Below are 108299 nucleotides of genomic sequence, written 5' to 3' on the forward strand. Positions count from 1 at the left end.
GTTTTAGCCTCAGGAAAGCTCCGTTGCGCATAAACCATGTGCTGGACTGAATATTATTAGTAATAGGATATGTGCTTAGACGTGGCCACATAGCATACAAATCCCGGTTGTCCTCTGACCAGTAGCTATCAGCGTAAGCTTTTAATAACTGATTTACATATTTGATTCCGGAATTGCGTTCATCGCTGTTATAGTAATAAGGTGTGAACGGAGCTGTAGCTTCAGGATCTATCCAGAAAGAAGATCTGCCCGAACCCTGAAAGAAAACAGAAATGTCAAATCTGTCATTACCACCCGAGATACCAAACCCGTAAACTATTTCAGGTGTGGTGGGATAGCCGATGGGAACCATATCGAGTTCGGTAATCCTTCCGTCGCCATTTACGTCTTTATATTTTATATCACCGGCCATGTATTCTCCGAATCCTTGAGTAGGAGAGTTTGCTACCTCTGCTTCATCAGCAAATAATCCCAATGCTATATAACCCCAGCGTTGATTAATGGGATAACCGGTTCTATCGCGCCACGGAGCTCCGGGATAATTATAATCCTCATACACTTTATATCTTGAGGTAGCATAGGTGAAATTACCCATGAGTTGTATGAAGTAATTGTTTTTAAAGGTGTGATTGAAATTTAAATCTATATCAACCCCTTTGCCTTCTGCCTCACCTATATTGGTTTGCGGTTGTGCCCACAATCCCATAGAAGCCGGTGTTGAAGAACGTTGTTGAAGAATGTTGTATCTATTGCGTATATAGTATTCGGCTATAAGATTTAATTTTCTAAGAAAACTTAACTCTATAGCAAAGTTGGCATCTCTTGAAGTTTCCCAAGTAATATTCGGATCTGAGTAGCGCGAAATGGAAATACCCGGACGTGAGTATCCGTTGTCGCGTCCGAAAACTGCACCATAACTGCTATTGTTGAGGTTTACTTCGGATAAGTAGAAGAAGCGATCGCTGGCACTTCCTATATCATCTTTACCGGCGTATCCATATGTGGCTCTTAGTTTGAGATTATTGATTTTGTCTTTCAGGTTTTCAAAGAAAGGCTCGTTAGATACTGTCCAAGCAATACCTGCAGAAGGGAAGAAGCCCCACCGATGTGATTGATGAAAACGTTCTGAACCATTGTAGCCAAAGTTGATCTCTGCATGGTAACGATTTTTATATCCATATGTAGCTCTTCCCGATAATCCGATATTTCTAAAGGGGAGCGATTCCTGAATGTTGCCAGCGTTAGGATTTAATCTTTCCTGAAAATATCCGATCACCATACCACTGATGGTATGAGCCCCCAATGTTCTATAATAATCAATAGCCGCCTCACCATATATGGTTGAGTTGATTTGTTTAAGACCTTCGTCGTAACTAAGGGTTTCTCTACCTTGTGCCTCATTGATAAGATAGATATTATAAGTATTGTCTCTTATGTTATAGTTAGAAAGCCCATAGTAAAAGGGGATATATTGCCTTGTAATAGTAAAGTAGGAGTGTCTGTCTGTGCTTAAACGGCCTCTGGCTTTCAGTCCGGGAGTAATGGCTTTAAGGTCTTGTTTTAACTCCAGTTGCGCTCCTATTTTTGAGCGACCTCTGTCTTGGTAGCCTTTTACCATATCCGCATATGGATTGAGATAGGTGCCGTCATAGTTTCCAAACATAATATGGGTTACATATTTATGCTTTTCATCTATAGGATAGTAGGGAGGGAAAAGTACCGGGTTAGCCCGCATCACACGTGTATACATATCTCCTCCGGAATAAATAGGGCCATTATAATCCTCGAAAACTCCATATAGCCTCACAATCATCTCTGTTGTTGGGAATATGTACATGTTTACGTTGGAGCGTAAGGAGTATGTTTTAAAGTCAATGTTATTGTTGAAGTTATTTCTTTTGTCTACTTTCAATAGGCCATTATCCTGAGTGAAGGTACCGGCTACGTAATATTTAGCAACGTCACCTCCGCCGCTCAAACTCAGATTTATTCGTTCGTTAATAGTATGGTCTTTGAATAATTCTTTGCGCCAGTCCGTTGCCGGGAAGATATAAGAACCGGAACCAGGAACCGTATTGTCTATTTTCTCTTCAGAATATAAAAGAGGAGCCAGAGGATCGCGCGTGAGGATGGCTTCGTTATTAAGCTTCATATAAGTAATAGGGTCAGCCAGCTCCACATCTTTTGTGTTCTTAGAAAGGCTCGTTTCAACGCGTAGGGTAACATTGGTTTTGCCCTTTTTTCCTTCTTTAGTGTTAATAGCAATCACTCCATTGGCAGCCCTACTTCCGTATAATGCTGTAGCTGTTGCGTCTTTATATACATTGAAGCTTTGGATATCATCTACATTAATTCGAGCAAGGTCATTTGTGGTGGATTCAATACCATCTATTAGAATCAAAGGACCGCGTCCATATCCAAAAGTTGTAAGACCTCGTATATAAAACTCTGCATTATCTGCACCGGGTTCCCCTGTTCTTTGAAACGCAATCATGCCCGGAACGCGTCCAGCTAGTGCTGTAGTAAGATTACTGGAAGGGATTTTTAGTTCCTCAGGTTTGACCTGAGTCACAGAACCTACTATTTCCGATTTTTTCTGTGTACCGAAGGCAACCACCACTACGTCTTCTAATTGTTCTCTGCCCGCAGCGGGTCTCATGATAATATTTATAACCTTCCTTCCCGATACGCCAATGGTTTGAGGTTCCATGCCGGCGTAAGAAAAAATGAGTGAGTCGTTTGGTTGGACCGAAATGGAATATTCTCCAAGATGATTGGTGAGCGTAGTTTGCGAAGTGCGTTTTACAACTACTGATACAGCTTCAAGAAACTCATCGTTTAAGTTTTTTACAGTACCTGTTACCAGTGTCTCCTGTGCCCCCGCATCCAGATGGATTAAATAGAAGGCAGTTAGCATTGCGCTAAGCAAAGTTTGTTTCAGTACTCTCATATGCTTTTTAAAATAATGGGCGTACGAATCCTTAATAAACCCGTATCCCGAGTTTTATTATTAATGATAAAATGTATCTTCTGCTGAAATATTTAACAGATTACAATACAAGCATATGGATTGCTTATGTGACTAGCAATCCTACTGTGATTAATAAGCATTTTGATTTTAAATAAAAGTTTTTTACGTTATAAACAGTCTCCAAGTCAAGCAATCGCTGTTGTTCCTGTTGAAAACAACGGCGATTGCTAAAATACACAATTAGCTTTAGTATTGTATCAATACTTGTTATTACAACGTTTGAAATTGTTGAAGGCTTAAATGTTTAATATAGGATGGCCGCAGGATTGGAGACAGGACTTGATAGATAGGATAGGGAGTTAAGTATAAGGAGGGTAAAAAAAAGTGGCGTTAAACGCCACTAAATATTGAAAATCCACCATCTACGTTAATGACTGTTCCGGTAACAAACTTGGATGCATCACTGAGTAACCATACCAAAGCTCCGATGAGTTCGTCTGCATCTCCCAGTCTTTTGAATGGAGTGTGTGTAACAACGAGATTTCCTCTTTCAGTATAGCTCCCATCGCTGTTTGTTAATAATGTTCTGTTTTGCTCGGTAAGGAAGAAACCAGGTGCAATAGCGTTCATTCGTATGAGGTCTTTGTATCTATTGCCTAGTTCCATAGCAAACCATTTGGTGTAACTGTCTATAGCACTTTTGGCCAAGCTATAGCCTAGCACACGGGTTATGGCTCGTTGGGATGCCATTGATGATATATTCACAATGGAACCTCCAGTACTGTTTTGTGCTATAGCTGCTCCAAAGATTTGGGTGGGAAGAACAGTGCCGAATAAGTTCAGTTCAACAACTTTTCTTAGGCCATCCATATTTAAATTAAAAAGGTCTGCATCGGGCTGCACAATAGCTTCGGGTATATTACCACCTGCGGCATTTACCAGACCATCAATTTTACCGAAATGTTTTAGTACTTCATCTTTTGCATTAACTAAATCATTCTCATTTGTTACATCAGCCTTTAGGGCTAGGGCTTTTCCTCCTGCAGCAATGATTTCACTGGCACGCTCATTGGCTACAGCTTCATTTCGTCCTAGAATGCATGGGATCCCCCCAGCTTGTGCTATTCCTTGTACAAATGATTTTCCCAAAATTCCGGTGCCACCTGTAACAACAATTACTTTACCATTTAAACTAAAATCGGCCATAAATACTCTATGTTAATTGTTAATTAATATTGTTTGCTATGTTTTCTTGGGCTTTCATGCTATTTAACAGCTAATTTAAAATAACGTATAATACCATTTATTGTTTTTAATCTTTATTGTTTTTTATCCAATAAATCAATTCCGGTTTATTATCTGATTGATTGCTTATATTAACGTAGTAGCCTTTGTCTTCATCGTCACCCAGCTGTCGAGTTTCTCTTATAAACACAAACGTAAAACCTTGGGCAGTATATTTTTTTGCAAAGTTCGTGATGTCAAGATAGTGCGTTTCTTCTTTATTTGTAAATGCTATTTCTCCGGCAATAAAAACTTCTTTTGCGGCACTATTTATTAAAGCTTCGGTGTCGTCTAATAAAAGGGCATTATTCCAGTTAAGAGTTTTACTGTTCCATTTGTCGGTTCTTATTCCATATACATGTATTCTGTATGGTGCGGTGGTTTTGTTGGTATATCCTTTTACTTTTAGTAAGATAAGATCAGCGTTTTGAGCAGCGGTCTTATCGAAGTCAAAATAAGCATAGGATACTGCATTATTATTAGGCTGGGATGCATCCAATTGTACTTTTAATATTTTTTCATTATGAAAGGAATGTTTTTGATACATGCCGCTCATTACATATGCACTAGATGATGCTAATGTTTGGGAAGAAATGAGTGATGATTTAGGTATCGTAAGCAACATTACTGTTTGTGCGGGGAGCTGGATGGTTAATTTTTGAGTAGATGGGACCCTCCACACATGCGTTACTTCACCATAATGCTTGTCATTAACAGTTTCTGCGATTACCGGGTTCCCCTGTGGAATGTTGATGTCTTTTAAATCTATTGTCAGGTTATATGTAAACCCTCCTCTCTGTACCAACCAAACATAATAAGTATTTGTTGCGGAATCAAAAGATGTATAATGGTCGAAATCATCATTAAGAACTGAAGCATCGGTTTCAAGTAAGGGCCTTTCATCTTTAAAGCCTTTCGCAAAGAGTCTTACCACCTGTCCGGTACGTTGAATTCCGGAGATATTATAATTGCTATCTTCAGAGGGGCTATTACCTTTTTCAAATACTTTTATCTCTCTCACTTTGATAGAACCTTCATCGGTGGAGATGAATCTTATCTTTTGAGTTTTTATGGGAGTTTTTAAAACCTCAAATACCTGTGTATATTTATTATTTGTAAGTGTTAGTTGAGGAATATCATTCCAGGAGCCATTTGCGAAATATTGTACTTTAAAATTTCTTACTCTGTCTGGGCCGGTATACACACCATAGGAAGAGCCTGTATAGATAGCCATGCCCCCTATGTCATATGGTTTCAGTAAATCTATTTCTATCCATTTTTCTTTTTCTATGTCACTAATCCAAGTGGACTTATCAGTTTTATCTCCATCTGTTATAAATCCTGCAATTGTACTCGAGGAACTAGTTTTAACGGGCTTATTTAATGCTATGTTATTGTAAGCATCTTCTACAATTCTCTTTCCTTGCCAGGTAAAATGATGCCCTGATTTTATACCTCTTATGTAAGTTGTACTTGTCGTATTAGCAAACTTGAATGCCCACATACCATAAGCGCCATTCTTCATGTTATAGGAATAAATACCTGCCCATTCGGTAAACAATGATGGACTGTCCATCGTTTCTTCCTTGTCTATCAAATAAGCATTCATCCAACGCCCGATTTCGGTAAAGACAATCGGTAGTGTTTTACCTTCCGGGTGATTACTTTGTATAATATTCCGAATGTTGTTTACTCTTGTTTTATATCCAATAGCCGGGGAGTTGTAGGAGTGGGTAGAGAATATTTGTAACAAATCATTGTTTATGTTTTCGCCACGATAATTCGTTCGTATGGATTTGACCACACCTGCCCACCAGTCGGTATTTTGGCCTGCTGTTACTGGTCCCACTAGCTTTGGTATTAGTGTTTTATTATAACGTTTATTTACATCTTCAACAGCGCAATGAATAGCATCTGACACGATTTGCATAGCCATAATCCATTGTTCCAATTTCATGGGACCGGAATGACGGTGATTGGGTTCATTTTGTAGCGCAAACATAAACACATTGCCTCTTTTAGCAGTGTAATATGCAAGTGCATAATATCGTTGCCATTGTTTCCACTTATTGCTCCAATTGTCTTTAAAATCTGTACTTCCTATTTGCAAGACAACATCAGTTCCCAATCTTTTCAATTCATCTAAAGCATAATTAAATACCATCCCATTTGTAGATGAGTAATTCGGTTGGTCGTATAGGGGTAGCAATTGCTCCCATTTTATAAATGGATTATTTTCCGGATCTTTTCTTAAAATAGCTTTTCTCTTTTCGAATTCTTCAAGACTGTGGAGTGCACTATCTATTTCAACTGTATTTTCAGGGACAAAAGAGTTCAAGCTCGTCCATACTCTAACACTGTTAACATTGGAGTACTCGATCCATTTGGATACATTGGATTTTGGGAAATAATATCCTTGATTATAACCTACATATTTTAGCGTTTTACCGATGGGGTTATTTTTTATTACAATATGGGCCTCTTGGGCTTCCTTTATTGATATATTCGGAGATGTGTTCTGTGTGACTATTGGTGGTGGGGGCATATCCTTAGCTTCCTCGCCTAGTACTTCAATCTCCATAATGTTAATAGGCTCTCCGTCGTCGCAGACAAGTCTTATCTTAAAAGTTGTAATGGAGGGGGAGTATTGAAAAGATACAGATACCAATCTGTTTTCATGTACCTCGCTTTTGGGGAAGTCGGTCCAGTTGGCATCATCCCAGTATTGGACTTTAAAGTTCTTCATCGACCAAAAGCCATCAGCCTGATTTTTTTCAGTATATTCTTTTTCTTCTTCTAGAATGCCAGTATGTACCTTAATTGCTGCAATATGATAATATTTTTGTAAGTCAATTTCTACCGTGTGTGGAGCTTTCCCATTTCCGGACTCCCATTTTGATGTTCGCGATATTATCCCATCCACTATATTTTTAGTAGGATGTTTAGGATTAGTAGATGAAGCTATAACGGGTTTATTCAGCGCAACATTTTTCAATTGCCCTAGCGATAAGCCGGGATGGTTTAAGGCAAAAAATAGTAATAATATGTATTGATGAAGATTTCTCATGTTTTTAATTGAAGTTGGTCTGTAACAATACTAATTTTCTGTCTCCTTTAAATGTAACCTTAATATCTCCCCCTTTAATTGGACTATTTACCCATTCTTTCCCATTGGGCTGTATGATTTTTTCTGTGCTATGGGTATCATTAATAATGACTGTTATTTTTAGGGGTTCTTGCGCTGGATTCCATACCAATGTTGAGATTTTTGTTTTATTAGAAGGTGTGGTGCACCAGAAAAATCCTTCTCCTATACTACTACTCTTGTCTAGGGGATCTGGTACATTACCGAAGTCTCTGAGTCGGTATGGACCAAACATGCGTCTGCCATAAGGCACATATTGAACGCCTGGTCGAGTATTAAATCTTCCTGGGCCACCTAAAAATTGATCGCCGTCCTTTGTTAATATCATTGCTGATGTATTATTTTCTGGAACAACAGGAATTGCGTGTAATAATAACCCGCTATTAATACCTGTGAGTACTCCTTTTTCTGATGCATAATCGCCCCACACAATTTTGTCGGTAATAATGGGGTACTTGTGATGCGGTATTTCAGCATCGCCCATATATTGTATTATGTTAAGAAGAAGCCTGTCACTTACCGGATCCAAGTGTGTTCTGTTTGCTATATCCATACCGCATACAAGCACACTTCCTTTACCCTCATATATTTCGGCTATGGCAATGCCTTCTAGGGCTACGCCAAAATTGCCCAATACCGCAATATTGCCGATGTCGTTTTTCTTTTCTATAACGTATCCGTCTGTCACGGGATATATTGCCGGCAGATCAGGTTGAGCCTCATCCCATCCTGTATAGTCAGACCATACTCTTAGTTGCTCCCGCTTAATGCCGTCAAAAATAGGATGTTGAGGACGTTCGGGATTTACATATAATCCGTTTCTGGACGGACGGGGGGGTGGTGGATATTTGGGTATGTCCAGTGGCACCGTAACATTTTTTAATGGATAAGAAATAAAAGAATTAATATTAGGAAATAAAAGAGAGTCTTGTCTTAGACAAATCATGCGACCCCCGTTTGCTATAAATTGCTGAATTTTCTTTGCCTGTTGTGTGATAAACTGATTTGCACTGTTTTCTCCTAGTATGAATAGGACGTCCTTTGATAATTGGTTAATACTGGTAAGTGTTGTGAATGGTATATTGAGTTTGCTCAGTGATTGTGCTGTATTCCCTTTTGCATCATATAATACAATTTTTTTAATGTTATCGCTGATATTCTTCTGATAAGAATAATTGTCTATGAAATATTGCGTGATGTTTTTAGAAAGTATTTTTGTCCTCTTTTTGATACTACCTGTTAATGTATAATTGTCTGTATGCAGAGTATTTGGTAATGTGATACTCAGCTTTCTCTTCCATGAGTCGTAGTATTTAATATCCGGAAGGGCAAAACTGTCTTTTAAAAAGACTGCTCCGGCATGATCTTGTAATTCGTAAATAAACATTGCATCTGTAAGATCGCTATAATCATCATTATCATTAATGATATGTACGGTAGGGGTAATGGTGTTGCCTGCATATACGTTTGGAGTATAGTTTTCCCAGCTGACCAATAATGGTTGGTAAGACTTTTTAATTTGACGCGTAACTGGTTTAGGTTGCATTTCCGTAAAATGCTGCACATTGTTCCAATTATAAAATATAATGGTAAAAGGAAACACTCCGCTGAGCTCTTTATTTAATGGTCTTAATCTTCTGAATAATTCGGTGGCTGTTTTCAGTGTAAAGGATTGATGTTCGTCTGCCAACCGAGGTTGCTCACTCCATGGAGCATGTCCTGTCCAGTTTAATTGAGAGCCGGGGTTTTTATGATTTGGCGTAAGATTGTACGCTCCGCTGGGTCCGGTATAGTTGCCAACACATTCGGTAAAGGTTATAGGTTGTACTTTCTTATCAAAGGGAATAATTTTTTTATTGTCTCTTATATTGATAAAGTTGAAAGGCGAATTATAGTACCAGCCCCAATAGCGGTGCAAATCGCAGATTTCGCCGCTTCTTCCGTATCCATATCCGGCATTAGCAATATATAATCTTGTGCTATCCCATTTTAATAATTCCTTATGTGCGTAGGAAAGAAATTTGTCCCATTGTTCACCTCTTTTGCCAGAATATGCTACCTCATTGGTCATAGCATAAATCATAAGACTGGGGTGTGATGCAATATCTACATATGCAACTTCTTTATACCATTTTACAGCTTTGTCATAGTCGGTGGGTGGAACTTGTCCATCGACAGAACCACTGTAATTGCCACCAAATACCATCATGCCTAGTTCGTCACATACATCATACCATGTTTCATTGTTCGGTATACGGATAATGTTTACATGAATACTTTTCATATACCTTACATAGTCCCAAGCAAAAGTTCTGCTTTTTTCGACGGAATCCGGAATGCCTCTGTCCGGAGGATTGATAGCAATACCTCTCAGAAATATCGGCTTGCCATTGAGGTAGATATTGCCATTTTGTGTATGGAATATGCGAAATCCGATTCTTTTCTCTGCAATGATATTTTGATTGTGATATAATGCTACTTTATAGAGTTTGGGATTAATAGGCTCCCAAGGGGTGACTTTTAGATTTCGGATGACAAAAATGCCTTTATTGCCTTGTATTTCTGAAGGGGTAATATAATCGGTCCAAATAACTTTATCTATGTCTTTTATTTGAACGTTGAATTTATGATCAGTGCTTACAGGACGATTGAAAGTTGCTTCAATTTTAAGATCGCTAAGTGTAGTGATACATACGATTTTTTCTATAGTAATATCTTTATTTTGGGCGTTTGTGAGATTGGTAATAAGCAGTAACAAAAAAAGAATGTAAGGTTTTATTTTCATAGTTTGTTTATTATTGAGTTATTTCTGATTGTTAAAAGAGGCCTTCTTAGTATTCGTATGCTCCTATGTCCGTAATTCCTCTATCACTAATTGTACGACCGTCCAAGTCGTGGGTATAATGAGTCTTCACCCCTTTGTTTATTGCCGGACTTTCTTTACGCAATCGGTAATTTCCATTCTGAGGATCTATAAAATGTGGGTCTGCTATAATATCTCCATTTCCTGGAGCAATACCTATAGGATCAGGATTGCCGGGAGAAAAATATAAATTATGGTCATGTATTTGTTCGCCTACTTTTGTACGTTGATGTCCTTTAGGTTTTATATATGGGCCAAATACTTGAATATCCGATGCTACAACGAAAATATTATTTCTTACGGTCATAAAGGTGGAATCTCGATTAAAGGTCCAGAAAACATATCGGTCTACATTTGGTTCTCTTGTTCGAATAACTGTATTGTTTAATACATAGATATTTTTCATCGAGCCTCCACCTATAAACTGATTGCGGTCATCACTTAGATTGTAAGCTACAATAACACTATCGACATTTCTTCCTGCAAGTTCCAGAAAGCCATGGTTATTGATAGATATATTATGATGGATGTGTATGTTCCGTCCATCGAAGTTGTCATCAACTCCGTCTAGTTCTATTACACCTCCATCGGAGCCATAAGGCCCACCATAGGAGCCGTAGTTGACAATACGGTTATAAGATACCTCATTGTTTGGAGAGACTATCATAATGGCGATAGGACCCCAGGATTCTGCCATTTTCTCATACGTGTCATGAAAGTAGTTATGTGTAATTAAATTGTGCGTGCCTTTTATTTTAATTGCTACGGGGGTGTTATAGAACTCGCAATTTCGAATAACGTTATGGTGAGTTCCTAGACTAAGGTATATCGCCCCCAGTTTTTGTACATTCTTATTATTGCGATTGGAGCCGGGAGGATTTGTATTGTCGTGAAAATATAACCCGTCGATGATAATATGATTCCCTTCAATTCGAAAAATATTCCCGTTTAATACTTCCCAGTGAGGATTTGTAAAGGAGGGTAGCTTCCCCGCTCCGTATTTTATTAATAAAGGTTCAAGTTGGTTTCTGGGATTATTTAGCACGAGATCGGCTCCTGCACTGTAGTTGGAAAATACAATGGGTTTGTCGGGGGTACCCGAACATTTGAATACAAAACCTCCGATGTAGGATGTGCCTTTTGCAAACAATATACTATCTCCGGGTTTAAAAATTGTTTGGTTTAAATTTTTTAAAGTTGACCACGGAGTTTCTTTCGAGATGCCGTTATTGTTATCATCTCCAACTTTTGAATGGATATAGTAAGTAGTTGCGGTTGCTTTATGAAAAGTACATAAAGCAACCACAAAGTTTAATAGCAATACTGTCAATTGCCTTTTTTGCATTGTAATTATTGCTGCTTCTTTGAACTATTGATTTTATTGGGGTTTTAACACAATCAACGATACCGCTGCGCCTTCCAAGGTCAGAGGGATCTGTATATTTTGGTTATAATCCAGATCTATTTCTTTAGTAATCGATAAGGAAGTCTGACTACTATTGATATAATAATTATTGTTTTGAGAGTCTATTGTGTAAATATCGCAATGGATGCGTCCGGCCGGGAAATAGGATGAGGGAATGTTGTTAATGCCTACTAGTATATCCTGAGTATTTACCGCTTTTGTCCAATTATAATTCCATACTAATATAGCGATACCCTTACTTTGGTCAGCAGCTGCCATGGCATTGATGCCTAGTCCTACATTGTCCAGTCCTTTCGAGGTTACTTTTATTCTGTTCTTGTGATCTGCAAGCATTTTGCTTAATACCAGCATGTTCCCGTATGGAGAAGCGTAAGCGTTCTGAACATCTAGTAGCTGGCTTTTATGAATAAGTGAGCCATGGTTTACCAGCCAATGACATATCGCATTAATTCCTCCTTCATACATGTAGTATGCTTTTGCTAATTGTCCTGCAGCTTGCATCAACATCATTTGGTCTAGGGTTACGCCACTAGGCAAGGCAGAGCCTCCCTGAATACCATATTCCGATACAATTACCGGAACGGTAGGAAGACCATTTAAACGCATCATGTTGTCGATTTTGCTTTTGGCAGTGAGCAACTCTGCCGGACGGTTAGCTTCTCCATAGCTATTGAATGTAAAGAAATCGAATTTCTTATTTGGGCTAGGGTCGTTTGCGTATGACTTTACGAAAGTTTCGGCATACTCTAGCATGCTTGTAATATTACCAGTGAATGTAGAGTTGCCGATGAGTATAGGATCATATGACTTGCCCTCGCTTTGATATTCAGCTTGAAGAATTGTGTTGGCTTCATTAAGACCGCGATAGTAATATTGATATACCGGGTAATATGTAGCCATAGTCTCTCCCCCGTGATCTACTTCATTTCCTACATGTATATATTTTATCTTAGGATATTTTCTTTTATAGTAAAGAATGGTTTCTCTTACAAGATCTTTGTATGCGTCTCCTGTTGGCATGCCATAACTTCCCGATGTTTTATGACCACTCATTGCAATCAACAAGGAGTCGGAGCAGGAAGAATAAAAACTTAAGGCATCTTCTACCTTCATCGTATTGCCCCTATAAGTGTAATTATAATTGATGTTCCCGTTGTTGTATACATATACCAGTTGTATCCATACTCTTACCAGTTTGGTTTGCAACTGTTGCATCCAGTTGCGGGCTGCATCGCCAGGCATGCCTGAGGTAGTAGAGCTTCCGTTATATCTGTGAAGCTGCATAATAGGACCTTCCTGCTGGGAACAGTCTACCGTTATTAATGACGGTAGCACGGTTTCCGGAATGTCGGGCATCTCAGGGATAGGAGGTTGTATCCCTTTTTTGATGCATCCTGTAAGTACTGCTATGGCGAGTAATGTTATAATTCTGTACTTCATGTCTTTACTAATTAATTTGTACAATATATTTTTATTTGCCTACAGCTTCTCTCCATCCTGTTGCAATGCGTAATCCGTCAAAAGTCGCTGTAAGTAATGTAGTATTTTGTCTCAGGCAGATATTCACAAGTGAAGTTGGTCCCGATCCGGTGCTTGTTACAGCATCCGGAGTTGCAGGTTCAATTAGAGGAATTTCTCCACTTAGAACATACATCGAAGAGACGCCAGTAGTAAAGTCGTATTTGTGTACTAGCAAATAGGTTTGTCCATATTCATAGCTCTTTGAGGAGTATGCTACGGTGGCCGTAGATTTTCCAATACCTATTTGTGGTTTACCACCATTGTCTCTTACATATATACGATTGAAGTATGAGCCACCCGGATCTCTGAATGAAGTGAAGAAGTCACCGCTGGCAGCAGAAGCGATGTTGATCATTTGGGCTACATATATTGTTCCAGAATTTTGCGGGGTGAACGCCGTGCTATTATCTTCACGAGAACCACTACCGTTTTCAGTAACTACAGCGCCTCCTATACCTGAGCCAATATATCCCGGGTAAGATAAACCCGGTACTATATATTTTATTGGGTTGAGCGTTCCTGAGAAAACAGGCCATTTATCAGTCACTTCTTTTAACAGACCTGCCGTAGGTCCATAATCAAAGTCATCGCTATGAATCAGTATTCCCGGTAATGCATTTCCGTATTCTATACCATTCGTACTTATCATTGCATCCTGTACACCGGCAGAGCTATGGGTAATAAAGCCGTCAATAGACTGGTTCGTTCCAGTATTGGCAATAAATCTTACATATACCGTCATGGGAGCGATATTTAAAGCAGATGCTGATAAAGTAAGTGTATTACTATAATCGTCGCCATCTAATGAAATCTCAAAATTCGAAGATGCTGTAACAGTCACATCTTGTGTTAGTTTCACACCCCAAACATCGTATGTTCTGGGTTCAGAAGTCGATCCTGCGGCTACATTGCCAAACGAAATGGTATTTAGCGATACATTAATTTCGGGTAGTACTATCGGCTCTCCTTTAATGGTGATGGAGGCTGTATTATTTGCATTTGATATTGATAGCCCCCCTGTAGCTTCTGTAATTTTTAATACTAGTAACTTATCTCCCTCGAAATTGTTTTTTGAAATTACCTTAAGGGAAGTCTCCATGGAGCCTTTAGCTAACTGTAGAACCAATTTGTTTGACGAAGGAGCAGGGGAGATGGCATATTCATCACTATTGATGGTACTGCTATTATCAATAGTAATAGTGATGCTCGCATCCTCTTCAATGGGTAACGAAAAAGGTAGTACTACGGTAAGGGAATCAGGACTGTTATTCTCTATAGTATAACTTGTCGATTCAAACCGTACTGCTCCTACGTTCATAGGCTTTTTGACAGCAGATTTCTTACATGCAAGCAACAGCAGTGTGCATATAAGTGCTGTAATAGCCATTGTAATGCCAGATCGTCTAATTATTCTGTGGTTCATAACTTTCAATTTGTTGATAATAATTTACCATCCTGGATTTTGTTCCAGCTCCAGCGATTTATTGATTTCTCCCTGTGGAATAGGCCATAAGTACCATTTAGGGGCAACAAATACCGGAGTTCTGATGACTACAGTTTCATACGTATAGGTATCGCCGTTTCTAGTAATTCTCATACCATGTAATGGTTTATTAGATACTCTTTCAGCAATTTTCCATCTCCGAACATCCCAGTATCGATGTTCTTCGATTGCTAGTTCTACACGTCTTTCGTTTTGGATCACTTCGCGCATTTCATCTTTTGTCATGTTCTGACGTAAACCATAATTTCCGTCATCTCCGGGATTAATACCAGCACGTTTACGAATAGCTTTAATTTGAGCGTATGCGGTATTAATGTCTCCTATTTCATTGCTGGCTTCGGCATAGTTCAGTAATATTTCGGCGTAACGCAGTAGGGGGAAACATCTCTCGGTAGGTGATGATGTTGTGCTGGCGATAGTATTTTCATCCAGCATTTTTCGGAGGTAATATCCGGTTTTTGTTATGGGGAATCCATCCTGTGCAGCGCCAACATAAGTATATACTGGTGTAACAGTTCTGTTTACATCTAAGCGTGTTCCGCCATTAAATAAAATAGTATAAGCTAAGCGTGGGTCGCGATTTATATAAGGATTGGCAGGGTCATAACCATTGGGATTAGTAGGCGATTTTAAATCTTCTGTGATTGGTTTCCCGTTAATGGTGCCAAATGCATCCACCAGTTCTTGATAGGGCATCGAGCTACCATTACCTCCACGAGTGGCAGGATCCCACATATTTTCCAGTGTGCGGTTGTTGCCGGTCATGTATGCCAGTATATATTCATTATTTTTACGAGTAACAAAAACTTTCTGGAATCCATATCCGGGAGGTGAATCTATTTCCATAAGACTATATTGGTTGAGATTGATGACGTCCAATGCGGCTCTTGCTGCTTTCTCCCAGCGGGAAGCGTCAGGTGTAGGGTAGCCCAGTACACCATGGTCATTCTCATCAGTTCTTCCATTGAAGAGAGGACTGGCCGCGTAAAGCAATAGACGTGATTTTAAAGCGAGGCAAGCTCCTTTAGTAATGCGACCATAATCTAATCCTGAGTAGGAGAGAGGTAGCAGAGCGGCTGCTGCATCGCATTCACTTGCTATGTAGTTGACACATTCTTCAAATGTTGCTCGTTTTCCCGGAATTTCATCAGTAGGCGTAAATACGGCATCTCCGATTAAAGGAATTCCACCGTAATGTTTTAGCATAATGAAGTAATACCAGGCTCGCATAAAGCGGGCTTCGCCTTCGGTTCTTCTTTTTAGTGCAGCCGATAAGGGAGTGTTGGGAAGGTTTTTTAAGTAAACATTTACCCGTCTTATATTGGCATAAGAAACTTCCCATGCATCGGTGGGGATATTTAATGCACTTACAGCTCCCGTCTGAAATATAATATTATAAGCTGTACCACTTTGAAGGTTGCTTTCTACTTCATCGCCGATGCTGTATATACCAATGCTACCGCCCAATCGCTGAGGTGAAGCGCTGAGGTTAAGATCGGTGTAAATACGCGTCAAGAATTGTAGCGTACGAGCACTGTCCGAAAATGTAGTAGCTTCGTTCAGGTCGGTAGTTTGTACCTGATCTAACACATTCCCTTTATTGCATGCAGCAAGTAGGACAGCGAAAACAATCGGTATGAATATTTTTGTGTTCATTGGTGTATATTGAGTTTTTCTGTTCTTGTTCGTTTATCAGAAGCCTATTTGTAAGCCTATATTATATACTTTTTGTACAGGATATACAGCGCCACTTCCGCCACTTTGTATTTCAGGGTCTTGGTTATATAACTTAAAGTTAGCCCAGGTATAAAGATTATATCCACTCGCATATAAGCGGGCAGCGCTTATCCTGAATTTTCTTAATATGGACTTAGGAATCTGATATCCCAGCTCTATGTTTTTGAAGCGTATGTAATAAGCATTGGTGACCATCCAGAAATCTGATGAATTGGAAGGACTACTGGGGCCAGCCAAAATACTACTTAAACGTGGGAATGTTGCAGTAGCGGCTGTTTCGGGTGTCCATCTCCCTAATACGACTTTTTGGAGATTAGCTTGGAAGGGGATTACCTGATTGGTGGAAATCCGATAGCTATAGTCAAAACTTCCCTGAAACAAAATGTTGAGGCTAAAGTTGCCGTATCCGAAGGATAGTGACGTGCCTAACACAGTTTGTGGTAAGTTGGGTTTCCCAATAGGCACGTAATCTTGTTGATCTATTGCGCCATCCCCGTTTACATCTTCGTATTTCAGATCTCCAGGTTTTGCATCTGCTAAGTGGGGATAGTTATCCACTTCTTCCTGGGTCTGGAAGAATCCCAGTACATGATAGCCAAATGCTTGTCCAATGGGGCGGCCTGTTCTTGCCAAATGAGGATAACGAGGAGTAGCTTCGCCTTGATAAAGTATCTTATTTCTGGCACGTGAGAAGGTGAAAGTAGCACCATAGGACAGTTTATCTTTTCTATTGTAATAACTCACCTGACCATCGAAGCCTTTATTTTCTGTAATGGCAGAGTTGGTGTAGGGTAATCCTACACCTATTATCTTAAGTACATCATCTTTCACGTATAACTGATCATAGCGATAATCGTAGAAATAGTCAACTGTAACAGATAGCTTGTTATTGAATAATTGAGCATCTATACCCACATTAGTCTTTCTTGATTTTTCCCATGTAATATCCAGGTTCCCTAGTGTTCCTTCTTGTATGGATGGGAAATTATTAGATGTTTCTCCAAAGTTGTAGTTAGGTCCTGGATTATATACCTGTTCTGTTTTGTACACGTTTCCCGCAGTAACATCAGAACCAGTTAAACCCCAAGAGGCTCGGATCTTAAGCATATCCACAAACGTTATATTCTTAAAGAAATTTTCTTCGGCAATGTTCCATCCTGCCGATATTGCAGGGAAGAAGCCTTTAGTATGACGTCCTACAAACTGACTTGATCCGTTATAGGCTCCATTAAATTCAAGTAGATAACGTTGCAAATAATTATATTCAAGTCGCAGCGTGGTTCCTTGTAAAACCACAGGAGCGTATTCCTGTACGGCGGCAACTCCTGTGGCGCTGTTGTAGCTTCCTCGAGTTACGTTATCGAGGTTATATAGTAACATCCCTCTCACATTATGTTTGCCAAACGAACGGGCATAGTTCAATTTTGCTAATGTGTTTACAGTTTTGCGCGATATGGTATTCTGTGGTGAGCTGGACAATGTAAGTGGCTCGAGGCGATATAGCCCATTGCTATGTATGGTGTAAGAGCTATCAACCGGGTTAAAATAGAAAGCTGGAATATTGTTACGGTACAGACTCCTATCGTAACTAATATCACCGGCATAAGCAACACGCCAGCTTACTGAGAGCCCTTTTGTAATGAAGTCTAATCTTTGCTCTGCATTGAAAAGAATGTTTAGCTCATTGCGGAAAGTTTTATCGTATCCCTGTAACGCCAGACGACCAATAAGACTGGTTTCCCAATATATATTTCTTGATCTAAAAGCCCAAGGGTAGCTTCCGTCAGGATTTATTAGGGGCGCTGCATATGGTGGGAGTCTTTGGTAGCTGTATACCGTTGCAAGAGGAGAGGTGGAGATATGCGGCTCGGTAGTGGTTCCTGTACGCCCTGTGACATCCAACCTTAATTTAAGTGTATTAGTAGCTTGCATATCCAGATTAGAGCGGAAGGTGAATCGTTGATAAGCGTAATTGTTTTTAGGAGCTTCGTAATCTCCACGACTGAAGTTGCGTAAATAACCATCTTGAAAAAGATGACCTGCAGAAATGAAGTACTTTATTTTTGGTGTGCCTCCAGATATATCTATTGTGTTGCGTGTTTGGTAGGAGTATTTTTTAAAGACCTCATGATACCAATCTACATCGGGGTGACCGTAAGGGTCATCTTTTAAACGCCAGTGTTCCAAATCTTCCTGTGTAAATTCTTCCGGTAGTCCGTCGTTTCTTAGGGCTTCATTTCTCAATTGTGCAACCGTATAAGCATCCAGAAATTTCGGATGTGTGACCGGAGTTTGCATGGCATGCTCGGTATTGGCGTTGATCATCGGCTTACCGATTTTCCCTCTTTTTGTTGTTATCACCAATACGCCATTTGCTCCCTTAATGCCATATACAGCGGTAGTGGAAGCATCTTTCAATATGGAGAAACTTTCAATTTCATTAACATCCAATTGCGATACTTGATCGTATGTGTACTCTACATCATCTACAATAATAAGCGGCTTTTGCGATTCTCCAGAGAGAGAGTTTACACCACGTATATAAAATTCCGCACCACTCATACCTGGTTGCCCGGTTCTTTGTTGCGAAATAAAACCAGGGGCTCGACCTATCAATGTATTTTGAATATTAGAAGTAGGAATGTTTCTTACATCAGCTGCAGATACTGAGGTAACAGCACCGGTATTAGTGATTTTTTTAGTAGTACCATATCCTACTACAATTACATCATCCAATCCTTTCGCATTTTGTTCCATTATAATGGTGAGTTCTGCATTAGTATCCTTTATGGTTATTTCTTTGTCTAAGTATCCTACAGCAGTAACAAGAATTGTTTTGGTAACACCTTTCAGTGTTAATGTAAAGCTACCGTTGGCTCCAGTGATAACGCCATTAGTAGATACGTCTTTTTCCTGTACACTTGCTCCTACAATAGGTCCATCCTCCCCTCTTACAACACCTTGAATAGTTTGTGCATATACTGCACATGGAAGTGAAACGCAAACAATCAGTATGGCTTTTAATAAATGCTTCATAATTTTTAGTTTAGCCCTTAATGAACGGTTAAGTAATCTTCGTTTTGTGTCAGATTAGGGTTCTTGGAAATTTCACTGAAAGGTATTGGGTAGCGATACATGCGTGGAGCAATAAACTGAAATGGTATCGCCAGTGTTTCGATATTATAAGTAAAATTTGAGCCGACTTTGCTAATCCGCACTCCATGCAGCGGCTTGTTGAAGATTTGCTCTGCAATCTTCCAACGTCTCAAATCCCAATAACGTTGTTCTTCAAAAGCCATCTCTATCCGGCGTTCATTGCGAATCAGTTCTCTCATGGCATCCTGAGAAAGGCCATCTGGAATTCCGTATAGATTGGGGGCACTACCTTGCTGAATACCTGCTCTTCTTCTTATTTCTCTTAGATAGGTGTAAACAGAGTCAACGGGTCCATCTACCTCATTTTTGGCCTCGACAAACATTAATAGCACATCAGCATATCTGAAAATAGGAAAATTGTGTGTCTGGTTGGAGTATGCCGTGCCGGAGCTGAAGTTGCCCAGGAATTTGCGCATATAATAACCTGTTTTTGTTTGAACAACCGCACCTCCTGGTCTATCAAGACCGCCATCGAATGTTTCCACCGGACGGTTCAGCCAAGGCATTCCATTGTAAAATACTGTAAGCGATAAACGTGGATCTCTATTTGCATAAGGATTATTGGGATCATACCCAGTAGGATTGATGGGAGATTTTATATCGTCGGTTATGGGAAGGCCTTTGATGGTAGGGAAAGCATCCACCAGCTCCTGCGTAGGACTGGTGCGCCCACGGCTTGCAGTGTTACCGCTAACATAGCCAATAGGAGCATTGTTTAACTCCAGGTCAGTTGTTACGGCACGTTGGTATGCTAAAATTATCTCATTATTTTTTCTGGTAAGAAATACATTACTGAAGGATGATTCTAGCGAAAATCCTGATGAGCTACCGTATTGTATGGCTTCTGCAAGAGCATCTTTTGCTAATCTCCATTTATTTTTATCATTAGATGGATTATTAAGCGGGCTTGCAGCATACAAGAGCGCTTTAGCTTTAAGTGTTAATGCTGCCATTTTTGTAATACGTCCGAAATCTCCGTTAGGAACTGGATCGGGGCGTAAATTTTCTTTCGCAACATCACATTCGTTTACGATATAGTTGATACATTCTTCGTATGAATTGCGAGGTAGTCTCAGATCATCATCTAATGTAAGCACTCTATCTCCGAGCAAGGGAACACCTCCGTAGCGTTTTACAAGTTCGAAGTAAAACAGCGCTCTTAAAAAACGGGCTTCAGCCATCCAGTAAACACCTTCTTGCCTGAGATCTTGTTTTAAAGTGATTCGAGGAAAGTTTTGCAAGAATAGATTGCACTTTCTGATGCTGGCATAGTTTGCGCTCCAACTATCATCCGGATTATTGATAGGGGAATAACCTCCGTTGGTGATTCTGGAAACTGTAGCATTATCAGCCGAAGGCACTGCATCGTCAGTTGCAGCACATAATAGATTGCCTCCTATTCGATTAAATCCAGTGGGCATTTCACCATATATAGTGTTTAAAAAATAGCTGGCATTGGTGCCTAGGGAATCTTTCTCATCCCACAGGTATTCTTCTGTGATGAGCTCCATCGGCCAATCTTCCAGTTTCTGACAGGAAGTATAAGTAAACGCCATCAGAATGAGTATCGTATATATGTGTCTGGTCATCATCTTAATATTTTTATATTTTAATGTTGATACCGAAGTTGTAGGTTCTGCGTAGAGGGAAGATGGAGTTGTAGGATTCAGGATCCAGATAATTCTGTGAATCGAAAGAGTACAAGTTAAATCCGTTCACAAAAATTCGAACTGCATCCAGTTTCAGTTTCTGTGTTAATCTTGCAGGCAACACATATCCAATATCTACATTGTGTATGCGCAAATAGTCCATTTTTCTAACCCAGAATGTCGATGCTCTATGGTTGTTAGGATTGCCTCCGAGGGTCAATCTAGGGTAAGTAGCAGAGGTTGCATTAGCAGGAGTCCATCTGCCTAGATGATGCTCAAATAACTGTCCAGTGGTGCCACCTTGAAATTCGTATTCTAATGAGCTAGTTGTGGAATTATAGCTATTGCTTACAACAATTTCATTGTTAGCCATGCCCTGTATGGATATGCTCAGATTAAATCCTTTATAATTGAAGCCTGCAGTTGCTCCATAATATAGTAATGGTTTTTTTGTACCGATAGCAGTTTCATCAAATTGGTCAATATAACCATCGTTATTAAGATCTTTATACTTTATGTCACCTGGCTTAGGAAGATAGCCATCTACTATTGGCCCGTTGTCGATTTCTTCCTGTGATTGATAGAATCCTTCTGCTATATATCCGAATGGTTGTCCTACAGGCAGTCCTGTACGTTTTAAATAGTCGTACGGACGAAGTACCTCATCCATGAAGAGTACTTTAGATTTTAGGATAGATATATTACCGGTAATGAAATAACCTGCATTTTCATTACCGCTATTCCACGTAATACTATTTTCAAAGCCGCTATAACGATTTTTGCCGATATTCTCTTGAGGATAACTTTGACCCAATAGACTAATAGAATTGCCACGTATCTGCATTAAATCGAAATAGGTATCGTTAAAGTATTCTGTTGTGAGTTGGAGTTTGTTTTTGAAGAAGATGGCATCTAATCCTACGTTCAGCTTATGAGCTTTTTCCCAAGTTGCATTAGGGTTGGCCAGTGTGAGCTCTGAAAAGCCTCTTGCTAATGCAGGTGTAGCTCCAAAGTAATATGCGGCAGTTGAGCCCCAATAATTATAATACTGATCATATACGTAATATCCTACATTAGCATTCCCTGTAAGGCCATAGCTGATACGTGGTTTTAATTGGGTAATCCACTCTGCATCGGATAAAAATGCTTCTTTGCTAAGATCCCATCCTAATGCTCCAGCATAGAACAGCCCAAATCTCTTTCTGGGCTTATAGCGATTATGTCCTCCATAACTTACTGAAGCTTCTGCAAAATATTTTTTGTCAAAGCTGTAGGCTAGGTTGGCAGCAATATTGGTATAGGTTGCCGGTAATTGCAAATTGATAGTAGTTGCCTGATGGTCTGCCAATAATAAAGCGTTCCAGGCATTACGGCCATTCGTTTTGTCGTATCCCATACTTAATTTGCTATAAGTATAGGTGCGGCGTGTATCAACCGACAGGGTATTGGGCTGATTGGTATTCGTACCGATTTGGGTATATACCGGTGCCCCAGATGCAATACTTAATCTGTATGTAGCAAAGTTCTTAGAGCGGTTTACAGTTTGATCGACAGTATTATTGTAAGATAAATTTCCTTTAATCCACAGCCCTTTCAGCCAAGCATCTAACTTTTGAGTGATTTCTATATCACTGGATAAATCACGGAGTGTGGACTTGTAATAGCCAGAATGATTTAGCATTCCATAAATATTATTGGAGAAGTTGTCATTGCCCCCTAATGATCCATCTGGATTGAAAATGCTGTAAGCATTGGCCGGGGTAAATGTAATGGCATTGAAGACATTGGTTGTAGTAGCGCCGGGTTGATTGGCGTTTTGTATACGACCAAAAATATTTAATCCTACATTCAAAGATTTATTTAATTGTACTTTCACGTTGGAACGTACAATGTATCGATCTGTACCTGTGTTAGTATTGTAGGAATTGATATCAGCAGTATTGAAAAAGCCTCCCTCTCTCTGATAATCCAATGCAACGTAAAAAGCTGCTATCTGGTTGCCGCTTTGAATATTCACATTGTATCTGTCCAGCGCGGCGTTTTTATTGAGGAAATATTTTTTATAATCATTGTCTGGATGAAAAAGTGGATCAGAGCCGTTTTGGTAAGCTAGAATATCACTGGCAGAATATACAGGTAGCTGTCCATCGTTGTTGCGGGCTTCATTGTAGAGTATTGCGTAATCCGCAGCAGACAAGGGCTTGGACCTGGTTAGAAAATCCTGAATACCCCTTTGGGCCGTAACGGACATCTGGAAAGGCTGGGTCGTGGGGCGCTTGGTTGTAACCAGAATAATGTTTTTGGAAGAACGTTGTCCATACATTACGGTTGCGGGAGCATCTTTTAAAATGGTGATAGCTTCGATCGACTCGGGATCTATGGATGCAAAATCTCTAGGCACACCATCCACCAATATTATCGGTATTTGTCCCCTAATTTTAAAATCAATGATACCGGTGGGATTGTCTGTATCTTGAAATCCACTACGTTGTCTGGTGTATAGTCCTGATAACCTTCCCGGTAATGCCTGAAGGAAGGAGGGGGCTGGGGTAGTGATTAGTTGAGGCGTATACACAGTTGCTGTCGCCTGCAGTAGGCGCTCTTTAGGCATTTCTTTATGCAGCAACACAATACTGTCTTCATTAAATGATCTTTGATAAGTGGCATTTATTACATCGTCATTTTTGTTTTGCGGGGTTTGGGCAATAGCGATGTATATTGCAAGATTGCACAATGCAAGTAGTACAAGGTACTTTTGTTTTGTTTTAAAGGAATAACTAGTCATAGATGTTATGAGTTATAGCTATGGCAATACAATACTTCTAAATGGAATTGCAGTTTTTATAATGCAAATAAGCAGCTTCTCAGTCCCTCTGGCATGGTATTAACTTTTTAGGTTAATACTTTTCATTATAGCACAGCAATAATTTCGTCTAAGCAATCATTCACTGTAAAAATAGAGAATACAATCACTCATTAAAAATGCTTGGCGCAAAAAAGTCTGTTACAACGTTTGAAATTGTTTGTAAAATTTCTTCTTAAGGCATTTTTCAAGTGTGCATCAACCTTTTTGCGTTGGTAACGTCTAAGTATGCGGTGTAGAGTAGTGGTAAGTAGTGTGCTTTTTTATTTATTCGGAATATAGTATCGTGTCGAAAAAATGATTATATTTCAAATGTGAAAAAAGGAGTTACAATTAAAGACATAGCCAAGCGGCTAAATATGTCTGTATCAACGGTTTCTAAGGCGCTTAATGATAATCCGTTGATAAGTGCCTTAACCAAAGAGCGTGTAAAAAAGCTTGCCAAGGAGTGGAATTATATTCCTAATGAGGCAGCTAGGCACTTTAAACAGAGCAAGTCGTATACCTTAGGAGTTATTGTACCTGATCTACTTGATCAGTTTTATGTGCTTGCGGTAAATGGAATTGAGAAAGTTGCCAGCAAAAAAAACTATAATGTAATCGTTTCGCAGACACATGAGGATGCCGACATTGAGGAAAAGCTGATAGAAAACATGATTAAAAATCGTGTGGATGGGGCCATTATTACCGTTTCAAAAAACACAAAAAATGTAGAGCGGTTCCAACGACTAGCTTATGCGGGGATCCCTTTTGTATTTTTTGCTCGTTATTTTTCGGAACAAGAGTATGATTATGTTTCTACCGACAATGTTGGAGGTGCGAAAAAAGCTGTGGAATATTTGTTAAAGCGCGGGCATAAGCGTATTGCTCATTTGATGGGGCCTTCATTTTTAAAGACTAGCATACAACGATACAACGGTTATTTGGATGCTTTGATGAAATATAAAGTGTCTTTTGATCCTGCTTTAGTAGAAGAAGTAGATCTTTCGCCAGAACAGACTTATGCTGCTGTGAGAAGATTGATGCAATTGGACAATCCGCCTACCGCTTTTTTTACTTTTAAAAATTATATTAGCCTGGATGTCATCAAAATTCTTAAACAGGAGTTTTCCCAGCAGCTGGAAAAAACCGAGGTTGTTGGGTTTGGAAACCTTCCACTAATACAATATCTCGATTACAAGCCCATTGCTGCTATTGATGAAAATTCTTTTAGAATGGGCGAAAAGGCTGCAGAATTGATTTTTGAAAATATTGAGCACAACGATAAAGAACTTGAGGAGGAAAGACCTGCACAACACATGCGCATACCATGCAGACTTATTATGTATTAAAAAACCGCTTCCTTAATGAGAAGCGGTGTAATCTAGTCGTCACCCTGTATTAACCGATTGGTATTCGGCAAGAATATTCGGAAAAGGTAAATCGAATATCTTAGTCCCAACGGAAATACAAGATGACAATATCTTTGTCGCAATAATAACGATTCCTTAGTCGGGATATTGTATAAGTTCTGTTAATTCCGGTAGGTTGATGAAATTATTTACCTATCATTAATTTTCGAAGATTGATGAGTCCATACCTCATTCTTCCTAAAGCGGTATTGATGCTGCATCCGGTAATTTCTGCTATTTCCTTAAAGCTTAGATTGGCAAAATGTCTCAGAATGATCACCTCTCGTTGTTCTTCGGGTAATTTTTCCAATAAATCCTTGGCTTTCCCTACACTTTGAGCTTTGATAATTTTATCTTCTACATTTTGATCAGGACAGTTCAGGGTGTCCAAAATTTCATTATCTGTACTGCTTTTGGCAAAGGGGAAACGCTTCAATTTTCTAAAATAGTCTACGCAAAGATTGTGGGCAATGCGCATAGCCCAAGGTAAAAATTTTCCTTCCTCTTTATATTTTCCGTTTTTGAGGGTTTCAATAATTTTTATAAACACATCCTGAGAAATGTCTTCGGCGTGGTATTTGTCTTTTACGATGTACAGGATAGCATTGAACAATTTGTCCTTATATCTCTCCAGCAATGAATCAAGGGCTGATTCATGACCGTTTGCGAATAGATGTATTAGCTCGTTATCGCTTTTTTTGATATACGCTGTCATTACTTAAGAGAATACCAGGTTAAATGTTCTTTACTTTAATTTCGGTTAAGAAAATTTTACTCTAAGCTTCTGCAAAACACTAAAAAAAATCCCCAAAACTGTTAAAAATTTTGTTAAAATTAACCGATATGAATTATAAATAATTGATTATCATATACTATTTTAGCTCTGTTCCACCACAGGGGTGAATGCTGCGAAAATAGAAAAATTACAGCACAATAACGTTCAGAACAAGCAAATTTGAAGCTACTTTTGTTACCTCGGCGATTATATCAGCATTAATTAATGGAATTGAACAAGGTAAAAAAAGAAGGCGATATTATAGTAAAAGGAGCACGGGTCCATAACCTCAAAAACGTTACTGTAAGTTTTCCGCGAAATAAATTAATAGTAGTAACAGGTGTATCCGGCTCCGGAAAGTCCTCTCTAACCATTGACACCCTCTATGCAGAAGGGCAGCGCAAGTATGCAGAGAGTTTAAGTGCCTATGCTCGTCAGTTTTTAAACAGAATGAACAAGCCCGATGTGGATTACATCAAAGGTTTGTGTCCGGCAATTGCTATCGAGCAAAAAGTAATTACCCGTACACCGCGTAGTACTGTAGGGACGATGACGGAGATTTACGATTATTTGCGGTTGTTGTTTGCCCGGGTGGGCTCCACTATTTCTCCAATATCGGGACAGGAAGTTCGCAAGGATGATATTGGCGATGTAATAGAGGCACTGAAAAAATTAAATCAGGGGGATAAAGTATTTATCCTAGTAAAATTTAAACAACATCAAAACAGAGAAGTAAGGGAAGAGTTAAATATTTTAATGCAGAAAGGTTTCAGCCGCATTGCAGTGGATGAGGAAGGTGAAGAAGGTATGGCGGTGAAACGAATTGAAGAGTTGTTGGAATTGGATGATGCTGCATTGAGGAAAGAAGTGCCCGCTGCTAAATCAAAACAGGGTAATCGAGTATATATACTGATAGATCGTCTAGTAGTAAAAGATTTTGACGAAGATGATTTGCATCGTCTGAGTGACTCTGTTGGTACTGCTTTTTATGAGGGCGAAGGCGATGTATATGCCGAAGTAATTCCTCAAAAAGGAAAGAAAAAACTGCTACATTTTAATAATCGATTCGAGCTAGACGGGATGGTATTTGAAGAGCCGCAACCGAACTTATTTTCCTTCAATAATCCATTAGGTGCATGTCCTACCTGCGAAGGATTCAGTCTAGTATTGGGCATTGATGAAGATTTGGTTATTCCCGATAAAAGGCTAAGTGTGTTTGAAGGAGCCGTAGCACCATGGAAAGGCGAGAAACTGGGTAAATGGAAAGACTATTTCATTAGACATGCTTCTAAGGATGGTTTTCCGATTCATAAACCCATTGCCGACTTAACTAAAGAGCAGTATAATTATTTATGGAAGACGCCCGGCGGTATTAATGATTTCTTCAAAGAAGTAGAACAAAATCTTTACAAGGTGCAGTACCGCGTATTGCTGAGTCGTTATCGTGGAAGAACTACCTGTCCCGATTGTAATGGCTATCGCCTTCGTAAGGAAGCTTTGTATGTAAAAGTTGGAGGTAAGCATATAGGTGAGCTTTGCGAAATGCCTGCAAAAGATTTGAAGACGTGGTTCGATAAATTAAAATTGTCGGCACATAAGCAGGAAGTCGCCAAGCGTATTTTAATTGAAATACATAGTAGGCTCGATACGCTCATTAAAGTGGGATTGGGATATCTGACAATGAATCGTGTGGCTAACACGTTGAGTGGCGGCGAAAGTCAGCGTATTCAATTAACACGTAGTTTGGGAAGCAATCTTACCGACTCGCTTTACATTTTGGATGAGCCTTCCATTGGCCTGCATTCGAGAGACACGGATAACCTGATAAAAGTTTTAAAGGAACTGCGGGATCTGAACAATACCGTTGTAGTGGTGGAACACGATGAAATGATGATGAGGCAAGCCGATCATATTATTGATATGGGGCCTTTGGCTTCGCACTTAGGAGGAGAAGTAGTGGCGGAAGGCGATTATAAAACCCTCATCAAAAATCCTCAAAGTCTCACAGGTAAATATCTCAGCGGGGCACTATCAATTGTACCGCCTAAAACGGTAAGAAAATGGACGCAGTCTATTATTGTAGAAGGTGCACGCCACAATAATTTGAAAGATATTACCGTCGAATTTCCGCTGAATGTATTATGTGTAGTGAGCGGAGTAAGCGGCAGTGGTAAAACGACATTGGTTAAACAAATACTCTATCCTGCGCTACAAAAAATTAAAGGAGAGTTTACAGGAGAGAAAGTAGGATTTCACAAGGCTATTAAAGGAGATGTAGATAGTATACAACAAATAGAACTGATAGATCAGAATCCTATCGGTAAGTCCTCACGTAGTAATCCGGTTACTTACATCAAGGCCTATGATGAAATACGCGATCTTTTTGCAAAACAGCCATTAAGTAAGATGCGGGGTTTTCAGCCTAAGCATTTTTCATTTAATGTAGATGGAGGTAGATGCGATACTTGTAAAGGCGAGGGTGAGCAGGTTATTGAAATGCAATTCTTGGCAGATGTACATCTGGTATGCGAAAGTTGCGGGGGTAAACGTTTTAAGGACGAAGTACTGGAAGTACAGGTTAACGGAAAGAATATTCACGATGTTTTGGAGATGAGTGTAGATGAGGCTATCGAATTTTTCGCACCGATATCTGATGCAATTGCTAAAGCTATTCAGCCTTTAAGCGATGTGGGTTTAGGATATATTAAGTTGGGTCAATCCTCTGATACGCTCTCAGGTGGCGAAGCGCAACGTGTGAAGCTGGCTTCTTTTTTAGGAAAGGGTAGAAATAGTAACAAAATATTATTCATCTTCGACGAGCCTACTACAGGCCTGCATTTTCATGATATTAAAAAACTGCTGGCTTCATTTGATGCACTCATAGAACAGGGGCATTCCATTATTGTAATTGAGCATAATACGGATGTGATTAAGAGCGCAGACTGGTTAATTGACCTGGGCCCTGAAGCCGGAGACGGTGGGGGAGCAGTAGTGTTTGCCGGAAAACCTGCAGATATTAAAAAAGTAAAAGAGAGTCATACCGCAAAATATCTGTAAGACCCTCTTTGAATTCGCTTTAAATAATATAGATCTTTATACAGCAGGTTCCTGTTGGCTAAGGCAGTGGAAACTTCCCAGACCCCATATAATTTCAGTAGAGTCAATGCCTACAACAGTTCTATCCTTGAACTGCTCCTGTATAATTCTCAATGCCTTTTCGTCGTTTTTACAACGATAGGTGGGCACGATTACCGATCTATTGCATATATAAAAATTGGCATAAGATGCCGGTAATCGTTGGTCTTCATAAATCACGGGATCAGGCATAGGAAGTTCTATAATGTTGAGTTGCTTCCCATTGAGCAGCCGCATTTGCTTTAGCTTTTTCAGATTGTTTTGAAGCAGCTCATAGTTTTCATCGTTTTTGTTTTCCTCCACCACAGTGAGTACGGTATCCTCATTCACGAATCGGATAGTATCATCAATGTGTCCGTCGGTATCATCTCCCACAATACCTTCATCTACCCATAATACCTGTTCAGCACCATAATAGTTATACAGATAATTTTCAATCTGCTCCTGATTCAGATGCGGATTGCGATTTTCGTTCAGTAAGCAACAGGTAGAAGTAAGAACGGTACCTTTCCCGTTAAATTCTACGGAACCACCTTCCATTACGATACCGGGATATACTACCGGCAATTTGAAGTGACGTGCAATCTTTGTAGGAATATCATCGTCCAAATCATAGGGAGGATATTTGTCCCCCCAGGCGTTATATCCCCAGTCTACAATAATTTTTTTAGAACCTGCTGCAGCGGGATTAATAAGAAAAGCCGGACCATGATCCCTGCACCACGCATCATTGGTAGGATGATAATAAAATTCAACCTTGTTCAAATCTACTTCCTGCTTTTGCAAATGCCTAATGGCAAAATTCTTCATTGCTTCATCGGCCACATTGATCCTTACGATTTCGCTTTTCGCCAGTTCTTTTACAAAATGCGCATAGTAAGGATAAATAGTATGAATCTTACCGGGCCAAGAAGCTTCTTTATGAGGCCAGCTTAGCCAGGTCGCTTCGTGCGGATGCCATTCGGCAGGGAAGAAATATCCCAGTTGTTTGGGAACAAATGTTGCTTCCGTGGAGGGCTGCAGTTCGGAATTGTTTGAATTCATTTATTTAATACGTTTAATTGTCTGATGTTTTCAATAGCGCTTTAAAGTTATAGGCCAGTTTTGCAGGAGCTTTAGGATTGGGCATACTATTATCAAAACAGTATCCAATCTTGCACACTGCGTGGCTTACATTCTATTCTTTATAGCATTAGTATTTTCCGGTAAGATTATTCCTCATCAAGAAATCTCTTGGTAATGGGATGATAAGAGTCGATTCTTCTGTCTCGGAGGAATGGCCAATGCACTCTAAAGCTGTCTGCTTCCCTCAGATCCAATTCTACAACTTCAGTTTCTTCTTGGTCGTGAGATGCCAAATAAAGCAATTTACCCTGCCCATTGGCTACAAAGCTTCCACCCCAGAACTTCATGGCGCCGTTCTGCTCATAGCCTACGCGGTTTACACTTACCACAGGAATACCATTTGCTACGGCATGACCCCGCTGAATAGTTTGCCAAGCATTGTACTGGTCTTTGTTGGTTTCTTCATCCTGTTCGGCAGCCCAACCAATAGCAGTCGGGTAGAACAGAATTTGGGCACCCATGAGCGCTGTGATTCTTGCTGCTTCTGGATACCACTGATCCCAGCATATTAATACGCCGATGGTAGCAAATTGGGTTTTGAAAACTTTATAACCCAGGTCGCCCGGGGTAAAGTAGAATTTTTCGTAATAAGCCGGATCATCCGGGATGTGCATTTTGCGGTATTTTCCAAGGTAGCTTCCATCTGCATCCAGCACGGCCGTGGTGTTGTGGTATATACCTTCTGTTCTTTTTTCGAAAAGAGAGGCAATGATTACAACACCCAATTCTTTGGCTACTTGCTGCAATGTTTCAGTAGAGGGGCCGGGAATAGGCTCGGCCAATTTGAAATTCTCATAATCTTCTACATCGCAGAAATATAAAGAAGTAAAAAGCTCCTGTAGGCATACAATTTGCGCCCCTTTGGAAGCAGCTTCTTTTATTTTTTCAATAGCTTTATTCAGATTTGCCTGCTTATCTGCGGTACAGCTCATCTGTACCAGACCGACTTTTACTTTTGCCATAATAATATTTTTCCCTTGGTGGGTTTTAATTGCGTGCAAAGGTATTTAAATAAATCGAGGGGGTAAAATACTGTGTGTTAAAGTAAAAAAATACGGAACCTCAAAGAAGTTCCGTATGTAATTAATTTATGCGATAAAAGCTGTTATCTATCTTAATCTGTTTAAGTCCCTAATGAGTTTTTCATCTCGCCTTATACCTTGGATGGCGAATATAAAGCCTATGATTATCAGTACTGTGAGTAAAGATGTTAAGGCAAATGCACCTTGTTGAAAATATTGGGAGTAATTATAATAAACCACTGGAAGGCCAAGAGCGCCAAGTAAACCCAAGTAACAAAGTAGGACTTGTTTTTTACGATTTTTGAAAAGGAAAATTGACACTACAGCCAGCCCCAGCACTGCCACTGTGAGTAATATAAGGTAGATATTGTCCGTAGCGGTGAGTTCGGGACCCTCTACGCCTTGGGTACCCGGAGCTACCGTACCCACATAAAAGGGGAATTTGAATGTTAAACCGCTACATATCGACGATAGTAACAGCCAAAGTGTTTGTTTTCTTTGAATCATACGAAAAAGTTATCAATGATGTTTTGAAAACTTGGTTGATGCTACCATTATCCCAGTTCCGGATAAAGCGGAAACTGCTTCATGAATTCTTTTACATCTTCGCGCACGCCAGCAATTAATTGCTCATTATCGGCATTCATCAACACTTTGTCAATCATATTTACAACTTCTACTACGTCTTTTTCTTTCAGGCCTCTTGTTGTCACGGCCGGTACACCTACCCGAATACCTGAAGTTACAAAAGGTGATTTATCGTCGAAAGGAACCGCATTTTTATTCAGTGTAATAAATGCTTTGTCTAGAGTTTCCTGTGCTTTTTTACCGGTAATGTTTTTGTTGCGCAGGTCAATCAACATAAGATGGTTATCGGTTCCGCCGCTAATAAGGTTGTAGCCTTTTCCCATAAAGGCGTCAGCCATTGCTTGGGCATTGCGAATAATTTGTTTAGCATACTCAGTAAAGCTGTCATCAAGAATTTCACCAAAAGCAACCGCTTTTGCAGCGATGATATGTTCCAGCGGTCCTCCTTGTAAGCCGGGGAACACTGCCAAATCTAACAGCTGGCTCATCGTGCGGATATTGCCTTTAGGGTCTTTAATGCCCCAGGGGTTTTCGAAATCATGACGTATCATGATAACACCACCACGCGGTCCACGCAAGGTTTTATGAGTAGTGCTGGTTACGATATGACAATGTTCGAAAGGATCGTTTAATAATCCTTTAGCAATCAAACCTGCCGGGTGAGCGATGTCGGCCATTACAATGGCTCCGATTTTATCAGCCACCGCACGAATTCGGGCATAATCCCAGTCGCGACTGTATGCTGAGGCTCCGCAGATAATCATTTTAGGTTTGTGAGCAAGTGCTTTCTGCTCTAAATCGTCATATTCTACCAGTCCGGTGTCTTTATTGACACCATATGAAATTACATTGTAATGTTTACCACTGAAATTGGCTGGGCTACCGTGAGTCAAGTGTCCGCCCATACTTAGGTCCAATCCCATAATGGTATCGCCGGGCTTCAACACGGCCATAAATACGGCAGCGTTGGCTTGTGCACCACTATGAGGTTGTACGTTAGCCCAGCTAAGATTGAATATCTTTTTTAAGCGATCTATAGCTAGATTTTCGATTTCGTCTACTACCTCGCAGCCTCCGTAATATCTTTTACCGGGATAGCCTTCTGCATATTTATTGGCAGGCACACTGCCCATAGCCTTTAATACCTGATAGGAAACGAAGTTCTCTGAAGCGATTAATTCAATATCGTTGCGCTGGCGTTCTAATTCTTTCTCCAGCAATTGGAAAAGTATGGTATCATGTTGCATGGCGCAAAGATAAGACTAGCGATTTGAAAACTTGACAAAGATTATTGTCTTAAAGATTCCTAAAGGTATATGTAGCCATTTTTCCATTTTTACTTACCTTCACCGCTTTATTTGAAGGTGCTTTAGATTAATTTTATAATGAAGGCAATCATTCCAGTTGCAGGTACCGGAACGAAACTAAGGCCACATAGTTATTCACAGCCCAAGGCCTTAATTCCATTAGCGGGTAAAACTGTTCTCAGTATCATCATAGACCAGCTTAAAGATGCCGGTATAGAGGAGTTTGTTTTTATAATCGGATACCTCGGAGACAAAATATATCATTACGTAAAAGACAGACACAGTGATATCGTCGCTCATTTTGTAGGTCAGGAAGATCGAAAAGGAGTGGGGCATGCCATCAGTTTGGCAAAGGATGCCGTTAAGGGCGATGAAGTGCTAATTACGCTGGGAGATACCATTTGCGAATATGATATTCGCGCCGTGCTAAAAAGCCCTCATTCTATGATTGGGGTACGTAAGGTAGATAATCCGGGAGATTTTGGTGTAGCGGAAATAGATAAAAACGGTTTTATCGAATCGGTTATTGAAAAACCCAGTATTCCTAAGTCCAATCTCGCTATGGTGGGTATCTACAAGATTAAAGAAAGTAGCATCTTGTTTGAATGTCTGGATGACAATATCAATAAAGGACTAGTTACCCACGGCGAGTTCACCATCACGGATGCTATCGATTGTATGATTCGGAAGGGGGTACAGTTCGGTTCATTTAAGGTGGATAATTGGTTTGATGCAGGAAATAAAGATACTCTACTGAAATCTAACGCAACGCTGCTTAAGAAATTTGGTAAAGAGGTAAAGGCTTCTAAGTATCTAAATACAGTTATTATTCCTCCGGTAAGTATTGGAGAAGGCTGTGTTATCGAAAACAGCATTGTGGGGCCTAATGTGACTCTGGGAGAGTTTACCCATCTCAAACAATCTATCGTTAAAAACTCTATTGTAGGCGCTTATTGTAGTCTCTACGATATCGTACTGGAAGATTCGCTTATTGGTAGCGACACTCGCTTAAAGGGAGAAACCCGCAGTCTAAATATCGGCGATAATACCAGTATCGATTTAGGATAATTGGTCTTTTCTGAAGTTTATAGTATTAATCGTAAATTGCTGTAGTCTGGTTCACGATTAATCATAAACGTATCATGCGCATTACGCAGTTATTCAATATTCAATATCCCATTATTCAGGCAGGAATGGTATGGGCTAGTGGTTGGAAATTGGCCAGTGCTGTTAGTAATGCAGGTGGCTTGGGTATAATAGGTGCCGGTTCTATGTCTCCAGAGATTTTGCGGGAGCACATTCAAAAATGTAAAGCTGCTACTGCAAAGCCTTTCGCCGTCAATCTTCCTTTGTTATATCAGCATATCGAGCAACAGGTCGCTGTCATTATTGAGGAGAAGGTCCCCATAGTATTTACCAGTGCCGGTAATCCCAAAACTTGGACACCGCATTTCAAAGAGGCGGGTATTAAAGTGGTGCATGTGGTAAGCAGCAGTAAGTTTGCCGTAAAGGCTGAGGAAGCCGGCTGTGATGCAGTGGTGGCAGAAGGCTTCGAAGCAGGTGGTCATAACGGACGGGAAGAAACGACCACTATGGTGCTGGTGCCATTAGTGGTGAATGCTGTTTCTATTCCGGTGATTGCTGCAGGCGGTATTGCTACGGGTAGGCAAATGTTGGCGGCATTTGCGTTGGGTGCCGAAGGCGTGCAGATGGGCAGTCGGTTTGTTGCTAGTCGGGAAGCTTCTTCTCATATCAATTTTAAAAATTTGGTGCTACAGGCAGGGGAGGGCGATACGCAGCTTGCATTAAAACAACTCACTCCCGTGCGTTTATTAAAAAATGAGTTTTATCAGCAGGTGCAAGCTGCCGAATTGCGAGGCGCTGGTAAGGACGAATTGATGCAACTTTTGGGGAAAGGACGTGCCCGTATGGGAATGTTTGAAGGTAATCTTTCTGAGGGCGAACTGGAAATAGGACAGGTGAGTGCCCTAATTAAAGACCTTCCCCCCGCCGCCGATATAGTGCAGCGTGTATGGGAGGAGTTTGAAGTCGCCCGTAAGGAACTAGCCACTTATAGGGCTACCCCTTAAAGATGAAGTATACAGCACCTACGAGCAGTGCGAACCCTATAAAATGATTCAGGGAAAACTGAAGGTTGTGAAAAACAAGTTTTGAAAAAATTACAAATACTACTAACGTAATCACTTCCTGCAATACCTTTAATTGTACCAGCGAAAAGGGGCCGCCTGTTTCTGAAGAGCCGATTCTATTTGCCGGCACTTGAAAGCAATATTCGAAAAAGGCTATTCCCCAGCTTAACAGTATAATCATCCAAAGAGGAGTAGCTGCATGATTACTGTCTTTGCTAAAAAATTTCAGATGTCCGTACCAAGCCAATGTCATGAAAGAATTGGAAAGCAGCAGTAAAGCAATGGTATTAAAAGCTTTCATATATAATTGGAATTTGAGAAGATATTACCAGCCTTCAGCACTATCATCACCACGCCTGTCGGCAACTGCTTCAAAACTACCGTCGGGTAGAACTTTGATAACTTCTGTGCGTCCGATACTTTTTCGCTCCTTGAGTTTGTATCCCATTTTGGTTAATGCTTCAGCGGTAGCCTTAGGGAAGTTCTGTTCGATATATACTTCGTCCGGAAGCCACTGGTGATGGAACTTGGGTTTGTTTACGGCATCATCGGTACTCATTTTAAAATCGATGATGTTTAAGATAGTTTGAAATACAGAAGTGGGTATCGTAGTTCCGCCAGGGGTTCCTGCAACGAGGTAAGGTTTTTTATTTTTAAGTACGATAGTTGGTGTCATAGAACTGAGCATTCTTTTTCCCGGCTCTATGGCATTGGCTTTACCCCCCACGGCTCCGTAAAGATTAGGAGTACCGGGCTTAGCACTGAAGTCGTCCATTTCGTCATTGAGTATAAAACCTGCGCCGCCTACTACGGTTCTACTGCCGTAATGATTGTTCAAAGTTGTGGTTACGGCAACAGCATTGCCTTCTTTGTCGATAACACTGAGGTGGGTAGTTTCTTCGCTTTCGTAACCCGGTATAACGCCTTCTATAATATCCTTGCTGTTCCCAGCTATATTGGGCTTGTAGTTTTTCATACGCTTTTTTAGGTATGCCTTGCTGGTTAATTCGGTTGCCGGTACATTGTAGAAATCTGCATCACCCATATATTTGGCGCGATCTGCATAAGCACGACGTTCTACTTCTATCATTAATTGTACAGACTGAGGCGTATGGAATCCCATCTTATTGATAGCATAGGGCTCAATCATTTTTAGCATTTGATGTAGCAATATTCCGCCACTACTAGGCATCGGCATGCCGATAATAGTGTATCCTCTATAATCAAAAATGTGCGGTGTTCTAAATTTTGCTTTATAGTTTTTTAGATCATCGAGTGTAATTAAGCCCTTGCCACGTTGCATTTCTTCAACGATTAGCTGAGCTGTCTTGCCTTCATAAAACTCTTTTTCACCGTGATCGCTGATGCGTTTGAGAGTGTTGGCAAGGTCTTTTTGTATCAATAGATCTCCTTTTTTCCATCCTTCAGGTTTAACAAATACAGGCTGAATAGTATTATATTTGATAAAATCTTTTTGGGCTCTGTTTAAAGTTTCGGCTTCGGTTTCTGTAATTGCAAAGCCCTTTTCGGCCAATTCAATGGCTGGCTCCATCAATACTTTCATCGGGAGCTTCGCATATTTGTGCGCAGCAAAGAGGCCCGCCACCGTACCCGGAACACCACTGGCCAGATGGCCATAAAGACTTTTTTCAATAATATGATTACCGTTTTCGTCCAAATACATATCTCTGTGAGCTGCAGCAGGAGCCATTTCGCGATAATCGAGTGCAATGGCCTCTTTATTTTTTAAATAAGCCACCATAAAACCCCCGCCGCCAATATTGCCCGCGCCGGGATATACCACTGCTAGTGCCCATTGAGTGGCAATAGCAGCATCTACAGCATTGCCCCCCTTTTGCAATACTAGCAGTCCGGCTTTACTTGCTAGTGGATGAGCTGAAACGACAGCGCCATTTTTGGCTGTTACTATTTTATTGCTTTCGTAAAAAACTCTGTTAAGCTGCGCGCTACTTATAAAATGCAATAACAGCATGAATATGCTTAATACCCAATAGCGCGTATTTCTTGTCGGCGAAAAGTATGCGTACGGATGTATTGATGCAGCCATATTTTATGGAATGATTTAAATAATCAGTGTCTTTTAAATGCCAAAGTTAGTGGTGGATTGCCATACTTTAATAAATAAAGATATTTCAAAAAGTTTTTGCATTTTTGCAGAAACCTGTTTCTGTTGAATGAAAAAGAATATTTATAAAACCCTGCGGGAAAAGAAAAATGCTGCGCAAAAATCCTTTGCAGTATTAATTGATCCGGACGGGGTTGATAATTCCTCTATTCACAAATTGATTCAGGTTTCCGTTGATGCGAAGGTGGATTATTTTTTTGTAGGGGGGAGTTTGGTAATTACAGATCATTTGGATGAAATTATCAAACAAATCAAATCTTCATGCGATATTCCGGTGGTACTATTTCCAGGCAATCCCTCGCAACTAAGTAAGCATGCAGATGCGCTTTTGTATTTATCATTAATCTCCGGCCGCAATCCTGAATTATTGATAGGTCAGCATGTTGTTTCTGCTCCGTTTGTTAAAAACAGTGGGTTGGAAATTATTCCAACCGGATATATTGTTGTAGACGGAGGTGCTCCAACCACCGTATCCTATATTAGTAATACTGCTCCACTTCCACACGATAAAAATGATGTGGCTATGTGCACGGCTCTGGCAGGCGAAATGCTGGGTATGCGCGTGATTTATATGGATGCAGGCAGTGGTGCCAAAAATCCTATCTCAGAAAGTATGATTCAGTCGGTGGCGCAAAATGTAGAAGCCCCGGTAATTGTAGGAGGAGGTATTAAGGATCCCGAAAAGGCCTATAATAATTGTAAGGCAGGCGCCGATGTAGTAGTCGTAGGTAACGCCATTGAAAAAGACCCTTCGTTGATTACAGAAATGAGCACGGCCATTCACGCTTCTTCTTCCCGTGTAAGCTTGTAGTTTAGCGCATAGAGAACAATAGCTATTGCATGTCTGTATGCATCACTTGCAAAACAATTCCTATAGAATGCGTGTTATCCTATATACATTAAAGTTATAACAATGGAATTAGGTATAGGCATGTTTGGCGATGTGCGTATAGGACCCGATGGAAAACCTCAGTCTGCACAGCAACGCCTACAGGAAATTATTGAGGAAGTGAAGCTTATGGATGAAGTGGGCCTTGACTTTTACGGAATAGGGGAGCATCATCGGCCTGATTATGCTGTTTCTGTCCCGGAAGTGTTATTGGCCGCATTGGCTTCTGTTACTAAAAAAATTAAGCTGGGAAGTGCTGTTTCGGTATTGAGTTCTTCCGATCCGGTGCGATTGTATCAAAGCTTCGCAACGTTGGATCTAATATCTGATGGCCGAGCGGAACTCATGGCCGGGCGGGGTAGTTTTATCGAATCGTTCCCTCTTTATGGTTATGATTTGAATGATTATGATGCACTTTTCGATGAGAAGTTGCGCTTGTTATTACAAATAAATGAACAGGAAATTATTTCCTGGAAAGGAAAATTTCGGGCAGAGCTTAAGGAACAGATGGTATTACCTCGCGCAGTCAATAATCATTTAAAAATATGGGTGGCTGTGGGTGGTACGCCCGAATCCGTGGTGCGTGCAGCCTCTCTAGGGTTGCCTGTAATGTTTGCGATTATTGGGGGTAGCCCCGTACAGTTCAAGCCGTTATTTGACTATAATAAGGCGATTTATCAACAGGCTGGGCACGATATGAATGCTTTTGAAGTGGGGGTGCATGTACATGCTTTCTTTGGTGAGGACAGCAAGGAAATTGCTGATTATTACTATCCAGTTTATTCCGCTCAAATGGATAGGATTGGGCGCAGTCGCGGATGGCCTCCTTATCAGCGCGTACAATATGATCGTGGACGTGGTAAGGGTGGACATTTGATAATCGGTGATGCTGATGAAGCTGTCGATAAAATTCTCGAATTGCAAGAGCTCTTCGGACTAACACGCTTCTCTGCTCATATGGACGTAGGGGCCCCTTCTCATGACAGAATCATGAAGTCTATCGAAATCTTTGGAACTAAAATCGCTCCAAAAGTACGGGAGGCACTTCGTAAGTGATGCTCCTATCTTAAATCACTTGTATCTACTCGGGAAGGAGTATCAGTTCCTGCAATAATACTTTTGGCGCTCAAGGCAATGGCTTTGATAATAGCCGTCATGTTTTCAAGATCCAATGTAGATACTTCATCACTGGGTTTATGATAATTGGGTTCATTGTCCATTTTTGAAGTGGAAATGGTGTGAGCCGCAACCCCCAGTCTGGCTAAAGTAGCATTGTCGGAGCGATAGAATAATTGCTGATCTGGATAAGGATCTGGATAAAAATTGAAATCCGTGCCTTTTAGATTTTTCTGAAGAATGGTACCCAAATCTGTTTTTTCAAATCCGGTTATGTAAGCGCTATTTTTCCCCCATTTGCTATCGGTACCAATCATTTCAATGTTCAACATGGCAACCACTTTTTCCGGAGGTAGTTGTTTGCTGAAATACTGTGAGCCAAAACCTCCACTCTCTTCAGCAGTGAACGCTGCAAATATTAATGTTCTCTCATTATCGCCTTTGGCTTTAAAGTATTTTGCTAGCTCAATTACCGCGGTGGTGCCTGATGCATTATCATTGGCGCCGTTATAAATGCTATCGCCGTTTACGGGCTTACCAATACCTAGATGATCGTAATGCGCAGAGAAAATAACATATTCATCAGCTTTTTTCTTTCCGGGTAGAATGCCTACCACATTGGCAAGTTGATGTTCTTTTATGTTATGTGAGGCTGTTATAGTAAGGTTCTGGGTATCGACATCGCCTAATACAAACGCTACACTAGCAGCAGATTGAAAAAAGCTACGTTTCAGCATGCTCAGGCGTGGAAATCTGTCTGCAAAGGCTGGATCTACCACAACCAACAAATCCTTGTCACTGGCAGCGAATTGTATCGCTTTAGAGAAGAAATTATCAGTAGCCGTAATTTTTTCTATCGAAAGATTGTGTGATGATAACGTGATTTGGGGCTTAGATGTAATCAGCACAATTTTTTGGGGATCTACTTCAGTTCCGTTGCTTTTGGCTGTAAGCGATTCCTGAGTGGCACTGACCATGCTAAAAGATTGGAGAAAGCTATTGCCTTTGAGAGGTTTTAACCCCGCTTGTTGAAAGGCTTCAGCAATGTATTGTGCGGCTTTATCAATTTCAGGAGTAAACACTTTACGGCCTTGTAACGAATCGGAAGCCAGTACGCTGATGGTTTTAGAAACATCTTCTACACGAATGTTGATGTGTTTTTGTGCGTATACGTGAGTACTGCAAAGTAGCAGTGTATAACCAATGACTTTTTTCATGTTTCCAGAAAAGTTTAAGCAAATATCCGTTTTTTAAAGTAATACCTTTTTATCATTAGAAACTCATTCTTTCTTTGAATTTAACGGCCTGTCTTCTGCTGATTTCTATCTTTTCACCACCCCTTAATTCTACTAATAATCCGTTATTAAAGTAAGGTTCGATTTTTTCCACCATACGCAGATTGATGATGTGTTTACGGTTGGCTCTGAAGAAAATTCTAGGGTCTAGTCTTTCTTCCAGTGCGTTAAGTGATTTTAAGATTAAAGGCTTGTGTCCATTAAAAAATACTTTGGCATAATTGCCTACACTTTCAAATAGCCGTACTTCGGATAGTTGAATGAACCAGCATTTGTCGCCATCCTTAAGAAAGACCTGACTGTTTTCACCCAGTATTTCTTCGTGCTTGGGGCGTTCATCATTGGGTGTGTTTTTAATGGTAGATTTTATTTTATTGATGGCAGCTTCCAATCTTTTGGATTCAATAGGTTTTAATAAATAATCCAGCGCATTTACCTCAAATGCTTTTAGGGCATATTCGTCATAAGCTGTAGTAAAAATTACTGTAGGCACAAAATCAAGCTCTGTAAGCATTTCAAATCCCGTTTTGCCGGGCATTTGGATATCCAAAAAAATCAAATCAGGCTGTAGTGCGTTGATTTTTTCTATCGCCTCATTAGCATTGGAGGCTTCATCGATAATTTCGATATCGGTATAAGGTTGTAATAGTTTGGCAAGTTCAGCACGTGCCAGCCTTTCATCATCTATAATAATTGTTCTCATATGCATCGGTTATAATGTGAGAGGCAATTGAAGTTTAGCTTCTACAATATGGGGTGCGGCTTGCTTTATTTCGAAAGTTGCATTATCTCCGTAGACTAAGGATAATCTTTCTCGAATGCTTTTTATTCCGAAACCGCTGTCGGGGGGTGTTGCTTTCAATTGTCCGGTATTTTCAACAATGAGTTCAAGAAGGCCGTTTTTTACGGTAGAAGTAAGTTTGACAATGCCCCCGTTTACTTCATGGCTAATACCATGTTTAATGGCATTCTCCACCAACATTTGCAGCATCATTGGAGGTATCTGTTGGTAAAGCGTTTCCTCCTCAATATTAAAAGACACTTGTAGTCTGCTTTCAAAACGCATCTGTTCCAGAGCTAGATAATCTTTCACAATATTCAGTTCATCTGATAAGGCAATTGTTTCAGATTTATCAAGATTGATACTGCTTCGCAGAATATTACTCAGCTCCGTAATGGCTCTTCGGGCTCGTTGAGGATCTTCATCCACCATAGCTCTGATACCATTTAACGCATTAAAGATAAAATGAGGATTGATGTGCGTTTTAATGGTTTTTAGCTCCAACTCTTTAATGTGCGATTTTAAGATGAGATTGTCTATCTGTTCTTGCTGTGCCTTGGTAATATAGTGGTAACCGAAATATACGGAGCTCCAGATGAGGAAATAGAAAAACCAAGAAAAGGCATTGTTTAGTAAGAGAAGCAATAGGGATTTGTTCAAAATCCCTAATTCGCTCTTATGGAGTAGTTCCAATTTTTTTAAAACGACCCATTCGATAATGCCACATACAAAGGAGGTGATTAGTGTATATAAAAGTAGCAGTGCAATCTGTTTCGATACTTTAAGCGAGAGCACTTTTGTTTTGAGTATCGCAATGCGCAGTAAGTGTGACAGTATCAATCCTAGTATACTGAAACTTGCCATGCGCTGTATCATGATGATGCGTTCCTGAGGGTCATTCATTTTATCGAGCGACCAGGCTAGAAATAAATGCCAGAAAAAAAAGGCACTCCATCCCAAAATCTGCAATACCCAATAGTATCTTTTGCCGATTACCATAAAACAAATCTAAGCAGGAAGCCGCAAGCTTCTTCAAATAAATTATCAGTGGTAAGGATGATGTATAAACGGATAATGATGAATGTAATTTGCTGAGAATCTTTTTACGGATGCATTTTGTATGATAAAGCTGTGATAATAAAATGGTTGTATTTTGAGTGTTGCCTTAAGGGTTGAAACAAGCTATTCCTATATTCTTACGCAGTGAAGCGACTTCTAGTTTTATAAATTAGAAAGAGAAATTTACCTATCAAAATACTTATTTTTGTCCAAATCTTTGTTGGATGACTATTACACTTGGACCCTTACTTCAATCTGTGAATAGTCCTGAGGATTTGAAAAAAATTCCACGGGAGAAGTTGCATGAGTTTTGTGAACAGCTGAGGCAATATATTATTGACGTTGTAAGTGTGCACGGCGGACATTTTGCCGCCAGCTTGGGTGTAGTAGAGCTTACCACTGCATTGCATTATGTATATAATGCTCCTTACGATCAGTTGGTTTGGGATGTAGGGCATCAAGCATATGGTCATAAAATCATTACCGGGCGCCGCGATCAGTTTGTTACTAACAGAAAATACAATGGTTTAAGCGGATTTCCCAAACGTTCTGAAAGTGAGTACGATGCTTTTGGTGTAGGGCATTCTTCCACCTCCATTTCCGCTGCGCTGGGTATGGCAATCGCTGCCAAGTATAAAGGGGAGGAGGATAGAAAAGTGGTTGCCATCATCGGTGATGGTTCCATGACCGCCGGTATGGCATTCGAGGCCATGAATCATGCAGGTGTCGCCAATACCAATTTGCTAATAATTCTCAACGATAATGGGATAGGCATTGATCCCAACGTGGGAGCGCTCAAAGAATATCTCACAGATATTACTACTTCACGTACCTACAATAAACTGAAAGACGATATATGGAATGCATTGGGCAAATTGCCCGTGGGTAATAAATTTACCCGCTCCATGATGCACAAACTGGCCGAAAGCGTAAAGGGGCTTGTGAACAGTAGTTCCAATCTTTTTGAAGCGCTTAAGATTCGATATTTTGGTCCGATCGACGGGCATAATATTACCAAACTTATTGATACTTTAAACGACCTGAAAGATATCCCAGGCCCTAAACTTCTGCACGTAATTACTACAAAGGGTAAAGGGTATGCCCTGGCCGAAAAAGATCAAACCAAATGGCATGCTCCAGGTACATTTGATAAGGTAACAGGAGAAATATATAAAAAGAAATTCGACACTCCTCAGCCACCTAAGTATCAGGATGTGTTTGGAAAAACCATCATTGAGCTAGCTAAACAGAACGATAAGATCTTTGCAGTAACGCCCGCCATGCCTTCGGGTTCTTCTCTTAAGTACATGATGGAGGAGATGCCAGATCGAGCATTCGATGTAGGTATATGCGAGCAGCATGCTGCTACGCTAAGTGCCGGCCTAGCAACTCAAGGGTTAAGGGTGTTCTGTCATATGTATTCTACCTTTATGCAGCGTGCATACGACCAGGTGGTGCATGATATAGCGATACAGAAGCTGCCTGTGGTACTTTGTATAGACCGCGCCGGACTGGTAGGGGATGACGGCCCTACCCATCACGGATGTTATGATATAGCCTATTTCCGTTGTATCCCTAATATGATCATCAGTGCTCCCATGAACGAAAGTGAGCTGCGAAATCTGATGTATACTGCACAACTGGAATCTACTCAAATGCCTTTTGTAATCAGATATCCCCGTGGTGAAGGTGTGATGCCCCAATGGCAAACCCCCATGCAAGAAGTTCCCATAGGGAAAGGTAGAAAACTCAAAGATGGAAGAGATATAGCGATCCTTTCTTTGGGACATCCCGGCAATTTTGCAGCTGCCGCCATTCGCGATGTAAAGCAGGATGGGATAGATCCCGCTCATTACGATATGCGTTTTGCTAAACCCCTCGATGAGGAACTACTTCATGAGGCATTGAGCAAATACGAAAAAATCATTACGGTAGAAGATGGAACTGTAGTGGGCGGATTTGGTAGTGCTGTGCTGGAGTTTATGGCCGCACATGGATACAAGAACGATATTCGCATCCTCGGAATTCCCGATAGAATCGTAGAACACGGTACGCCAAAAGAACTACATCATGAGTGCGGATACGATGCTGCAGGTATTGCGGATGCCATCAGACAGATGATGGATGTAAAAGTATCCTTAATGTCCTAATTAGCCACTAGTCTCGATTTCTTATTGCAATATTTACTTATAGGAAGCTGCCGAAGTTCCCAAAAGAAGGGTAGTGGAAGCAACTTATTGATTTTTCCATTTCCTGTTCTGCATTTTAAATTTATCTTCGCAGCCTATGAGTAACAAAGCAATAGTAGTAAGTGGTGTTCGACCAACCGGAAATCTGCACTTGGGAAATTATTTTGGTGCTCTGCGCAACTATGTGAAGATGCAGAATGAGTATGAATGCTTTTTCTTTATAGCCGATCTGCACTCTTTAACAACCCATCCCGACACAAAGGAACTAAGAGAAAATGTACTAAAAGTAGTGTCTGAATATCTGGCCTGTGGACTAGATCCTCAGAAAGTAACTCTTTATTGTCAGAGCGATGTGCCACAAACTACCGAGTTGTATTTATACTTAAATATGCTGGCATATAAAGGTGAGTTGGAAAAGACAACCACTTTTAAAGATAAAGTACGATTGCAGCCTCATAATGTCAATGCCGGTTTGCTTACTTATCCGGTATTGATGGCAGCTGATATTTTACTTCATCGCGCTAAACTGGTGCCTGTCGGAAAAGATCAGGAACAGCATCTGGAAATGACCCGCACTTTTGCCAACCGTTTTAATCACAGATATAGTGAGGTATTCCCAGAGCCGCAAGCATTTAATTTTGGTGAAGCTCTGTTGAAAGTACCCAGCTTGGATGGTTCGGGGAAAATGAGTAAAAGTGAGAACCAATATGCTACTATTTATCTTGCCGATGATGATGATCTGATCCGCAAAAAAATAATGAAGGCCAAAACCGACGCAGGTCCTACTGAACCCAATAGCCCTAAGCCGGATTACATTGAGAATCTCTTTGACTTGATGAAACTGGTGAGTAAAGAAGAAGTAATTCATAAATTTGAAGAAGACTATAACAACTGTGCCATCCGTTATGGTGATATGAAGAAGCAACTAGCGGAAGATATGGTACAGTATATTGCTCCGATTCGGCAGAAGGCTCAGGATATTCGTGATAATGAGGCGGAGCTGAATAGAATTCTTAGCTCAGGTGCAGAAAAGGCCGCAGAAAGTGCTGAACGCACTATGAAAGAAGTGCGAAAAGCCATGGGATTATTATATTTTTGATAAATAGCGATCGAATAAGCATAATCATTGCCGAACTTTAATGAAGTTATTTAAAGCTCGGACAATAAAGCATTAACCATCTTGTGAAAATGGCGAAATCAAAATCTAAACCCAAGCACATTGCTGTTGCCGGAAATATTGGGGCAGGAAAAACTACGCTTACCCAGATGCTGGCCAAACATTATAGGTGGATTCCTCATTTTGAAGATGTGGACCACAATCCCTATCTGATGGACTTCTATGAGGATATGCCCCGCTGGAGTTTTAACCTGCAGATCTACTTTTTGCATATCCGTTTAAAACAGTTGTTGGAAATCCAAAATGGCACCGAAACTGTTATACAGGATAGGACTATCTATGAAGATGCACATATCTTCGCTCCCAACCTCCACGAGATGGGATTGATGAGTAAACGCGATTATGATAACTATTTTGAGTTTTTCCAAACATTAAAGTCGATGGTAAAACCTCCCGATTTGATGATTTATCTGAGTGCTTCTGTGCCCACACTGGTGGGACAGATTCAGAAACGCGGCCGGGAGTATGAGGAAAACATTCGTCTAGATTATCTGAAAAGACTCAATGAGTATTACAACAAATGGGTAGCTTCCTATAAAGAAGGTCCGCTTTTGGTGATCGACGTAGACAAAAATAAGTTTGCCGAAAACGAAGAACACTTCGGTGAAATCATTACCAAGGTGGATTCAACCCTATATGGATTGTTCTAATCCGCCTAGCTACATCCGATAATCCAGTACATCGCTTAACCTATTGAGTCAGAATAGCATAGATTTAGTTGCTAACAATCTTAAAGAGCGACATTGCCATACGTGTATTTAAGGCTCCGGCTTTTTTGCCTATCTTTAGCGCCTCAAAAAATAGTTCGATGAAATATCTTCCGTTAGACCCTACTCTTTTTATTCAGAACCGTAAGCGGTTTGTGAGCAAGATGCAAAAAAACGCTATCGCTATTTTTGTGGCTAATGATGAAATGCCTCAAAATGCAGATGCCGTATATAAATACAAGCCTAATAGTACGCTTTATTGGCTCACTGGTGTTCGTCAGGAAGAGACTATGCTGATCCTGTATCCCGATAACCCCGATCCCAAGTATAAAGAAGTGCTGGTGCTGGTACGCCCTAATGAACTAAAGGAAAAATGGGACGGGAAAAGGTTGAGAAAGGAAGAAGCGCAGGCTATCAGCGGTATTAAAACCATTGTATGGCTGGATGCATTGCCCGCACTGTTTCAAAGCTGGATGCATGCTGCAGAGCATGTGTATTTAGATTCTAACGAGCATGATCGCAAAAGTGTCTGGACCGATACGGCACAGACCCGTTATATTAAGTATTTAAAAGAACGATATCCCTTACATCATTATTTGCGTGCAGCTCCTATAGTACAAGAATTGCGTGCCGTAAAGACTAAGCACGAAATAGAAGTGGTACAAAAGGCTATCGATATTACCGATAATACTTTCCGTCGATTATTGAAGTTTATCAAGCCTGGTGTATGGGAGTTCGAAATAGAAGCAGAAATTATGCACTCCTTCCTAAGCCAACGTGCTACCGGAGAAGCATATGGTAGTATCATCGCCAGTGGTGATAATGCTCGTGTATTGCATTATGTGTTTAACAATAATCAGTGTAAAGACGGTGAGCTGATATTAATGGATTTTGGTGCTGAATACGGTGGATATAATGCTGATTTAACCCGCACAGTACCTGTTAACGGTAAGTTTACGAAAAGACAAAAAGAAGTGTACAATGCCTGCCTAGCTGTCCATCGCTACTGTGCCAGTATTCTGAAACCGGGTATCACCATCGCCGAATATCACGAGAAGGTAGGTGATGAGCTTACCAAGCACTTTCTGAAATTGGGACTACTGACAAAGGCTGATGTGAAAAACGAAGACCCCGAAAACCGTGCTTATCGTCGCTATACTTATCATGGTATTTCGCATCATCTAGGGGTGGATGTGCATGACTTAGGGCCGTTCCGGACGCCGCTCAAACCCGGCATGCTCCTTACCATAGAACCCGGTATCTATATTGAGGAAGAGCAAATGGGCATTCGTATTGAGAATAACTATTGGCTTACTAAGAACGGTAATATAGACTTGATGAAGAATATTCCCATTGAGGCTGATGATATCGAAAGACTGATGAAGCGGTAAAGGGCATTAGTTAATAAAGTCAATATGAAACAGCTCCCCAATTTCTTTACGTTACTAAATCTGGTTTTTGGCTGTGTGGCTATCATCTATATTTTTAAAGACGGTGATAGCTTGCTTTTTAGCAATAAACCGGGCGATTTTTCTTTTGGCCTTATGATTGGAGGAGTGTATATATTTTTAGCAGCAGTGGTGGACTTCCTTGACGGATTTATAGCGAGACTAATGCATGCCAGTTCCGAGATGGGCGCACAGTTAGATTCGTTGTGCGATGCGGTAACTTTTGGTGTAGCTCCCGGAATGATTATGTATCGATTATTGGAACTTGCACTGAGCAGAAATGGAATGGCTCCTGATAATATAGGCTATTTGTTGCCGGCGTTATTAATCCCTTGTTGTGCAGTATGGCGTCTAGCCAAATTTAATCTCGATAAGGAACAAACCTATTATTTCAAAGGGGTACCTTCGCCTGCTGCAGGTCTTACCATAGCTTCCTTGCCATTCATTGTTGGGGGTGATAACTCATTCTGGGAGGGGGTTGTTTTGAATCCATATGTTTTATATGGTATCACTGTGGTGGTATCGCTGCTGATGGTAGTGAATCTTCCTTTAATCAGCCTAAAGTTTAAAAATTTCAGTGTTAAAAGCAATATTGAGAAATTCATTTTATTACTAATAGGTATTGTAGCCATCATTTTTTTAAGATGGGCGGCGGTGCCTGTTATTTTTGTGAGCTACGTTCTCGTATCTTTGATTTTTAAGCCAGGTAAAATTTAGTTATGAGTTATACAGTACAAGTGATTATCATGCCTCTAAAAGAGTTATTAGATCCGCAGGGTAAAGCTGTAAAAGGCGGATTGGAAAATTTAGGTTTAAAGAACGTAGAAGACGTACGAGTTGGCAAGAATATTATTCTGCAGGTAGATGCAGAAAGTGAAGAAGCCGCCAAAACCGTTGGAGAGGAGGCTGCCAAGAAACTATTGGCCAATGCTGTAATGGAATACTACGAAGTAAACGTATTAAAATAGTATAAGTGGCTTTTGCCTGGGCCGATAAATGTGAGTACTAATCGTTTGTTCATCAATTTCACTAGCTGATGTTATATCTTATTCCTACTCCTATTGGTAATCTGAAGGACATTACTTTAAGAGCCTTGGAGTTACTAAAGGAGGTGGATGTGATATTGGCTGAAGATACGCGTACCACCTCACATCTTTTAAATCATTACCAGATATCTAAACCACTTACGCCTTATCACCAGCATAATGAGCACAAAATAGTTGATCATCTGGTACAGCAATTGGCGGCGGGCAAAAAAATGGCATTGGTTACGGACGCTGGTACACCGGGCATTTCAGACCCCGCATTCTTGCTCGTACGTGCCTGCGTTCGTAATGAAATAAAGGTAGAAAGTTTACCCGGCCCTACTGCATTCGTGCCCGCCCTAGTAAATAGTGGACTACCTACTAACAGGTTTTCTTTTGAAGGATTTCTGCCACTTAAGAAAGGTCGTCATACCTTGTTGGAAAAGCTGAAAACCGAAGAACGTACCATGGTATTCTATGAATCGCCCATGCGATTACTTAGAACGCTCAGAGATTTTATCCAATATTTTGGAGGGGAGCGCCCCTGTAGTGTGAGCAGAGAGTTAACTAAGATGTTTGAAGAAACGCAAAGAGGAACTTTACAGGAAGTGGCTGACTACTTCAGTAAGAAAACAGTGAAAGGTGAAATCGTTATCGTTGTGGGAGGATATGAGAAATCTTAACTAAATAATATTTATTTTTAAAGGTATAAGATTGCGGTTGGGCCGCTACTGAAATTGCTCTTCAAGAATTAAGGATCCCCACAAATACTTATTTATATGACAAGAAAAAATACATTGCTTTTTCTGTTATCCTTGGGAACAGTTTTATCTCTTTCAGCTCAAAGTAATTACTGGCAGCAGCGTGTTCATTATGTAATGGATATAGACATGAATGTGCAAACGAATCGCTTTTCCGGTAAGCAAAAGCTGGAATATTGGAACAACTCACCCGATACTTTAAAACAAGTATTCTATCATCTGTACTGGAATGCTTTTCAGCCCGGTAGTATGATGGATGTGCGCAGTCAACGTCAGGGTAAGATATTAGTGAACAATCGTCCTGATTGGGATACCCGCGTGAGAGACCGTATTGCCAACCTCAAACCTGACGAAATCGGATATCAGAAAATACTTTCATTAAAAATGAACGGTGTACCTCAGCAATACGAAGTGCACGAAACCATATTAAAGGTAAACCTGAGCAAACCTATTTTGCCAAAGCAGAAAGTGGTTTTCGATATGGAATTTGAAGCGCAGGTGCCTTTACAGATTCGCCGAAGCGGTCGTGATAATCCCACTACTAAAGTACGCTATTCCATGAGTCAATGGTATCCGCGTATTTGCGCCTATGATCGTGAAGGATGGCATCCTACTCCTTATGTGGGTAGAGAGTTTTATGGTCCTTTCGGAACATTTGACGTAAATATCACCATCGATAAAAATTACATTTTAGGCGGTACCGGCTATCTTACCAACGCCCAGCAGATAGGATACGGATACGAAGCTTCGGGGACCAAAGTCGTACGGCCCGCAGGCGACAAGCTAACATGGAAATTTACAGCATCTAATGTGCATGATTTTATGTGGGCAGCAGATCCCGAGTTTGTTCATAAAACAAGAGTTCTTAAAGAGGGCATTACACTACGCTTACTTTACAAGCCGGCAGGTAAAGATCCTAAGGAGTGGGAAGCAATCTTGGATAAAGCAGAAAAAGCTTATCCTTATATAGCTAAACATTTTGGCGCTTATCCGTATAAACAATATTCTTTTATCACTGGAGGTGATGGAGGTATGGAATATCCAATGGCTACATTATTGGCAAGCCCCGGAGCTTGGTTGCACGAATGGATGCATAGCTGGTATCAGGGAGTGCTAGCTACCAATGAAAGTCTTTACGCCTGGATGGACGAGGGATTCACTTCTTATGCAGACGATAGGGTAGAGGCTTGGCTAAATGGAGATACAAGCGCTAGGCGCGTACCGGACTATTATAGAAGTTATTACTTTATTGTGAGAAGCGGTCTAGAGGAACCTCTTACTACCCATGCAGATCATTTCAATACCAATGCGGCGTATAGTGTGGCCAGCTATTCTAAAGGTGCTGTATTTCTTGAGCAGCTCGGTTATATTGTAGGTGCCTCTGTACGGGACCAGATTTTACTGGATTATTATAATAAATGGAAGTTTAAACACCCCGATGTCAACGATTTTATTCATGTGGCTGAACAGAGAAGTGGCCTGAAACTGGACTGGTACAAACAAAAATGGGTGCAAACAACCCAAACTATCGATTATGGTATTGATAGCGTGTGGGAAGAAAATAATAAAGTTCAAATTCGTCTACGCAATCATGGATTCATACCCATGCCGATTGATTTAGTGATAACTTCTAAGCAGGGAAGCAAAGAACTTCATTATATTCCGATGAATTTGATGTTTGGAGCCAAGCCTGTTGAGGATGCTTCTATTCCTAGAAAATTGTATCCGGCATGGCGCTGGACCGATGCTACATATACTGTAAGTACCGATTTAAAACTTTCGGATATAGCAAGGATAGAGATTGATCCTTCTCAAAGAATGGCTGATATCGAAAGAAAAAACAATGTGCTAGATTATACCAGATAGTTAGAAATGATTGACAGTAAAAACGCCGGCTTATACACCGGCGTTTTTTATTTAGGAGTAATATTGGGTTTAAATCATCTTCACGCTTCTTTCTACAAAGGCGGTTAAATCAGGGCCTGTAAGCATGCCCTGCGCCAGCAGTGCCAGATCAAAAGCTTGTTGTGCCAACGCTGCTTGTTTTTCCTTACTACTTTCGGATAGAATTTTTGTGGCCAAAGGATGGTTAGCGTTTACAGTTACTTTGTAGTGATCCGGCAAGGTGCTATAAAAGTCCATATTGCCTCCTAGAGCAGCCATATCTTTCATGCGACGTGTATATTCATCGATAGTGATGGTAACCGGTAAAGCATCAGCAGCGAGATTTTCCACACTGATTTCCATATTGGGTTTTGTAATGGCACTTTTGTATAGTTCCTCCAGTTGCTTAGTTTGTTCCTCACTGAGGCTGCTTTCAATCTTTTCGTCTTTGTCAATCAATTTTTCGATAGTGTCCGCATCTACTCGTTTGATATAGGTTTTTTCTAGTTCCCGTTCCAGGTGACTAATAAAGTGGTTGTCTACTGGCCCGTCGAGCAACAAAACATCATAGCCTTTTTTATCAGCGGCATTGGTATATGCATGTTGCTTTTCTGGATTCGTAGCATATAGGTATACAATATTATTGTTTTTGTCGGTCTGTTGCGGAGCTACTTTATCCCGATATTCGTTCAGAGTAAAGAATTCTTTTTTGATATTACTCAACAGCACAAAGTCTTTCGCGCGCTCCCAGAATTTAGGTTCACTAATAGCACCGTATTTTACAAATAAACCGATATCGCTCCATTTTTCTTCGTAAGCTTTTCGATCATTTTTAAATAACTCCGCCAATTTATCGGCTACTTTTCGAGTAATGTAGGTATTAATCTTTTTTACATTGCTATCCGCCTGAAGGAAAGATCGCGATACGTTTAATGGAATGTCCGGTGAGTCAATTACACCGTGCAACAACATCAGAAACTCTGGTACGATATCCTTCACATCGTCGGTAATAAATACCTGACGGCTGAAGAGCCTTATTTTATTGCGCTGTAGTTCAAAATTGTTTTTGATTTTCGGGAAATATAGTACACCTGTTAGATTGAATGGATAGTCTACATTCAGATGAATCCAGAATAATGGATCATCGGAAAATGGATATAACTCTTTATAAAAAGCTAAATAATCTTCATCTTTCAATTCGGTAGGAGCTTTGGTCCAAATAGGCTGTACGGTATTGATGATATTTGGAACTTCTACTTCTTTATATTTGGGTTTGCCTTCTTCATCTTCGCCATCGCGTTGGGTTTCGGTTCTGGTACCAAACTGTACGGGCACCGGAAGGAATTTGGCATACTTATCCAAAATTTCCTGAATCTTGTATTCTTCCAGAAACTCCTTGTTTTCTTCGTTGATATAAAGGATAACATCTGTACCTCGTTCAGAACGATTGCCAGCGTCCATTTCAAAATTGGTGCTGCCATCACAAACCCATTTAGCAGGTTCGGCTCCGGGCTGATAACTAAGGGTTTGAATTTCTACTTTATCCGCCACCATAAAGGCTGAATAGAAACCCAGTCCGAACTGTCCAATAATTTCATGGGCGTCTTTCGCTTCCTTATATTTTTCCAGAAACTCAGAGGCTCCGGAGAAAGCTACCTGATTGATGTATTTTTTTATTTCATCGGCAGTCATGCCTATACCATTATCCGAGATAGTAATGGTTTTGGCTTTAGCGTCTACTTTTACCTGTACTAACGGTTCTCCTAATTCGCCGTGAAACTGGCCTAGGGATACCAGTCTTTTAGCTTTTTGTATAGCGTCTACGGCATTTGAAACCAGTTCACGCAGAAAAATTTCATGATCGCTGTATAAAAACTTTTTAATGATGGGAAATATGTTCTCGGTATGTATAGAAATGGTTCCTTTCTCTTGTGCCATATTGAAAATTTTTATCAGGTATTATCAAATTTAATACCGCTACAATATCAAGGTCAGAATGTCATACCGAAATGCAAAATTTTCACCCCCGCCTGATTTTCTTCAAAAATCGCAACGTTAGGAATATGGCAGAAAAGCTAAGCCCGCTAATAAATCCGAGCCAGATACCTTTTTCTTTCCATCCGAAAGTAAAGGCCATGAGGTACCCCAATGGGATACCCAATATCCAGTAAGCAATAAATATAAAAATAGTAGGAACGTTCACGTCTTTAATGCCTCTACAGAGGCCGGCACTGGTAGCTTGTACCGCATCTGGAATCTGAAAAATAGCAGCCAGAAGTAATAGTGTAGCGGCTATATTGGTTACATGCGCTTCGTCGTTAAACAAAAATGGCAATTGGTTTCTAAAAAGCATAAACAGCGCACAACATATGGAACCATAAATGCAAGCCATGGCAATGGTACTTTTACCTATTATGGTTATCCGCTTGTAGTTAAGGGTACCATAAGCATGGCTTACTCTTATGGAGCCGGCCTGGGATAGTCCCACGGAAACCATAAAAGCAAATGAGGCACAGCTTAGCGCAATCTGATGCGCTGCTTGCTCTGCAGCCCCGATTGTACCTACAATAATCCCTGAACCGGCAAAGGCACCGGCTTCCATCCCTATTTGCAAGCTGCTAGGAATACCTATTTTCAATAATTGTTTTAAGGTGCTTCGTTTTAGGTACCATTGACTACGCGCAATAGCAATGTATTTTCTGAATATTTTATGTCTTAAAATAACAATAGCTAAAACAATGAAGATTGTGGTACGTGTAACGAGTGTGGCGTAACCTGCACCTATTAGTTCCATTCGAGGGAAGCCCCAGTTTCCGTAGATCAGCAACCAGTTGAGAAAAACATTTATCGGAATGGCTGCTATGGATAAGACCATGGCGGTTTTGGTGTATTGTAGTCCGTCAGTAAACTGTTTGAGCGTCATAAATAGCACCATGGGCACGATAGAAATGCTCATTAAGGTCATGAATGGCATTGCCAATGTCACAACCTCGGGGTCTTGTTTCAGGTGCAATAGGATATCTCGGTTAAATAATAATAGTGCCGAAATGAGGACACCACAAAACGCGCACAGCCAAAAACCATTATAGAAATAGTGAGATACTAAAGGTTTGTCGAATTTGCCGTGAGCCAGTGATACCATTTGTGCTACCGATATGGTTATACCAATGGCAAAGATGAAAGGTATGTTGATGACATTTAATACCAGTGCCGCAGCTGCTAATTGTTTATAACCGGTATAGCCGATCATGGCTGTATCGATGAGATGCAGACTCATCTGTGCCAGCTCACCGAATATTATCGGCAGTGCCAGTCGTAAGGTATTTCTGGCTTCTGTTTTATATGGACTCATAGAAGATTTTCGAGAAAGTAGGAATAACGTATAATGGCGGTAAATGTTTAAAACAATTCTCCGAAATTATCAAAGGGGTTCAATAACCATAGCGCTTGCTCCGCCCCCGCCATTACAGATTCCTGCGGCTCCATAACGTGCATGCCGCTGATGTAATATATGAATCAGTGTAACAATAATGCGGGCGCCGCTAGCTCCTAGAGGATGTCCCAAGGATACGGCTCCGCCATTTACGTTTACACGTGTAGGGTCAAGTCCCATTTGACGAATGTTGGCCACACCAACGACGCTAAAAGCTTCATTGAGTTCCCAGTAATGGATGTCTTCCATTTTAAGTCCGGCTTTGGCTACAGCTTTTGGTACGGCTAAGGAAGGGCTGGTGGTGAACCACTCGGGTGCCTGTTCTGCATCGGCGTAGGACACAATGCGGGCAAGGGGTTTAAGGCCAAGATCGTCCAGTTTTTGTTTACTACACAAAATTAGTGCGGCTGCACCATCGTTCATTGTACTGGCATTGGCAGCTGTTACGGTGCCGTCTTTTTTAAAGGACGGATTGAGAAGAGGGATTTTTTCAAATTTTACATTAAAGGGTTCTTCATCTTTTGTTACGAGTATTGGGTCTCCTTTGCGCTGCGGAACAGATACTGGAATGACTTCTGCATTAAAACGTCCTTCATTCCAGGCGGCCTGACTGCGCTTATAGCTTTCGATAGCAAATGCATCCTGGTCTTCGCGAGAGATATTGCATTCACTGGCACAAAGTTCGGCGGCTATTCCCATGGCCTGACCATTGTATACATCCAGTAATCCATCTTTGGCCAGCCCGTCTATCAGGGAAGTATCGCCGTATTTATTCCCCCACCGCATATTGGGTACATAAAAAGGAACATTGCTCATACTTTCCATACCTCCTGCAACTACAATGTCCGCGTCTCCTAGCAAAATGCTCTGCGCTGCTTGGGTAATGGCTTTCATTCCGCTGGCACATACTTTATTGACTGTAGTACAGTTGACTTTATCCGGAAGGCCGGCAAACTTTGCGGCTTGTCTTGCAGGGGCCTGTCCTAGATTGGCTTGTATAACACATCCCATTAATACATCATCTACCTGTTCGGGCTGGATACCTGCTTTTTCTAGTGCTCCCTTAATGGCGTGGGCACCCAACTGTGTAGCGGAGAGGTCTTTGAGTGTCCCGCCAAAGCTTCCTATTGGAGTACGTACAGCAGCGAGTATGTAAACAGCGTTGTTGCTCATAGATTATTCTTTAATACAAATGTAACTTTCTTTGGGCTTACGGAGAGACTTAAAGAATCGTTGCTTTTATCAAGACTTACCCCCAGTTATACGGACTTTTAAGTATTTTAGCATAAAACCAAGTGACATGAAAAATATTACTACTGTAAAAGTTCTTTCGGTGCTCTGCATTGTGACATTATCGGTGTTTATACTGAGTTTTAAAAATAAAAGAAGTAACGTGAGTGTGCCGGCAAGTAGTAATACCGTGTCAGAAGATAAACCCATACGAACAGGTGCGGAGCAAACAGAAAAGTATGTAGACTATCTAAGGGGTAAGCGGGTAGCGATAATGGCTAATCCCACCACTATCATCGGGAATAAACATCTGGTTGATAGTTTGCTTTCTCTGGGAATCAATATTGTAAAAGTGTTTGGTCCGGAGCATGGCTTCAGAGGCAATGCCAGTGCAGGTGTGAAAGTGAAGGATGAAGTAGATTCCGCTACCGGAATCCCAATTATCTCTCTATATGGGCCTCGCAATAAACCCACTAAAGAAGATATGGCTAACGTGGATGTGTTGATTTATGACCTTCAGGATGTAGGCGTGCGTTTTTATACCAATATTAATGCTTTGGCAAGATTGATGGAAGCGTGTGCGGAGAATGATAAGGAAATGTTGATTCTGGACAGACCCAACCCCAATGGATATTTGATTGATGGGCCCGTGTTAGATATGAAGTATAAATCGGGCATTGGTATGTTTCCCATACCGATTGCGCATGGCTTGACAGTAGCTGAGTTTGCACAAATGGTTAATGGAGAAGGATGGCTGGCAAATAAAGTAAAATGCAAGCTGAAAATAGTACCGGTAGAGAATTATCATCACGACATGCCTTATACATTGCCCGTAAAACCTTCGCCCAACCTGAATACACAACAAGCCATTATGCTGTACCCATCTACCTGCCTCTTTGAGGGCATTTATATTAATCATGGCAGAGGTACCATGTTCCCTTTTACGGTGCTGGGAAGTCCTGAACTAAAGGGTAAATACACTTTCTCTTACACGCCGGTATCGATAAAAGGCATGGCAGAAACTCCTTTGTTTATGAATCAGGTATGCTATGGTTTGGATTTGCGCAATTATGATGTGGAGCAACTGCGTAAGAGCAGAAAGATCAATATTCAGTGGGTGATGGAATTGTACAAAGCGCATCCTTATAAAGAGAAGTTTTTTGATTCCAAACTGAGCAAAGAAATGGGCGTGATTGAGCGACTAGTGGGCACAGGCGATTTTCGTCAGCAAATTATTAACGGTACACCCGAAGAAGAAATACGAGCAAGCTGGGAGCCGGGCCTAAGTCAGTACAAGGAAATGCGAAAAAAATACCTACTGTATCCGTAAGGAAATTTTTTAAAACATTCTTTTAGGAAATTCAAAATTTGATTTTTTTTTCTTAGGTTTGCGGCCCAATTCACGGGTAGCCCAGGTGGCGAAATTGGTAGACGCACCGTCTTCAGGTGGCGGCGCCGCGAGGTGTGCTGGTTCGAATCCAGTCCTGGGCACAAAAAGTCTCAGAATCTTCCTGGGACTTTTTTTTATTACTTATAGGTTTGCGAGGAAAAACTTCTCCTTCGAAATATCTTCTCTTCTAGTTTTTGTATATTCATTTTGTTAAGATGTGACGGTATTTTATGCCATATAAGAAATGTTACTGCCAGACCTTTCGTACGATTAAACAATGAATTATGCTTAAAAAAGTTTTGCTTGGATTATTCCTGTTCTCTTTACTGCTTGCTAATGCTCAAACTAAAAGCCTTACCAACGAACCTCCAGAAAGGAAAGCTCAGCGTATGGCATGGTTCACCAATGCCCGGTTCGGTATGTTTATTCACTGGGGGTTGTATGCACTGCCGGCGAGGCATGAGTGGATAAGAAACTATGAAAGAATTACAACAGAACAATATCAAAAGTATTTCGATTATTTCAATCCTGATCTATATGATCCTCGGCAATGGGCTAAGACTGCCAAAGCTGCCGGTATGAAATATGCTGTCCTTACTGCCAAGCATCATGAGGGATTCTGTTTGTTTGATTCTAAGTATACCGATTATAAAGCTACTAACACAGCGGCAAAGCGCGACCTTGTAAAAGAGTTTGTAGAAGCGTTCAGGGCCGAAGGCCTTAAAGTAGGATTTTATTATTCATTAATCGATTGGCATCATCCCGATTTTACAGTTGATCGTCATCACCCTCTAAGAGCCCGAAAAGAAGATGCTGCTAACGAAAAAGAATTAGCAGCATATTATGCCAAGCTGAATCAGGGGAAAGATATGAACCGTTACAGAGCGTATCTAAAAAATCAGATAGTTGAGCTGCTCACTAATTACGGGAAAATAGATATCCTATGGCTGGATTTTTCTTATCCAGGTGCTCATGGAAAGGGTAGAGATGACTGGGGCTCTGTGGAACTTTTGAAGACTATTAAAAAATTGCAGCCCCATATCATCATCAATAATCGGATGGATTTGAATGACTATACAGATGGTTTTGATTTCGAAACACCAGAGCAAGTAAAACCTTTAGAACTTTTAAAATACAAGGGAAAATACTGGGAAACCTGCCAAACCTTTTCCGGTTCCTGGGGGTATCACAGGGACGAAACAACGTGGAAGACCCAAAAACAGCTGTTGGATTTATTAATTACTTCTGTGGCTAATGGCGGGAATCTTATTTTGAATGTTGGCCCTACAGCACGTGGCGAATTTGATTGCAGAGCACGGCGTGCATTAGATAGCATGGCTTATTGGATGCATGCTCACAATAGAGCCATTTATAATTGTACCTATGCTCCTGATATATTTGCGCTTCCTGAAAGTATGAATGTTAGGTTAACTTATAATCCCGACACCAAACGGTTGTACTTGCACGTTTTTGATTATCCGGATGATCGTAAGCTCGTATTGCCCGGATATAAGGGTAAGATAAAATATGCGCAACTGTTGAATGATGCTTCGGAAGTGCGGTGTACGGAATCGGGAACAGATATTATACTAAATCTACCGAAAGAAAAACCTCCTTATGAGGTTCAGGTAATTGAATTATTTACGCAATAAATTGAGGAGTATTAATATAGGTATTGCTGGCCAAACTACACTATTCGTAATGTAAATTATGAGATGGTGTAAACAGTCTTAATTTTCCTTATATTTGCTATTAATTGTAAAAATGACAATTATTTGAGGCTTGAGGAACGAAAATGTTTAGTCAAGATGTGCGGTTGAGGTGTAAGCTTAAGCTGTAGTTGTTTGTAAAGGATTGCATTTGCCGGATTGCTTTGTCTGTTATAAAACTATTAATTGCCATGCATTAAATCATTTATCATGACTCTAATGAAAAAGTCGGGTGTCTTCAAACTGTTATGGTTTGTCGTAATGACGATAACCTGTTTATGCGGATATGGACAACCCCGAAACGCTAAAAAGATCAGTACAGATTTATTTGGTATTTTCTTTGAAGATATCAACTATGCTGCAGACGGGGGCTTGTATGCCGAGTTGGTCCAAAACCGTTCATTTGAATATAGTCCTACCGAACGAAGAGAATGGCATCCGCTTTCCTTCTGGGAATATGTAAATCCTGGCTATTCCTATGGTTATGTTTATGTGCAGACGCAAGACCCTCTTCATTCAAACAATCCTACCTATGTGGTGATTGATGTAGAGCATGTAGGTAAGGAAGCCGGTTATACCGGACTTTCCGGTGTGGGGCTAAAGAATCAAGGTTTTGCAGGAATGGTAGTAAAAGCCGGTGAGCAGTATAACTTCTCCATGTTTTCAAGATTGCTAAGCAAGGAGCCTATTACACTCAGTATTACCTTGCAAAATCCGCAGGGAGAAATTTTAGCAGAAAATACTTTGACGATATCAACTTCTAGCTGGACAAAATTGGACGTGCCATTAATAGCCAAAGCATCACATGATACTGCTAGCCTAACAGTATTGGCAACGACGAAGGGAAAATTTGCTTTAGATGTAGTGTCGCTTTTTCCAAAAAACACATTTAAAAATCGTCCCAACGGTTTAAGGCCTGATTTAGCGCAGGTTATAGCTGATTTAAAGCCTCGTTTTGTGCGTTTCCCGGGTGGATGCTTGGTACATGGAGATGGACTGGGAAATATGTATCGTTGGAAACAGACCGTCGGACCTATTGAGCAAAGAAAAGAACAACGGAATTTATGGGGATATCATCAGACGGGAGGTTTGGGATATTTTGAATATTTTCAGTTTTGTGAAGATATCGGAGCTAAGCCAGTACCTGTGGTGCCTGCAGCTGTAAGTTGTCAAAACTCCGGTGGAACGTGGCGTATAGGAGGCACCGGCCAAAAAGCCTTGCCACTCGATGAAATGCAGGAATATATTCAGGAAATACTGGACTTGATAGAATGGGCTAATGGTCCGGCTACATCAAAATGGGGGGCGGTACGTGCCGCTGCCGGACATCCGGAGCCTTTCAATCTGGAATATCTGGCTATCGGTAACGAAGAAAAAATTACTCCTGAGTTTGAGCAGCGTTTTAGAATGATCTATGAGGCTGTGAAGGCCAAGCATCCTGAAATTACTCTTATCGGAACTTCAGGTCCGTTTCACAGCGGTGAAGATTTCGATAAAGGATGGCAATTTGCAAATGAACTTAAAGTTCCTATTGTTGATGAGCATTATTATACCGATCCCAAATGGTATCTCTCCAACCATTATCGATACGATGCTTACGACCGCTCTAAAGGGAAGGTGTATCTGGGGGAGTACGCATCCTGGGGTAGTAAGTTGTATAATGCAATTGCAGAGGCGGCGTATATGATTGGGTTGGAGCGTAATGGCGACGTAGTAGTGATGTCATCCTATGCTCCTTTACTAGGTAAGATGGGTTTTACACAGTGGAACCCTGATTTGATTTATTTCGATAATAAAAATATTTATCCTACTATAAATTATTATGTTCAGCAATTGTTCTCAACTAATGCAGGTGATTATTATGTACCTGATGTAGTAGCGTTGAATAGGCGAGATTCAGTCATGGTGGCATCCTGTGTATATGATAGTAAAACAGGGGATGCAATTATTAAACTGGCCAATGCGGGAAAGGAAAATAAGAAAGTGAAAATAGATTTATCGGCATTTAAAAATATTCAGCCAGTTGCAGCGCGCACCGTTATTACTGGAAACGAGGATGACGAAAATAAATTCGGTTTGCCTTCTAAGATAGCACCAGTTACCGATTCTTATAAAGTCGCACGTAAGTTTGATTACGAAGTGCCTGCAATGTCGTTTGTACTTATCCGAATAAAAACAAAGAAGTAGTACGTATAAAGAAAATAAAAATCGTTTCTCGTAAATCAATTATTCTAATTGTAAAAAGAAATAGATGAAAAAAATTCTCCTTTACAGTTTATGGATGCTGGTGAGTTTGTGCCTTTATGCTCAAGAAAAGGCGCGGAACCCGATAATATTTGCTGATGTGCCCGATATGTCCATTATTCGCGTAGGTAAGAATTATTATATGAGTAGCACTACCATGCACATGAGTCCGGGAGTTCCTATAATGAAGTCTACTGACTTGGTAAACTGGAAACTTATTGGTTATTGTTATGATACTTTGAATAAAGTGGGTGTGGATGCACTTAATCTTGATAATGGGCAAAGCACTTATGGCAGGGGGTCATGGGCAAGTTGCATTCGTTATCATAAAGGCATGTATTACGTGACCACATTTGCCCAAACTACAGGCAAAACTTATGTATATAGAACCCGGGATATTGAGAAAGGTACGTGGGAAGCTACGTCCTTTAAACCTATGATGCATGATCATACCTTATTTTTTGATGATGATGGTAAGATATATATGATTTATGGTGGTGGCAAATTGAGGATCGTTGAATTAAAAGATGACCTTAGTGGTGTGAAAGAAGGAACCGATAGGGTATTGATTGAAAATGCTTCTCTACCCGCAATTCCTGAAGGGAAGCGGGGAGGGTTGCCTGCGGAAGGTTCTCAATTGTTTAAGGTAAATGGAAAGTATTATTTGTTTAATATAGCTTGGCCTGCGGGTGGACAACGGACAGTGATTATTCATCGGGCTGATAAGATTACAGGACCCTGGGAAGGACGAATCGGTTTGCAGGATAAAGGTGTTGCTCAAGGAGGATTGATTGATACGCCGGATGGTCGCTGGTTTGCGTATTTGTTCCAAGATCATGGTGCGGTAGGACGAATTCCCTATATGGTACCTGTTCGCTGGGAGGATGGCTGGCCGGTTCTGGGTGATGAAGATGGCAAGGTCCCTATGACACTTGATTTGCCACCTAGCAAAGGCTTGATTCCGGGTATTGTAGCTTCTGATGAGTTCTCGCGGAAGAAGAAGGATCGCTCTTTACCATTGGTATGGCAGTGGAATCATAATCCGGATAATTCATTATGGTCGGTAACAGCTCGCAAAGGCTATCTGCGACTTATTACGGGAAGAGTGGATGAGGATTTTCAGCTGGCAAAGAATACTTTAACACAACGCACGATAGGCCCTGTTTCATCAGCAACTACATCGGTGGATGTTTCAAATATGAAGGATGGCGATTTTGCAGGTTTGTGTTTATTGCAAAAGAATTACGGTCAGGTAGGGGTGAAGGTTGAGGGAAATGCAAAATATATCGTGATGGTAAATGCTTCTTCTGGAAAACCCGAAGAAGTAGCTAAAGTGCCACTTGCGCAAAATGTTGTTTACTTTAAAGCATCGTGCGATTTTACCAACAGACGTGATGTGGCTGATTTCTTCTATAGCCTTGATGGTAAAACTTGGAATCCCATAGGTAGCCAACTAAAAATGGCTTATACTATCCCACATTTTATGGGATATCGTTTCGGCTTATTTAACTATGCTACTAAGCAGCCCGGAGGTTTTGTGGATTTCGATTACTTCCGCATTGAAGCGAAATAATTAAGCTTTCTAAAGATCTGCTTTTCCGTAGCGCATCTTATTGAGTATACAATATTGCTCTTACCGAAATATATTAAATGGGAAGAGCAATATTTTTTATAAAAAAATAGTCTATTAATTTGGTAGACTAATGAAGGTGTGTTAATTTTGCGTTTCTCTTAGGAAAGTGTTATAAAATATTAACCATGAAAGTTAATCCAATTGTCCTCTTTAATTGCATGCATGGGCATCTGATGATGCGTCGATGTCCCGCTTAGGTGTGGACTATACATAATTACATATCATGAAGGAAAGGGTGTAAATCCTTTCAAAACTGGTTTCCTTAATAATTAATCTGCCTTAAAACAAAAACGACCGATATCGGTGGGACGATACCGGTCTGAGAAAAATTAAGGCTTTTGCTTGGATGTACACAACCGGAAACCAGTTGTGGAGCCTTATTTTTTTAACCTTAATGCAAAATTAATGAAAAGATTAATTTGTTTTGTTTTATCTCTTACATTTATAACTTCTTATTATAATTATACTCAAGCCCAAGAACAACCAAAGCCTACTGTTAACGCTGTTTTAGAAGGAAAGGTATACGATTCTACAACACGACGTCCGATATCGGATGCCTCTATTCAGATTAAAGGAGTTACTAACGGTACTGTAAGTAATCAGCAAGGAGCATTCACTTTATATACAGGACAAAAGTTCCCCTTTACTATAGTTGTGACAGTTGTGGGCTATGAGCCCAAAGAAATTGTTGCTACAGGATCTCCGGTAGATGTGTATTTAAAACCGGTAGTGAATCAACTGGAGGATGTAGTTGTAGTGGGGTATGATACTAGAAGAAAGAAAGATATTATAGGAGCGCAAGCACATGTAAAGGCTGCAGAAGTAAATCATCTTCCTGTTGCCAGTATGGACGCACAGCTGCAGGGAAAAGCTGCAGGATTGCAGGTTAATTCACAAAATGGAATTCCCGGAGATGCAGTAGTGGTGCGTGTTCGCGGGGCTGCAACTATTAATGCTAGTGCCGATCCGTTATATATAATCGATGGTGTATTTGTCAATAATCAAAGTCTTTCTACCCTGGATCTAGGAGGAAAAGCCACTTCTCCACTGGCCGATATCAATCCTGCTGACATAGAAAGTATAGAAGTACTTAAAGATGCTAGTGCTACTGCTATTTACGGTTCGCGTGGTGCCAATGGAGTAATCATTATTACTACCAAACAGGGATCCTACAATCAAAAGCCCAAGATTTCTTTTGAAGCATTGGTAGGTACTGCATGGGCTGATAAAAGCAGACTATGGAAACTGGTTACCGGTCCTGAACATGCAGAACTAGTGAATGAGCAGTGGATTAATTCGGGTATCGATAATCCGGCTTTGAATCGGACATATGCCAACCGTCCATTTCGTCCGGTATCGGAGGGGGGACGTGGGTTGCCCGAAGAACAGCCCACATACGACAGAATAACACCGTTGTTCAGACACGCATTGCTGCAATCGTATAATATGTCTTATCAGGGCGGAAACAATAATACACGTTATTATTATGGTGTAGACTACACTTCGCAAGAAGCAGCGCTTAAGAAAGCAGATTTTCAGCGTGGTAGTTTTAGAGTAAATCTGGATAGCAGATTGAATAAAGTGCTAACAGTAGGTACTCGAAATACTGTTTCCGTTTCTCATAGAAATCATGTTAGGGCGGGCACCGGACCTACAGGTGGTATTTTCCAAGCTTCTATTCATACACCTACTTATCAGCCTATTTTTAATCCTGATGGCACTCCTTTCCGCCAAGCATTCGAAAATTATACCGTGCTTTTGTCCGATGATGTACAACAACAAACCAAATCCTTGCGCTATATCGGAAATCTGTATGGTGAACTGTCTTTTGGAAAGTATGTTAGGTTTAGAACCAGCTGGAGTGCTGATTTTAATCTCTACGATGAATCGGAGTATAACTCAGAAAGAACTACAATAGGTAGCGCAGTAGGAGGCGAGGCTATATCTTCCATTACACAAAATCTTACTTGGATAAATGAACAAACATTATCGTTCAGGAGGTCCTACAATAAATTACATAATGTATCCGTACTGGTAGGTAATACTATTCAAAGTAATGTGTTGCAAAATACAAGGGCAAGAGGAACAGGGTTTCCTAATAGTTCTTACAGAAAAATTGGTGCGGCTAGTATTACAACTTCCAATCAAAGATGGAGTAAGTCTAACTTGGTATCATTTTTCTCTCGTCTTGATTACAGCTTTGATGATAAGTATTATTTGGAACTGTCTGTTAGAGCGGATGGTTCTTCAAAATTTGGAAAGAATAACCGATGGGGACATTTCCCTTCTATTGGTTTGGCATGGCGTGCTAAAAACGAAAAGTTCCTGTCGGATGCTGATGCTATTAGTGATTTGAAGCTTCGTGCAAGTTATGGTGTGTTAGGAAATCAGAATGGTATCAGTGATTTTGCTGCACGTGGATTATGGTCTGGTGGTGCCGGTTATTACAACACTGCTGGCGGCGCCCAACAGCCAGGCACCGCGCCTTTTCAGTTAAGTAATCCTGATCTCCGCTGGGAAAAAACCAATCAGATAGATGCAGGTTTAGATATAGCTTTCTTTGATAATCGTTTGGCGCTGACAGCGGATGCTTATTACAAATACACTACAGATCTCTTGCTTCCATTGCAGATTCCCGCTATTACAGGTTTTTCTCAGTATTATTCAAATAGCGGAGAAATTAGTAATAAAGGAATTGAGCTTTCGTTGTCTTCTATAAATATCAATAAACCTCATCTAACATGGCAGACTCAATTTAACATTACCCGTAACTGGAATAAGATTGAAAAACTACCAACTCCTTTGGTGTATGGTTCGAGAGATTTGATAAGAAACGAAGAGGGGTATCCACTGTATTCCTTTTGGATGTATAAACAGTTGTATGTAGATCCGCAAACCGGAGATGCTGTTTTCGAGGATGTGAATGGAGACGGCGTTATTACAATAGCCGATAGACAAATAGTAGGTAATGCAAGCCCGAAATTTTTTGGCGGCCTCACTAACGAAGTGAAGTTTAAATCTTTCGACCTGAACGTATTCTTTACTTATCAGTTTGGCAACAAAGTGGTCAGCTTCGATAGAATGCTGATGGAAGGTGGTGGTACGAAGGATGCGGGGCGTTCCATTCTAGCATATAATTTACGTCGCTGGCAAAAGCCGGGTGATATTACAGATGTGCCCCGTGTAACCAGCGTGGGAAATAACTACGGCATTGAACAAAACAGTCGTTTTCTAGAAGATGGGTCATTTGTTCGTTTAAAATCGCTGACTTTGGGTTATACATTCCCTCGTGAAATTATTTCCCGTATTGGGCTGAGTGCACTGCGTGTATATGTGTTGGGCTCGAACTTATGGCTACATACAAAACATATTGGGCCCGATCCTGAGTCTGTTCATACGAACGAGCAAAATGCAAGGGGGATTGATGTAGGTACTCCTCCTCAGCCTATTTCTGTTCAGTTTGGAATCAATGTAACTCTTTAAGTATAAAAATTAAACTTCATGAAAGCGAAATATATATATCAGATTGTATTGATACCGTTCTTGGGTGCATTATTGTCATGCAGTAAATTTTTGAATGTAGAACCCAAGGACAACACCTCCGATGCTGTTACGATTGTAGATGAAACCTCAGCTAATACAGCTTTGAATGGTGTGTATGAGGCATTAGCTAGTGCTGGTTATTATGGACAAATATTTCAATTTACTACGTACTTACGTGGGGGCGATCTGGAGTGGGGCGATTCACGTACAGTAAATCGAGAGTTTATTCAGCGCGATGTACGCGCGGATAATGAAGAAGTGAATAACGTATGGGTGGCTATTTACAGAACCATCAACAGGGCTAATCATGTTATCAAAAAAGTTCCCGCGCTTCCTGATGACGTTATTAATGATACTAAAAGAGATCAGATAACTGGTGAAGCATATTTTATTCGCGCGTTGGCTTACTTCGATTTGGCACGTGTTTGGGGTGGTGTACAGTTGATTTTGGAGCCCACCGAATCGCTGGATGCTAGTAAAGGTATTCCGCGTAGTAGTTTGCAAGATACCTATGCTCAGGTGTTAAGCGATTTAAATGAAGCAGAGCAGCGTCTTCCGGAAACGACCAACAGAGTGCGCGCTACTAAAAAGACCGTGTGGGCCTTAAAAGCACGTTATTACTTATACCAACAACAATGGGCTGAGGCAGAAAATTATGCGACAAAGCTTATTGATGATTCGCAATACGAGCTTATCAAACCTTATAGCAGTTGGTTTGCCAACAATGTAGTGGGTACCCGTGAATCTATCCTTGAAACCACTTACAATGCTGCCAATCCTAATAACCATCGCACTGCTTGGCAACCTCCGGCCAACGGTGGAGTGAGAAGATGGTATCCCAGCGATGCATTTATACAACAGATTACCGATCCCGCTATTGGCGGTGGTCGAAAAGCCTTGGTGGCTCAATCGAATGATGGTTCATGGTATGGGAATCTTTACTACAGAACTCCGGCGGTAGATCCTTCTTACATTCTGCGTATTGCAGAAATGTACCTGATTAGGGCAGAAGCTAGAGCACATCAGGCGGGCAAGCGTAGTTTGGCTCTGGCGGATTTAAATGCAGTGAGGGATAGGGCAGAACTGCTGCCACTTGCTTTATCAGACGAGCAGGAATTATTATTGGCGATAGAAAAGGAAAAGCATTATGAGTTTGCTTTTGAGCCGCATTACTGGTTTGATCTCGTGCGCACCGGGAGAGTAGGTGCTGTATTGAACGTTACGGATCCGAACAAATATGTACTTCCTATTCCTATTGCTCAGTTATTAGTAGATCCTGCGTTAACCCCGAATCCGGGATATTAATCAATCTTTAATCCTAAAATCAAAAGCTATGTCTCCTGCAAGTAATCAGTGGTCCACTACAACCCAATGGCTGTTTAGATTTTTCTTTATCTATTTTTTGCTTCAGGTGCTGCCACTGGACTATAAGTTTTACAAAGATGTATTTGCTATTCGTTTAGGAGCGATTTATTACGGAGATATTTTTAGACTGGCTCATTATTATCCTGAGTTTATATCGTCGAGTCCTTTGTATAACTGGTTTCTTATTGTTGCCTTATCAGTAATCGGAGCAATCGTTTGGTCTGCTATCGATAAACAAGCCAAAGAATATGCTCAGCTTTATTACTGGTTGCGTGTGTTACTGAGGTATCGACTGGCATTTGCTCTGACTGCTTATGCATTTATTAAAATCTTCCCGTTACAATCGCCTTTTCCTACTCTCAGTCAACTCAATACACAGTATGGTGAATTTACTACTTGGCAGTTGTTTTCCGTAAGTTTAGGAGCCGCCCCGTTGTATCAAATTTTCTTGGGTTGGGTAGAGTTGGTGGCTGCTGTGTTATTGCTTTGGCGGCGTACAACGGCTATAGGCGCTTTTATTGTTTTATTGTTTACGGGAAATGTATTGTTCTCTAATCTGGCTTATGAAGGTGGAGAGGTTGGCTACTCATTGTTCTTAGTGCTACTGGCGTTGGTGTTGTTTGCTTATGATGCTCAAAGGATCTTTAATGTGGTGGTGTGGGGAAGGAAGGCTATTGCAGATCGTTTTCTCCCCATCATAAAACCACAATTTAAAGTTTGGCGATGGGTGTTGAAAGGTGTTTTCATCTTTTTTATCTTGATATTTTACGGATTTAAAACCTATCAGGGGTATAAAAAGAACCCACATAATATACCCATTGCAAAAGGTCTGCCCGATGTAGCCGGTGTATACAATGTAGCCCATTTCAGTATTAATAATGATACGCTGCCTTATAATAGTTTGGACCCGATTCGTTGGCAACAGGTGGTATTTGAAGAATGGGCTACGTTGAGTATTAAGTCTAATCGAGATGTTATCATTGATTCCAATAACGTTGAGCAGGTAAGTCCTATAGATTGGGATAAAAAATATGAATCGCAGGGAACCATCAGACGTCATTTTTATGCCTACACAGTAGACAGTATACAGCAATTATTGCACTTGCACAATAAAAATGCACATTATCCTGCCGATACTTTTACATTGCATTACGCACGACCGGATACTAATACGATAATCTTGCAGGGCAGGATTAACAATACTGATTCTATATATACTGTGCTTACAAAAATTCCTAAAAAATATCTGCTAATTGAAGGCCGACGCAAGCCACAAACACTTTAATTACTCACCTTATTATAACATGCTATGGCAAACGTATTAACTGACTTACAAACTTCGCCTGCTACAGATGCTAATGGGAGCACCCATACGGGGTCTCTTGCAGACGCCAATAAGTATCCCTATATATGGAGCCCGCTTCAGAAAACAGCGTTCAGAATTGTTTTTGTTTTCTTTATTATTATGTGTATTCCGGGTTCTGCAAGTTGGTATAAAACGGTTTTCAATATCGACTGGACACACTTACATTATCGTGATTTATATGATGTCGCCCGTTTCAACCCCATAAGGATCTGGACGGTTCGAAGTGAAAGCGGAAGATGGGGGCTGGCATCATGGTCTAATTGGGTCGCTATCCTCGGCATTGCTATTGTAATAGGTCTAATATGGGGGTGGGTTGATAATAAGAGAAAAAGCTACAATATTGCCTATTACTGGCTTCAGGCCATTGTAAGATATCGAGCAGGCATTGGTATTATTGGATTTGGATTCACCAAATTATTTCCGGTACAGATGCCTTATCCTTCCATTAGCCTGCTCAACAATAATTTTGGGGATCTTACCGGGCACAAGGTATTCTGGCTTTCGATAGGTATCGTACCTTGGTATCAGGTTTTTACGGGAGTTGTGGAAGTCGCGGCGGGGGCTTTTCTATTGTTTCGAAAAACAACCGCCTTTGGTGCAGCTTTGCTAATTGGGGCTTTGGCTTCTATTACGGTTGTAAATTTGGGATATGATGGAGGTGTACATGTGTATGCTTCTTACTTTGTGCTGTTGGGCTCTTTTGTACTAGCTTATTACATTCCACGTGTTTACAGACTGCTTATTCTGAAGCAGGATGTAACGCCTATTGATATAGTTCCAAATTTTTCAGAAAAATGGCAACGTTGGTTAAGGATAGGCATTAAAAGTCTGCTAGTATTTTTGTTTTTGATTGTACTTTTCTACTTGCAGTGGATGAACTATCTCTACGATCCTTATAAGCAGCCCTCTTCACCGGGGGTAAAGACACTGCGCGGCTATTATCATGTTAAGGAATTTAAAATTAACGATCGCATCATCCCCGAGGATCCTACCGATACTACGCGCTGGCAAGAAGTAATATTTGAAAAATGGAGTACATTAGCATATAAACAGAACCGCAAGGTGCCGTTGGAGCTTTCAAATGGTGGGGGTGGTCCCATGAAGGATATCAATAAAACGTTTGAAGTGTCCGGTGTTGCTGGCGGGCGACGTGTGTTTCATTATCTAGCCGATACAGTGAATCAGGTTTTATATCTACAAGATAAAAATATCATGACGGCCAAGAAGAAGATTCATTCTCGAGGGGGAGGTGATGATATTGTCAATCCGGCATATGTAGTGAAAGATTCCTCTAAATTTTGGATTCCTATTGAGGCATTGCGTAATATCGGGGATGAAAATAAGACTATTCACCCTAGAGCTTCCTCCACACGCAGAAATAGGGTATTTGGTGTAGGGCTCGTAGATGAAGGAAGACAAAAGATGATATTGTCTTATCAAACTGAGGATGGGGGCAAGCGTGTGTACCTGCGCGGGATTAATGAAGATAAAGATTCCATATTTGTAGTACTGGATCGGGTAGACCGTAAGTATGCGGTGTCGGAAAGTACGCTCAGTGCTGGTAGTTATTAGAGTGATTGAACAACAATGAATAAATCGTTCGATGCAATTGTAGTGGGATCGGGGCCCAACGGCTTGGCTGCAGCTATTACGCTGCAAATGGCTGGTGTAGAGGTGTTGCTGATAGAAGGGCAGCATGAAGTAGGGGGAGGCTTGAGAACCAAGGAGCTCACACTGCCGGGTTTTTTGCATGATGTATGTTCGGCTGTGCACCCCATGGCTATTCATTCGCCTTTTTTTGCTGCACTTCCTTTAGAACAGTTCGGATTACGTTATCTACATTCTCCTGTTACACTTGCACATCCTTTTAGTGCCACGGAGGCTGCCGGTATTGTTGCCTCTTTGGAAGATACAGCAGCATCTTTTGGAGCCGATAAGCAGGCTTACCTTGATTTAATCGGGTCGGTGGTAGAACGCTGGCCACGTATTATTAATGATTTATTACGACCACTGCGATTTCCCAAGGATCCTTTCGCTCTAGCAGGATTTGGTTTGAAGGCCTTACAGCCTGCTTCGCAAATTGTAAAGCGATTTGCTACGCGCGAAGCTAGAGGCATATGGGCAGGCATGGCCGGACATTCCATTCGATCCTTGGATGGCTGGGCCACAGCATCCATAGGGCTGGTACTGAATGCGGCAGCCCATATTAAAGGTTGGCCTGTGCCGGCGGGAGGTTCGCAAAGTATTGCTAAAGCCTTGAGCGACTATTTTGTGTCACTAGGGGGTGTTATTGAAACGGGCACGATGGTAGAGCGGATTGAAGAGCTACCTCCTGCAAAAGCTTTTGTTTTTGATGTGACACCGCGTCAGCTGTTGCGTATTGCAGGACATCGCTTCTCCTCTTTTTATCGCTGGCAGTTGGAGCGGTTTCGCTACGGTATGGGCGTTTTCAAAATAGATTGGGCGTTGCGCGCACCGATTCCTTTTGGGGCAACATTGTGCAGGCAAGCCGCTACTTTGCATTTGGGAGGTACTTTTGAAGAGATTAGTTTTTCTGAAAAGCAAAATGAAATGGGGCATGCTGTTTCAAAGCCTTTTGTTTTGTTGGCGCAGCAAAGTATTGTGGATCCGCAACGGGCTCCTGATGGGCAGCATACGGCTTGGGCTTATTGTCATGTTCCGCATGGCTCCAACCAGGATATGACTGCTGCGATAGAGAATCAGGTAGAAAGATTTGCACCCGGTTTTAAGGAACTAATTTTGGCTAGACATACGATGAATGCACGCCAGATGGAATCGTACAATCCTAATTATGTGGGTGGGGATATCGGCGGCGGTATTATTAACTTATCACAATTGTATACGCGGCCTTCTTTTCGTTTAACGCCCTATCGTACTTCGGATAAACAAATTTTTATATCTTCCTCCTCCACTCCGCCGGGTGGAGGTGTACATGGCATGTGTGGTTATCATGCTGCAAGAACAGTATTGAAAGATATTTTTCATAAAAAAGATAATCTTGATTTATAATGACAGAAACAATTAAGCGCAGGTTTTTACTTACAGAAGATTGGTCAGCAGTTGTGCTGGGATTTGCTATTATTATTCTTACGATTGCAGGTTTAGGTCTGCCGTCTCCGTCATTTAAGTGGCAAAATGCAAGTGATTTAGCTCAAGCAGTTTTTGCTGCAGTAAATCTCAAAAACATTTTGCTCTACTTTTTATTTTTTTATGCTTTTGCGCTCTTAGGCGCTCGCATCACCGGTAAAGATATATCGGGTGTGGCGAAAAGTTTTCCTGTAGTTTATGTACTGACGTTGCTGGCTTCCTTAGCGGGTGGTTTTGAAGGCATTAAATCCTTAAATCTGGAAACAGTAATCTTTTGTTTGTTTTTGGGGTTGATTGTGCGGAATTTTATTAAATTACCTGAGTGGTTTTCTGAGTCATTGTCTTCTGAATTCTTTGTGAAAATAGGATTGGTATTGCTGGGAATCAGTGTTATTTTTTCTGATATTCTTAAGGCCGGTTCCTTGGGGTTGATTCAGTCATTGCTGGTAGTATTATCAGTATGGTATTTCTCCTTCTGGCTTTGTAAGAAGATGAAGGTAGATAATGAGCTCACCATGATGCTGTCCAGTGCAGTATCCATATGCGGCGTTTCGGCAGCTATAGCAACATCCGGTGCCATTAAAGGCGACCCGAAGAAATTATCAGTAGTTGTATCGCTGGTATTGATAACCGCTGTACCGATGATGATATTTATGCCGTGGATAGCTCATCAGTTAGGACTGAGTGAGGAAATAACCGGAGCCTGGTTGGGAGGAACCATTGATACAACAGGTGCCGTGGTGGCTTCTGGCACATTGGTAGGTGAAACGGCTTTGAAGATAAGTACTATTGTAAAATTTTCTCAGAATGTATTGTTGGGCATTGCAGCATTTGCCATATCTGTGTATTGGTCTTATACCAAGAAAGAGGTAGAGCAGGAGCAAAAACCTACTTTAAAAGTGATCTGGGAGCGCTTCCCCAAGTTCGTATTGGGATTTGTAATTGTATCTCTTGTATTCTCTTTTCTGGTAGCGCCCGATATTACCGAAAGCATTAAACCTCAGTTAAAAAATATTCAAGGATTTTGGTTTTCATTAGCTTTTACCTGTATTGGCCTTGAAACCAGCTTTAAGGATATTTTCGGCAAGCAAAACAGAAAGCCTTTATTAGCCTTCTTAGGTGCTCAGGGTTTTAATATTATTATTACGCTAGTAATTGCATATTTGTTGTTTGGATATTTTAAATAATAGGTATTCTAAAAGTGACCATAGATATCTCTTCGATATGCATAGCTTCCATTTAAGGGGCTGTCGCAGAATCTTAAGAAGGATTTGTTAAATAAAGTTTTAAATAATAATCTTCGACAAAGCCAACTCAAAAAATTAGTGATGTACACTCTGTACTAAACAAAAAAGCCATGATCATAAAATCATGGCTTTTAATATGTTGGTCGGGATGACTAGATTCGAACTAGCGACCACACGCCCCCCAGACGTGTACTCTAACCGGACTGAGCTACATCCCGATCCCTACTCGAGGGTAACTCGAGCGGGGAGCAAATTTATAAAAAAAAGTTCAAAAAAAACAATAATTACTTCTTTTTAAATTCAAAATCCGAAATCATGTTTATATCTTACTGTTGCTTATCTTCGCAACTTAATGAACCTTATCATTAAGCAAGCAAAAATTGTAGATCCCACTTCTTCTCATCATGGGAAGGTTATTGATATTCATATCTCAAACGGGAGAATTATTTCCATTGGTAAAAATTTGAAGGCAAAAGGGGCGAGGGAAGTTGCGATGCCTCAGTTGCATGTATCGCCCGGCTGGGTAGATATTTTTGCCGATTTTGCCGATCCGGGTTTTGAGTTTCGCGAAACAATCAGCAGCGGTGCTAAGGCAGCAGCAGCCGGAGGGTTTACTACCGTATGCGTAATGCCCAATACAAACCCCGTAGTGGATCAAAAAGCGGTTGTGGAATATATCATACAAAAAGCCAAGGGACTGCCGGTTACCGTATTGCCATTGGGAAGTATTACCCGTAATGCGGAAGGTAAGGAACTGGCCGAGATGTATGATATGAAATTGAGTGGAGCGGTAGCCTTTACCGATGGTAAAAACCCCGTGCAGTCTTCTGGGTTGTTGGTAAAAGCGTTGCAGTATATCAAATCCTTCAATGGTGTAATCATTCAGGTACCCGATGACAGAAGCATTAATCCTCACGGAGTAGTGAATGAGGGCATTACTTCAACGCAAATGGGGCTTCCCGGGCGACCCGATATCGCTGAGGAAATTGCCGTAGCAGGCAATATCAAGTTAGCAGCTTATGCGGAGTCGGGTTTGCATTTTACTGGTGTGAGTACGGAGGCTTCTTTAAAGCTGATTAAGGATGCCAAACAGAAAAAACTGGATATTACTTGTTCTGTAACGCCTTATCATCTGGTCTTCTGTGATGAGGATATTACCACTTACGATACCAATCTAAAAGTAAATCCGCCGTTGCGCAATAAAAAAGACCGTAAGGCTTTGCAGAAAGCGGTTGGGGAGGGATTGGTTGATTGTATCGCATCGCATCACATTCCGCAAGACAAAGATCATAAAATTGTGGAGTTTGAATATGCAAAGAACGGAATGCTCTCTTTACAAACAGTATATGCAGCACTCAATACCACACTGCCCGATGTGACACAGGAACGTTGGATAGAGCTGTTGGCTATCAATCCGCGGAAAATATTAAATCTGGATATTCCTTCCATTGAAGAAGGTAATATTGCTTCCATCACTTTATTCAATCCGCAAGAGGAGTGGGTATTAGATCAGGGAGCAGTGTTGTCTATCAGTAAAAATACTCCCTTTATAGGTAAAGCCTTCAAAGGCAAACCTCTGGGTATTTATCACAATAATCAGCTTGTATTAAACTAAGAGAGATTGAAATTGAATGCTACTATAAAAGGTTTGATCACAGGTGTGCTGATGGTGGTACTGGGGCTAATATTATCTGTAATGGATGATAATAAGGCAACGGTATTACAGTATGCAGGTACATTTATTTATGGGTTAGGTATTGTGTGGAGTGTAATGTCTTTTGCATCAGCCACAGGAATTTCGCAATTTGGAATATTATTTCAGCAGGGGTTCAGATGTTTTGTAATGGCTACGCTAGTACTGGCTATTTACACATTTGTTTACTGGAAAACAAATCCCGAGAAAATCGATCAAATAATAGAAGCTTCCAAAGTGGAACGTCTTCAAACTGCCCAACATAGAACCCCTCAAGAAATAGAAATAGAAGCCCAGCAAACGAGAAAATATTTTATTCCTATCAGTATATCCGGACAGATATTCTCCAATTTGCTAGTAGGGGCGGTAGTTACTATGGTTGTTTCTGGTGTATTGTATTTGAGAGGTAGTACTAAATAACCCTAATGCAGCGCTATTGATTTCAAAATTTATCTTTGCGTAACAAATAATAAAATGGATTTGTCAATTGTTATACCGTTATTGAATGAAGAAGAATCGCTACCGGAATTAACGGAGTGGATCGAGCGCGTCATGCGGGATAACAATTTTTCTTACGAAATACTGTTTGTGGATGACGGTAGTACCGATGATTCGTGGGAAGTGATTCAGAAGCTGCGTGCCCAAAACAGTAATATAAAAGGTATCAAGTTTCAACGTAATTACGGCAAGTCAGCAGCGTTGAACGAGGCTTTTAGAGTAGCCGAAGGAGATGTAGTGATTACGATGGATGCAGACCTTCAAGATAGTCCTGATGAAATCCCCGAATTGCGCCGTATGATTGTTGAGGATGGATATGATCTGGTGAGTGGGTGGAAGAAAAAACGCTATGACAATACACTGACTAAAAATATCCCTTCTAAGTTTTTTAATGCCGTTACGCGCCGCGTTTCAAAAATCAAGCTCCATGATTTTAACTGTGGTCTTAAGGCATATAAAAAGAAAGTGGTGAAGAGCATAGAGGTTTACGGCGAAATGCATCGCTACATACCTGTTATTGCTAAGTGGGCCGGATTTAGAAGGATTGGTGAGAAGGTAGTGGAACATCGTAAGCGTAAGTATGGCGTGACGAAGTTTGGTTGGGACCGCTTTGTAAATGGTTTTCTAGACCTAATGTCCATCACCTTTGTGGGCAAGTTCTCCAAAAGACCTATGCACTTTTTTGGGCTGATAGGATTGGTCTTTTTTCTTGTAGGATTCATCACATCGCTTATTCTTATTATTTCAAAAATTTCCTTTGCAGACTATACCGTTACAAACAGGCCTGCTTTTTATATAGCACTCACATCCATTATTATTGGTGTACAGCTCTTTCTGGCTGGTTTTTTAAGCGAACTCATTTCCCGTAATGCTCCCGGCAGAAATTCCTATCTGATAGAAGAAAAAATCGGGCTATATTGATTTTAACTTAAAAGTCACGAATCTCCGATAATTTTCCTAATTTTAGTAAAGCATTGTTTTATCTAAAAAAGAGAGGAGATGAGTATTGTCCGGTATTTACTTATAGGTTGCATAGTATTTTTCTGTATAAATGTAGCCTCTGCTCAAATCCGTACCAAACAGGAAAAGGGATATTTCAATATTACTAACCTTGCAGAAATACAGTATTTGCAATCGTTGGATTCTTCATCATTAGAAGATGGGCTCGCCTATGTAAAAACTTTTGGGTATAGCGTCAGTACCATTAACGGTTTCTTTGTAAACAATCATTTGTCTATTGGGGTAGGTGTAGGGTTGCAAACGTCCAGATATAAAGCATTTGCAGGATCAAGTACCACAGATTCTGCGATAGCTAGCGGCTACTTTGGCAAAAATCATAATATAACTCTATTGCCTGTTTTTGCTGATTTTCGTTACTATCCCTTTAATTATAGAAACGATGTTATGTTTTTGCTGAATGTAGGTTATGCTCCACTTTTGAAAATAAATTATAAGGCGGATAAGCCCCATTTAAATGGAGGCCCCTTTATTAAACTTGGAGCGGGATATAAATTCGAGATTAGCGAGTTTGTGTCTTTTGCTCCTGCTATTAATTTTAATGCACAGCGTTTTGGAGATAATACCGTATTGGGCGGGGGTATTGCACTAGGGTTGATGTTTTAGCTACGACAGTTTTTTGCGTAACTGTTCAGCCTTCTTGCTGATTAACCAAAATGATATTGCCAGCAATGCAAAGAAAAGCCCCTTGTTAGTCCTGTTCCAAAAATATTCAAAATAGCGGGTATAAATATTCAATAGGAAGAATATAATTGTAATATCTCTTAATGTTTCTTCTTTATTTCTGATAGCATATGCCAGTACTATTATGAGTAGCACGGTATAGGCTATGGCCCACATAAATAATTTCCCTTGTCTGATAGCAGACCACACCTCGTAACTTAGATTTCCTGAAACGGAGAGAAATAAAGCTGAGGTAAACAAAAATATCCAGCTGAAATGCCAAGTGAAGGAATAATACTTTTTGAAATAGGGTTGCTGCCGTAAAAGCCAGGAACAGCCTACCATTGCCGCACCTAGAAATGTCATGCGCAGTGGGTAGTTCATTCCTAAGAAATAAGTTTTATAAGTATCCTGCGACCATGCATATGTCTGAGCACCCCAACTACTAATGAGAGCTAGTAGAGCACAGCACCATAAAAGTTTTGTATTTAGATAAAATGCCACAATACCGTACAGCACAGCTGTGATGAATATAGCAATACCATAATAGTCTGTACTAATGGAAAGGCTTTTGGAAAAATAAGTCACAGATACGCCCAGCGTTAGCGCTATCAAAATGGTAAAACTTTCATTGGCTAAGGAAGCGTAAGGATATTTTCGGTTACGCCTTCGAGCTATCCATATTAATAAGCCCGAGCATAGAGCAAATGCAAGACCTATGGCAAATTCGGAAAAGGCGAAATATTTTCTAATACGTTCAATCCATTTCTCATCCAGTACTAATGCTCCAAAAGCCAGAATAGCGCATGAAACGGCGGCTATAGCTGCATAAAATGCAATTGTATCAAATTCGCTTCTGTAAGGAGATACGGTGTCCCTAAGTTTTTGAGCTGTAGTTTTGTCAATAAGGGCATTGTTTTCCCATTCCTCAATGGCTTCCTTCAATAACTTACTCTCTTTTTTGTTTACCCTCATGATTACGATTATGTGTCAAATTTAGGTCAATTAGCTATACTGTTGCAGTTACCGTCCCCCTTGTGGCTTTATAGGTGCAATGAATTAGTATAAATAAGCATATATTTTGTGTTATTTCTTAAAAAGCCTTTGTATTATAAGGTGTAAGTGCAGTAATCATGGTATATTTGCACCCCATAAAAACAAGGTTTTTATGACAACAGACCCACTAAGATATGAGGCTGTTGTTGGGACGAAGAATGGTTGAAAATAAGTTTATATAGTTAAAATCTTAATACATTAAAGAAATGTTTCGGACACATACCTGTGGCGAGTTAAGAATTGCTGATGTTAATAAAAGTGTTACCCTGTCCGGATGGGTACAGGCCGTACGTAAATTCGGTAGTATCACTTTTGTGGATTTGCGCGACCGTTATGGTATTACCCAATTGCTGTTTTCAGAATCTTTAAATGAGCAACTGGATGCTAATCCACTGGGGCGGGAGTATGTATTGCAAGCTACCGGTATGGTACGAGAGCGTAGTAATAAGAACCCCAATATCCCTACTGGCGATATTGAAGTGCTGGTAGATAGCTTTACTATACTGAATAAAAGCGTCACACCTCCTTTTACCATTCAAGATGATACCGATGGAGGCGACGACCTGCGTATGAAATATCGCTTTTTGGATTTACGCCGAAATGCGGTGAAGAAGAATCTGGAGTTACGATATGCAGTAAACCGTGCTACGCGTGAATATTTGCATCAATACAACTTTATGGATATCGAAACTCCGTTCTTGATTAAATCTACTCCGGAAGGTGCTCGTGACTTTGTGGTACCCAGTCGTATGAATCCAGGAGAATTTTATGCATTGCCGCAATCTCCCCAAACATTCAAGCAATTGCTGATGGTGAGTGGGTACGACCGCTATTATCAGATTGTAAAATGTTTTAGGGATGAAGATTTGCGTGCAGACAGGCAGCCTGAGTTTACACAGATAGACTGTGAAATGTCTTTTGTGCATCAGGAGGATGTATTGGAGATTTTCGAAGGTTTAATAAAATATATTTTTAAAACTGTTAAGGGTATTGATTACACAGAGCCCGTAGAGCGTATGCCCTGGCAAGAAGCTATGTGGCAGTATGGCAACGATAAGCCCGATACCCGTTTTGGTATGAAGCTGCTGAACCTGAAATATCCCAAACATGTTTTTGCGGATAAGGAAGATAATGCACATCTGATTGAGGGAGCGAATTTTCAGGTGTTTGAAAGTGCAGAAACCGTATTGGCTATTGCAGTTCCTGGTTGTAGTGAGTACACTCGTAAGCAATTAGACGAGCTCACGGAGTGGGTGAAGCGTCCGCAAATCGGTATGAAAGGGCTTGTGTACATTAAGTGTAATACCGACGGTACGTATAAAAGTAGTGTCGATAAATTTTATAGCGAAGAAAGGCTCAAAGCTATTGCCGATGCTGCTGGTGCTAAAGCTGGAGACCTTATCTTAGTGCTGGCAGGTACGGAAGCGCTTACGCGCAAAGCTATGAGCGAACTACGTTTGGAAATGGGTAAAAGATTGGGGCTGCGCAAAAGTGATGAGTTTAAATTATTATGGGTGGTAGATTTCCCATTATTTGAATATTCTGAAGAAGACAATAGATGGGTGGCGCGTCACCATCCGTTCACTTCGCCCAAACCATCAGATATTGAAGTGATGATTAATAACAGCCCTGTTATTGAAAATCCTGCCGAATATCTTAAGCATCCTTATGCCAATATCAAAGCCAATGCTTACGACATGGTGTTGAATGGTAATGAAATTGGAGGTGGTAGCATTCGTATTTATCAGAAGGAACTGCAACAGAGGATGTTTGAAGCGTTGGGTATGGATGAACAGGAGCAGCAGCATAAATTCGGCTTCCTTCTAGGTGCTTTTGAGTATGGTGCTCCGCCACATGGTGGTATAGCTTTTGGTTTGGACCGTCTTTGCTCTATTCTAGGAGGCAGCGAAAGTATTCGCGATTTTATTGCCTTCCCCAAAAATAATAGTGGTAGAGATGTAATGCTGGATGCGCCTTCTGCAGTTGATGATAAGCAGCTTGAAGAACTGTATATTCAGCTGAATCTCCCGAAGGAGTAAGTTTTTACATGTTGTTGTATGCATAAAATATACTGATAGGCAAAATTGCCTTTGCGGAAGCCGGACACACGATACTCGCTTTTCTTTGTAAAGCTGTCGTATCTAATTTTGCCTATCGCGCAAGGCTTCGTCTAAAAAGCCGCATCGTAGACACACAAATAAAAGAACTTTCATTAGGCAAAGTCAACTTTGCCTATCATCGGTAACTGTTGCACAACTCCCTTAAAAATGCAATAAAGAAAAAATTTGACTTCATTACAATCGTTTTAAGCGACCGTATTTTTGTTGTGAGAGAAAAAAATCTAAAAAAATTGGAGGGCGTATTGCGGCTAAAAATTGGTCTTAAAATGTCGTTTTTTATAGCAAATAGCATTCCTTGTGGAATTGCTATTCTTTTGGCCATTATTTGGGGCAGTTTTCGGCTAAATTTTAAGTATTTCTTCAGATTATAACACAGCGCGGCCATTAACACGTGTTTGTTGGCTTGTGCCATGCCTCGGGCGTTAATGCGTCGCATGTTATGGTGGTTGATGAGTGTTCCCAAAACGGGTTCTACCGTGCTACTTCGCCGTTTGACTAATCGGCGATGGTATGCTTTGTTTTCTGTAAGTTTTTGATGCATCTTATCGTACAAGGGCTTGTGGATGCTTTCATCTATCTTTTTAAACTTACTTACTTGGCCACAGCATTGCGCTCGTAATGGACAGTCTTTACAATCTTTTTCGCTGCTTCGGTAGGTTTTCTTTTCATAGCCTTTGCTATCTGTTTTAATGCCTTTATACGTTAAAAAAGCCTTGTGGCAGCCTTCTTGTATGCATTCGTATTGGTACTTTCTCTGCGTTGTATAGAAAGCCTTCTCGATCGGGCTTATATTGTCCAAAGTTGGGAATCCACGCATCGATATCTTTGTCTTCACAATACTGTAAACTCTCTCCGCTGCTGTAACCTGCATCGGCAATCACTTCGTCTAACTCTATTTCGTTTTGATTTAAATTTTCTATTGTTTGATTCATAATCTCATGAAAGATTGCACTGTCCTTGCTTCCTGCTGTACTGGCACAGGCACCTGTTATCACGTGGTGAGCATCGTCTACGGATAATTGTCCTGCATAATTGAGTTGACGTGGTTTTCCTAGTTTGGTCGAGATTTTTGCATCGGGATCCGTAGGAGAATAATGCGTATGATTACTTAAAAACTTGGGACGGATTTCTTCTCCATCTTCATCTATTTGAAGTGTTTTGCGTGATCCTGGCATATCCTTATATGCTTCTTGTTTCCAAGCGTGATGTTGTGCTACTTCCTTCTGCTTTTGCGGGGTAACTTGATAGTCCGAGTGCGTGTTGAATTCTTCTATATAAGTCTTCGCATCGGCTATGATTTCTTTTTCCACCAAACTATCCATACTTACATTGGCTAAAGCACTGTCCACACATTGACGCTTTCCGCGAACCATTCCTTTTTGAACGCATTTGCGTAAGATGTCTTGAAATAAACTTAAAAATACTTCTTCGCCATACAGTTGACGAGTCCGAGAGATGGTCGAATGCCAAGGTAATTCTTCATCTAAATCATACCCCAAAAACAATCTTATACTTAAGCTGTCTGCACAGTAGCGCAATAAGGCTCTATCGCTGTTGATATTGTTGAGATAACCAACCAGCAATATTTTGAAGAAAACCACCGGGTCAATGCTCTGTTGTCCTTCTCTGCCGTAGTATGGGGCGGTAGCTTTATAGAGAAAGTGTAGCTCTAAATGTTGATTTACTTTTCGATAGAAATCCTCTTGAGGAACTAAACAGTCTAAGCTCAGCTTGTAAAACAATTTGGGTGTAAAATCTTTTCGTCCTTGCATATAGCAAGTTACAAAAAATAATTATATTTGATTTGAGTTGTGCAACAGGCACAAGGTATTGCCAAAATGGGGGCTGATGGAAGTAAATCCACTGATGTACTTCCATCAGCTTTTGTACTATATTTGAACTGATGGCTTTCAAATGCCCCACTTCGGCAATACCCAAACGTTGGCGGTAATGGCAGGAGCAACCGAGTTCACATCGGACATCCGATGAATACTTGATAACTTCTTATAATTTAGCCTTACATTTTGACAAAATTTGCAAACAAACAATATTATGGATTGGATAAATTTTCTTGAAGAACACACAGAATTATTAATATCAAATTTAGGAGTTTCAGAGCATTGGGTTGTCTATTTCAGATTGCTTGTTCTTATCATACTCCTAATCATATTATCATCTCTTGCATTCTTAATTGCAAAAAGGGTTTTCATATATTATCTCTATAAAGTATTGAAAAAAAGCTCGTTTACTTGGGACGATTTATTTGCTGATACAAGAGCATTCAACAAACTAGCTCACATCGCCCCTGCGGTTATAGTGCGATTAATGGCTCCTGCTATTTTTTCGGACTTTGAACAGATTCTTCCATTCGTTATAAGATTAACAGACGCTTATCTAATAATCGTTAGCATGGCGGTGTTTTTTTCTATATTAAAAGTGGGCGAATACACCTTATCCCAGCACCCTGCATTTAAAGATAAGCCATTAACCAGCTACTTTCAGCTCATTAGAATTCTACTTTATGTAGTTACGATCATTTTAGTGCTTTCGGTAATATTAGGTAAGTCACCTATTTATTTTCTTAGTGCATTTGGTGCAATGACAGCCATCTTACTATTGGTATTTAAGGATACTATTTTGGGCTTAGTGGCGAGTGTGCAGATGTCATCCAATGATATGGTGCGTGTGGGCGACTGGGTGGAAATGCCCAAATTTAATGCGGACGGAGATGTTATTGACATCAACCTGAACACTGTAAAAGTGCAGAATTGGGATAAAACCATTACTACCATTCCAACTTATTATTTTATTACAGACAGTTTTAAAAACTGGCGGGGAATGCAACAAAGTGGTGGAAGAAGAATCAAAAGAGCTATTTTTATAGATGCTCATTCGGTAAAACTTGTCGATGCTGAAATGAGAGAAAAGCTCAAAAAAATTCAACTTATTTCCAATTACGTAAAAAACCGTCAGAAAGAAATAGAAGAATTCAATACTCAACACAACATAGACACCTCAGTCTTAATTAACGGCAGGCAATTGACCAATTTGGGCGTGTTTAGAAAATACATTGAAAGCTATCTGAAATCACATCCGAAAATCAAACAGGACATGACCTTAATGGTCAGACAGCTTGCTAGTGAAAACAAAGGCATCCCGATGGAAATTTATTGTTTTACCAAAACTACCGCTTGGGTCGAATACGAATCAATACAATCAGATATTTTTGACCACTTGTATTCTACTGCTACTTTTTTCGATATAGAAATATTTCAGGAGCCGGGTGGGAAAGACTTTAGTATCGCTTTTGATAGAAATAATGTGACGTGATTTTGACCTATACTGAAATCAATAAAAGAGCCACTACCGCCAACAAATGGTCATACGCAATGCGGGGTGCTGTGCCTGTTTTTATAGGCAATTCATTTAATAAAGCTTGTCGTAACTCGACAAGTTAGCGCTTCGAATCCCGCACTGCGCATACCGGCGAACGTTAGTGGTCATTGTAAAAAAACAAATATCTGAACGAATGGAAACAAAAAAAGGCGTAAAAGTCCCCGAAAGTTTGGAAAGACTTTACAGGAGAGCAAGGAATTAAAAAATGCTTGGGACAAATTAAGACCAAGTTGCCAGCGTGAATATGTTGAGCGGGTGAACAAAGCAAAGTCGGAGGAAAAACGCAAGGAGAAAATTGACAGGATAATCGAACTAACATTGGACTACGCAAAAAGACATCCCGAAAAATATAAAAACCGTAAATCATAAGATAATGGACAAAGATTTTGGTGCAGTTTTCCTGTATGGGGCGGGTCTTGGAAATTTTATTTGGCAAGACTTAAAGCCATTAATAGAATTTCCGGCACTATTCATCGAATATCCAAATAGAGAGGTCGGAGAAAAAATGAACTATGACTTGGAGTTTGACGAATATATAAAACCCGCAATCGACCAAATACAAAAATGGAACAAGGACAAATTAGTGTTTGTAACCCATTCTATTGGTGGGTGTGTGGGACTAAAATTGTCGGACTATTTCAAAGAAAGAACCATCGGATTTATTGGAATAGGTTCGGCAATTCCCGAGAGCGGAAAATCGTTCGTATCCTGTTTGCCATTTCCAAAAAATCTGTTAACACCTATACTTTTGAGCTTGTTCGGAACTAAACCGCCTAACAAATCAATAGAGAAACAACTTTGCAATGACCTGTCGCCAAGTCAAACTTCAGAGGTTGTAAACCGATTTACGCCAGAGGCAAAGTCATTATACACCACGAAAATAACCTATCACAATTTACCCGAAAACACCTTGTACATAAAGCTGTCAAAAGATGCGGGTGGAATTGAAATACAGGATAAGATGATACAGAATTTAAAAGCAGAAAAAGTGGAAACCATCGACAGCGGACATTTGCCGATGATGAGCAGACCCGAAAAATTGAGCGGAATTTTGAATGGATTTATGAACCAGTTTGGATGAAAAAACAACGAACCGCTAACAATGTATATAAAAAATAGGCGAAACAGTAGTAAAATCAAGGTTTTTGGCTTGTATCAAACTTTGTGTTTAACTAAAAGTTTAGTGCTTCGAAATCGCCTACTTTTCATATACTAAACGTTATAGCCAATGGTAGGACGACCGAACCGTAAAAGAAAAACAAACAGACAATGACAATAAAAGAAGCGATTTTAAAAAGCCTTGACGAGATTAACGACCTGACAACTTATATGGACGTTTACAACCATATCGTAAAAAACAACTATTACGACTTTGGGACAGCTAAAACACCTGCTTCGACAATTTCGGCTTTGCTTGGTGACTTTATTCGCAACGGTGACACAAGAGTAAAAAGAATAAAACAAGAAGGTGGAACTTATGCTTACTACCTGACAAAAAACGAGCAAAATATCGGCATAGACATTTTGAGCGGTGAAACGGAAACAAAGACTACAAAAATCACCAAGGCAACTAAAACAAAGACATTTGAAGAAAGAGACTTACATAAACTTTTAAGCAGTTACCTAAAAAATTCAGGCACTTACTCAAAGACAATTTTCCACGAACAATCTAACGGAAAGGACAACAACCAAATTTGGACACATCCAGATATGGTTGGTATTAAATTCTTGAACTTACAGACAAAAGCCAGTCAAAATTTTTTAAAATCTATAAATCGAGTTGATACTTTCAAATTGAGTTCATACGAACTAAAAAGAGAAATCAATAGCGACAGCGAACTAAAAAAGGCTTTTTTTCAAGCAGTTTCTAATTCAAGTTGGGCAAATTATGGTTATTTAGTTGCTTTTGAGTTCAGCGATAGCTTGAATGAAGAAATGGCAAGACTTAATCAATCATTCGGAATTGGAATTATCGAATTAAACGCAAATCCTTATCAGAGTAAAGTGTTATTTCCAGCAGTTTACAGAGATTTGGACTTTAAAACGATTGACAAACTTTGTAAAATGAACAAGGAATTTGAAAAATTCATAGAACAGACAGAAAAACTAATGACTGCAAGCGAAAAATACGTTTCAGGAGCAGAAAAAGAACTTGACGAATTTTGTGATAGTTATTTTGCCAACGACACAGAAGTTGAAAACTATTGTAGAGAAAAACATATACCGACAAACGAAGAATGACAAAAACCACTGGCTATAACAGACGTTTGGCTCAATGGCAGGTGACGTGGTTAATTGAACATTATACCTCGCATCAACTTTTGTGGTGTATTGACAGTTTTGTGCTCCGAAATTCGCCACTGCGCCAAGCGCCAAACCGTTGGCAGAAATAATTGGAGACACTACCAAGCCATGAGAGCGGAGAAAATTAACAGGCAAGTGACAACGAAAGATGACAGCTGCCAACGGTGGAATATTCTGACACAGCACCTAATCTGAAGGTAAGACTAACTTGAAAAATTTAAACAAATGAAAGTCATGAAACATTTAACTGCTTTTCTCACTTGCTTGGCAATCACAGGAGTACTTTTTATATCATGTTCAAAAAAAGAGACACCACAAACTGAAAAACAAACGCTTTACACAGACCTCTACTCAAAAGGAGGAGTCGTTCACAACGAATTATTAAATAAATTTGCTAACAAGCTAATGAAAAGCGATTCTAAATTGTCATTAAAACTAAACAATATTGCATTGAAGTATATCAATACTCGAACAGGAACTATTCCGAGGTCAGTTGCTCCATCTACACAAGAACTTACAGAGTTACAAAACGAGATAAATCAAGCTGTAGCCGAGGAGGTTCTTCCTGTTTCGATTTCCTATTTACAGGGCAATGGATTTTATCAACAATTTGAGGAAGTTGGAATTCAAGACCCAGAGAGCATTATAAATAGTGTGGCTGACGACATATATGAAACACCATCGTTCAGTAATGAAACTTATTTAAATGAAATTTCTTTTGGTAAAACCTTAGCCTTTAAGAACTTTGTATCGGATTTGAAAAATTTAATTGAAAGCGGTTCTTCTAGCAATCTTCTTTCCCAAATAGATCAATTAAAAAATTCTTATTTACAACAAATAACAGATGAAGTTGAAGCCCTAGCTATTATAAACGGTTGTGAAACTGCAAAAGCTTCATTCGAGTATTGGAATAGCACAACAAACACGACCTATTGGGACGATGTTGTAACTAATATTTTTAGCCCATCTCTGCAATCTATGGTTGGCAAAACACTTCCTAGACGCGTTACCAATGACCACCGAGATATTATTGTTGCCGATGCTGTAGGTGCAATAGGGGGTGTCGTAGAAGGTGCTGTTATTGGAGCCGCGGCAGGACCTGGTGGCGCAATGGTAGTTGGTACTGCAGGAATGATTTTAAGAGGTGCACAGGCTTCAGCAGGAGAATATGTGTTGAATAAATTAAAGAGTTGGTTATTTGATTAAGTGTCTAAAAAAACTATTATGTATAAAGTTCTTCAAAAACTCGGTAGTTCAGTTTCTTGGATTGCTAAGCAATCTTGGTTTTTTGCTCTTTTTTTATTTATCGGTTTTTTGCTAGCAGGTAGTATAAAAAATAAAGAAGATCTATTTGAGAAATTAGCCATCTGTATTGTGTTTTGGCTTCTTGATTTTCTTTTTTTAAAGAAATTTTTATTGAATTTTCTAAAAGGGATATCAAATAAGTATAAAAAGGCACAATAATCCTTAGTCACACATTACTTCAGCCAACAGTGCATTGGCAATATGGCGGCTTGAGATCAAATGCTCAACGGAAGTAATTCTGTTGGGCATTTTTGCGAAACTCATCTTTTGTGATTCTATTTCCGCCACATCGCCAATGCTTTAACGTTAGTGGCAATGGCACCGCCGACAACAACAGCCATAAACCTGAAATTCAACAGGCACATTTAGTTTTTACCGACATTCCAAAAAACAAAAAAAGCTGTCGCATTATCATGACAGCATTTTTATGCTAACAAATCTGTTATTTTATTTCAGTAATCCATTCTATTCCGCTGATATCAATCAGTTTCAATGCGTAATTTTCTTTGAGCGTAATTCCTTCTAAGTCAATCGTCAAATCGGCTTTTGCACCAAGCGGTAAAATCAGGCTATGTTTTCCCGGTTTGATTTTTGCCACATAATGATTATTTATTTTTTCTTTCGGAAATTGAGCTAGTTCCTCTTGCCCAATGGACTTTATGACCTGATTGTTTTCGTCCAAAATCTGTATGCCAATCAAAAAAGAACCGTAAACATCCGCACCCTCAACCCTGAATAGTTGAAAAGAAAGTTGTGAGCCGTTTTGCTGAATATTTGAAATTTCAACTTTGGGCTTTACCGATTTGTTATGAAGCGTACCAAATACACCTCCGTGAAAATACTGATTGGTAAACAAAGTCAATCCAAATATAAACAACGACATGACCAGAACTTTTGGAGCTAAATTTTTTATTGGAAGCTCGCCCGAACCTAAAAAAGCAAACCATTTTTTATTGGTAAACTGATAGGGTTTATTCATTAAATAATTGTCTAACGAATAAGCTCCGCTACCTGTTAAGAACAAGACAAAGCCACTTGCCACACCCAACACACCTATTTGCCATTCGTCCAAACAAGTCGTTCCAATCCAACCAGACCCCAAAAGAATTCCCATCGCCAAAAAGAACACCCCAATGCTCATCAGCCTTGTAAACAAACCAAGAATGATAAACAAACCGACAATAGCTTCTACAATCGTAAAAATAACCATTGAAATTTGCAACGCTTCGGGGTTGGAAACCAAATATTCAATAATCGGTTTGATGCCCAAAGCATTGGGGAGAAAGTGATTGAATTTTTCACCTATATAGCCCGCTTCTTCGGGAATAAGTTTGTTGTCTATAATCAACCTTCGCCAAAAAGCAGAAAAATAAGTCCAGCCGATTACCCAACGTAGGGATAGCGTAAAAAGTCCAGCCTTGCCGACTGCACTGTCAATATATTGTTTCATTGAATTTTATATTTTAATTAAACGTGAAAATGATATAATAATGCGAGAGAAAAATCACGCTATATCAATTTTCAGCCGTTTGTATAAAATATATTTTGGTGGACTGTTACCCGAAGATGTTTTTGAATAATCGTTGTAACCTTTGGAAGAAAGTACGACAAAACACGAATTATTGACAACCTGAACAGGCTCAATTTCTTTATAAATTTTTGCTTTTTTTACAACCGAAATTTGCTGGTTATCATTTTGCGAATACGAACAGCTGGTTGTCGGAGCAATTGTCTTTGACTTGTTGAGCGGTTTGACATAATCCGTATTAACTACTTGAGACAATGCCTCCTTGACAGTACAAGGACTTAACGAAAACAGAACAAACCACATCAATAAAATATGTCTGCAATTTTTGATATGGCTTTCCTTTTTCGTCATCTCTACAAAGATACAGTTATTTTAATTCGATTATGTTAAGATTGCCTAATCAGCGGTTTTCTCCATAAAATGTTTTGTGATTTATAACTAAATTACGGTGAATGACTAATAGCCACAGCCACTAACAAAGGTTTTGCAAAAGAGCGGGTTAAGTGGTTAATTCAAGGTTAGTGCATTTAATCCGCAAAACCATTTCTTATTTGCGCTTTTTTGTAATTTAGCAAAGAGAAAAAATGGTTTTGCTACCTTTATGCTAAATTGAAAGTTTAGGCTTTCTAATCCGCTTCTTCGCAAAGCCCGAAAACGTTATCGGCAACCCTACCAGACCACCGTGCAGACATCAACGGACAGACATCAAACAGAAAAATTGCCAACGCTTCGCAAAATTAAAAGATGTGTTTGCCACCACACAAGCCGACACAAAAACACCACATTTAATTTTGCCCCAACCAAGCCCACCCACCACCCAAACAAAATTGTAACTTTGCAAAATGGAAGAATTACAACAGATAACAGAGTTTAAGACATCACCCGAATTAGTAGAAAAACTACAACAATACAGCATAAAAAAGACCTATGAAGCTGGCGACATTATTCTAAACGAAAATGCACATATTCGCTCTATTCCTATTGTTACCAAAGGAGCTTTGAAAGTTATCCGAACAGAAGAAGACGGCAGAGAAATTCTATTGTATTATATCAAAGCGGGGGAAAGTTGCATTATGTCGTTTTTGGGCGGTTTGCACAACGAAACAAGTAAAGTAAAAGCGGAAGTTGAAGACGATGCTGAAATACTTTTTTTGCCCCTTGAAAAAGTATCGTTGTTTATCAAAGAATATCCGCAATGGTTAGATTACATTTTCCGTTTGTATCACAAACGTTTTGAAGAATTATTGGAAGTTGTAAACGCTATTGCTTTTAAAAAAGTAGATGAAAGAATGTTGGACTTACTCCACAAAAAAGTTGAGCTCACAGGAAACCACACCTTGAATATCACCCACGAACAATTGGCCAACGAGTTAGGGACTGCCCGTGTTGTGGTTTCGCGATTGTTAAAACAATTGGAAGAAATCGGAAAAGTTAAGTTGGGTAGAAACAAAATTACGCTTGTGTAACAAAAGTGGCTGTATAGGTTTTTGAGTTGGTGCAATTTTGCGGCATCAATTTCAAAAATCTATGGAAATAGCGGGTTATTTAGCATCAATTTTTATAGGTGTTGCATTAGGACTAATCGGTGGCGGTGGCAGTATTCTTACCGTTCCTGTTTTGGTTTATCTGTTTAGTGTGGACGCAGTTTTAGCAACCGCCTATTCTCTTTTTATTGTCGGAACGACAAGTGTTATAGGTTCATTTTCATACTTCAAAAAAGGTTTGGTCAATATCAAAACGGCTGTTGTGTTCGGTATTCCGTCCATTGCAGCCGTTTTTCTTACAAGGGCTTTTATCGTTCCTGCCATTCCGCAAGAAATTTTTAGCATCGGAAATTTTACCGTTACCAAAAGCATTTTACTGATGTTGCTTTTTGCCGTGCTGATGATTTTTGCTTCTTACAGTATGATTAAAAAAAATAAAAAATGTTGCGATGAAGAACCACAAAAACAGAAATTCAATTATCCGCTAATTCTTGTTGAGGGAACAGTTGTAGGAATTTTGACAGGACTTGTTGGTGCAGGTGGCGGTTTCTTAATCATTCCTGCGTTGGTTGTGTTGAGTAAATTACCGATGAAAGAAGCCGTAGGAACATCCTTAGTCATCATTGCTGCAAAATCATTGATTGGTTTCTTTGGCGAAAGTGGCGAAACCGTGATTGATTATATTTTCCTTGCAAAAGTAACAGCCTTTGCCATTGTCGGAATTTTTATAGGTATGGCACTTTCCAAAAGAATTAACGGAGCAAAACTCAAACCCGCTTTCGGTTGGTTTGTGTTGGTAATGGGTATTTATATCATCATCAAAGAAACATTATTGAAATAAATGTTGCTTGTGTAACTAATGTAACTGTACAGTAGAAAAAGATAAAGCAATTTTGCATCATCAAACAATAAAATTTAAAAACAATGAAAGTAGAACAAATTTATACGGGATGTTTGGCACAAGGTGCTTATTACATCACTTCAAATGGTGAAGCAGCCATTATTGACCCATTACGTGAAACGCAACCTTACATTGACCGTTTGGAAAAAGATGGCGTACGACTCAAATACATATTTGAAACACATTTTCATGCAGATTTTGTTTCGGGACATATTGATTTGAGTAAAAAAACAAATGCACCTATTGTTTACGGTCCTACGGCTCAACCCGAATTTGAAGCGATTATTGCAGAAGATAACCAAGTGTTTGAAATCGGAAATGTAAAAATTAAAGTATTGCATACGCCTGGCCACACAATGGAAAGTTCTTGCTATTTGTTGATTGATGAAAACGGTAAAGAAACAGCATTGTTCAGCGGGGATACCTTGTTTTTGGGTGATGTTGGCAGACCCGATTTAGCACAAAAGGCAGCCAATATGACACAGGAAGAATTAGCAGGACTGCTTTACGAAAGTTTATACAACAAAATTTTACCCTTGCCCGATGACGTAACCGTTTATCCTGCACACGGAGCGGGTTCGGCTTGCGGAAAAAATATGATGAAAGAAACAGTTGATACATTGGGCAATCAAAAGAAAATGAACTATGCTTTAAATCAGCCGAGCAAAGAGGCATTTATCAAAGCAGTAACAGACGGTTTACTTCCGCCACCTGCCTACTTCGGTATGAACGTAGCAATGAACAAAAAAGGTTACGACAGTTTTGATGAAGTTTTGAAACAGGGCTTGAAGGCACTATCAGTGGAAGAATTTGAATCCGCGGCCGAAAGTGCAGGTGCATTGATTCTAGACACCCGAAGTGACAAGGAATTTGCAAAGGGATTTATTCCACAATCTATCAATATCGGATTGAATGGTGACTTTGCTCCTTGGGTGGGTGCTATGATTGTAAATGTAACACAACCAATTCTGCTGGTTTCAGAACCCGGAACGGAGAAAGAAGCGGTAACACGTTTGAGCCGTGTAGGTTTTGATCATGTGTTAGGATACTTAGAAGGAGGTTTTACGACTTGGAAAAACGCAGGAAAAGAAACCGACACCGTAAACCGCATTACACCGGAACAATTTGCATCGGAAGTAAAAATAGGTGAAAGCAAAATAATAGATGTTCGTAAAGAAAGCGAATATGAAGCTGAACACATCGAAGAAGCCTTTAGCAGGCCATTGGCCTATATCAACGATTGGATGAGAGACATCGATCCGAAGGAACATTTCTATCTGCATTGTGCCGGAGGCTACCGCAGTATGATTGCAGCGAGCATTTTACAGGCAAGAGGTTACAGAAACTTTACCGAAGTAGAAGGCGGTTTCAATGCCATTGCAAAAACCAATGTTCCTAAAACGGATTATGTATGTCAAAGCAAAGTGTTAGGCTAATTTTCATTATAATAACAGTAATAGCAATGTTTGGAATTTTCAAAAATCTGTTTGCACCAACAGACAACAGCGAATTGAGAGAAGCTATAAAAAACGGAGCGTTTTTAGTGGATGTTCGCACACCTGCCGAGTTTTCGGCAGGTAGCGTAACAGGTGCGGTAAACATTCCGTTGGACAAAGTGCCAAGCCAATTATCCAAATTCAAAAACAAGAAAAGCATCGTTGTTTTTTGCAGAAGTGGAAGCCGTAGCGGACAGGCAAAAAGCATTTTGGAACAAAACGGTTTTCAGAATGTAATCAATGGCGGAACGTGGCAAAACGTAAATCAGGCAGCAAATGAGTAAAGAAGAAAAAGATATAGAATGTTGTGTTACGCAATGCGAAAATCCGCTTGACCAAAACTATTGGAACGAGCGTTGGCAGAAGAATGAAACAGGTTGGGACATCGGACAGGCTTCGCCTGCCATTACGGAGTATATAAAACAATACCCAAACAAAAATGCGGCTGTTCTCATTCCGGGTTGTGGCAATGCTTACGAAGCAGAATACTTGGTTGCAAACGGTTTTACAAACATCACACTGATTGACATTGCACCGAAAGCCGTTGAAACATTGAAAGAAAAGTTTGCCGATAAACCGCAAGTAAAGGTTTTGTGCGAAGATTTTTTTCAACACAAAGGCAATTATGATTTGATTATTGAGCAAATTTTCTTTTGTGCTATTCCGCCTTTTCGCAGAAAAGAATACGCAGAAAAAACGGCTTCATTGCTCAACGAGAACGGTAAAATAATCGGTGTGTTGTTTGACAGAACTTTTGATAATCCATTTCCACCGTTTGGCGGTTGCCCTTGCGAATACAAGCCCATTTTTGAACCGCATTTTGTCATTAAAACAATGGACGAATGTTACAACAGTATTCCGCCAAGAGCCAAATCGGAAGTGTTTATCAACCTGATTAAAAAATAAGAATAATGAAAGAGTATTTAAAAACTTGGGATTTAATGCGTGTGCTGCGATTGGCATTAGGCATTATTATTATAGTGCAGGGTGTTCAGGCAAAAGAATGGTTGTTTGTTGCAATAGGTGGATTATTTTCTTTAATGCCAATTCTAAATATCGGTTGTTGTGGTGCATCGGGTTGCAATACGCCTGTATCAAAAAGCAGTAAGAAAATAGAAGATATAACCTATGAGGAGATAAAATAAAGAATTTATGTGGAGAAGTATCGCTTTTTTATTGACAATAACAGCACTTTCAGCTTGCACTAACCCTAAGCAGCAAACTATATCCGAAGAAGAAAAAGCGGCATTGATGCTTTTGGGCGACAGCATTTCTATAGAGATACAAAATGTGTTGCTGCAAAACGTAAGCGAAGCCATACAAAAAGGCGGAACAGACTATGCCGTTGAATTTTGCAACATTCAGGCAATACCACTCACGGATAGTCTCGCTGACCATCTTAAAGTTTATATTCAACGGTTAAGCGATAAAAACCGAAATCCCGATAATGCCATTCAAACGCAAATGGACAGTATAGCTTGGGAGAAAATGAAATCTGAAAAAACAGATTTTACGAAGCAGGACAAAAACGGGGAAGTGTATTATTACAAACCGATTTTAATAGCAATGCCCACTTGCATAAAATGCCATGGAGGTAAAAACGACATATCCGAAAGCACACAAAAAATCATTAACCAAAAATATCCAAACGACAAAGCTGTCGGCTACCAAATGGGAGATTTAAGGGGAATGTGGAAAATTAAATTGACAATGGAGAATTGAAAATTGAAAGTGAATTTCCCTTAACTTTCAACTCTCCACTTTCAATTTTCAACTAAATAAAATGAAAGCATTTTTAAAGAAAAACATACTAACAATTATCGGAGTTCCGCTCGGAGCTTTGGCGGGATTTCTCTATTGGAAATTTGTCGGTTGTAATTCAGGGAGTTGTGCCATTACTTCAAACCCTGTAAACAGCACTATTTACGGCTCAATTATGGGCGGGCTTTTATTCTCAATTTTTCAGAACAATAAAAACAAAACAGTATGACATTTCAGGAAATAATAAATCAGGACAAACCTGTATTGGTGGATTTTTTTGCGACTTGGTGCGGTCCGTGTAAAATGATGTCGCCCATTTTGGACGATGTAAAAAAACGTGTTGGCGAAAATGCAAGCATCATCAAAATTGATGTGGACAAAAATCCGCAAGCGGCTGCAACTTATCAGGTACGTGGTGTGCCAACACTTATTTTGTTCAAAAACGGTATAGCGCTTTGGCGACAATCGGGAGTGGTTCCTGCAAACGAATTAGAAAATTTAATTAACACAAACAGATAATCAGTAGAGAGTTGAAAGTTGAAAATGGAAAGTGAATCCATAACTTTCAATTTTCTAATAAATGAAACTTTCAACTATCCACTTTCAATTTTAAACTAAATAAAATGATAGAATTTATAAAACAACCTTGGCCTTGGTATATAGCGGGACCGTTAATCGGTTTAACTGTTCCTGCACTTTTAATTATTGGTAACAAATCATTTGGCATCAGTTCATCGCTACGCCACATTTGTGCTTCGTGTATGCCTGCCAACATTCCGTTCTTCAAATACAATTGGAAAAAAGAAGTGTGGAATTTGTTTTTTGTGTTCGGCATTTTTTTAGGTGGAGCAATAGCTATTAACCTGTTGTCAAATCCCAATCCTGTTGAAGTCAATCCAAAATTAGCACAAGAGTTAGCAGGTTACGGCATTACAAATTTCAACAACCTTGTTCCCGAAGACATCATAAATTGGCAATCGCTGTTTACGCTGAAAGGATTTTTACTGATGGTTGTTGGTGGATTTCTAGTGGGTTTCGGCACACGCTACGCAGGTGGTTGCACAAGCGGACACGCCATTATGGGATTGTCCAACTTACAACTTCCGTCATTGATTGCAACTATTAGTTTTATGATTGGCGGTTTCATTATGGCTAATCTTATTTTACCAATCATTCTTTCACTTTAACTAAAACAGAAATGCAACAAAATACAGACATAGAAAAAGATTTACAGCTTCGTGAGTTAGATGCAATGTGCGTAAATGAAAGTCGTTTGGAACACAGGTGGTATCACAATTTGAAATACTTAATCGTAGGAATTTTATTCGGCATCGTGTTCGTAAAAGCCGAAGTAATTAGTTGGTTTCGCATACAGGAAATGTTCCGATTGCAGTCGTTTCATATGTATGGTATTATCGGAAGTGCCGTAGTGGTAGGAATAATTTCCGTTTGGCTGATTAAGAAATTCAACATCAAAACCATTTATGGCGAGCCGATTAAAATTTCACCCAAAGAATTTAATAAAGGACAAATCTATGGCGGTTTAATTTTTGGTTTCGGTTGGGCAATTACGGGAGCTTGCCCCGGTCCGTTGTTTGCACAAATCGGAACAGGTGCAACCGTTATTGCCGTTACGCTTTTGAGTGCCATTGCAGGGACTTGGGTTTATGGATATTTAAGGGAAAAACTTCCTCACTAAAATACGTTTATGGATTGGTTTAAAAAATTGCTGATAACAGCGATATGGATTTCTATTGTCCAAACTTTACAGGCACAACAACATTACAATGCTTGGTTTCGTGGCACTTTGAGCGTTCCTGTCGGCAAGAAATTTAAGATTGATACGGAATTTCAGCACAGACGGCAAAACGGTTTTGAGAATAAGAATATGTTTGATAAAAACCTGATGTTCACGCTTAGAAGTTGGGTACATTATCAGCATAAGGAAGATATAAAATTTTCCTTTTCGCCATTCGCTTATTTTTCCCATTACAGGATTATTCAAAACAAAACAGACGAAACGGTAACGCCAAACAACGAAATCCGTTTTTCGGCAGCAGTAGAATTACAACACATAATTGTAAAAAAGTTTTACGTTGTGGACAGGACAGCGATTGAATACCGAAAGTTTGACAACAATCAATCTGACGTCGTACGACTTAGAAATCGTTTTGGATTGCGCTATGACTTTACAGACAAAGTAAAACTTACTGTCTTTGACGAATTACTTTTCAATCTTTCAGATGTAGATAAGCATCATTTCTTTGACCACAACAGAATTGGTCTAAGTCTTGAATACATCGCTTTACCCTATCTGAAATTTGACATAGGTTATATCTACATTACCCGACTGCCTATGACAAGCACAACCAAACTACACGAAAACAACATCTTTCTGAACTTGACTTATCAGTTACACAAACGGATAAAGACAACCAAAGCCCACGCTATTGGGTAGCTCTTTTGCACAGACAACACCCGACACAACAGAAAAACAAAGGATGAACGAAATAAGGGCAGCCGATAACAGCGGTTTTGCGTAATGGCGGCTGACGTGCTTCGTATAAACATTTGTGCTACATTTGAGCTGTGTGCTTCGATTGAAAGTTCGTGCTAAAAGTCGGCAACTTCACAAAGCCGTTAAACAGTAGGTGTAATAGCACTCAAATTTGGTTTTGTCCAATCCGTAGATTTTGAGTAGAAAATGATTGTTGCCATAACCCCTCTTCAAACCAAGTATGTTGCGAACATCAAACAGATGTGGGGAAAAATCGAGGCGCTTTCTGCTTTTGAAGTAATTTAATCCCATTGTGATAATTCTTAAATCTGTAGTCACAACATCCTATCCAACGGACTTTTGATTGCATTCAGTTGCGCATTGCCAACTTTTGCATAAAGCATCGTGGTCTTAATGTCATTGTGACCAAGTAGCTGCTGTATGAATGACATGTCCGTGCCGTATTCCAGTAAATGTGTGGCGTAACTATGCCGCAAACCGTGTATCCCTATCGGCCTGTTTACCTTTGCGGCCTTCATCGCATTCTTGAACACAGCTTGGACACTGCGGACGGAATACCGCCCTCCATACTGGCCTTCAAAAAGATAAGTCTTAGGGCGATACGCTTTATAATACTCCCGTAGCAAATCCAGCACTGCGGTCGGTAGCGGTACATACCGGTCTTTCTTTCCTTTGCCCGCTTCGATGAGTACCTGCATCCGTCCACTGTCGATGTCGCTCACTTTCAGATTGACAACCTCACTTACGCGCAACCCCATTCCGTAGCACAGTTGCAACATCAGCAAATGCTTCTGGTTTCGTACCACGTCGAATATCCGTTTTACTTCCTTTTGGCTCAACACCTTTGGCAAAGTGGATGGCTTCTTCGGCCGTGGGATTTCGGCAAAGAAGCCCGGTTTATGGAGCACCTGTTCAAAATAGAATTTGATGGCGTTGAGCCTGCTGTGCAGCTGGCTTTCTGAAATCTTCAATGTATTGATGCAATAAAGAATGTAAGCACGGAGACGGTCGTAGCCGAGCGAATCAACGGGTACATCTTTCAAAATATACAGTAGCTGTGCAAATTCGATCATGTATGTCTTTATGGTGGATGGACTATAGGCTTTCATCTGCAATACTTCTTTCATGCGTTGTAACTCCCGGGCATTTACGGGTGACAATTTGGACAATACCCCTTTGCCAACCGGTGGGATTTTCATCCCAAACAGTGTGCGGAAATAGGTGTTGTCCGGTACATACCAGCACTTTTCAGACCTACTCCACCTACCTTTCAGCGATTTGACCAAATCAATCTTTGCCCGGTCGTATTTGAAATCCACCCAAATGACCGCCGAATCATTATGCCTACCTTCCCGGAAAGCAAAACCGGAAAAATCAATAGCTTTCATACTGCGTATTTTGTGTTATCTGCCAAAGTAAATTTAAGAAAGTTATACAAAATGCGCAATTGATAAAATCGCACAACCATAAAGTGAAGCCCCTTACAAACAAATATTTATGGCAAAACAGAGAGTTATTGGTTTTTTTTTGTAAAGAAGATTATTGCGTATATTTGAGAGTTACAGGCAATTTTAAAACGACGATAATGCAAACGATTATATAAAATCTTAACTGACCGACCTCAATGCCCCCTCATCGACAGATATTTCCAATATTTGTTTATATTCTACAGGATATATTCAGATATGCGGACTGATGGGCGAAAAATGACCTCGATTTAAAGCATTTGATACAGCATGAGTAATTTGTGAGGCAATAAATTAGACATGACACTTCTAATGTTTATCTTTGTAGCACATAAACAGAAAATAATAATGAATATTCTTAGACAATAGATTGATTTTAAGTCAATTACAGCATCTTTTTGGATAGTTGTATAATTTTTATTGTCTAATTTTTAAGAATAAGAAAAATGAGTAAAAACAGCATAACTGTTTCAAATGAAATCTTGTGTCTATTAAAATGCCCTATTTGTAAAACAAGGTTCACTAATTACATAAAATATATTGCCTGTGAGAGAAAGCACACCTTTGATTTTTCAAAATCGGGCTACCTAAATCTTTTGAAAAGAAATAAGAATGTTATCTATGACAAATATTTGTTTAATGCAAGAAAACAGATAGCTAAGAATGGTTTTTTTGATGGTGTTGAACAGCAAATCATTAAGATAATTATAGATAAATATCAACTAAAGAAACAACTTACTATTTTAGACTTGGGATGTGGTGATGGTACTATTTTCTCAAACATTCTATTGGCTTTAAAACAGACGGGGATACAATATAATGCTATTGGAATTGATAGCTCAAAAGAAGGCATTAGGCTTGCAAGTCGAAGTGATAAATCTGTATTATGGTTAGTATCGGACATTGCGAATATTCCAATAATAGAAAACAATATAGATGTTATCTTAAATACACTTTCACCTGCAAATTATGGTGAATTTAATCGTTTATTGAAAGATGATGGGATTATTATAAAAACAGTTCCCAATCAAGAATATTTAACAGAATTACGACGAATAATTCACTTAAAAGACTATTCAAATAGTAATGTTGTTTCACTGTTTTCCAAAAACACTTTAAATTATAAATCTGTTAAAGTAACTTATCAAAAAAAATTAAGTAATGAGGAACAAAAACTTGTTTTTAAAATGACACCTCTAACAGAAAGGATAGAGTTTAATGAACAAAGAAGTAACTTCCCAAATACTGCAACTATTGATGTAACAGTGTTAATTGGCGACAAGAAAACCCTTCCCATCTAAACTTAAAACAAAGGAGAATAAAAACTGCCTGTAACAGGCGGTTTGAACGCAAGGCGGGTTAATTGCTTCGATTGAACATTTTGGTAAGTAAAAAGTATTATCTTCGTATCAACATTTGTCGGTAAAATCCGCCCTGCGTCAAGCCGCCAAAACGTTACCAGCAACCCTAAGAGACGACACAACTGACAATAAAATAACAGTAAAACGAAAGACAAAATGCCTACGCTTCGCAAAATAAAAAGAGCTGCAATGCCACCCACAAGCCGACACATATTGCAGCACATTTTATTTTGCCCCACGCTCCCAAGCCCCCCACCACCCAACTTTCGGACAGGTGACAATTTAAAGGGCATTTTTGACATAATAGCGGCTTAAAAAAGTAACTTTACCGACTAAATAAATTGGAATAAAAGACGAATGAAATTATATACAACATTAGAACAGCAACTTAAGAAAGAACCCAATTTCGTAACTGACAACGGAGAGCTGAAAAAATGGGTGGTGCTCAATAAGGCGCAGAATTTTGATGAAGAATTGATTGCGCTTTTATTGCAAGAACCCACTCTGAAAGAAAAGTTTTTCAAAGAGATTGCCGGAGTGACAGTTTTTAACCAAAACTTGTTTGTGCAGTTTTTGGAACAGAAAAATTACCTGAACGACAGCTACACCCAATACAAAAACAAAGTTGGACTTACCATTGGCGGCAAATACCTCAATCAACGCAATGAAGTAGCTTTGGTATGGCCATTTAAAGACTGTATTTTGGAAGGCGGACAAAGCCGTGAAGAAGACAAACGTGAAGAAATTTTCTTCAATGAAATTTTAGCACAAGATGAAATTACCCAGCTTTTAGAGCCGAAAGTATTGACCAATGCAAAACGCATTGACAAGGACGGAGAAAAGCCACTTGACCAATTTAACCGCGATGCCGATTTCAACCGCAAACGCGGACTTCCCGAAGATACCATTACCGACAATCTAATTATAAAGGGAAATAACTTACTTGGAATAGGAAGTTTACTGCCAAAATTTCGTGGCAAAATCAAGTTCATTTATATAGACCCACCATACAACACAGGAAGCGATTCCTTTAAATATAATGATGCTTTTAATCAATCGACTTGGTTAACTTTTATGAAAAACCGAATCGAGTTAGCAAAACGGTTGTTAGCACCTTCAGGAGTATTTATGGTTCAATGTTCATTTCACCAATTTGCATACCTAAAGGTTTTAATGAATGATTTATTTGAAAAACACTTGTGTGATTTCAATATACAAGTTAGGCACCCTGATAGAGCTTTAACAGGAGACAAAGAGTTCAATGATGTTATTGAATATATTCTCATTTACTCGAACGATAAAGGCAAAAAAATGCCATTTATCGAAGAACAAAAAACCATAGATGATTATACATTGAAAATAGTCTTAAAGGAAGGTGCAGTTCCTAAAATAATACAATGCGGTTCAAAATCTGTTGAAATTTACCTGCCTGAACAATATGAAGTAATATCAATACCACCGAGCAGGGAAGGATTGAAAAAAGTTAGTATTCGGGGGTCAATTCGTGAAAAAAATAGTAGCGGAAGATTTTTCGTTAAATATTTAGAGAAACTAAGCGAGTATCCACCAGAAACATTATTCAAAGTTCCTGATATGGGTGATGATTTAGAGAGTCATAGATTTTTTTATTCAGCACCAAAAAATAAAAAGAATGGTGGCTATTATCAAGGTATGCCTACAAGTAGCGATGTGACTAAAAAGCAGTATCCTAACTTTTACAATTTTGAGAAAGAATACAACAATGTTTCCAAACAAGGAGATGTTGAGTTTAGAAATGGGAAGAAACCTGAAGAGCTTCTAAAATTTCTTATACAAATTTTCACCAAATCTAATGACATTGTTCTTGACTATCATTTAGGAAGTGGAACAACTGCGGCTGTTGCTCATAAATTAGGAAGACAGTATATCGGCTTGGAACAACTTCAAAGTCAAATTGATTTGACCCAACAAAGAATTAAAAATGTAATAAATGGTGACCAGACAGGCATATCCGAAGATGAAGATGTTAAGTGGCAAGGTGGTGGCTCATTTGTCTATCTCGAACTCAAAAAATACAACCAAACTTTTATAGAGCAGATTGAAGAAGCCAAAGATACCAAAGCACTTTTACAGATTTGGGAACAAATGAAAGCCAAAAGTTTCTTGAACTACAATGTAGATATCAAAAAACAAGAGGAGCATATAGAAGAATTCAAAACACTGACACTAAAAGAGCAAAAGCAACACCTTTGCGAAATTTTGGATAAAAATCAACTGTATGTCAATCTTTCCTCATTGGAAGACGCAGACTTCGCCTGCAGTGATGATGAAAAGAAAGTAACCAAAGATTTTTATCAAATTAAATAGCTAGTAAATGGCATTTCTGTACGATATATTGGTTCAGGAATTTGGTAAAAGAGCCATAGCACAAGTGGAGGTTCCTAATCATATCTTGGACAACCTAAAGCCCGGATTTGGTCAGCGACCTTATCAGATAGAGGCATTTCAACGTTTCATTTTGTGCTATTCAGAAGATTTTGAAGGCAAACCTAAAAGGCCGTTCCACTTGCTCTACAATATGGCAACTGGGAGTGGTAAGACCTTAATTATGGCCGGATTAATCTTGCACCTTTACCAAAAAGGCTATCGCAACTTTTTGTTTTTCGTCAATAGCAATAATATTATTCAGAAAACCAAAGATAATTTTCTCAATCCGCAGGCTTCAAAATACTTGTTCAACAATAAAATTGTAATAGACGGAAAAGAAGTGTTCCTGAAAGAGATCGACAACTTTGATGAAGCCGACCATCAGAATATCAACATCAAGTTTACAACCATCCAACAATTACACATTGATTTAAATAACACCAAAGAAAACAGCGTTACTTACGAGGATTTTAAGGACAAAAAATTGGTATTGATTGCCGATGAAGCACATCATTTGGTATCGGGAACAAAATCGGGCAATCTGTTTGGCACTTGGGAAGATACCGTTAAGAAAATTCACGAATCCAATTTTGAAAATATTCTGTTGGAATTTACGGCAACCATTGATACAGATACGGCTGAATTGGTAAAACACTATCAGGACAAAGTCATTTTCAAATACGACCTTGCCCAATTCCGTATTGACAAGTACTCAAAGGAAATCAACTTGGTACGCTCCAATTATGACGAGCAAGAAAGAATCATTCAGGCTTTGATTTTGAATTTGTATCGTCAGGAATTGGCAACATCCAACAATATCAATTTAAAACCGGTAATTCTTTTTAAAGCAAAAAAAACCATTCTAGAATCGGAACAAAACAAAAAGAATTTCCACAAACTCATCGATGATTTTTCGGTGGCAATGATAGAGAAAATCCAAAAAACTTCTACTGTTCCAATTGTTCAAAAGGCTTTTCAATTTTTTGAAGCAAAAGGAATTTCAGCCAACGAAATTGTAAAACGCATACAAACTAATTTTAAACCCGAAAATTGCCTGAGTGCCAATAATGATGCGGAAGCAGAGCAAAATCAAATCTTGCTCAACACCTTGGAAGACGAAAACAATCCAATCCGTGCCGTTTTTGCCGTTCAAAAATTAAATGAAGGTTGGGATGTATTAAATTTATTTGATATTGTACGTTTATATGAAGGACGTGATGGTAAAGGCGGAAAAATAGGAAAAACCACCCTTTCCGAAGCGCAGTTAATAGGTCGTGGCGCTCGTTATTATCCTTTTGCTTTGGAGGAAGGACAAGATAAATATACCCGAAAATTTGACGATGATATTTCCAACGATTTGAAGATATTGGAAGAACTTTATTATCACACCAAAGAGGACAGCCGATATATTTCAGAATTGAAAAAAGCCCTTGTGGATTCGGGTATTTATGAAGATGATGAGAATTTGGTTCAACTCAATTTGTTCTTAAAACCGGAATTTAAGAAAACAGATTTTTACAGAGACGGACATGTGTTCTTCAATAAGAAAGTGCCAAAAAGTTTTGACAACATAAAATCCTTTGCCGATTTAGGCGTTAAGAAAACAAACTATCGGCACACGTTATCTTCGGGAGTTGGAAGAATGTCGAGCGCTTTTTTTGAATTGGAACCTACAACTGCGGATTATGAAGTAAATAAACCTAAAGATATAAAGCTGTCCGAAATACCGAAAAACATTATTCGTTTTGCATTAAGTCAAAATCCATTTTTCTATTTCGACAATTTATTACATTACTTCCCAAGTTTAGGTTCGCTTTCTAATTTCATTGAAAGCAAAGATTTTTTAGGAGATTTAGAAATTACATTTGTCGGAACAGCTAACCGAATAAAAGAAATCAGCCATTTCGATTATTTACAAGCACTTAATGGTTTGTTGCAAACCATTGAAGCAGACATAAAAGGCAATTCAACAGAATATGAAGGTTCAGACTATATCAAAGAACCAATTCATAAAGTATTCAAAGACAAAGAAATCAAGGTTTATAAAGACAGCGAACGAGCAAACGGCCAAGAAACATTGGTAGCCAACGAGCCTTGGTACGTTTATAATGCCAATTATGGCACAAGTGAAGAAAAGAAATTTGTAGAACTGTTTTCCAGACGATTTGAAAGACTGAATCAAAAGTTTGAAAACATTTACCTAATCCGAAACGAAAGAGAAATTAAAATCTTCGACAAACTCGGAAGAGCTTTTGAGCCAGACTTTTTACTATTCTGTAAACAACGTGACGGAGAACAAATGACATTTCAGGTTTTCATAGAACCTAAAGGAGAGCATCTAAAAGGACACGACAAATGGAAAGAAGACTTTTTAAATGAAATCAGAGCTGAACAAAAGACTATCAAAATCCACACGGACACTTATTTGATAACAGCCGTTCCGTTTTACAATTACAACAATGAAAATGAATTTAAGACGACATTAGAAAACACATTAAACGAATAGAAATGCCAACGCTATTGGTGGCACATTTGCAAAACCTCACAAGCCCAAGCTAAAGCCAAGTTTTGCAAAAGAGCCACCAAGCCAACGCACAAAGACATACCAAAATGGATAGACAACAACACGATAGAAAAGCAGGGCAGCTGGTAACAGCGGTTTGGCATAATGGCGGGTGCAGTGCTTCGTATGACAGTTTTGTGGTAGATTCAAGTGCAATTCTTCGATTGAACTTTTGTGCTAATAATCCGCCACTACGCCAAGCCGCAAAACGTTATACGCAATTTTGCAGAAAAGGGATGAAATATGAAAGAAGAAAAAAATAGCATGGTGTTAGAGGCCCTAGTACAAGCTATTCCCTATGTTGGCGGTTCTTTAGCTACAATATATTTTGGACGTAAACAAGAAAAAAGGTTTCAACGCCTAGAAAGGTTTTATCAAGAACTAAAAGACGAAATTGAAATTATAGGGGAACAGTTACCTGCTATTTCTCTTCATAATCCCGATGAATTAACAGCTATATTAGAAGAACTTCATGAAAAAGTAGAAACTGAGCATTTAGAAATAAAGAGGAAATATTATAAAGAATACTTCAAAAACACATTAAAACAGCCTGTAAATGGAAATTTCGAAGAGAGAAAGTTATTTCTTGATATTTTAGCGGATTTAAGTCCTCTCCAAATTGAATTGGTTATTTTTTTATCAAAACAATCTCAACCCATTTCTATCAAAAATATTAGAAAACCAGGGATAGAGCAATCTTTAATTATTGGTTCAATAAATAGATTAAAGAGTTACGGAATCGTCGAGACAATGTTAGATAGTATAGTTTTTGGTAGTGTTGGAAATGCAATAAACGAAAATGTAAAAATAAGTAATTTTGGACTTCGCTTTCATTTATTTTGTATTGATGATTAATTTGGTTTTTGGAGGTGTCTGCATGGGTAATTTACAAAAACCAGGTGAAAAACCTGATAAACCTGGTGAATATCTCGAAAGAGGACCATATGGTGGAAAGGTTAGTAAACCTAGACAAGTTACAATTGAACCAGGGGATGAAAAACTTCCTCCAACACAAAAACCTAATAGAAAGTGGAAATGGATTGGTAAGCCTAAAAGGAATTAAAGAGAATTATTTTGGAAGCATATGCAAAACTGCGTATAACACGGCATTGCCGCTTTGGGCCGCATAAAGTCAATTCATGATGTTGGAAAAGTAAGTTTAGTCATGAAGATTACGCGGCCACACCTCTTCGCCCAAGTGCAAGCACCCGGCTTGCCCAAACCTAAGTGACGTCGCACTAAGGTTTGGACTGCGCCTTAGGGCTCAGTGGCGTCGGCAATGCCAAACGTTGTGCGTCATACTATGAAACCATCGGAACAGATGAATAACTTTACAAAAATAATTGACAGACAAATAGAGTTTAACCAAGGAAAGAATATTTTTCTTGACAACCTTGATATTTTTCAGTTTTCTAACGAAACAGTCAAATTTGTTTTATCCTTAAATAGCTTGGACACTGCTTCTAAACAGCTACTTATAGATTATTCTACTGACAAAGCTATAGAGGAGTTTTGTAGAATAAATCAATATTACTCATTTGACTCAAAAACGAAGCAAAAACTAAAAGAAATCTATAGAATTTTGGTAGAAAATATTGAGACAAAATCAGATTCAATTGAGAAGATTTCAAAGATTCATTACGAAAGACTAAAACAATTTCTAATAGAAAGCAACCCTTTTGCAAAAAAGGTATACGAAAATTCAGACCATCAAATCAACCCTATTACTTGCTCTCAATATGCCCCTGAATTACAAATCAACATTTTAAAGATAGATATTGCGAATATAACTCAACCCGTTTTAGATATTGGATGTGGAAAAGAAAGTATTCTTGTAAATTACCTCAAAAGCAAGGATATAGTAGCGGTTGGAATTGATAGATTTACATTCTCTTCATCACATTTAATAACGACTGATTGGTTAGAATACACTTATGGAGTAAAACAATGGGGAACAATAATAAGTAATTTGGGGTTTTCAAATCACTTTCGACATCATAATTTGAGACTAGACGGAAACTACATTGAATACGCTAAAACATATATGAATATTTTACGCTCATTAAAAGTGGGAGGACGTTTCCATTATGCACCGGACTTGCCATTTATTGAGAAATATCTAAACAACAATCAGTTTGCTATAAATAAGTATGATATTGACAGTTTGGATTACAAAACAACAGTTATAGAAAGACTAACATAAAATGTACGAACGCACAACAAGGGTAACCGTTGCACAACTCTCTATTTTTCCAAAGAATCTTTAAAACCCCAAAAACTCAACCTCTTTTAAGTCGATTTAAAGGAGGTTTATTTTTTAGTTGTAGTTCAAAATGCTAAAATTTGAGTGGCTTAAAAATGAATTTTTGAGCTCGTGAAGATGCGTTTTTAGAAAACAGTACACTT

The 108299-nt window shown here is 39.7% G+C and carries 82 protein-coding genes, 2 tRNA genes and 1 pseudogene (1 of these 85 only partly in view); 54 read left to right on the forward strand and 31 right to left on the reverse strand.

Features of this window, described 5'->3' with window-relative positions:
• The 11 genes from V2H41_RS04950 to V2H41_RS05000 all read right to left on the reverse strand — a co-directional run.
• Positions 1-2950, reverse strand: partial view of a SusC/RagA family TonB-linked outer membrane protein gene (locus V2H41_RS04950; protein ID WP_330974023.1) — the 5' portion only. Its footprint begins 194 nt before the window's first position; the window shows 2950 of its 3144 coding nt (coding positions 1-2950); its start codon is at positions 2948-2950; its stop codon lies beyond the left edge, outside the window.
• A 411-nt stretch (positions 2951-3361) separates the two neighbouring features.
• Entirely contained in the window at positions 3362-4177 is an 816-nt protein-coding gene (locus V2H41_RS04955; protein ID WP_330974024.1) for an SDR family oxidoreductase, read from the reverse strand.
• Between the two features lie 106 nt (positions 4178-4283).
• Positions 4284-7322, reverse strand: coding sequence for a discoidin domain-containing protein (locus V2H41_RS04960; RefSeq protein WP_330974025.1), 3039 nt, complete (start codon positions 7320-7322; stop codon positions 4284-4286).
• A 4-nt stretch (positions 7323-7326) separates the two neighbouring features.
• Complete coding sequence (locus tag V2H41_RS04965) at positions 7327-10185, reverse strand: glycoside hydrolase family 2 TIM barrel-domain containing protein (protein ID WP_330974026.1); 2859 nt, start codon at positions 10183-10185, stop codon at positions 7327-7329.
• 46 nt (positions 10186-10231) lie between these two features.
• The gene (locus V2H41_RS04970) at positions 10232-11608 is read right to left on the reverse strand and encodes a choice-of-anchor Q domain-containing protein (protein ID WP_330974027.1); all 1377 of its coding nucleotides are present in this window, start codon (positions 11606-11608) and stop codon (positions 10232-10234) included.
• A gap of 33 nt (positions 11609-11641) precedes the next feature.
• Entirely contained in the window at positions 11642-13129 is a 1488-nt protein-coding gene (locus tag V2H41_RS04975) for a hypothetical protein (protein ID WP_330974028.1), read from the reverse strand.
• 31 nt (positions 13130-13160) lie between these two features.
• A complete protein-coding gene (locus V2H41_RS04980; RefSeq protein ID WP_330974029.1) occupies positions 13161-14633 on the reverse strand; it encodes a hypothetical protein in 1473 nt (490 codons plus the stop codon).
• A gap of 24 nt (positions 14634-14657) precedes the next feature.
• A complete protein-coding gene (locus tag V2H41_RS04985) occupies positions 14658-16370 on the reverse strand; it encodes a RagB/SusD family nutrient uptake outer membrane protein (protein WP_330974030.1) in 1713 nt (570 codons plus the stop codon).
• Positions 16371-16406: 36 nt separating this feature from the next.
• Positions 16407-19487 (reverse strand): SusC/RagA family TonB-linked outer membrane protein, encoded by a 3081-nt coding sequence (locus V2H41_RS04990; RefSeq protein ID WP_330974031.1) that lies wholly within the window; start codon positions 19485-19487, stop codon positions 16407-16409.
• Positions 19488-19504: 17 nt separating this feature from the next.
• Complete coding sequence (locus tag V2H41_RS04995; protein ID WP_330974032.1) at positions 19505-21199, reverse strand: RagB/SusD family nutrient uptake outer membrane protein; 1695 nt, start codon at positions 21197-21199, stop codon at positions 19505-19507.
• A gap of 10 nt (positions 21200-21209) precedes the next feature.
• Complete coding sequence (locus tag V2H41_RS05000) at positions 21210-24041, reverse strand: SusC/RagA family TonB-linked outer membrane protein (protein ID WP_330974033.1); 2832 nt, start codon at positions 24039-24041, stop codon at positions 21210-21212.
• 392 nt (positions 24042-24433) lie between these two features.
• Between V2H41_RS05000 and V2H41_RS05005 the strand changes: the two genes are divergently transcribed.
• Positions 24434-25450 carry a LacI family DNA-binding transcriptional regulator gene (locus V2H41_RS05005; RefSeq protein WP_330974034.1) on the forward strand — a complete coding sequence of 339 codons (1017 nt, stop codon included), beginning with the start codon at positions 24434-24436 and terminating at the stop codon, positions 25448-25450.
• Between the two features lie 205 nt (positions 25451-25655).
• Here the strand turns inward: V2H41_RS05005 and V2H41_RS05010 are convergent, their stop codons facing one another.
• Positions 25656-26225, reverse strand: a complete 570-nt coding sequence (locus V2H41_RS05010) for an RNA polymerase sigma factor (protein WP_330974035.1) — start codon at positions 26223-26225, stop codon at positions 25656-25658.
• A 285-nt stretch (positions 26226-26510) separates the two neighbouring features.
• Between V2H41_RS05010 and uvrA the strand changes: the two genes are divergently transcribed.
• Positions 26511-29342: an excinuclease ABC subunit UvrA gene (uvrA, locus tag V2H41_RS05015; protein ID WP_330974036.1), complete on the forward strand. Its 2832-nt coding sequence runs from the start codon at positions 26511-26513 to the stop codon at positions 29340-29342.
• A gap of 36 nt (positions 29343-29378) precedes the next feature.
• Here uvrA and V2H41_RS05020 read toward each other — a convergent pair whose 3' ends face one another.
• The 4 genes from V2H41_RS05020 to V2H41_RS05035 form a co-directional block, all read right to left on the reverse strand.
• Positions 29379-30464: an agmatine deiminase family protein gene (locus V2H41_RS05020; protein WP_330974037.1), complete on the reverse strand. Its 1086-nt coding sequence runs from the start codon at positions 30462-30464 to the stop codon at positions 29379-29381.
• Between the two features lie 167 nt (positions 30465-30631).
• Positions 30632-31507: a carbon-nitrogen hydrolase gene (locus V2H41_RS05025; RefSeq protein WP_330974038.1), complete on the reverse strand. Its 876-nt coding sequence runs from the start codon at positions 31505-31507 to the stop codon at positions 30632-30634.
• Positions 31508-31654: 147 nt separating this feature from the next.
• A complete protein-coding gene (locus tag V2H41_RS05030) occupies positions 31655-32074 on the reverse strand; it encodes a DUF4293 domain-containing protein (protein ID WP_330974039.1) in 420 nt (139 codons plus the stop codon).
• A 47-nt stretch (positions 32075-32121) separates the two neighbouring features.
• Entirely contained in the window at positions 32122-33402 is a 1281-nt protein-coding gene (locus tag V2H41_RS05035; RefSeq protein ID WP_330974040.1) for a serine hydroxymethyltransferase, read from the reverse strand.
• A 138-nt stretch (positions 33403-33540) separates the two neighbouring features.
• On the opposite strand from V2H41_RS05035, the gene V2H41_RS05040 reads away from it, so the two are divergent.
• A complete protein-coding gene (locus V2H41_RS05040) occupies positions 33541-34530 on the forward strand; it encodes a sugar phosphate nucleotidyltransferase (RefSeq protein WP_330974041.1) in 990 nt (329 codons plus the stop codon).
• Between the two features lie 74 nt (positions 34531-34604).
• Positions 34605-35552, forward strand: coding sequence for an NAD(P)H-dependent flavin oxidoreductase (locus V2H41_RS05045; RefSeq protein WP_330974042.1), 948 nt, complete (start codon positions 34605-34607; stop codon positions 35550-35552).
• Here the strand turns inward: V2H41_RS05045 and V2H41_RS05050 are convergent.
• Positions 35542-35913: a DMT family protein gene (locus V2H41_RS05050; RefSeq protein WP_330974043.1), complete on the reverse strand. Its 372-nt coding sequence runs from the start codon at positions 35911-35913 to the stop codon at positions 35542-35544. The genes V2H41_RS05045 and V2H41_RS05050 overlap by 11 nt on opposite strands.
• A 24-nt stretch (positions 35914-35937) precedes the next feature.
• The gene (gene ggt / locus V2H41_RS05055; RefSeq protein ID WP_330974044.1) at positions 35938-37680 is read right to left on the reverse strand and encodes a gamma-glutamyltransferase; all 1743 of its coding nucleotides are present in this window, start codon (positions 37678-37680) and stop codon (positions 35938-35940) included.
• A 127-nt stretch (positions 37681-37807) separates the two neighbouring features.
• On the opposite strand from ggt, the gene V2H41_RS05060 reads away from it, so the two are divergent.
• Positions 37808-38569 (forward strand): phosphoglycerol geranylgeranyltransferase, encoded by a 762-nt coding sequence (locus V2H41_RS05060; protein ID WP_330974045.1) that lies wholly within the window; start codon positions 37808-37810, stop codon positions 38567-38569.
• A gap of 102 nt (positions 38570-38671) precedes the next feature.
• Positions 38672-39703 (forward strand): LLM class flavin-dependent oxidoreductase, encoded by a 1032-nt coding sequence (locus tag V2H41_RS05065; protein ID WP_330974046.1) that lies wholly within the window; start codon positions 38672-38674, stop codon positions 39701-39703.
• A 5-nt stretch (positions 39704-39708) separates the two neighbouring features.
• On the opposite strand, the gene V2H41_RS05070 is transcribed toward V2H41_RS05065, so the two are convergent.
• Genes V2H41_RS05070 through V2H41_RS05080 form a run of 3 tightly spaced genes read right to left on the reverse strand, consistent with a single transcriptional unit; the run spans position 39709 to position 42838 of the window.
• Positions 39709-40980, reverse strand: a complete 1272-nt coding sequence (locus V2H41_RS05070; RefSeq protein WP_330974047.1) for a M28 family peptidase — start codon at positions 40978-40980, stop codon at positions 39709-39711.
• 55 nt (positions 40981-41035) lie between these two features.
• Positions 41036-41761, reverse strand: coding sequence for a LytR/AlgR family response regulator transcription factor (locus V2H41_RS05075; RefSeq protein WP_330974048.1), 726 nt, complete (start codon positions 41759-41761; stop codon positions 41036-41038).
• A 9-nt stretch (positions 41762-41770) separates the two neighbouring features.
• Positions 41771-42838 (reverse strand): sensor histidine kinase, encoded by a 1068-nt coding sequence (locus V2H41_RS05080; protein ID WP_330974049.1) that lies wholly within the window; start codon positions 42836-42838, stop codon positions 41771-41773.
• Positions 42839-43122: 284 nt separating this feature from the next.
• On the opposite strand from V2H41_RS05080, the gene dxs reads away from it, so the two are divergent.
• The 8 genes from dxs (at position 43123) to V2H41_RS05120 (ending at position 52071) form a co-directional block, all read left to right on the forward strand.
• On the forward strand, positions 43123-45048 hold the full coding sequence (gene dxs, locus V2H41_RS05085) for a 1-deoxy-D-xylulose-5-phosphate synthase (protein ID WP_330974050.1): 1926 nt from the start codon (positions 43123-43125) through the stop codon (positions 45046-45048).
• Positions 45049-45184: 136 nt separating this feature from the next.
• Positions 45185-46186 (forward strand): tryptophan--tRNA ligase, encoded by a 1002-nt coding sequence (gene trpS / locus V2H41_RS05090; RefSeq protein WP_330974051.1) that lies wholly within the window; start codon positions 45185-45187, stop codon positions 46184-46186.
• Between the two features lie 89 nt (positions 46187-46275).
• Entirely contained in the window at positions 46276-46914 is a 639-nt protein-coding gene (locus V2H41_RS05095) for a deoxynucleoside kinase (RefSeq protein WP_330974052.1), read from the forward strand.
• A gap of 158 nt (positions 46915-47072) precedes the next feature.
• The gene (locus V2H41_RS05100; protein WP_330974053.1) at positions 47073-48362 is read left to right on the forward strand and encodes an aminopeptidase P family protein; all 1290 of its coding nucleotides are present in this window, start codon (positions 47073-47075) and stop codon (positions 48360-48362) included.
• 24 nt (positions 48363-48386) lie between these two features.
• On the forward strand, positions 48387-49136 hold the full coding sequence (locus V2H41_RS05105) for a CDP-alcohol phosphatidyltransferase family protein (RefSeq protein WP_330974054.1): 750 nt from the start codon (positions 48387-48389) through the stop codon (positions 49134-49136).
• Between the two features lie 2 nt (positions 49137-49138).
• Positions 49139-49387: a phosphoribosylformylglycinamidine synthase subunit PurS gene (purS, locus tag V2H41_RS05110; protein WP_330974055.1), complete on the forward strand. Its 249-nt coding sequence runs from the start codon at positions 49139-49141 to the stop codon at positions 49385-49387.
• 68 nt (positions 49388-49455) lie between these two features.
• On the forward strand, positions 49456-50127 hold the full coding sequence (gene rsmI, locus V2H41_RS05115; RefSeq protein WP_330974056.1) for a 16S rRNA (cytidine(1402)-2'-O)-methyltransferase: 672 nt from the start codon (positions 49456-49458) through the stop codon (positions 50125-50127).
• A 96-nt stretch (positions 50128-50223) separates the two neighbouring features.
• Positions 50224-52071, forward strand: a complete 1848-nt coding sequence (locus V2H41_RS05120) for a M1 family metallopeptidase (RefSeq protein WP_330974057.1) — start codon at positions 50224-50226, stop codon at positions 52069-52071.
• A gap of 69 nt (positions 52072-52140) precedes the next feature.
• Here V2H41_RS05120 and htpG read toward each other — a convergent pair whose 3' ends face one another.
• The 3 genes from htpG to V2H41_RS05135 all read right to left on the reverse strand — a co-directional run bounded on the left by htpG (position 52141) and on the right by V2H41_RS05135 (position 56695).
• A complete protein-coding gene (htpG, locus tag V2H41_RS05125) occupies positions 52141-54027 on the reverse strand; it encodes a molecular chaperone HtpG (protein WP_330974058.1) in 1887 nt (628 codons plus the stop codon).
• Positions 54028-54109: 82 nt separating this feature from the next.
• Positions 54110-55441: an MATE family efflux transporter gene (locus V2H41_RS05130; RefSeq protein WP_330974059.1), complete on the reverse strand. Its 1332-nt coding sequence runs from the start codon at positions 55439-55441 to the stop codon at positions 54110-54112.
• Positions 55442-55510: 69 nt separating this feature from the next.
• Positions 55511-56695 (reverse strand): thiolase family protein, encoded by a 1185-nt coding sequence (locus V2H41_RS05135; RefSeq protein WP_330974060.1) that lies wholly within the window; start codon positions 56693-56695, stop codon positions 55511-55513.
• Positions 56696-56822: 127 nt separating this feature from the next.
• Between V2H41_RS05135 and V2H41_RS05140 the strand changes: the two genes are divergently transcribed.
• From V2H41_RS05140 to V2H41_RS05190, 11 genes are all read left to right on the forward strand, one after another.
• On the forward strand, positions 56823-58082 hold the full coding sequence (locus tag V2H41_RS05140; protein ID WP_330974061.1) for an exo-beta-N-acetylmuramidase NamZ family protein: 1260 nt from the start codon (positions 56823-56825) through the stop codon (positions 58080-58082).
• Positions 58083-58161: 79 nt separating this feature from the next.
• Positions 58162-58243, forward strand: a tRNA-Leu gene (locus V2H41_RS05145).
• Positions 58244-58426: 183 nt separating this feature from the next.
• On the forward strand, positions 58427-59794 hold the full coding sequence (locus V2H41_RS05150; protein ID WP_330974062.1) for an alpha-L-fucosidase: 1368 nt from the start codon (positions 58427-58429) through the stop codon (positions 59792-59794).
• A gap of 267 nt (positions 59795-60061) precedes the next feature.
• Entirely contained in the window at positions 60062-62038 is a 1977-nt protein-coding gene (locus V2H41_RS05155; protein WP_330974063.1) for an alpha-L-arabinofuranosidase C-terminal domain-containing protein, read from the forward strand.
• Positions 62039-62102: 64 nt separating this feature from the next.
• Positions 62103-63668, forward strand: a complete 1566-nt coding sequence (locus V2H41_RS05160; RefSeq protein WP_330974064.1) for a glycoside hydrolase family 43 protein — start codon at positions 62103-62105, stop codon at positions 63666-63668.
• 465 nt (positions 63669-64133) lie between these two features.
• Positions 64134-67211: a SusC/RagA family TonB-linked outer membrane protein gene (locus tag V2H41_RS05165; protein WP_330974065.1), complete on the forward strand. Its 3078-nt coding sequence runs from the start codon at positions 64134-64136 to the stop codon at positions 67209-67211.
• 18 nt (positions 67212-67229) lie between these two features.
• Positions 67230-68576, forward strand: coding sequence for a RagB/SusD family nutrient uptake outer membrane protein (locus tag V2H41_RS05170; RefSeq protein ID WP_330974066.1), 1347 nt, complete (start codon positions 67230-67232; stop codon positions 68574-68576).
• Positions 68577-68604: 28 nt separating this feature from the next.
• A complete protein-coding gene (locus V2H41_RS05175) occupies positions 68605-69921 on the forward strand; it encodes a DoxX family protein (RefSeq protein WP_330974067.1) in 1317 nt (438 codons plus the stop codon).
• Between the two features lie 24 nt (positions 69922-69945).
• Positions 69946-71574, forward strand: a complete 1629-nt coding sequence (locus V2H41_RS05180) for a hypothetical protein (protein ID WP_330974068.1) — start codon at positions 69946-69948, stop codon at positions 71572-71574.
• 15 nt (positions 71575-71589) lie between these two features.
• The gene (locus V2H41_RS05185) at positions 71590-73032 is read left to right on the forward strand and encodes a phytoene desaturase family protein (RefSeq protein ID WP_330974069.1); all 1443 of its coding nucleotides are present in this window, start codon (positions 71590-71592) and stop codon (positions 73030-73032) included.
• Positions 73032-74297: a YeiH family protein gene (locus V2H41_RS05190; RefSeq protein ID WP_330974070.1), complete on the forward strand. Its 1266-nt coding sequence runs from the start codon at positions 73032-73034 to the stop codon at positions 74295-74297. Before V2H41_RS05185 ends, V2H41_RS05190 begins: the two co-directional genes overlap by 1 nt.
• A gap of 200 nt (positions 74298-74497) precedes the next feature.
• Here V2H41_RS05190 and V2H41_RS05195 read toward each other — a convergent pair.
• Positions 74498-74575 (reverse strand) — tRNA-Pro (locus tag V2H41_RS05195).
• Positions 74576-74709: 134 nt separating this feature from the next.
• Here V2H41_RS05195 and V2H41_RS05200 point away from each other — a divergent pair.
• The 4 genes from V2H41_RS05200 (at position 74710) to V2H41_RS05215 (ending at position 78171) form a co-directional block, all read left to right on the forward strand.
• Complete coding sequence (locus tag V2H41_RS05200) at positions 74710-75972, forward strand: dihydroorotase (protein WP_330974071.1); 1263 nt, start codon at positions 74710-74712, stop codon at positions 75970-75972.
• Between the two features lie 6 nt (positions 75973-75978).
• Positions 75979-76470, forward strand: coding sequence for a DUF4199 domain-containing protein (locus V2H41_RS05205; protein WP_330974072.1), 492 nt, complete (start codon positions 75979-75981; stop codon positions 76468-76470).
• A gap of 54 nt (positions 76471-76524) precedes the next feature.
• Positions 76525-77469, forward strand: coding sequence for a glycosyltransferase family 2 protein (locus V2H41_RS05210; RefSeq protein WP_330974073.1), 945 nt, complete (start codon positions 76525-76527; stop codon positions 77467-77469).
• 78 nt (positions 77470-77547) lie between these two features.
• Positions 77548-78171 (forward strand): hypothetical protein, encoded by a 624-nt coding sequence (locus V2H41_RS05215; RefSeq protein WP_330974074.1) that lies wholly within the window; start codon positions 77548-77550, stop codon positions 78169-78171.
• On the opposite strand, the gene V2H41_RS05220 is transcribed toward V2H41_RS05215, so the two are convergent.
• Positions 78172-79203 carry a hypothetical protein gene (locus tag V2H41_RS05220; RefSeq protein ID WP_330974075.1) on the reverse strand — a complete coding sequence of 344 codons (1032 nt, stop codon included), beginning with the start codon at positions 79201-79203 and terminating at the stop codon, positions 78172-78174. It lies immediately after the preceding gene.
• A 287-nt stretch (positions 79204-79490) separates the two neighbouring features.
• Here V2H41_RS05220 and aspS point away from each other — a divergent pair, with 287 nt between their 5' ends.
• Positions 79491-81323 (forward strand): aspartate--tRNA ligase, encoded by a 1833-nt coding sequence (gene aspS, locus V2H41_RS05225; protein ID WP_330974076.1) that lies wholly within the window; start codon positions 79491-79493, stop codon positions 81321-81323.
• Positions 81324-81519: 196 nt separating this feature from the next.
• Here aspS and V2H41_RS13940 read toward each other — a convergent pair whose 3' ends face one another.
• Both V2H41_RS13940 and V2H41_RS05230 read right to left on the reverse strand, forming a co-directional pair.
• Complete coding sequence (locus V2H41_RS13940; RefSeq protein ID WP_419784733.1) at positions 81520-82203, reverse strand: transposase; 684 nt, start codon at positions 82201-82203, stop codon at positions 81520-81522.
• Positions 82100-83176 (reverse strand): transposase, encoded by a 1077-nt coding sequence (locus tag V2H41_RS05230; protein WP_330974077.1) that lies wholly within the window; start codon positions 83174-83176, stop codon positions 82100-82102. The genes V2H41_RS13940 and V2H41_RS05230 overlap by 104 nt, the downstream gene beginning before the upstream one ends.
• 457 nt (positions 83177-83633) lie before the next feature.
• Between V2H41_RS05230 and V2H41_RS05235 the strand changes: the two genes are divergently transcribed.
• The 6 genes and pseudogenes from V2H41_RS05235 to V2H41_RS05255 all read left to right on the forward strand — a co-directional run bounded on the left by V2H41_RS05235 (position 83634) and on the right by V2H41_RS05255 (position 88568).
• Positions 83634-84734 (forward strand): mechanosensitive ion channel family protein, encoded by a 1101-nt coding sequence (locus tag V2H41_RS05235; protein ID WP_330974078.1) that lies wholly within the window; start codon positions 83634-83636, stop codon positions 84732-84734.
• 237 nt (positions 84735-84971) lie between these two features.
• Positions 84972-85169 (forward strand): annotated as a pseudogene (locus V2H41_RS13945) (YdeI/OmpD-associated family protein); the annotation flags it as partial.
• A gap of 4 nt (positions 85170-85173) precedes the next feature.
• Positions 85174-85881: an alpha/beta hydrolase gene (locus V2H41_RS05240; protein ID WP_330974079.1), complete on the forward strand. Its 708-nt coding sequence runs from the start codon at positions 85174-85176 to the stop codon at positions 85879-85881.
• 188 nt (positions 85882-86069) lie between these two features.
• On the forward strand, positions 86070-87041 hold the full coding sequence (locus tag V2H41_RS05245; protein ID WP_330974080.1) for a hypothetical protein: 972 nt from the start codon (positions 86070-86072) through the stop codon (positions 87039-87041).
• A gap of 288 nt (positions 87042-87329) precedes the next feature.
• A complete protein-coding gene (locus V2H41_RS05250) occupies positions 87330-88310 on the forward strand; it encodes a hypothetical protein (RefSeq protein WP_330974081.1) in 981 nt (326 codons plus the stop codon).
• 18 nt (positions 88311-88328) lie between these two features.
• A complete protein-coding gene (locus V2H41_RS05255) occupies positions 88329-88568 on the forward strand; it encodes a hypothetical protein (protein WP_330974082.1) in 240 nt (79 codons plus the stop codon).
• A 283-nt stretch (positions 88569-88851) separates the two neighbouring features.
• Here the strand turns inward: V2H41_RS05255 and V2H41_RS05260 are convergent, their stop codons facing one another.
• Together V2H41_RS05260 and V2H41_RS05265 are read right to left on the reverse strand one after the other, a co-directional pair.
• Positions 88852-89859, reverse strand: coding sequence for a TQO small subunit DoxD (locus V2H41_RS05260; protein ID WP_330974083.1), 1008 nt, complete (start codon positions 89857-89859; stop codon positions 88852-88854).
• 54 nt (positions 89860-89913) lie between these two features.
• Positions 89914-90288, reverse strand: a complete 375-nt coding sequence (locus V2H41_RS05265) for a hypothetical protein (protein ID WP_330974084.1) — start codon at positions 90286-90288, stop codon at positions 89914-89916.
• Positions 90289-90779: 491 nt separating this feature from the next.
• On the opposite strand from V2H41_RS05265, the gene V2H41_RS05270 reads away from it, so the two are divergent.
• The 12 genes from V2H41_RS05270 (at position 90780) to V2H41_RS05325 (ending at position 98037) form a co-directional block, all read left to right on the forward strand.
• The gene (locus V2H41_RS05270) at positions 90780-91403 is read left to right on the forward strand and encodes a Crp/Fnr family transcriptional regulator (protein ID WP_330974085.1); all 624 of its coding nucleotides are present in this window, start codon (positions 90780-90782) and stop codon (positions 91401-91403) included.
• Between the two features lie 61 nt (positions 91404-91464).
• Complete coding sequence (locus tag V2H41_RS05275; protein WP_330974086.1) at positions 91465-92262, forward strand: sulfite exporter TauE/SafE family protein; 798 nt, start codon at positions 91465-91467, stop codon at positions 92260-92262.
• A gap of 83 nt (positions 92263-92345) precedes the next feature.
• On the forward strand, positions 92346-93758 hold the full coding sequence (locus V2H41_RS05280) for an MBL fold metallo-hydrolase (protein ID WP_330974087.1): 1413 nt from the start codon (positions 92346-92348) through the stop codon (positions 93756-93758).
• A 26-nt stretch (positions 93759-93784) separates the two neighbouring features.
• Entirely contained in the window at positions 93785-94102 is a 318-nt protein-coding gene (locus tag V2H41_RS05285) for a rhodanese-like domain-containing protein (RefSeq protein ID WP_330974088.1), read from the forward strand.
• Positions 94095-94724: a methyltransferase gene (locus V2H41_RS05290; protein ID WP_330974089.1), complete on the forward strand. Its 630-nt coding sequence runs from the start codon at positions 94095-94097 to the stop codon at positions 94722-94724. The genes V2H41_RS05285 and V2H41_RS05290 overlap by 8 nt, the downstream gene beginning before the upstream one ends.
• A 5-nt stretch (positions 94725-94729) precedes the next feature.
• Positions 94730-94963: a hypothetical protein gene (locus V2H41_RS05295; protein ID WP_330974090.1), complete on the forward strand. Its 234-nt coding sequence runs from the start codon at positions 94730-94732 to the stop codon at positions 94961-94963.
• 7 nt (positions 94964-94970) lie between these two features.
• The gene (locus V2H41_RS05300; protein ID WP_330974091.1) at positions 94971-95540 is read left to right on the forward strand and encodes a Tll0287-like domain-containing protein; all 570 of its coding nucleotides are present in this window, start codon (positions 94971-94973) and stop codon (positions 95538-95540) included.
• 61 nt (positions 95541-95601) lie between these two features.
• The gene (locus V2H41_RS05305; protein WP_330974092.1) at positions 95602-95808 is read left to right on the forward strand and encodes a DUF6132 family protein; all 207 of its coding nucleotides are present in this window, start codon (positions 95602-95604) and stop codon (positions 95806-95808) included.
• Entirely contained in the window at positions 95805-96098 is a 294-nt protein-coding gene (trxA, locus tag V2H41_RS05310) for a thioredoxin (protein WP_330974093.1), read from the forward strand. The genes V2H41_RS05305 and trxA overlap by 4 nt, the downstream gene beginning before the upstream one ends.
• A 104-nt stretch (positions 96099-96202) precedes the next feature.
• Complete coding sequence (locus V2H41_RS05315) at positions 96203-96766, forward strand: YeeE/YedE family protein (protein WP_330974094.1); 564 nt, start codon at positions 96203-96205, stop codon at positions 96764-96766.
• Between the two features lie 11 nt (positions 96767-96777).
• Positions 96778-97278: a DUF6691 family protein gene (locus V2H41_RS05320; protein WP_330974095.1), complete on the forward strand. Its 501-nt coding sequence runs from the start codon at positions 96778-96780 to the stop codon at positions 97276-97278.
• 9 nt (positions 97279-97287) lie between these two features.
• Complete coding sequence (locus tag V2H41_RS05325; protein WP_330974096.1) at positions 97288-98037, forward strand: DUF2490 domain-containing protein; 750 nt, start codon at positions 97288-97290, stop codon at positions 98035-98037.
• A 374-nt stretch (positions 98038-98411) separates the two neighbouring features.
• Here the strand turns inward: V2H41_RS05325 and V2H41_RS05330 are convergent, their stop codons facing one another.
• Positions 98412-99485, reverse strand: coding sequence for a tyrosine-type recombinase/integrase (locus tag V2H41_RS05330; RefSeq protein ID WP_330974097.1), 1074 nt, complete (start codon positions 99483-99485; stop codon positions 98412-98414).
• A gap of 524 nt (positions 99486-100009) precedes the next feature.
• Between V2H41_RS05330 and V2H41_RS05335 the strand changes: the two genes are divergently transcribed.
• From V2H41_RS05335 to V2H41_RS05360, 6 genes are all read left to right on the forward strand, one after another.
• The gene (locus tag V2H41_RS05335; protein WP_298006734.1) at positions 100010-100864 is read left to right on the forward strand and encodes a putative RNA methyltransferase; all 855 of its coding nucleotides are present in this window, start codon (positions 100010-100012) and stop codon (positions 100862-100864) included.
• Positions 100865-101281: 417 nt separating this feature from the next.
• Positions 101282-103270, forward strand: a complete 1989-nt coding sequence (locus V2H41_RS05340; protein WP_330974098.1) for a site-specific DNA-methyltransferase — start codon at positions 101282-101284, stop codon at positions 103268-103270.
• A gap of 7 nt (positions 103271-103277) precedes the next feature.
• Positions 103278-105836, forward strand: a complete 2559-nt coding sequence (locus tag V2H41_RS05345) for a DEAD/DEAH box helicase family protein (protein WP_330974099.1) — start codon at positions 103278-103280, stop codon at positions 105834-105836.
• A 300-nt stretch (positions 105837-106136) separates the two neighbouring features.
• The gene (locus tag V2H41_RS05350; RefSeq protein ID WP_330974100.1) at positions 106137-106748 is read left to right on the forward strand and encodes a hypothetical protein; all 612 of its coding nucleotides are present in this window, start codon (positions 106137-106139) and stop codon (positions 106746-106748) included.
• The gene (locus V2H41_RS05355) at positions 106741-106956 is read left to right on the forward strand and encodes a YjzC family protein (protein ID WP_330974101.1); all 216 of its coding nucleotides are present in this window, start codon (positions 106741-106743) and stop codon (positions 106954-106956) included. The genes V2H41_RS05350 and V2H41_RS05355 overlap by 8 nt, the downstream gene beginning before the upstream one ends.
• Before the next feature lie 240 nt (positions 106957-107196).
• Positions 107197-108096 carry a hypothetical protein gene (locus V2H41_RS05360; protein ID WP_330974102.1) on the forward strand — a complete coding sequence of 300 codons (900 nt, stop codon included), beginning with the start codon at positions 107197-107199 and terminating at the stop codon, positions 108094-108096.
• Positions 108097-108299: the final 203 nt, after the last annotated feature.

Origin of the sequence: Niabella digestorum, assembly GCF_036409055.1 — a bacterium.
Taxonomy (GTDB): Bacteria; Bacteroidota; Bacteroidia; order Chitinophagales; family Chitinophagaceae; genus Niabella; species Niabella composti.

Bases quoted from the DNA above. Each gene is read 5' to 3' on its own strand.
- V2H41_RS04955 (WP_330974024.1), bottom strand. From the start codon at position 4,177: ATGGCCGATTTTAGTTTAAATGGTAAAGTAATTGTTGTTACAGGTGGC.
- V2H41_RS04960 (WP_330974025.1), bottom strand. From the start codon at position 7,322: ATGAGAAATCTTCATCAATACATATTATTACTATTTTTTGCCTTAAAC.
- V2H41_RS04965 (WP_330974026.1), bottom strand. From the start codon at position 10,185: ATGAAAATAAAACCTTACATTCTTTTTTTGTTACTGCTTATTACCAAT.
- V2H41_RS04970 (WP_330974027.1), bottom strand. From the start codon at position 11,608: ATGCAAAAAAGGCAATTGACAGTATTGCTATTAAACTTTGTGGTTGCT.
- V2H41_RS04975 (WP_330974028.1), bottom strand. From the start codon at position 13,129: ATGAAGTACAGAATTATAACATTACTCGCCATAGCAGTACTTACAGGA.
- V2H41_RS04980 (WP_330974029.1), bottom strand. From the start codon at position 14,633: ATGAACCACAGAATAATTAGACGATCTGGCATTACAATGGCTATTACA.
- V2H41_RS04985 (WP_330974030.1), bottom strand. From the start codon at position 16,370: ATGAACACAAAAATATTCATACCGATTGTTTTCGCTGTCCTACTTGCT.
- V2H41_RS04990 (WP_330974031.1), bottom strand. From the start codon at position 19,487: ATGAAGCATTTATTAAAAGCCATACTGATTGTTTGCGTTTCACTTCCA.
- V2H41_RS04995 (WP_330974032.1), bottom strand. From the start codon at position 21,199: ATGATGACCAGACACATATATACGATACTCATTCTGATGGCGTTTACT.
- V2H41_RS05000 (WP_330974033.1), bottom strand. From the start codon at position 24,041: ATGACTAGTTATTCCTTTAAAACAAAACAAAAGTACCTTGTACTACTT.
- V2H41_RS05010 (WP_330974035.1), bottom strand. From the start codon at position 26,225: ATGACAGCGTATATCAAAAAAAGCGATAACGAGCTAATACATCTATTC.
- uvrA (WP_330974036.1), top strand. From the start codon at position 26,511: ATGGAATTGAACAAGGTAAAAAAAGAAGGCGATATTATAGTAAAAGGA.
- V2H41_RS05020 (WP_330974037.1), bottom strand. From the start codon at position 30,464: ATGAATTCAAACAATTCCGAACTGCAGCCCTCCACGGAAGCAACATTT.
- V2H41_RS05025 (WP_330974038.1), bottom strand. From the start codon at position 31,507: ATGGCAAAAGTAAAAGTCGGTCTGGTACAGATGAGCTGTACCGCAGAT.
- V2H41_RS05030 (WP_330974039.1), bottom strand. From the start codon at position 32,074: ATGATTCAAAGAAAACAAACACTTTGGCTGTTACTATCGTCGATATGT.
- V2H41_RS05035 (WP_330974040.1), bottom strand. From the start codon at position 33,402: ATGCAACATGATACCATACTTTTCCAATTGCTGGAGAAAGAATTAGAA.
- V2H41_RS05040 (WP_330974041.1), top strand. From the start codon at position 33,541: ATGAAGGCAATCATTCCAGTTGCAGGTACCGGAACGAAACTAAGGCCA.
- V2H41_RS05045 (WP_330974042.1), top strand. From the start codon at position 34,605: ATGCGCATTACGCAGTTATTCAATATTCAATATCCCATTATTCAGGCA.
- V2H41_RS05050 (WP_330974043.1), bottom strand. From the start codon at position 35,913: ATGAAAGCTTTTAATACCATTGCTTTACTGCTGCTTTCCAATTCTTTC.
- ggt (WP_330974044.1), bottom strand. From the start codon at position 37,680: ATGGCTGCATCAATACATCCGTACGCATACTTTTCGCCGACAAGAAAT.
- V2H41_RS05060 (WP_330974045.1), top strand. From the start codon at position 37,808: ATGAAAAAGAATATTTATAAAACCCTGCGGGAAAAGAAAAATGCTGCG.
- V2H41_RS05065 (WP_330974046.1), top strand. From the start codon at position 38,672: ATGGAATTAGGTATAGGCATGTTTGGCGATGTGCGTATAGGACCCGAT.
- V2H41_RS05070 (WP_330974047.1), bottom strand. From the start codon at position 40,980: ATGAAAAAAGTCATTGGTTATACACTGCTACTTTGCAGTACTCACGTA.
- V2H41_RS05075 (WP_330974048.1), bottom strand. From the start codon at position 41,761: ATGAGAACAATTATTATAGATGATGAAAGGCTGGCACGTGCTGAACTT.
- V2H41_RS05080 (WP_330974049.1), bottom strand. From the start codon at position 42,838: ATGGTAATCGGCAAAAGATACTATTGGGTATTGCAGATTTTGGGATGG.
- dxs (WP_330974050.1), top strand. From the start codon at position 43,123: ATGACTATTACACTTGGACCCTTACTTCAATCTGTGAATAGTCCTGAG.
- trpS (WP_330974051.1), top strand. From the start codon at position 45,185: ATGAGTAACAAAGCAATAGTAGTAAGTGGTGTTCGACCAACCGGAAAT.
- V2H41_RS05095 (WP_330974052.1), top strand. From the start codon at position 46,276: ATGGCGAAATCAAAATCTAAACCCAAGCACATTGCTGTTGCCGGAAAT.
- V2H41_RS05100 (WP_330974053.1), top strand. From the start codon at position 47,073: ATGAAATATCTTCCGTTAGACCCTACTCTTTTTATTCAGAACCGTAAG.
- V2H41_RS05105 (WP_330974054.1), top strand. From the start codon at position 48,387: ATGAAACAGCTCCCCAATTTCTTTACGTTACTAAATCTGGTTTTTGGC.
- purS (WP_330974055.1), top strand. From the start codon at position 49,139: ATGAGTTATACAGTACAAGTGATTATCATGCCTCTAAAAGAGTTATTA.
- rsmI (WP_330974056.1), top strand. From the start codon at position 49,456: ATGTTATATCTTATTCCTACTCCTATTGGTAATCTGAAGGACATTACT.
- V2H41_RS05120 (WP_330974057.1), top strand. From the start codon at position 50,224: ATGACAAGAAAAAATACATTGCTTTTTCTGTTATCCTTGGGAACAGTT.
- htpG (WP_330974058.1), bottom strand. From the start codon at position 54,027: ATGGCACAAGAGAAAGGAACCATTTCTATACATACCGAGAACATATTT.
- V2H41_RS05130 (WP_330974059.1), bottom strand. From the start codon at position 55,441: ATGAGTCCATATAAAACAGAAGCCAGAAATACCTTACGACTGGCACTG.
- V2H41_RS05135 (WP_330974060.1), bottom strand. From the start codon at position 56,695: ATGAGCAACAACGCTGTTTACATACTCGCTGCTGTACGTACTCCAATA.
- V2H41_RS05140 (WP_330974061.1), top strand. From the start codon at position 56,823: ATGAAAAATATTACTACTGTAAAAGTTCTTTCGGTGCTCTGCATTGTG.
- V2H41_RS05150 (WP_330974062.1), top strand. From the start codon at position 58,427: ATGCTTAAAAAAGTTTTGCTTGGATTATTCCTGTTCTCTTTACTGCTT.
- V2H41_RS05155 (WP_330974063.1), top strand. From the start codon at position 60,062: ATGACTCTAATGAAAAAGTCGGGTGTCTTCAAACTGTTATGGTTTGTC.
- V2H41_RS05160 (WP_330974064.1), top strand. From the start codon at position 62,103: ATGAAAAAAATTCTCCTTTACAGTTTATGGATGCTGGTGAGTTTGTGC.
- V2H41_RS05165 (WP_330974065.1), top strand. From the start codon at position 64,134: ATGAAAAGATTAATTTGTTTTGTTTTATCTCTTACATTTATAACTTCT.
- V2H41_RS05170 (WP_330974066.1), top strand. From the start codon at position 67,230: ATGAAAGCGAAATATATATATCAGATTGTATTGATACCGTTCTTGGGT.
- V2H41_RS05175 (WP_330974067.1), top strand. From the start codon at position 68,605: ATGTCTCCTGCAAGTAATCAGTGGTCCACTACAACCCAATGGCTGTTT.
- V2H41_RS05180 (WP_330974068.1), top strand. From the start codon at position 69,946: ATGGCAAACGTATTAACTGACTTACAAACTTCGCCTGCTACAGATGCT.
- V2H41_RS05185 (WP_330974069.1), top strand. From the start codon at position 71,590: ATGAATAAATCGTTCGATGCAATTGTAGTGGGATCGGGGCCCAACGGC.
- V2H41_RS05190 (WP_330974070.1), top strand. From the start codon at position 73,032: ATGACAGAAACAATTAAGCGCAGGTTTTTACTTACAGAAGATTGGTCA.
- V2H41_RS05200 (WP_330974071.1), top strand. From the start codon at position 74,710: ATGAACCTTATCATTAAGCAAGCAAAAATTGTAGATCCCACTTCTTCT.
- V2H41_RS05210 (WP_330974073.1), top strand. From the start codon at position 76,525: ATGGATTTGTCAATTGTTATACCGTTATTGAATGAAGAAGAATCGCTA.
- V2H41_RS05215 (WP_330974074.1), top strand. From the start codon at position 77,548: ATGAGTATTGTCCGGTATTTACTTATAGGTTGCATAGTATTTTTCTGT.
- V2H41_RS05220 (WP_330974075.1), bottom strand. From the start codon at position 79,203: ATGAGGGTAAACAAAAAAGAGAGTAAGTTATTGAAGGAAGCCATTGAG.
- aspS (WP_330974076.1), top strand. From the start codon at position 79,491: ATGTTTCGGACACATACCTGTGGCGAGTTAAGAATTGCTGATGTTAAT.
- V2H41_RS05230 (WP_330974077.1), bottom strand. From the start codon at position 83,176: ATGCAAGGACGAAAAGATTTTACACCCAAATTGTTTTACAAGCTGAGC.
- V2H41_RS05240 (WP_330974079.1), top strand. From the start codon at position 85,174: ATGGACAAAGATTTTGGTGCAGTTTTCCTGTATGGGGCGGGTCTTGGA.
- V2H41_RS05245 (WP_330974080.1), top strand. From the start codon at position 86,070: ATGACAATAAAAGAAGCGATTTTAAAAAGCCTTGACGAGATTAACGAC.
- V2H41_RS05250 (WP_330974081.1), top strand. From the start codon at position 87,330: ATGAAAGTCATGAAACATTTAACTGCTTTTCTCACTTGCTTGGCAATC.
- V2H41_RS05255 (WP_330974082.1), top strand. From the start codon at position 88,329: ATGTATAAAGTTCTTCAAAAACTCGGTAGTTCAGTTTCTTGGATTGCT.
- V2H41_RS05260 (WP_330974083.1), bottom strand. From the start codon at position 89,859: ATGAAACAATATATTGACAGTGCAGTCGGCAAGGCTGGACTTTTTACG.
- V2H41_RS05265 (WP_330974084.1), bottom strand. From the start codon at position 90,288: ATGACGAAAAAGGAAAGCCATATCAAAAATTGCAGACATATTTTATTG.
- V2H41_RS05270 (WP_330974085.1), top strand. From the start codon at position 90,780: ATGGAAGAATTACAACAGATAACAGAGTTTAAGACATCACCCGAATTA.
- V2H41_RS05275 (WP_330974086.1), top strand. From the start codon at position 91,465: ATGGAAATAGCGGGTTATTTAGCATCAATTTTTATAGGTGTTGCATTA.
- V2H41_RS05280 (WP_330974087.1), top strand. From the start codon at position 92,346: ATGAAAGTAGAACAAATTTATACGGGATGTTTGGCACAAGGTGCTTAT.
- V2H41_RS05285 (WP_330974088.1), top strand. From the start codon at position 93,785: ATGTTTGGAATTTTCAAAAATCTGTTTGCACCAACAGACAACAGCGAA.
- V2H41_RS05290 (WP_330974089.1), top strand. From the start codon at position 94,095: ATGAGTAAAGAAGAAAAAGATATAGAATGTTGTGTTACGCAATGCGAA.
- V2H41_RS05295 (WP_330974090.1), top strand. From the start codon at position 94,730: ATGAAAGAGTATTTAAAAACTTGGGATTTAATGCGTGTGCTGCGATTG.
- V2H41_RS05300 (WP_330974091.1), top strand. From the start codon at position 94,971: ATGTGGAGAAGTATCGCTTTTTTATTGACAATAACAGCACTTTCAGCT.
- V2H41_RS05305 (WP_330974092.1), top strand. From the start codon at position 95,602: ATGAAAGCATTTTTAAAGAAAAACATACTAACAATTATCGGAGTTCCG.
- trxA (WP_330974093.1), top strand. From the start codon at position 95,805: ATGACATTTCAGGAAATAATAAATCAGGACAAACCTGTATTGGTGGAT.
- V2H41_RS05315 (WP_330974094.1), top strand. From the start codon at position 96,203: ATGATAGAATTTATAAAACAACCTTGGCCTTGGTATATAGCGGGACCG.
- V2H41_RS05320 (WP_330974095.1), top strand. From the start codon at position 96,778: ATGCAACAAAATACAGACATAGAAAAAGATTTACAGCTTCGTGAGTTA.
- V2H41_RS05325 (WP_330974096.1), top strand. From the start codon at position 97,288: ATGGATTGGTTTAAAAAATTGCTGATAACAGCGATATGGATTTCTATT.
- V2H41_RS05330 (WP_330974097.1), bottom strand. From the start codon at position 99,485: ATGAAAGCTATTGATTTTTCCGGTTTTGCTTTCCGGGAAGGTAGGCAT.
- V2H41_RS05335 (WP_298006734.1), top strand. From the start codon at position 100,010: ATGAGTAAAAACAGCATAACTGTTTCAAATGAAATCTTGTGTCTATTA.
- V2H41_RS05340 (WP_330974098.1), top strand. From the start codon at position 101,282: ATGAAATTATATACAACATTAGAACAGCAACTTAAGAAAGAACCCAAT.
- V2H41_RS05345 (WP_330974099.1), top strand. From the start codon at position 103,278: ATGGCATTTCTGTACGATATATTGGTTCAGGAATTTGGTAAAAGAGCC.
- V2H41_RS05350 (WP_330974100.1), top strand. From the start codon at position 106,137: ATGAAAGAAGAAAAAAATAGCATGGTGTTAGAGGCCCTAGTACAAGCT.
- V2H41_RS05355 (WP_330974101.1), top strand. From the start codon at position 106,741: ATGATTAATTTGGTTTTTGGAGGTGTCTGCATGGGTAATTTACAAAAA.
- V2H41_RS05360 (WP_330974102.1), top strand. From the start codon at position 107,197: ATGAAACCATCGGAACAGATGAATAACTTTACAAAAATAATTGACAGA.